This window comes from Halorubrum sp. B52 (genome assembly GCF_059752555.1).
In genome coordinates this window covers 52739-166839 of record NZ_MWTG01000009.1, presented here as the reverse complement: position 1 = coordinate 166839, position 114101 = coordinate 52739, and the positions used below count along the sequence as shown (strand labels likewise).

Here is a 114101-nt window from a genome sequence, read left to right as displayed (position 1 = left end):
CACCTCGGTCCCGGTCTGGATCCCGGCGTGTTTCAGCGCCTCGTGGATCGACATGTACGCGTCTTCGAGGGCGTACTTCCCGACGAGCGCGACGTCGAGCTCGCGGTCGCGGTCGCGGGTGACCAGCTCGCGCCACTCCGTCGAGCGCTCGGCCTTCGGGAGCGCCTCCTCGGCGAGCCCGAGCCGCTCCATCACGTACTCGTCTAACCCCTCGTCTTCCACCATCAGCGGGACGTGGTAGATGTCCTCGACGTCGGGGTTCGAGAAGACGGCGTCCGTCGGCACGTCGCAGAATAAGGCGATCTTCTCTTTCGTCTCCGGGTCGAGCCGGTCCTCGGAGCGGCCGACTAAGATGTCCGGCTGGAGCCCGATCGAGCGCAGCTCCTTCACCGAGTGCTGGGTGGGCTTCGTCTTCTGCTCGCCGTTCTTCGAGTAAGGGACGAGCGTGACGTGCGTGAAGAGGATGTCCTCGTCGTCCTCCTCGTGGGCGAACTGGCGGAGCGCCTCGAGGAACGGCATGGACTCGATGTCGCCGACCGTCCCGCCGATCTCGACGAGGCAGACGTCGGACCCCTCGGCGGCCTCCCGGATGCGACGCTTGATGTCGTCGGTGACGTGGGGGATGATCTGGACGGTCTTGCCGAGGTAGTCGCCGGCGCGCTCGCGCTCGATGACGTGCTGGTACGTCTTCCCCGTGGTGACGTTGTGATCGAACGTCATGTCGGTGCCGAGGAAGCGCTCGTAGTTGCCCAAGTCGAGGTCGACCTCGCCCCCGTCCTTCAGGACGTACACCTCGCCGTGCTCGTACGGGTTCATCGTCCCGGCGTCGACGTTGAGATAGGGGTCCACCTTCACCGCGGTGACGTCGAAGCCCGCGTTCGCGAGGAGCCGCCCGGTGCTGGCGGCGGTGATCCCCTTCCCCAGCCCGGACATGACGCCGCCGGTGACGAACACGAACTTCCGACCCAGCGACGGGTCGTACCCTGTGTCGGGATCCGTTGGCATATCGACCGTCCGTCAGGGGCCGGCAAAACCGTTTCGGACCCTCCGTTTCGGGTGGACGTTCGTGACGGACCCGCGACGCGCTCCGGACCGGCGTCGGGGAACACCGCCCCGACTCACTCCGGCGCGGCGAGCTTGTAGCACATCCCGGCCTCGTCGGAGCCCTCCGGAGCGCGCTCGGCGTAGTATATCGCGTCGTCGGTGACGAACGGGGCGCTGGTGACGTCGCCGCGCCCCTCGACCGCCCACGTCACCGAGCCGTCCGCGCGGTCGAGCGCGTAGAGGTGCGCGTCGTACGAGCCCGCGAGCACGTGCTCGTTCGTCGCGGTCACGCTGCCCGTCACCCAGCCGTTCACCGGGGTGGACCACTCCTCCTCGCCGGTCGCGAGGTCGACGGCGTACACGTTGCCGTCGTGACTCCCGACGTAGACCGTCCCGTCGTGGACCGCGGGCGCGCACATGACCATGTCGTCGGTCTCGAACTCCCAGAGCCCGGTGCCGTCGGCGACGTCGACGGCGGTGACCGTCTCGGCCCACGACGGGACCACCGCGATCCCGCGGCTGACCGCGATCGGCGCCTTCACGTCCCCGCCGGTGTCGTACGTCCACGCGCGCTCGCGGTCGGAGACCGACCAGGCGTAGACGTGGCCGTCGTTCGAGCCGAAGAGGAAGCGGTCGCGCTCTAAGTCGACGGCGACCGTCGAGTGCGGGTGGTCGGTCGGCCGGTCGTCGCGCCACTCCACGTCGCCGCTCTCGGCGTCCATGACGACGACGGTCCCGCTCGGCGTCGCGTACTCGACGGCGACGTACAGCCGCCCCTCGTGGTAGGTCGGGCTGGCGGCGGCCGCGTCGCCGACGTCGGTCTGCCACAGGATCTCGCCGTCCGCGACCGAGACCGCGGAGACGACGCCGTCGTAGGTCCCCACGTACGCCGCGCCGTCCGCGATCGCGGGGGTGCCGTGGCTCCCGCGGTCGTCGTCGGAGATCGAGGTCGACCAGTTCGGCTCCCCGTCCGTCGCGATCGACTGAATGCGGCCCGTGTCGTCGGCGACGAGAACGTCGCCCGACGGCGCGAGCATCGGGCTCCCCTTCGAGGCCGTGTGGTCGCCGCGGTTCGCCGGCACGGCCCACTCCACGTCGACGGTCTCGGGGATCGTCGCGTCGATGTGCCCGTGGTTCCGGAGCCCCTGCCGGAACTGCGAGGTGAGCCCCTCGGGCGACTGCGGTCGGTCGTCGAGGTCCAGCGGGAGGTCGGCGCCCTCGAAGTCGGACTCCCCGTCGTCGCCGTCGTCCGACAGGTCGCCGCCGAGCGCGCTACACCCCGCGAGTCCCGCGACGCCGACGCCGCCGGCGACGCGGAGCCAGTCGCGACGCGTCCGTTCGGTCATGGATAGCGGTTCGCGGGTGAGGGTAAAAAGACATACCGCTCGGGAGCGCGGCGGTCAGGGATCGGCGGGGACGGGGGACGTCAGCGGCGGGGACGGGGGACGCCCAGCGAGAGCGGGTCGGCCCACGGTCGGGCGAAAGCTACTCCTCCCTCGCGGAGACAGTCGCACCCGTCCCATGAACCTGTCAGCGGTCCCTCCGCTCGTCGCGGCCGGCGTGGCGCTCGCGTTGAGCGTCCTCCGCCGGCTCCCACCGCTCCTCGTGTCGTCGCCGATAGACGCACCGCCGGTTCAGCGGCTCGGGCTGTACGTCGCCGCCGGACAGCTCGTCTCGTTCCTGCTCGTCTACGGCCTCCTGTTCGGCGTCTCGTTCACCGTCGGGCGGCGACGCGACGACCCGCGGAGCGACGGTCGGATCGCGCTGGCGGCCGGCCTCGCCGCTGCAGTCGTGACCCTCGTCGGCACCGCCGTCGTGCTGCTGATAGCCGAGCCGCGACAGGGCGCCGCGGTGGTCCTCCAGGCGCTCGGGTCCACGCTCGGCGTCGGCGCCCAGCTCGCGGTCGTCGTCTTCGCCGGGCTCGCGCTCGCCCGGTACCGGAACGAGAGCGCGGGGACGGCGTAGCTACCGCTGGAAGTCATACGAGTCGAGGGTGAATCGGGTGTGAGATTTTGCGAGGGAAGAGCGCTCCGAGAGCGTCTTCCGCATCACGGGGGTGGACCCCGACGATGCGAGGGGAGGGATTTGAACCACGGTCGCGCCGGAGGCGCTCCCTGATTCAAATCCCGCCCTCGTGTGCATTCGCGCGTTGTGGACGCGCTCATGCGAGGGGAGGGATTTGAACCCACGGACCGCCGCGAGACGGTCCGGCTCGCTTCGCTCGCCGGCTGCGACTCGCGTGCTCTCGTTCGCTCGCGGTGCTCGCTCACGAGACCTCTACAGGAGCGGATCTTGAGTCCGCCGCCGTTTCCGGGCTTGGCGACGCCAGCGGCTAGGAGTGAATCGAGTGTGAGATGTTGCGAGGGAAGAGCGCTCCGAGAGCGTCTTCCGCATCACGGGGGTGGACCCCGGCGATGCGAGGGGAGGGATTTGAACCCACGGACCTCTACAGGAGCGGATCTTGAGTCCGCCGCCGTTTCCGGGCTTGGCTACCCTCGCACGCAGTCGGCACCAAGCCCTCCGGGTGGTTTAACTCACCGGTTTCCCCGGCCGCGCCCGCGTCCTCCCTCGGAGGAACCCGGCTGCACGGCGATGTCGGCCCACACGAGGCGGTGGTCCGAGGCGTCTGCCACGTCGTCCGCGAGCCCGCGCTTGTTCGCGTTCGGATTCGGCCACACCACCGACGAGGCGCGCTTCGAGAGATCGGGCGAGGGGAGGACCCAGTCGACCTTGGACCCTTCCCCCCCGAAGTCGGCCGTCGCGTACTGGTTCCCTAGCGTGGCGCCGCCCGGGCTCGTCGGGAGGCTGCGGCTGTTGAAGTCGTCGTTGTCGACGAAGTATTTCGTCGCCGGGTCGAGCGGCTCGTCGCCGGGGCCGGCGTTCATGTCGCCGAGCAGCACGTAGGAGGCGTCGTCGTCGAGACCGCCTTCAGTTCCGGAGTCGTCGTAGATGTAGTCCGCGCCGGCGACGTAGTCGGCCCAGAACCGGTTCTCGTCGTGGTTCCAGCGGCCGTTGAAGTTGTTGTCGAAGTCGAACACCGCCGGCGTCGGATGCGAGAACAGGCCGTGGACGGTCTCGCCGTCGACGTCGAACGGGACGTCGATGTGGGTCTTCGAGGAGAGCCGGTACACCTCCAGTTCCTCCTCCGTCAGGTAGATGCTGTCCTCGGTGTCGACCCCCTCGTCGCCTGCGACCGGGATCAGGTTGTCGGGCATGTCCGCCCACAGGAACTTCTGGAACGAACGGATCGCGTCCTCGTCGAAGGGGTACCTGCTCGCGATGCCGAACGCGTACTGGCCGGGATAAGTCCCGAACCCGAACGCGTCGCCGGGACGCCCGAACTCACCGTTCTTGTTGAAGTCGTACTCCTCCTCCGGGAGGACCCCGGTGTTGCTCTCGGGCTGGAGCGTGTGTTCGTACTCGATCCCCTCCAAGTTCTTCCCCTGCGGCTCGCTGAGATAGTTCTCGACGAACGCCTCGATGTTCGTCTGGTCCGTGGGGACATCGTTGACGGTCGCCTCCTGAATGTTGTTCGCGAGCTCGTTGACCACGAGCACGTCCGGGTCGACCTCCTGTATCACGCGGGCCGCGGCCTCCGCCTGTTCGTCGCCCGGTTCCTGTACCTGTTGGGTACCCAACTCGACGACGTTGAACGCGGCGTACCGCGGCGTGGGCGCGTTGCCCCGCCCCGCGGCGGTGCCGACGATTCCGGGCACGGCCGCCGCCGCGCCGATCGCCTTCAGCACGCTCCGCCGTGAGGTCTGGTGTGGCATGCGACCGTGTTTATTATTTATGAAGTATTAAGATTTTAAATATCTCTCAATACGTTGATAGTAATAACTCTATCCGGCGTCGAACGGACGAGTCCAAATCCGCCCTCACAGCGCGATCATCGACACGCCGACGACGGCGAGGGCGGCGGCGACGAGGCGGACGCGGAAGTATCGCTCGCCGAGGACGACTCCGCCGAGCACGACGGCGACGATCGCCTGCGTGTTGATCACCGGCGAGGCGACGCTCGCTGGGAGCGACGCGAACGCGATCGTCGTCAGGTGCTCGCCGAGCGCGACGAGCGCGCCGACGGCGAGGAACTTCGGCGCGTCGTCCCGGGTGACGGTCGGCCGGGTCCGGATCGCGGCGGGCAACAGGACGAGGGCGGAGCCGGCGAGCAGCAGCGGCACCCACAGCGTCCCCGGGATCGCGAGCTCCTGGAGCGCCACGCGCTTCCCGAGGTCGGCGACGGCGAAACACGCCGCGCTCACCAGGGCGAGCTGGGCGGGGCGGGAGTGGACCGCGCTGACGAGCGGCGCGAGCAGGCTCCCCGGGTCGTAGTTCGCGACGTAGACGGCCGCCGTGGCGACGACGACGCCGGCGATCTGGATCGGCGCGAGCACCTGCCCGAGCAGCAGCACCTCCATCGGGAGCACGAACATCGGGACGACCTTGTTGATCGGGGTCACGTAGGAGACGTCGCCCTGAGCGATCGCCCGGAGGAAGAGCACGAACGCGGCCGCGGTCGCCGTCGCGGTGCCGGCGAGGGCGGCGACCGCCGCGGGGTCGACCGCCGCCAGCGACCGCGCGAGCGTCCCGAGCGCGCCGAGCGGGTCGGCCGCGAGCGCCGCGCCGCCGAGGTCGTTCGTCGCGACGGTCACGGGCAGGAACCACGCGATCGCCGCCGCGTTGATCAGCACCGTGAGCCCGGCCGGCGGGTAGCCGGAGAAGGAGCGCTTGAGCACGAAGACGTACACCCCCCAGACGACCGCGGCCCCGATCGCGGAGGGGAGACCGAGTTCCATCGATCGACCCGACGCCCGGTCGGGGAAAGAAGCGTTCGATCCCGGTCGCGGCGCGCGAGCGGACGCGGCGACGGTCGACGAGGACGGGCCGCGAAACGGTTAGGTCGCTGGGCCCGAGAGGCGTTCGCATGGACGAGCACACCCGGGACCCCGGCGTCGCCCCGCCGCTCGGGGACCCGACCGGGTGGCACGCGGCCGACGACGGGTCGGAACGGGACGACGACGCCGCCGGCGACGCGGACGCCGTCCCCGACGACGCGCGGCTCGCCGGCGGCCACTGGGAGCACGCCACGCTCCGCCGGGCGACCGAACACGGGGTCCGGCTGTTCAACGCCGGCGCGTACCACGAGTCGCACGACTGCTTCGAGGACGAGTGGTACAACTACGGGAGCGGGACCACGGAGAGCGCCTTCCTCCACGGGATGGTGCAGGTCGCGGCGGGCGCGTACAAGCACGTGGACTTCGAGAGCGACGACGGGATGCGGTCGCTGTTCGAGACCGCGCTGGAGTACCTCCGGGGCGTCCCGGACGACTTCTACGGCGTCGACGTCGCCGAGGTGCGCGCGACGCTCCGAGACGCGCTCGGCGACCCGGCCGCGATCGACGGCTGGAAGATCCCGCTGGACGACGCCCGACCGGAGGCGTATCCGGCCGACTACGAGTACGCCGAGCGGATCGACGAGGCGCACTGAGCGGCCCGTGCAGCCCGTGCGGCGCGGCCGACCGCGCCGATCCGAACGCGACTTACCCGCCGAGCGCCTCGTGCGGGTATGGACGTGTACGAACTGGGCGAGGGGGAGCCCGAGGTCGCGGTCGTCGGCGCGATCCACGGCGACGAGCCCTGCGGCGCCCGAGCGATCCGACGGCTCCTCGACAGCGACCCCGACGCCGAGCGCCCGGTGCGGCTGATCGTCGCCAACGAGGCGGCGCTCGACGCCGGAGTGCGCTACCTCGACGCCGACCTCAACAGGGCGTTCCCCGGCGACCCCGACTCGGACGCCCACGAGGAGCGGCTGGCCGCCGAGCTGGCCGCCGAGGTCGAGGGGTGTACCACCCTCGCGATCCACTCGACGCAGTCGTCCGCCGAGCCGTTCGCGGTGATCGACTCGATGGACGAGGTCACCCGCGCGGTCGCCCCGCACCTCCCGGTCGACGTCGTCATCGAGACGGACGCGTTCACCGAGGGCCGGCTCATCGAGCACCCGCACACGCTCGAGGTGGAGGCCGGCCTGCAGGGCTCGGAGACGGCGGCGGACAACGCCTACTGGCTGACGCGGGCGTTCCTGGCCGCGACCGGCGCGCTCCCGGCGCCGGGCGCCGACGACGTGGTCGACGCGGGCGGCCGCGACGACGTCGAGGTGTTCCGGCTCCGCGACCGGATCCCGAAGCCGGACGCCGAGGAGTACGAGGTGTTCGCGCGCAACTTCGAGCGCGTCGAGGTCGGCGAGGCCTTCGCGGCCGCCGGCGACGAGCAGCTCCGCGCCGACGAGCCGTTCTACCCCGTGTTGCTGTCGCCGTACGGCTACCGCGACCAGTTCGGCTACGTCGCCGACCGGGTCGGAACGATCGAGTGACCGCGGGCGTGCGGGCGGGATCGCCTACTCGACGAGTTCGATCTCGTCGTCGCCGTTCGGCACCGCACAGATGAACGCGCCCGGCTCGTCGCCGTCGTTCCGGTACCAGTGCTCGACGCCCGCCGGGATGAGGAGCGCGTCGCCGGGGGAGACGACGTGCTCCGTCTCGCCGATCCCCACCACGTACTCGCCGGCGAGCACGTACTGCTCGTGTTCGACCGCGTTCGTGTGGCGGGGGACCGCGGCGCCGGGCGCGAGCTCGAACCGCCGCATCGCGAAGTTCGGGGCGCCGTCCGACGCGTCGAGGAGCACGCCCTTCCGGAGCCCGTCGGCGGCGTCGACCGCCTCGTAACCGATCTCGTCGCCGCGCTTCACGACCGCGTCCGGTGCGCCCGTCGCCGTGTCGTCGGTGGCGTCGTCCATACCGGCCGATCGGCGGCGGAGCGGTTATAAGCGACGGCGAGCGGGTCGGCGTCGCGATTTCCGGAGATCGCCGCACGCCTCGGAGCCGTCGCCCGCCGATCCCGAAGCCGTCGCGCTCCGGCCTCGAAGCCGCCGTCACGCATTCTCGTCGCCACCCCCGGACGTTTAACCGCCCACCCGACTAACTCGATGACATGCGAGGACTCAAAATCGGGACCGTGCTCGGGATCCCGGTCAGGCTCAACTGGACGTTCCTGATCGTGTTGCCGCTGTTCGCCTACCTCATCGGGTCGCAGGTCGAGATGATCGCAGACGTGATGAACGAGGCGCTCGGCGCCGGCATCGACCCCGCCGCGCTCGCCGGCGGGCTCACGCCGTGGATCCTCGGGCTGTCGGCGGCGCTGGGGCTGTTCGCGGGCGTCCTCCTCCACGAGTTCGGCCACTCGGTCGTCGCCATGCGGTACGGCTACGAGATCGAGTCGATCACGCTGTGGCTGCTCGGCGGGCTCGCCAGCTTCACCGAGTTCCCGGAGGACTGGAAACACGAGTTCTGGATCGCGGTGGCGGGCCCGATCGTCAGCGTCGCGGTCGGCGTCGGCTGTTACGCCGTGTTCGTCCTGGCGCCGGCCGGGTCGAACGCCGTGCTGTTCGTGTTCGGCTACCTCGCGCTGTTGAACGTGGTGCTCGCCGGGTTCAACATGCTCCCGGCGTTCCCGATGGACGGCGGGCGCGTCCTCCGGGCGCTGTTGGCCCGGAACCAGCCGCACGCGCAGGCGACCCAGCGCGCCGCCGCGGTCGGGAAGGCGTTCGCGTTCGTCATGGGGATCGTCGGGCTGTTGAACTTCCAGCTGCTTTTGATCGTCCTCGCCTTCTTCATCTACATCGCCGCCTCCGGTGAGGCCCAGCAGACCACCCTGAAGGCCGCCTTCGAGGACGTCACCGTCGGCGACGTGATGACCGGACGCGAGGAACTCCACACCGTGGCGGAGGACACCTCCGTCGCGGAGCTGATGAGCCGGATGTTCGAGGAGCGACACACGGGCTACCCCGTGCTCCGCGGCGACGACCTCGTCGGGATGGTGACCTTAGAGGACGCGCGGTCGGTCCGCGAGGTCGAGCGCGACGCGTACACCGTCGGCGACGTGATGGCGACGAACGTGGTCGCGGTCGGCCCGGAGACGGACGCGATGACCGCGCTCCAGACGATGCAGGAACACGGCGTCGGGCGCCTCCCCGTCGTCGACCGCGAGGAGCGACTCGTCGGGATCATCTCCCGATCGGACCTGATGACCGCGTTCAACATCATCCAGACGGGCGGCACCCCGAGCATCATCAGCGGGCGGCGACAGATCGGCGACGACCCCGACGTGTTCTGAGACGGACCGAGCCCGCGTCGCCTCCGGCGGCTCGGGAGCGGGCGTCGGCCGGGGGCTCGGGGGCGGCCGCCGACTACCGACCGAAAGCGACTCCACGCCGACGGCCCTACCGACGCCATGAGCGATTCGGAGGCGACGGCGGTCCCCGTCACGGTGTACACCCGCGAGGAGTGCACCCTCTGTGACGCCGCCCGGGAGACGATCGAGGAGACCGCCGCGGGGCTCGACGTGGCGATCGACCTCGAGATGGTCGACGTCGACGAGGACCCCGCGCTCGCGGACGAGTACGGCGAGCGCGTCCCCTACGTGCTGATCGACGGGCACCCGGCGTTCAAGTACGAGGTCGACGAGCGCGAGCTGCGGCTGAAGCTGCTCGCGGCGTCCTGAGAGGGAAAAAGCGGTTCGGCGGTCGATCGAGCCCCTACGCGACCGTCTCCTCGCCGGCGCCCGGGGCGTTCGCCTTCACCCTCGTGACGGCCTCGACCGCGTTCGACCGGGAGGCGTAGCCCTCGCCCGAGTCGGCGACGACGTTGCCGTTGCGGTGGCGGAGCCGCCAGCGCCACTCCTCGCGCGCGTCCTCGTAGATCTCGAAGGCCGCGTCGCCGACCTCCAGCACGGACGCGTCCGGCGCGTAGTCGCGGACGCGCTCGACGGCGTCCTCCGCGCCGGACTTCGAGGCGTACCCCTCGCCCGAGTCGGCGATAATGTTCCCGTTGCGGTGGCGGAGCCGCCAGCGGTAGTCGCCGCCCCTGTCCTCGTAGATCTCGAACGTCGCGTTCGCGCCGCCAGCGTCGGCGTCGTCCGCCGCCTCGGCGTCGAGGTCCTCGACCCCGGCCTCGGCGGCGTTCGACCGCACGCTATCGAGCCCCTGCCTCGCCTTCGAGCGCGAGGAGTACCCCTCGCCCGAGTCGGCGAGCACGTTGCCGTTCTCGTGGATGAGCCGCCAGCGCCACTCGCCCGCCGCGTCGCGGAACATCTCGAAGGCCGTCGGATCGACCCGGAGGTAGTCCGCGGCGGCGACGTGCTCGCGGACCCTCGCGAGCGCGCGCTTCGCGTTCGACTTCGAGGCGTACCCTTCACCCGAGTCCGAGATGATGTTCCCGTTGTCGTGGCGGAGCCGCCAGCGCCACTCGCCGCCCGCGTCCTCGAACAGCTCGAACGTCGCCGCGCTCTCGATCGCCTCGTCCTCGCTCGGAACCGCCACGTCCGGCGCCGCGGCGTCCTCGGGTTCCGGGCCGTCGTCCGCCGCGACGGCCGCCGCCTCCTCGACCGGCGTCTCGATCCGGAGGATCCCGGCGCCGAGCGCGTTCCGCCGGACGCCGTGGAGCCCCTGCTGGGCCTTCCCGCGGCTGCTGTACCCCTGTCCGGACGTCGCGACGACGTTGCCGTTGCGGTGGCGGAGCCGCCAGCGCGGCTTCCCGCTCGCGTCCTCGAACAGCTCGAACCGGGCCTTGCTCTCGCGGAGCGACGCGATCTCGGCGTCGAGGACCTCGGCGCGCCCCTCGGCGGCGGTCAACTCCTCGCGCGTCGACGCCAGTTCGTCCTCCGTCGACGCGAGTTCCTCCCGTGTCGCCTCCAGCTCGGCGGTCGTCTCGTCGCGCTCGGCCGTGGCGGCGGCCGTCTCGCCCTGCATCCGCTCGTAGTCCTCGTACACCGGGTCGGAGAGCAGCGGGACGACCGTCCCCGCGAGCCCGATGAGGAGCAGCCCGACGCCGTACAGCGCGATCACGGTCGAATCGCCGGAGGCGGTGAACCACCCCTCCGGGAAGATGTTCACGAACCACACGACGCCGAGGACGCTCACCGCCGTCCCGAGGTAGCCGAGATAGGTCCCCGTTCGACGGAGCGGGAACCGGATCACGGCCCCGAGCATGACGAACGGCGGCGCCAGCGCGGCCAGCGCGTACGCGATGCCGCGGGTCGACGTCGCCGATTCGGTGAGGAAGAACAGCGCGACCCCGGCCAGCCCGAGCAGAACCCCGAACCCGAACAGCCAGTAGCCGTTCACCTCGTCGTTCGTGGTCGGCGTGCCGATCCGCCGCGCGTACAGTCCGCCGCCTCGGTCCGGCCGATCATCTGTTGCCATGAGTTCGGAGACTCCGGCCGCCCGGTTATAAGTGGTGGTGTGTGACACAGTATCATATACCGTGCCGGACTACCGCGATCCGAGCGTTTACCCGTCGAACGGTCCCTCGTAGCGGTATGCACGTTCTCAGAGGCGGACGAGTCGTCGACGCGGCCGGAAGTCGCGGGGCAGACGTCGCGGTCGCGGACGGCGAGATCGTCGCGGTCGGCGACCCGGGAGCGGTCGACGAGGCGGTCGCGGCGGTCGCCGACGGGAGCGACGGCGAAGTCACCGAGGTCGACGCAGCGGGGAAGGTCGTCGCGCCCGGGCTGATCGACGCGCACGTCCACGTGATGATGGACGGGCGACCCGACGTCGCGACCGCGGTCTCCGACAGCGACTACACCGCGAGCTACCGGGCCGCGGGCAACCTGCGGTCGGCGGTCGAGGCCGGCGTCACGACGGTCCGCGACCTCGGGAGCCGGGGAACCCTCGCGCTCGACGCCGGCGAGGCGGTCGCCGCCGGCGAGATCGACGGCGCGCGGGTCCTCGCGTGCGGCCGCAACGTGATCATGACCGGCGGCCACGGCAACTGGTTCGGGCGCGAGGCCGACGGGCCGGCCGAGGTCCGGAAGGCGGCCCGCGAGCAGCTGAAGGCGGGCGCGGACGTGCTCAAGTGCATGGCGACCGGCGGCGTCCTCACCGAGGGCGCGGTGACCGGCGCCCCCGAGCTGACGCCCGAGGAGCTCGCCGCGTTCACCGACGCGGCGGCGCCGACGGACACGCCGACCGCGGCCCACGCCCACGGCGAGGAGGGGATCAAGAACGCGGTCGAGGCCGGCATCTCGAGCGTCGAGCACGGGACGTTCATGGACCGCGAGGCCGCAGAGATGATGGCCGACCGGGGCACCTACTGGGTCCCGACCGCGAGCGCGCTCCGCGGCATCGTCGACAACGGCGTCGAGGCCGGGATCCCCGAGGACGCTGTCGCGAAGGCCGAGGACGCCGCCGACCGCTTCGACGACGCGTGGGACCACGCGCTGGCGGCCGACGTGCCGATCGCGATGGGCACCGACGCGGGCACGCCGTTCAACTTCTTCGAGGACATCCCGCGAGAGCTGGCGTACATGGTCGACTACGGGCTCTCGCCGGAGGCGGCGCTGGAGGCCGCCACCGTCAACGCCGCCGACCTCCTCGGGCTCGACGGCGTCGGCCGCGTCGAGGAAGGATACCGCGCCGACCTCGTCCTCCTCGACGCCGACCCGACCGAGGACGTCGAGGCGTGGCGGGAGCCGGAGGCGGTGTTCGCCGCCGGCGACCGCGTGGCGTAGGGTAGCTCTCCGCGCCGGGGCCGCGAGAGCGAACCCGCGTTTTTAACCCGAGCCGCCGCAAGGATCGGCCGATGACGAGCGCGCAATCCGGGTCGTCGCCCCGGCACGCGGACCCGGACGAGAACCCCTACGTCGAGGCGCCGCCGACCGACTTCGAGCCGGTCGACGAGCTCTCGGCCGAGGCGGCCGCCGAGCAGGCGTCGCTGCTCCGGGCGGCGGTCCGGGAGCACGACCACCGGTACTACGTCGAGGCGGATCCGCTGATCGCCGACGAGACGTACGACCGGCTGTTCGCCCGGCTCGAGGCGCTGGAGGAGGCGTTCGACCTCCCGACGGAGGACTCCCCGACCCGCCGAGTCGGCGGCGAGCCGCTCGACGAACTGGAGACGGTCGAACACGTCGCGCCGATGCGCTCCATCGACAACGCGACCGAGGCCGAGGCGGTTCGCGAGTTCGACGAGCGCGTCCGGCGGGGGCTCGACGCCGAGGGGTTCGACCCCGACGAGGTCGCGTACGTCTGCGAGCCGAAGTTCGACGGCCTCTCCGTCGAGGTGGTGTACGAGGACGGCGTCTACGCCCGCGCCGCGACCCGCGGCGACGGGATCGAGGGCGACGACGTCACCGAGCAGGTGCGGACGATCCGGTCCGTTCCCGGCCGGCTCCGCGGCGACCCGCCGGAGACGCTGGCGGTCCGCGGCGAGGCGTACATGCCCCGCGACGCGTTCGACGCGTACAACGAGGCGCTGATGGAGCGCGGCGAGGAGCCGTTCGCGAACCCCCGCAACGCCGCGGCCGGGACCCTCCGTCAGCTCGACCCCGCCGTCGTCGCCGAGCGCCCGCTCGACGTCTTCTTCTTCGACGTGCTGGCGTGGGAGACCGGCGACGGGGCGGCGGGAGGAGCCGAGGGCGGCGACGACGCCGGCCCCCCGGAGCGCCCCGACACCCACTGGGCGGAGTTCGACGCGTTCGACGCGTTCGGGCTCCGCCGGACCGACCGGGTCGAGCGCGTCGGCGACATCGAGGAGGCGATCGAGTACCGCGACCGCCTAATGGCCGATCGCGACGACCTCGACTACGAGATCGACGGCGCCGTGATCGCGGTCGACGACCGGGCCCACCGCGAGGCGCTCGGGTCGACGTCGCGGGCGCCGCGCTGGGCGTTCGCCCACAAGTTCCCGCCGCGGACCGCGACGACGACCGTCGAGGGGATCACCGTGCAGGTGGGGCGGACGGGCCGGCTCACTCCCGTCGCCGAGCTCGATCCGGTCGACGTCGGCGGCGTCACGGTGTCGCGGGCGACGCTCCACAACCCCGCCGAGATCGAGGCGCTCGGCGTGAACGTCGGCGACCGCGTGCGGATCTACCGCGCTGGCGACGTGATCCCGTACGTCCCGGAGGTCGTCGAGAAGCGCTCCGAGGGGACCTACGAGTTCCCCGAGACGTGTCCGATATGCGACGCCCCCGTCGAGCGCGACGGGCCGCTCGCCTTCTGCACTGGCGGGCTGGGCTGCCCGGCGCAGCTGGAGCGCGCGGTCGAGCACTGGGCGCGGCGGGACGCGCTCGACGTCGATGGGCTGGGTCCCGAACGCGTCGAGCAGCTCCGCGAGGCCGGGCTCGTGGAGTCGCTGCCGGACCTGTACGACCTGACGGTCGAGGAGCTCGCCGCGCTCGAGGGGTGGGGCGAGACGAGCGCCGAGAACCTCGTCGCGGAGCTGGAGGCGACGAAGGAGCCGCCGCTCGACGCCTTCCTCGCCGGGCTCGGGATCCCCGACGTGGGCGCGACGACCGCCCGCGCGCTCGCGGCGCAGTTCGGCGACCTCGACTCGATTCTCGACGCCGACGAGGCGGCGCTGCGCGAGGTCGACGACGTCGGTCCGGAAGTGGCCGAGTCGATCCGCGACTTCTTCGACAACGAGGAGAACCGAGCCGCGATCGAGGGCCTCCGCGAGCGCGGCGTCGAGCCCGAGTCGGTCGAGGTCGAGTCCGGCGACGCGCTCGACGGGCTCACCTTCGTCTTCACCGGGTCGCTGTCGACGACGCGGAGCGAGGCGCAGGCGCACGTGGAGGCGCACGGCGCGAACGCCACGTCGAGCGTGTCGGGCAACACCGACTACCTCGTCGCCGGCGAGGACCCGGGGCGATCGAAGCGAAGCGACGCCGAGAGCGAGGGCGTCCCCGTGCTCGACGAGGACGCCTTCGCCGACCTGCTCGCGGAGCGCGGCGTGGCGTGGCCGCCCGAGGGCGACGAGTAGGACGGGGGCGTCGCCGGCGGAAACGCTCGAAAAAAACGGCGGGTCGGCGTCAGGCGAGCGGGAGGACCGTGGAGACGATCAGCACGGTCACGATCCCGGTCACCGAGATGATCGTCGTGAGGGCGGTCCAGGTCTGGAGCGTCTCCCCCTTGGTGAGCCCCCCGATCTCGCTGACGAGCCAGAAGCCGGAGTCGTTGAACCACGAGAAGATGTTCCCGCCGGCGCCGATCGCCATCACGAGGTAGGCCGGGTGGACGGTCAGCTGTCCGGTGAGCGGCGCCATGATCCCCGCGGCGGTCAGCATCGCGGCCGTGGCCGACCCCTGGGCGATACGGACGATGGCGGCGATGAGCCAGGCCGTGACGAGCAGCCCGATCCCCACTTCCTGGAGCGCGCCGGCCAGGTAGTCACCGATGCCGGAGGCGGCGAGCAGCGCGCCGAACGCCCCGCCGGCCGCGGTGATCGCGGCGATGTTGCCGCCGCTTTTCAGGGCCTCGGTGAGCTCGTCGCTCCACTCGCTCCGGCTCATGGTGTCGTAGCGGTAGAACGTGTACGCGGCCGCGAGCGCGGCGATGGTCAGCGCGACGTTCTTGTTCCCGAGGAAGTCCGTGAACGGCTGCAGCGACGCCAGCGCCGGAACGACCTCCTGGAACGTGTTGACGGCCGTCGAGGACGCGATCAGCAGGACGGCCAGCAGGATCGGCGCCAGCGACTCCAGCACGCCCGGCAGCTCGCTGGTCGGCCGGTCGGCGACCTCCTGCAGCTCCTCCGTCGAGGTCGCCATCGTGTCCCGCAGCGGGATGTCGAGCCGGTTGTTGATCCAGCGGCCGTAGACGAGTCCGGACATGATCGCCGCCGGGATGGCGGTTACGAGCCCGATGACGATCGTCGTCCCGAGGTTGCTCCCGACCTCGTCGGCGACCGCGAGCGGGCCGGGAGTCGGCGGAACGAACACGTGCGTCGTCGCCGCACCCGCGCCGACGACGACGATGAACAGGGTGTAGTCGCGGCCGACCCGCGCCCGCATCGAGCGCGCGAGCGGCGCCATGAGGTAGAACACGCTGTCGAAGAACACCGGGATCGCCAGCACGGAACTGCTCCCGAGCAGCGACACGTCGGAGTTGTCCTCGCCGAGCGCGTTCTGGAACCCGCGGACGATCCGTTGAGCCGCCCCGCTCTCCAACATCCCCTTTCCGATGACCGCGGCCATGAGGATCGGTATCCCGATCCCGGCCATGCCGTTCCCGAACGCCGTCGCGACCTGGCTGCCCGCGTCGGCGGCGGTGAAGTCCGCGACGAAGACCGTGTTCACCACGCCGACCAGGAACGCCGAGATGATCAGCCCGACGAACGCCGGGAGATCCAACCACACGAGCAGCGCGACGACGATTATCAACCCGATTATGAATGTCAGTAACGGACTGTGCGTGAACTGAACAGTTGCTTGGAGTGGTGTCGGAACCATCCCGGTTGACATGGTCAGAATAAACAATTAAATTTTATGGGAGTCGTCGATGGCCCTCTCGTCTGTCGGTTTTCGGATTCTAAACTGAGTTCGTCTTTTTGATCATATTCATATAGAATATTCGAACTATAGTCAAATAGTAGATAAATATTTTTTACTTTAATCTGACTGTCAGTTTAGGTTTCGATAGCGACGCACCGCGAGCGTCCGATCCGAGTGTCGCTCGGCCGCTCCGCTACGCCCTCCGCCGCGGCTCCTCGCACCGACCCGCAACCCTTTATCCGGAGACGCGGGAACGAGGGGTATGACCGCCATCGAGCTGCGTGGCGTGCGGAAGGAGTTCGGCGACGTCACGGCCGTCCGCGACCTCGACCTCACCGTGCGGGAGGGAGAGGTGTACGGGTTCCTCGGCCCGAACGGCGCCGGCAAGTCGACGACGATCGACATGCTTCTCGACCTCGTCCGCCCGACCGCCGGCACGGTGCGCGTGCTCGGACGGGACGCCACGAGCGACGGGGTCGCGATCCGGCGGCGGACCGGCGTGCTCCCGGACGGCTTCTCGGTGTACGACCGGCTCACCGGGCGGAAGCACGTCGAGTTCGCGGTCCGGTCGAAGGAGGCCGACGACGACCCCGACGCCCTCCTGGAGCGCGTGGGGCTGCTCGGCGACGCCGACCGCAAGGCCGGCGGCTACTCGAAGGGAATGCGCCAGCGGCTCGCCCTGGCGATGGCGCTCGTGGGCGAGCCCGACCTGCTCGTCCTCGACGAGCCCTCCTCCGGGCTCGACCCCGCGGGCGCGAAGGAGATGCGCGAGATCGTCGAGCGCGAGGCCGAGCGCGGCGCGACCGTCTTCTTCTCGTCGCACATCCTCGAACAGGTCGACGCCGTCTGCGACCGCGTCGGCATCCTCCGCGACGGCGAACTCGTCGCCGAGGACTCCGTGGAGGGGCTCCGCGAGGCCGTCGGCGGCGAGGAGACGCTGGAGATCGCCGTCGGCGGCGCGAACGGGACGGACGGCGCGGGCGACGCGGCCGTCGAGGCGGTCCGCGCGGTCGAGGGCGTCAGCCGCGTCGACCGCGACGGCGACGCGCTCGTCGTGAGCTGCGCCGACGGCGCGAAGACGCGCGTCATCGCCGCGCTGGAGGACGCCGGGGTCGCCGTCGACGACTTCCACACCCGAGAGGCGTCGCTGGAGGACCTCTTCTTGGCGTACACGGAAGGCGATGCGGCGGAGGGCGACGCGGCGGAATCCGAGGGCGGAAAGCCCGACTCGGCCGCACCGGACGGGGAGGTGGACCGATGAGCCTCGCCGCCATCGCGGAGAAGGACTTCCAGGACGCGGTGCGCTCGCGGGGCATGATCGCCCTCGTGGCGCTGTTCTCGCTGCTCGTCGCCGTCTTCGCGTTCGTCATCAGGCCGACCGGGCAGGGCGAGCAGTTCGCGACGGAGCTGCTCCTCCGCTTCTTCGTCAGGCCGTTCCTCGTGACGACGCTCGTCCCCCTCGTCGCGGTCGTGATCGGCTACAACGCCGTGAGCGGCGAGCGCGAGTCCGGCTCCCTGAAGCTGCTCCTCTCGCTGCCGCACTCGCGGGCCGACGTCGTCTTCGGGAAGGTGGTCGGCCGCGGCGCCGCGCTGTCGGTGGCGGTGTTCACCGGGTTCCTGCTGCCCGCGGTCGTGTTGGCCGTGCTCGCGCAGACCGGGGGGATCGCGGCGTTCAACGCCGGATCGTTCTTCGGGTTCACCGTCTTCGCCGCGGTGCTGGGGGTCGTCTTCGTCGCGATCGCGGTCGGCTGCTCGGCCGCCGCGTCGACGCAGCGACGCGCGCTGATCGGCGGCGTCTCGATCTACGTCCTGTTCGTGCTGCTGTGGGGCGCCGTCACCGGGCAGTTCCTCGGCGCCGCGGGCGGGATCGTCGACCCGCTGCCGGTGTCGACGGAGCAGGTCCGGACGTTCCTCCGGGTGTCGAACCCGACGACCGGCGTCGAGATCCTGTCGAACGCGTTCCTCGCGGAGCAGCTGTTCTCCGGCGAAACCGTCAACAGACAGATCTCGGCGGCGTCGATGCTCGTGTTCTGGACGGTCGCGCCGCCGCTGGTCGGGCTCTGGAAGTTCGACGCCGACGACTTATAAACGAAGGCGGCCGTCTCGCGGCCGGTTACGCCGTCGCGCGCTCGATCGCGGCCTCGAGGTCGGCGACGATGTCGGCCGGGTCCTCGATGCCGACCGAGAGCCGCACCATGTCGCCGGTGACGCCCGCGGCCTCCTGCTCCTCCTCGGTCAGCTGCTGGTGGGTCGTCGACGCCGGGTGGATGACGAGCGTCTTCGCGTCGCCGACGTTCGCGAGCAGCGACGCGAGGTCGGCGTTCTCGACGGTCCCCTTCGCGGCCTCGTAGCCGCCCTCCAGCCCGAAGGTGATCATGCCGCCGTAGCCGCCCTCGAGGTACTCGCTCGCCTCGTCGTGGGTCTCGTGGCTCTCCAGGCCCGGGTAGTTCACCCACGCGACGTCCGCGTGCTCGTCGAGGTACTCGGCGACGATGCCGGCGTTCTCGCAGTGGCGCTCCATCCGGAGGGGGAGCGACTCCGTCTGCTGGAGCGTGTTCCACGCGTCGAACGGCGACTGCTGGTTCCCCAGGTCGCGGAGCCCGCGGGTGACCGCCGCGAAGGTGAACGCCGCGTCGCCGAAGGCGTCGACGTAGTTGATCCCGTGGTACGCGGGATTGTCCTGCGCGATCTCCGGGAACTTCTCGGGGTACTCGCCCCACGGGAAGGAGCCGCCGTCGACGAGGACGCCGCCGACGGTGGTCCCGTTACCGGTGAGCCACTTCGTCGTCGACTCCCAGACGAGGTCCGCGCCGTGGTCGAGCGGGCGGCAGAGGTACGGCGTCGCGAACGTGTTGTCGACGAACAGCGGGACGCCGTGGTCGTGCGCGATGTCGGCGATCCGCTCGATGTCCGGCGTGACGAGGGCCGGGTTCCCGATGGTCTCGAGGTGGACGTAGGCGGTGTCCTCGTCGATGGCGTCGGCGTACCCCTCGTAGTCGAGCGGGTCGACGAACCGCGTCGAGATCCCGCGCCGCTCGACGGAGTGAGTGAGGTAGGTGTAGGTGCCGCCGTACAGCGCCGACGAGGAGACGACGTTGTCGCCCGCGGACGCGAGCATGAACGTCGCCAGGTCGAGCGCCGCCATCCCCGAGGAGGTGGCGACCGCGCCGACCCCGTTCTCGAGGGAGGCGATCCGCTCCTCTAAGGCAGCGTTCGTCGGGTTCATGATCCGCGAGTAGACGTTTCCGGCCTCCTCTAACGCGAACAGCCGGGCGGCGTGGTCGGCGTCCTCGAACTCGTAGGAGGTCGTCTGATAGATGGGCGTGGCGCGGGCGCCGGTCGCCGGGTCCGGATCGGAGCCGGCGTGGACGCTTCGGGTGCGGAACTCGCGGTCGGGCTGGTCCTCGTCGGATGGCATGCGTGGAGGTGTGCCCGCTACCTATTTAAAAACGGTCGCATGGACGTGGCGTTACCGGTTCCTCGGAGACGTCGGCACCGCTCGGGGTCACTCGGAGGGCACTCGGGGTCGTTCGGCGCCGCTCGTCGTCGTCGAGGCCTGCTCGTGCGAACCGTTAACAGCGTCGAACCGTAATTCAAGTTATGGGAACTCAAGGTCCGCGCGGCGACGCCCTCGAGCTGGAGGACGCGGTGGGGGGTATCCCGGACGCCGTCTGGCAGTACACGGCGCTCGGCGCCGCGCTGCTCGTCGGCTTCGCCCTCCTCAGCCAGAGCCTCGTCTTCGGCGTGGCCGCGCTCGCGGTGTTGCTGGCGGCCGTCACGGTCGTCAGCGCGGTCGAGATCGTCGACGCCTACGAGAAGGAGGCGCTCACGGTGTTCGGCGAGTACCGGAAGCTGCTGGAGCCGGGCGTGCACCTCATCCCGCCGTTCGTCTCCCGGACGTACGCGTTCGACATGCGGACCCAGACGATCGACGTGCCGAGCCAGTCGGCGATCACGCGGGACAACTCGCCGGTGACGGCGGACGCGGTCGTCTACATCAAGGTGATGGACGCGAAGAAGGCCTTCTTAGAGGTCGACGACTACAAGCGGGCCGTCTCGAACCTCGCGCAGACCACGCTCCGCGCCGTCCTCGGCGACATGGAGCTCGACGACACGCTCTCCCGGCGCGACCAGATCAACGACCGCATCAACGAGGAGTTGGACGAGCCGACCGACGAGTGGGGGATCCGCGTCGAGGCCGTCGAGGTCCGCGAGGTGAGCCCCTCACAGGAGGTCCAGCGCGCGATGGAGCAGCAGACCGGCGCCGAGCGCCGCCGCCGCGCGATGATCCTGGAGGCGCAGGGGGAACGCCGCTCCGCGGTCGAGCAGGCGGAGGGTGACAAGCAGTCGAACATCATCCGCGCGCAGGGGGAAAAACAGAGCCAGATCCTGGAGGCGCAGGGGGACGCGATCTCGACGGTCCTCCGCGCGCGCTCCGCCGAGTCGATGGGCGAGCGCGCCATCATCGAGCGCGGCATGGAGACCCTCGAAGAGATCGGCAAGGGCGAGTCCACGACGTTCGTCCTCCCGCAGGAGCTCACCAGCCTCGTCGGCCGCTACGGCAAGGCGCTCTCCGGCTCCGACGTTCAGCAGATGGAGGGGCTCGAAGGCAAGGAGTTCGACGAGGAGACGGAGAAGCTCCTCGGGTTGGAGGACATCGAGAGCGCCCTCGAACAGCTCGACACGGTGGCCGACAGCGACCTGCGGACCGACGAGACGCGGGACGCGGACACCGCCCGCGACGTCGACCTCGCCCGGCAGGAGGAGGAGACCCGCGAGGCCGAACGGGATATCGAGCTGGAGGCCGAAAGCGAGCGGCCGGGGACGTAAGCCCGACTCACGGCACCACACGTCGTCGATGGAGCAGGTCGCCACGACCGCGCCGCCGACGTTCCCGGACCCGGAAGACGTCGGTCACCGAGCGGACCGGGACGTCGATCCGGAGTCGAAGACGGAGCGACCGGGAGGGCAGGCGAGCCGACTACGAGTGACGATCAGCTCTCACAGGCTCTACACTCGAGGATGTCTCGACTGAATTTCTGTGCAGCGTTCACGCTGTGCTGATAGTAGAGGCTCTTGACCCCTTTCTTCCAAGCTTCTATGTAGAGCTGATTAATCTCCTTAACGCTCACTTCGCTCGGGTCGATCGAGACGTTCACGCTCTGTGCTTGGTCTATGTACTTCTGTCTCTGTGCCGCCTGGTTTATGATCGCCATCTGTGGTATCTCGGCGAAGGTCTTGAACACCTCTTTCTCTTCGTCCGTCAGACACTCGAGATGTTGAACGCTCCCGTCTTTATTCGCGATGCTGTCCCAGACTTCGCGCGTGTCTTTGCCCCGCTCCGCCAGTATCGTCTGAAGGAATCTGTTTTTTTGCGTCGACTTTAGCTTCGCACCGTCTCGCACGAAGTAGTTCGATTTCAGCGGCTCGATGCTCGGACTGACCTGACCCAGAATGACGCTGCTCGATTTCGTCGGAGCCACGCTCATCGTCGTCGCGTTCCGCCTGCCGTAGCCCTCGAGAACCTCCGGCTCCCCGAACTCATCGGCAAGCGCTTCACTTGCCTCGTAGCTCCGCTCTTTGATGGTCCGGAACATCTCCCCGTTCTTTTCCATCGCCTCCATGCTGTCGAAGGGGATCATGTTGCTCTGGAGATAGCTGTGCCACCCGAGGACGCCGATCCCTATCGCTCTGTGTCTCTTCGCAAACCGCACGGCCCGCTCCATGAACTGTACTCCTTCCGTGCACTGGATGAACTCCTCCATCACTGCGTCCAGGAACCGCGTCAGTGTCTCCACTGCATCGGTATCCTTCCATTCGTCGTAGTGGAGAGCGTTCATACTTGAGAGACAGCAGACGAAGCTCTCGTCCGCCGTGGCCGGCAGCGCTATTTCGGTACACAGATTGGACGCGTTAATCTGGTAATCCTTGTCCTTGTAGACCTGTGGCTTCCCCTCGTTCATGTTCCCCCGGAAGATGATATACGGGACACCGATATTGATCCGGGTCTCGATGATATCCGCCCAAGTCTCTCGCTTCTCTTCGTCGCCGTCAATCATCGCCTGAAACCAGTCGTCACCGATGATGACGCCGTAGTAGATGTCCTGTACTGGGTCCCCTTCGGTTTTGATGTTAAGCCATTCTTCCAGGTCGTCGTGTTCGACGTCGATGTAGCCGGCGAACTGGCCTCGCCGGGTTTCGCCCTGGCTGATGACGTTGATGATCGTATCGAACAGCTCTGTGAAACTGTAACTCCCGTTGCTCTTCCCGTTGTTCGTTATCTGACTGCCTCGCGGCCGCAGCTCACCGAAGTACCCGCTCGTGCCTCCGCCCTGCTTGGTCATTTCACCCACTTCGGCTTGGGTGTAGAGAATACTCTCTATGTTATCCTCCATGTAGCTGCCGAAGCAACTGATAGGAAGGCCTCTGTCCAGTCCGAAGTTGGCCCACACTGGGCTGGCGAGACTGTAGAAGCCGCGGCTCATGTACTCGTAGAACTTGTCCGCGAAGCCCTCCTCGCCGAGTATCTCTTCGGCGCGCTCCGCTATCTGTCTGACTCTCTCTTCCGCATCGACGCCCTCAACCAGGTATCCCTCTCTGAGAAACTCCCTACTGTCCTCGTTCAGCCAGTAGAACGGTTCGTTATGCTGTTCCGCAACTCTGTCGAGTGCTGTTTGTGCCATTGTTAGAACATGTCCTCAGCGGTAACGCTCTGCGTGTGTTTGTTGTACGTGGTCGACCGCTTGCTAAAGAAGTCGTTATCCTTGGTCATCGTAATGTCCTCGTCGAACCAGCGCGTCTCTTCGAGCAGGTCATCGTCCGTCTCGAATATCGGTTCCACGTCGACGTTTTCCAGACTCTGGTTGAACCGGTCTCGCAGGAACGCGTCGACGTGCGCCCTGGGAAGGAACTCCAGCTCGCCGTCATCGAATATCCAATCTAGAATCTCCATCTCTGCCTCGTAGGCCTGCTGACAGGCTTCTTGGACGTCTTCCTCGAAATCATCATCGAAGAGGTCCGGGTTCTCCTCTCTGATCGTCTCCACCAGCTCGACCCCGAACAGACCGTGAATCTGCTCCTCTTTGCTGGTTGCTTCGACGGCGTTCGCTATCCCCTTGAACTTCTTTTCGTGCTTGTCGAAGCTCGTCATTATGAGGAACTGGCTGAATAGCGATACGTGTTCGACGAACGTGCTGAACAGCAGGATGCTCATCACGTACTGCCGTTCGTCGTCGCTCTCGCTCTTCTCCAGATACTCGTCGAGATACTCGATCCGCTTTTTCATCGCCGGCTCCTCAGTTACCTGCTCGAAATCGTCCGTGATTCCTAAGACGTCGAGTAGGTGACTGTAAGCGTCCATATGGCGCACCTCGCTTTCCGCAAAGGTCATACCCACGTTCCCGACCTCGGCTTTGGGCATCTCCTCGTAGATGTCCGACCAGAACGTCTTCACCTGTACCTCGATCTGCGCGATAGCCAACATCGTCCGCTTGATGACGGTCTGCTCAGCAGGAGTCGTGTTGACTTTGAAGTCTTGGACATCTCCGTCGAAATTAAACTCCGTGTGTACCCAGTAGCTGTTCCGGATCGCCTCGACGTAGTCGAGGAACTCGCTGTACTCGTAGGGCTTCAGTTGTCTTCTCTCCGAGAAGATGTCCGTCTCTGTGTCTGGGTCTGTGCTCGCGTTCGCGTTTGGGTTTTCGCTTTCACTCATCGTTGGCCATCTCAAACGTGACCGATTGCGTTGGATTGCCTCTGCCACTCTAGCGTCAGTCTGGTGAGTCCGATCGCAGTCGTGTCGGTCGGGAGACGGTCTTACAGCGTGACGTGAGTTCAGCCGCGTGAACCGTATCAGACCACACAGACTCCACTGGTATAAGTATTACCAATGAAGTTGTAGTATAACAAGTTTGCTTTCATACTGGGAGAGCGGAGTCGTTCCTCCGATCCACGAACGGGCGGTGCCGAGACGGGGACTGAGCGGTGACTTCCGGTTACGGGTGGTCGCTACAATGCCCAACTGGCGGCGTCAAGTCCCTACAGTAGTCCAATTACGAGGGCTCCGTCGAGCAGTTCGGCGAGAAGGGCGACCCCGGAGCCGAGCGCGAGCGAGGGACCGACGGGACGTGAGACTCGGACGACGTCAACCCCGCCCGGCGGGAGGCGGCGACCCGCGAGGCCGACCGCGACATCGAGCTGGAGGCCGAAAGCGAACGCCCAGTGAACAAGGGTCGAAGTCGATCTCGAACGAATCCGGGCGGTCAGGGGCGCCAGTTCACCGGATCGACCGCCCAGAGCGCGCCGACGGCGAGGACGCCGGCGGCTCCCCCGGCGGCGAGCGCGAACGCGGACCCGGGGACCGCGACGACCGACGCGAGCAGCAGCACCGCACCGACGAGCAGCGAGACGGTGTCCTCCGTGGTCGCGGCGCGGACGACGGGCGCCACCGCGCCGCCGGCGAGGGCGCCGGCCGCGACCGCGGCGGGCGGACCGGAGGCCAGCGTCGCGAGCGCGTCCGACGCGGCGAACGCGGCGAGGGACGCCCCGAAGTCGGCGCCGATCCCCGCGCCGAGCGCGAGCGCGCCGACGGCGCCGAGCGCGGGCGCGAGGAGGGCCGCGCGCGCGGAGAGGTCGGCGTCGGCGAGCGCGGCCGCGCCGGAGACCACCAGCACCGATCCGGCCGCGAGGAGCGCTGGCGCGGCCAGCAGCGATCGCGGAGCGGGCACGACGAGGTCGGGGTCGCCGGACGCGGTCGCCGATCCGGGAACGATCGCGGGCGCGACGGCGGCCGCACCCGCGAACGCGACGGCGGCGACCGCGAGTAAGGCGAGACCGAGGAGGCGGCGACGGAGAGCGGTCATACCGACCGGAAGACCGGCGAGACACAAAACGATCGCGGGACTGAGACGGGATCGCCCTCGACACCGAGACGGGCCTACACGGTCACGCCGGCCCGGTCGCCGTCGATCGAGACGACGACGCGCTCGGGCGGCCCCCGCTCGTCCGTCAGTCGGATCAGGAGGGTCTTGACGACCGGGTCGTCGGTCTCGACGTCGCCGCGGACGCCGACGCGGTCGACGGCGATCCGGAGCGATCGGTCGCCGGTGCGGCTGACCGCGCCGAGGCGGAGCTCGACCTCGGGCGCAGTGAGCCGCTGGGCGACGACGAGCACGGCCTCCCCGCCGTCGTCGACGAAGGCGGTCGCGTCGACGAACGCTCCCGCCTCCGCGGCGTCGGGACGGAGGGCGTTCCTCGCCGCCGCGCTCGACCGGAAGGAGGCGGCGTGGGTGACGATCTCCGCGGGGCGATCGCGGACGCTCTGCCCGTCAACCAGCGGGTTGCCGTCGACGTAGCGGCTCCGGACCCCCAGGTCCCGGGGCGTCGACGCCGCGAGGTCGTGGAGGCGGTCGACGCAGCCCGCGGTGGCGACGGTGAGGACGCCGGCCACGACCGCGCGACGGTGCATGCGACGGGCTCCGACGTTCGCGGATAAAAACCCAGCCGTCGCGCTCGCGACGCGTGATAATCGGATTCGAACGACGGGCTACTCGTCGACCATCGGCGCGGGCACGCCCCCGTCGTCGGCGTCGAGCTCGAAGGCCCGACGGAGCTCGGCGATCCGGTCGCGGATGTCCGCGGCGAGTTCGAACTCCAGGTTGCTCGCCGCCTCGTCCATGCGCTCTTCGAGCGCCTCGATCTGCGCTTCGGCCTCGTCTTCGCTCTCCACGTCGCCGACGCTGACCGACGAGGTGTCCGTCTTCGAGCCCGGGAGGTTCGTCTCGCCGACCGGCTTGTCGATCGTCGTCGCCTCGTAGCCGTGTTCCTCGTTGTACTCCAGCTGGATCTCGCGGCGGCGCTGGGTCTCCTCGATGGCGGCCTCCATCGAGTCGGTCACCCGGTCGGCGTAGAGGACGACCTCGCCGTTGACGTTGCGGGCGGCCCGGCCCATCGTCTGGACGAGGGTGGTCGTCGAGCGGAGGAACCCCTCTTGGTCGGCGTCGAGGATGGCCACTAGGGAGACCTCCGGGATGTCGAGCCCCTCGCGGAGCAGGTTGATCCCGACGAGCACGTCGATGTTGCCGAGGCGGAGGTCCCGGATGATCTCGTGGCGCTCGAGGGTGTCCGTCTCGTCGTGCATGTACGCCACGTCGACGCCGGCCTCCTCGAAGTACTCCGTGAGGTCCTCGGCCATCCGCTTGGTGAGGGTGGTGACGAGGACGCGCTCGTCGCGCTCGATCCGCTCGTCGACCCGCCCTAAGAGGTCCTCGACCTGTCCGGTCGCCTCCGTCACCTCCACCTTGGGATCGACGAGGTGGGTCGGCCGGACGATCTGCTCGACGATCCGGTCGGAGGTCTCGCGCTCGTAGTCGCCGGGGGTCGCGGAGACGTAGAGGGTTCGGTCCGTCTTCCCCTCGAACTCCTCGAAGGTGAGCGGGCGGTTGTCGTAGGCGGTCGGGAGCCGGAACCCGTTCTCGACCAGCGAGTCCTTCCGGGACTTGTCCCCCTCGTACTGTCCTTTGATCTGCGGGATCGTCTGGTGGGACTCGTCGATCACGGTGAGGAAGTCGTCGGGGAAGTAGTCGAGGAGGGTGTACGGGGCGTCGCCCGACTCGCGGTCGTCCATGTGGACCGAGTAGTTCTCGATCCCCGAGCAGTAGCCCGCCTCGCGGAGCATCTCGACGTCGAACGTGGTGCGCTCCTCGATGCGCTGGGCGGCGACGAGGTCGCCCTGCCGCTCGAAGTAGCTGACCCGCTTCTCCATCAGGTCCTCGATCTCCGCGATCGCCTGCTCCAGCTTGTCGTCGGGGATCGAGTAGTGCTCCGCGGGGTGGAGCATGACGGCCGGCTCCTCGCTCACGACCTCGCCTTTCATCGGGTCGACCTTGATCATCCGGTCGATCTCGTCGCCCCACAGCTCCACGCGCACCGCGTACCGCCCGTACATCGGGTAGATCTCGACGGTGTCGCCTCTGACGCGGAAGGTGCCCTGCGTGAAGTCGACGTCGTTGCGCTCGTAGTTCAGATCGACGAGCCGGGCGAGCAGCTCCTCGCGACCGACCTCCTCGCCGATCTCTAAGCGGAGCGCCATGTCCCGGTAGTTCTGCGGGTCGCCGAGCCCGTAGATGGCCGAGACCGAGGCGACCACGATCACGTCGTCGCGGGTGAGAAGCGAGCGCGTCGCGGAGTGACGGAGGCGGTCGATCTCCTCGTTGATCGACATCTCCTTGTCGATGAACGTGTCAGTCTGCTCGACGTACGCCTCCGGCTGGTAGTAGTCGTAGTAGGAGACGAAGTACTCGACCGCGTTGTCCGGGAACAGCTCGCGGAACTCCTCGTACAGCTGGGCCGCGAGCGTCTTGTTGTGGGCTAAGACGAGGGTCGGCCGATCGAGCTTCTCGGCGACCCACGAGACGGTGTTCGTCTTCCCGGAGCCGGTGACGCCGAGGAGGGTCTGTTTGTCGGCACCCGACTCGTACCCCTCCACCAGCTGTTCGATCGCCTCGGGCTGGTCGCCCGCGGGCTCGAACGGGGCGTCGACCCGGAGCGGGCGGTCGACGGTCGGGCGGTCCTCCGAGAGGGGGGAGTCGGCGTCGCTCACGATACCGGTCGTTGGCGGCGGAGGCACTTGAGCGGCGCGGGGATCGACGGCGGCGCGGTCCCGTGCGAGCGGTCACGTCCCTCTGCGAATGTCTTTCTTATCGATCCCTCGCGACAACAACCCGATATTCTCGTTCGGCGATCGCTCTCCGGCTCCGGCCAGATGGACGAGCGGGGCGTCCAAGGCGGTCGCGCTCGCGTAGGTCGGCCCCTCGTCGCCGTCATCGTCTCCCTGTCTGCCGAGTACCTTGACGTTCACGGCGTTGAGCCCCTTCCGCCCCTCGTCGGTCTGCGTCAACGCGTGCGACGCCATCGCCTCGATCAGTTCCGCCTTGTTCATCTCGGTTCCCGCTGCCTGAGCGCTGCCGATCACCGACCCGTATCGGCTCCGGTCGCGGGAGAATTCCTCGACGATGCGGTCGTCGAAGTCGTCGCTCTCGATGTCGTCGGGGGTTACGCTCGCGATCTCGGTCGGTCCCTCGTCGAACAGGAGAGTCACCGAATCCTCGTACAGCGCGCCCTCGTCGAGGATCCACCCGCCGGCGAAGACGATCTGCTCGTCGCGGACGATCCGCCGAACGTAGAACAGCCCGGGCAGCGGACACGGGCAGTCCGCCGGCGTCACGGCCACGGGACAGACGAGCGTCGGGCTCACCGAGACGTCGCCGTCTCCCGGCATCACCATATCCCTGTCCTCGCCCAAGATGATCTCGCCCCACGAGTCGAGCGTCTCGGGCTCGCGGAGGGTGCCGTCGGCCGCGACGAAGACGCACTTCCCGTCGGCGTCGGCCGACGCCGGCGCGCCGCTCACGACGGCGCCGCCCTCGGTGCTGTAGCCGACGATACCCCGGTTCTCGGTGCGGTACGTGTCGAGTTCGGCCGAGAGAATCGTCTGACAGGCGAGGTCGCGGTGGAGCGACACGGGGCCGTCGATCTGGATACAGCCGTCGTCGTACTCGACCGCGAACTGCGGACGGTATTTATTGTGGAACGGCGTGTGTCGTCCGTCCTCCTCGTGCGACGCGGCGAAGTAGCTGAGCACGCGTCCAGGCGTGAGTTCCTCGGCCAGCGAGCCGAGGTCGCCCGGCAGACTGGCGTCGGGCAGGCAGACGGTGAAGCGCTCGCCGACGGTCGGTGCGTCTCGCAGGTACTCGATAATGTCGATGAACCGCGGTCGCCCGGGGCGACGTTCGACGAGTACGTCGTCGAGCCGCTCGATGTCTCCGAGGACGATCTCCTCGACGCCCGCGAGCTCTCGCACCGCCATGGCCCAGTTCGCGTCGTCGACGGCTCGACGTGCGATCCGAACGCCCTGTGCCCGAATGTCCGAGTTCTCACGGACGGTCTCACAGACGCCGGTCCCGCACTTGTCGAGTTTCGGTCTGAGGGCAGTCTCGGTGTCGTCGATGAACGCGTCGAGGGCGCGTTTCGCTTCGTCCGGGGCGCGTCGCTCCACGGCGTCCCGTGCGGTCACGACGTGGCCCAGCAGCCCGAGTTCGACCTCCAGAATACCGTCCGCGTCATCGTCGTCGTCGACGATGTCGTCGTCGGGACCGACCACCGACGAGTATTTGTTCGAACGCGAGGAGTTGTAGTCCTGAGCTTTCGTCGCCCCGCTGACCGAAAATCCTTCGAGCTCGATTTTCCGGGAGTCGGCCCGAGCTGTCGCCGGCACATACACGATATCGATCGGGCCGGTGCGGAGGACCTGCGTCTGGCCGCTGCTTCCGCCGTCACCCGCCGAGTCGTCCGACAGCGGCCGCCCGGCGTAAAACGCCGCCGGCGTGGAGACCGTCGTCCCGAGCACCTGCTCGCCGGCGCGGTCCACCAGTCCGTCGAGGCCGGAACACCCCGCGAGCCCGCCGAGCGCGACTACCCCACCGGCGGCGAGAACCGCCCGTCTCGTCGGTCCGAGCCCGTCGGTACTGCCTCCGGTTCGGCGTCTCGCGTCGGTGGGTATTATACTCATACGACATTCATAATGTTTTATAAGTATATAAGATAGAGTATATTAACGCGCTAGCTCGCACGCAGTTCGTCCGGTACCCGGATCCGCCGTCGGTACCGGGTTCGCAGCGACCGAGCCATCGGACGAAAACGTTTCCCCGTCGCCCCGCGAGTCGTCGGGTATGCGCATCGCCGTCCCCAACAAGGGCCGCCTGCACGACCCGACGCTCTCGCTGTTGGAGCGCGCGGGACTCCACGTCGAGGAGACCGCCGACCGTCAGCTGTACGCCGACACCGTCGACCCCGACGTGACGGTGCTGTACGCGCGCGCGGCCGACATCCCCGAGTACGTCCGCGACGGCGCGGCCGACCTCGGGATCACGGGGCTCGACCAGGCCGCGGAGTCCGGGGGCGTGGCGGACGACGCCGCGTCCGCGGCCGACGACGACCTCGTCGACCTGCTCGATCTGGGATACGGCTCCTGTAAGCTCGTCCTCGCGGCGCCGGAGGACGGCGACGTCTCGACCGTCGGGGACCTGGCCGGCGGGACGATCGCCACCGAGTTCCCGGGCGTCACCCGCGACTACCTCGACCGCGTGGGGGTCGACGCCGACGTGGTCACCGTGACGGGCGCGACCGAGCTGACGCCCCACGTCGACATGGCCGACGCAATCGTCGACATCACCTCGACGGGGACGACGCTGAAGGTGAATCGCTTAGCCGTCATCGACGACGTGCTCGCCTCCTCGGTGCGGCTGTTCGCGCGCCCCGACGTGGTCGACGACGCGAAGGTCGGACAGGTGCGCACCGCCTTCGAGTCCGTGCTCGCGGCCGACGGCCGGCGCTACCTGATGATGAACGCGCCGACGGACCGGCTCGACGAGGTGAAAGACGTGATCCCCGGGCTCGGCGGCCCGACGGTGATGGACGTAGAGGCCGACGAGAACGGGAACGGGATGGTGGCGGTCCACGCCGTCGTCGAGGAGCGCGACGTGTTCGCGACGATCTCGGAGCTGAAGGCGGTCGGCGCGAGCGGCATCCTCGTCACCGAGATCGAGCGGCTGGTGGAGTAGGGCGCGAAGCGACTCCTCAGCCGCCGTCGCCCTCGATCAGCGCCTCCTTCTCCGCGCGGGTGAGCGACTTGATCGCGTGTTCCCGCGACATCGCCGCGGACTTCGAGTCGAACGACTCGACGTGTCGCAGCGTCACGGGCGTCCGCCCGCGGGTGTACTTCGCGCCCTCGCCGGCGTCGTGCTCGGCGACGCGCCGCTCCACGTCGGTGGTGTAGCCGGTGTAAAGGGTCCCGTCCGCGCACTCGATCACGTAGACGCAGTGCGGCGCGTCCTGACTCGGCGTCGACACGGCGTCCGGTCGGCGCGGGCGCGAGGAATAGCTGCCGGTCTCGGTTAGCTGCCGGTCTCGGTTCGGACGGGATCGACCGATTCAGTCCCCGGTACGGGCGCGCTCCCGGGAGACCTCGGCGATCCCGGCGTTCGCGGAACAGTCCGGACAGGCGTTCAGGTCGCCGTGCTCGTCCGCGAAGACGCGTGCGAAGCGGTCCGAGACGTGCGACCCGCAGTGGTCACAGCGTGGCATTCGGTACCGGCGTTCACCGGCGGGGGCCCTAGGGATTGGACGAACAAATACCCTTTTTCACCCCCGCCAGATTCCGGAAAAACACGTATAAACGCCCGTCATAGGTCGGATGACTCCGACGCCGGCCCGGGCGGTCAGTCGCCTCGCGCCGCGTCGACCGCGCGGGCGATAAGCCCCGCCTGCGCGCCGGCGACGAAGCCGGCGTCGACGTTCACCGTCGTGAGCACCGAGCAGGACTGGAGCGCGCCGTGGAGCGCGGCGACGCCCTCGCCGCCGGCGCCGTACCCCGTCGACACCGGGAGCGCGATCACCGGCGCCGCGACGAGCCCCGCGACGACCGTCGGGAGCGCCCCCTCGCGGCCCGCCGCGACCACGACGGCGTCGGCCTCGCGGATCCGCTCGCGCTGGTCTAAGATCCGGTCGAGGTTCGCGACGCCGACGTCGTCGACGCGGTCGACGGTCGCCCCGATCTCGCGGACGACGACCGCCGCCTCGCCCGCGGCCGCCGCGTCGGCGGTGCCGGCCGCGACGACCGCGACCGTCGCGTCGAGCGCGGGCGGGTCGAAGTCGGCGGCGTGGACGACCACCGTCCCGGCCCGTTCGTCGCGGTCGACGGTCGGGTCGAGCGGGTCCGGAGTGTCGAGTTCGAGGTCCGCCATCGCCGTCCGGATCGCCGCCGCGTCCTCGGCGTCGGCCCGGGTGACCAGCGCGCGGCCGGTCGTTTCGACCGCGGTCGCCGTCAGCGCAGCGACCTCCGCCGGCGTCTTCCCCTCGGCGAGGACCGCCTCGGGGATCCCCCGCCGGTGTTCGCGGGCGGCGTCGAACCGGCCGGCCGCCGTCGTCGCGTAGCCCGCGAGTCGCGATTCCGCCTCCGCGACGCCGATGTCGCCGGCGTCGAGCGCCTCGAGCGTGTCGCGCATGCGTCTCCGTCGGAGTCGGAACGGGTCGAACTTATCGGTCCGCGGCGGACGAGCGGCCCCGCTCGCCGACCGGTCTCACAAAGCTTATAAGGGAGCGTTCCGGCACCCCCTCGCGAACGGGCCGCAGGGAGCCCCTCGCGGTCGAATTCAGGAACTCTTATTAACTGTCGATGGATACCACCGATCGCATGGCAGACCTTATTGTCAAAGCGGCCGTCAAGGAAGCCCTGGACGACAAGAACGTCGCTTCGGACTTCTACGACGCGCTCGACGACGAAGTGGACGAGCTGCTCGAAGACGCCGCGCGCCGCGCCGAGGCCAACGACCGCAAGACGGTCCAGCCGCGCGACCTCTAAGGCGGACGCGACTCTCGACCCGATTTTTTCGACCGCGCGATGGCCGCCGACCGCCGAGCGGCGCGACTGCGGCGCACGTCGGCAGCGACGTCCCTCCGAGATCAGCGCGTGAGCACCCGCACTCCGGAGTCCGTCCCGACGTGGACCTCGTCGGCGAGGTCGACGAAGAGCCCGTGTTCGACGACGCCCGGAATCGCGGAGAGGGTCGCCGCGAGCGCCGGCGGCTCCGCGATCTCGCCGAACGCGCAGTCGAGAACGAGGTTCCCGTTGTCGGTGACGACCGGACCGTCCTTCCGCTCCGCGCGACGGAGGGTCGGCTCGCCGCCCGCCGCGCGGACCGCCTCGGCGACGACCGAGCGACCGGCGGGTAACGCCTCGACGGGAACTGATCTGTCGAGGAGGGACGTCTCCTTCGACGGGTCGGCGACGACGAGGAAGCGGTCGGCCGCGGCGTCGACCAGCTTCTCGCGGGCGTGCGCGGCGCCGCCGCCCTTTATCAGGGCGTCCGCGGTCGGCTCGTCGCCGCCGCCGACCGCGACCTGATCGGCCCCGTCGATCGCGACGTCGATCCCGGGCGCGTCCGGCCCCACCGCCTCGTCGAGGTCGAGCAGGGGGATCCCCCGGTCGGCGGCGAGTTCGCGGCTCGCGAACGAGGTCGGGACGCCGCGCACGTCCAGCCCGGCGTCGACCCGGTCGCCCAGGCGTCGGATCGCGTGGGCCGCGGTCGAGCCCGTCCCGAGCCCGACGACGTCGCCGTCGTCGACCGCCGCCGCCGCCGACTCGCCGGCGCGTCGCTTCGCCGCGTCGCTGCCGCCGCTCGTCTTCATACCTCCGACTCGACGGGGGAGACCGAAAAGGCGTCGGCGTCGTCCGGGCGGGTTCGACCGATCCCGCGGCGGGCCGCCGCAGACGGCGCCCTCACTCCAGTCGGTCCAGCACCGCCTCGGCGTCGTACGCGAGGGAGAGCTCGCGGGAGCGGCCGCGCCCCTCCACGTCGGCGTACTCGGCCTCGATCACGCCGAGCTGGTCGAGCTTGTTGATGATCTCGGAGTAGCGGGTGTAGCCGAGCTCCGTCTCGTCGCGGAACGCCTCGTACACCGTCCCGGCGCGCTGGCCGTCGTTCTCCGCGAGCACGCGGACGAGGGCGCGCTCGGACTCCGAGAGGCCGCGGAGCGACCGCGAGAGGTGGACGTGCTTCGACTTGTCGTACGCCGACTCGACGTCCTCCTCGGCGATCGTCTTCGAGGCGCGCATCTCGGCGTTCAGCCCGGCGCGGCGGAGCAGGTCGATCCCGACCCGGAGGTCGCCGCTCTCGGCGGTGAGGTCGGCGACCCGCTCCAGTTCGGTGTCGCCGATGACGCCGTCGTGGAAGCCGCGCTTCGCGCGCTCGAAGAGGATGTCGTAGATCTCGGTGGCGTCGTAGACGGGGAAGTACACCTCCTCGGGGCGGAACACCGACTGCACGCGGGTGTCGAGGTCGTCGATCACGTCGAGGCCCAGATCGGAGGAGACGACGATGACGCCGATCTTCGCGCCCGAGTGCGCCTCGTGGGCGCGGAGCAGCGAGTAGAGCGTGTCGGACGCCTCGTTCTCGTAGAAGAGGTAGTTCACGTCGTCTAAGGCGACGACGAGCACGTCGTCCTCCTCGACGAGCCGGTCGGTGATCTGCCCGAACAGCTTCTTGAACGAGATCCCGGAGGAGGGCGGCTCGTAGTCGAATATCCCCTCGAACAGCCGCGAGAAGACGGCGTATCGCGTCGAGTCGACCTGGCAGTTGACGCGGACCGTCCGGACGTCGGTGCGGGCGCCGAGCTCGCCGAACAGCTTCTGGACGGCGGTCGTCTTGCCGGTGCCGGGCGGGCCGCGCACCATCGTGTTGAGCGGGCGGGAGCCGCGCACCGCGGGCCGGAGCGCGTACTTCAGGCTCTCCAGCTGGCTCTCGCGGTGGCGGAACGTCTCGGGGACGTGGTCGATCTCGAACACCGACTCGTCGCGGAACACCGACTCGTCCCACGAGAGCATGTCGCCGCCGGCGTCCCCGGTCATGTGAACACCACGACAGGCCGTCCACTTAACCGTTGCCCGCAGGGGGAGTGAAACTGAAACTTGTCGGCTGCGAGTCTCAGACACCGGTTCTCTCCGACCGGACGTTCACTCTCGGGGCGGTGCGAACGGGCCGATTTCGGGCCGGACACGCGCCGTCGTCGTCGCCGATCGCCCCCGTGACGCCCACGGCGCGCTCACTCCCGGTCGAGCACCAGCACGTGTCGGGTGAGCGACCGGTGAACCCGTCGCTCGAAGGCGGCGTCGACGGTCCAGCCCGCCGCGCGCGCCGCCGCGCGCCAGTCGCGATCGGCGACGACGACGGCGCGGGGCGCGACCCGGGCGGCCTCCGCGAGCGCGCCCGAGACGAGGTCTGCGAGGTCGTGGGTGGCGATCTTCGACTGGCGGCCGTACGGGGCGTCGAAGGCGACGCCGTCGACCGCGTCGTCGCGCAGGGGAAGGGCGGTGGCGTCGCCGCGGGCGACGTGCCAGTCGGGGGCGCCCCCGCCGTCCGGCGGTGCCTCGGGCCCCCCGCCCACGTACTCGCGGAGGTTCTCCCGCGTCCCGCGGACCATCTTCCGCTGAGCGTCGCAGGCGACCGCGTCGCTTCCGACGAGCCCGGCTTCGAGCGGAAGCCCGCCGGTGCCGCACATCGGGTCGAGCAGGGTCCGCCCGGGCGCGGCGCCCGCGAGGTTGACGTACGCGCGGGCGTCGGCCGGCGCCATGCTCCCCGGCTGGAAGAACGGGCGGTCGGTCGGCTTCGGGGCGAAGTCGCGGGCGGCCTCGGCGGCGACCCAGCCGAGCGCGCAGACCGACGCGTCGCCGCCGTCGGCGCCGGGAATCGCGTCGTGGGCGGCGCGCTCGCCCGCGGCGAACAGCGCGCGCAGGACGTGGTCCGGGTCGTCGAGGTCGACGTCGAACCCGCGGTCGACGAGGACGCCCCCGAGTTCGCGCTCGGCGTCGGTCGTCGAGACCGTCGCCGTGTTCCGGACGTTGCGGGCGCGCACCGCGACCGTCCCCGAGCGGTCGAGCGGCGCCGCGTTCAGCGCGGCGACGGAGGCGTCGAGGTCGGCGTCCGTGCGGGCGACCGCCTCGTGGGCGGCGCGGGTGTAGGCGAGCCGGCGGACCGCGGCGCCGTCGCCCCCGTCGGTCACTCCCGGTCCGCTTCGGTCCAGACCGACGCTGCCGGCGCTCGCGATCCCGGGCGCGAGCAGCTCCACGCCGGTCGCCGCGGTCGCGGCCTCACGGGCGGCGAACGCGTCCGTCTCCCCGGCGAGTTCGAGCCAGTACACGCCCCGGAGTCGGGGAGCCGCTCGCAAGAGGATAGCGGTTCCGACCACGCACCTTTTTAAACGATTCAACCGATCGTGTTGGTAGTAATGGCCGATCCGAAGGAGACGATCACGATAGAGAACGTCGTTGCCTCCACGGGGATCGGGCAGGAGCTCGATCTCCAGAGCGTGGCGATGGACCTGGAGGGCGCCGACTACGACCCCGAGCAGTTCCCCGGACTCGTCTACCGCACCACGGACCCGAAATCGGCCGCGCTGATCTTCCGGTCCGGGAAGATCGTGTGCACGGGCGCGAACTCCATCGACGCCGTCCACGAGAGCCTCGCGATCGTGTTCGACGAGCTCCGCGCGCTCCAGATCCCGATCGAGGACCCCGAGATCACGGTCCAGAACATCGTCACGTCCGCCGATCTCGGCGAGAGCCTCAACCTCAACGCGATCGCGATCGGGCTCGGGCTCGAACACATCGAGTACGAGCCGGAGCAGTTCCCGGGGCTCGTCTACCGGCTGGACGAACCGGACGTCGTGGCGCTCCTGTTCGGCAGCGGGAAGCTGGTCGTCACGGGCGGGACGAGCCCGGACGACGCGGCGGCCGCCGTCGACGTGATCGTCGAGGAGCTGAACGGCCTCGGGCTGCTGGCGTAGGCGGGCGACGCCCCGCGACCCCGACCGCTCGCGTCGGTCCGATCCCGCGACCACTTTTACCTGCCGTCCCGTAGCTCGGGTATGCTCCTACAGACGGTGACGCCGATCACGGTGCTGGGGACGGTCCTCCTGTTCGCGCTGTTCCTCTCCGTGACCGCCCACCTCGCCGCCCGGAACGTCCTCGGCGACGTCGACCCGCGCCGCGCCCTCTACGTCGGCCCGCTCCCCGCGGTGATCGGCGTCGTCGGCGGGGCGTTCGCCGTCTCCGAGGCGCTGCTCGTCCCCGCGGCGCTGCTCGTCGACGGCGCGATGTTCGCGTGGAGCTACGACCAGCCCCGGCGGATCGTGGTCGGGATGACCGTGATCCACGCCGTGATCACGACGCTCATGGGGATCGTGTTGCTGGGGATCACGGTGCTGCTCTCGACGATGCCGGGGTAGCCACCCCGCCGAGGCGCGCCGACCGGCGCCCGGCCCGCCTCACGGCTCCGGCGGCGCCCCGCCGTACGCGTCGTGGTCGCCGTAGAAGTTCAGCATCGCGAACTTCAGCTTCTCGGGGTCGAGATCGAGCAGTTCCTCGCGCTCCTCCGGCGGGAACGCGCTCCGGACCGAGTACTTCCCCATGTCGGCCGTCGTGTACCGGCGGTCGGCGAGGATCCGGACGCCGAAGTCGTCGGGGCCGCGGACCACGCGGCCGAGCGCCTGCCGCGTCTTGCGAATCGTCGGGATCTCGACGGCGTACGCCCACCCGGGGTCGCGGGCGCGGTCGCGGTCGGCGAACGCCCGGTCGTACGCGTCCTGGACCGCCTCCATCCGGTCGGAGAGGTGCGGGTAAGGAACCCCCACGACCACCACGGTCCGGGCGTCGTCGGCGTCGAAGCTCACGCCCTCCGCGAGCGTCCCCCACAGCGAGGTGAACAGCGTGGCGTCGTCGCTCTCGACGAACCGCCTGCGCAGGTCCTCCTCGTCCTCGCCGGGGCCGTCGAGGTAGAGGGAGCCGAGGGCGGCGGCCGCGAGCCCGCCGCCCGCGCCGACGTCGGCGGTCGCGCCACTGCCCGCGGCCCCGCCGAGCCGCTCGTGGTAGCGCTCGGCCTCGGCGTACGAGGGGAAGAAGGCGAGCGTGTTGCCCGGGGTGAACCGGATCGCGTCGCGCAGTAGCGACGACACCGTCTCCTGGGTCTCCGGGTCGTTGCGCTCGGAGGCGAACAGGGGCGGCGTGTCGACCGCGAACGTCCGGCGGTTCTCCTCGGGGTACGCCATCCCGTACGCGAGCGACGCGGCGTCCTGCAGGCCGAGCACGTCCTCGGTGACGTCGAAGGGGCGGAGCGTGGCGCTCATCAGCACCGAGGCGGCGACCTCGTCGAACAGCGCCTCGGTCACCCGACGCGGGATGCAGGTGTACAGCTCCGCGCGGCCGTACACCTCCTCGGTGGCGCCGTCGCGGCGCACCGAGACCACCGGGTACTGGCCGAGCTCGGTCCCCTCGTCCATCCACGTCGAGACGAACCGAGCGACCTGGAGGGTCTGGCACTCGGTCCGGGTCGTCGTCTCGCCGTCCCGGTAGCGCCGCTCGTACTCCTCGTCTAACGCCTGCCCGAGCTGGACGGCGAGCTCCGTCTCCGTGTCGATCCCCTTCCCCTCGTAGTTGCGGAGGAACGCGAGCGTGAGGTCGTCCCGCCGGTCGTCGTTGGCGACGGAGAGGTCCTCCCAGTTCTCGCCGACCGATTCGCGTTCGCCGAACCCGAGCGCCTCGTCGTACGTCTCGACCAGGGCGTCGCGGAACGCGCGGACGACGTTCTCGGCCGCCTCGGCGCGGGAGTCGTCGCTGTCGGCGAGCTCCTCGACGGCGGAGTCGAGCGTGGTCTCGGTGAGGGTGCGAGTGGCGTGGTCGCGGGCGGCGTCCTCGACGTTGTGGGCCTCGTCGAAGACGGTGATGATCTCCGAGGGGTCGCGGTCGATCCACCGGAAGAACTGCTCGCGGATGTTCGGGTCGAGCAGGTGGTGGTAGTTGCACACCACGAGGTCGACTCCCTCCATCCCCTCCTTGAGCAGCTCGTAGCCGCAGAGCTCTCGCTCGTCCGCGTACGCGTACACGTCCTCGGGGGTGCGGACGTCCTCGAACAGCCACCCGAAGAAGTCGTCGGTGTCCTCGACGAGGTTGTTCCGGTAGTGCGCGCAGACGTTCGCGGCCTCGTACTCGTCGACGTCGGACTCCAGCTCGTCGAGCTCGTCCATGATCGACTCGCGGGCCTCGGCCGCCCCGGCGTCGCCCTCGCGGCTCTCGGCGAGCAGCTCGCGCTGGCGCGCCTCCAGCTCGCGGACCTCGCTCTCCGTCTCGACCAGCTCGCGGGTGGTGTCCCGGAGGGTCTGACACTCCTGGTAGTCGACGTCGATGTGGCACATCGACGACTTCCCCTTAAATACGACCGCGCGAATGGGCTCCTCGCGGGTGATCGCGCGGGCGTCCTCGACGAACTGCCGCATCTGCTGGTGGACGTTGGTCGTGATCACGACCGTGCGGTCGTGCTCGCGGGCGTGCTCCAGGGCGGGCACGAGCGCGGAGAGGGTCTTCCCCGTTCCGGGCGCGCCCTCGAACAGCACGTCCTGCCCCCGGTCCAGCGCGTTGGCGACCCTGTCCATCGCCTCGCGCTGGTTCGGGTACGGCTCCTCGTACGGGAAGAACCGCAGATGCGGCGACTCTGGCACGGGCCGAGGTTCGTCGCCATCGGCTAAAAGGGGTTGGGTGCCGCGGCGAAAGTGGTTCGGAGGCGCGGCGTTCCGACGATCTGCTCCGTCGGGTTCGTTTCAGTACGTATATATTCGTTTGGGATATGTGCGCAGCCGCCACACTTTACCGGCACCTATTACCGGTTTTCGGCCGACGACTGAACCAACATGGCGACCGAAACCGCGACGGCGACCGACGTATCGACCGACTCCGGACACTGGCAGGCCGGCGTGGTAGGCGGACTGGCCGGGGGGCTCGTGTTCGGCGCGATGATGTCGATGATGACGCCCGGCGTGCTCCAGATGGGGATCCCGGCGATGTACGGCATCGAAGGTCCCGCCGGAGCCCTCGGCTGGGTGATCCACATGTCCCACGGGGCGATCATCGGTCTCGGGTTCGCCGCGGTCGCGGGCCTGAAACCCGGTCTCGGCGACTCGGTCGGAGCGAGCCTCGGCGCCGGCGCGGGGTACGGGCTCCTCGTCTGGGTCGCGCTCGCCGTGGTCGTGATGCCGATCTGGCTGGGCGCCGTCGGGTTCCCGGGCGCGCCGCCGCTGCCGAACGTCGGCGTGGAGAGCCTCGTCGGCCACGTCGTCTACGGCGCGGTCCTCGGCGGCGTCTACTCGGCGATGGCGGGCTGACCGCCGCGACGACACCTCGTTTTTTAACCCCTCACGGCGCGGATCCGTAGCAACGAATGTTCGACGAGATCCTCGAGAAGTTCGAGGGGTCACCGAGCCAGCAGGCCGTCATCCGGCTGTTCTTAGAGCGGGGCTTCTCCGTCAACGAGGAGGGCCGCGTCGTCTCCGGCGGGATCGAGATCCCGTACACCGGGATCGCGCGCGAGCTCGACGTCGACCGGCGGGTGGTCGACTCGACGACGGACGCCATCCTGGAGGACCCCGAGCTGAAGCGCATCTTCACCAACATCTCGTCGGTGCCGAGCCTGATGGACCTGGCGCCGGTCCTCGACCTCACGGTCCTCACGATCGAGGTCGCCGCCGCCGACGAGGCCGGGATCGTCGCCGAGGTGACCGGCATCCTCGCCGACCACGGGGTCTCGATCCGGCAGGTGTTGAGCGAGGACCCCGAGTTCACGGACGACCCGAAGCTGTACGTGATCACCGACGCGGAGCTGCCCGGCGAGCTGCTCGTCGAGATCCGCGAGCTCGGATACGTCCGCCGCGTGGGGTTCTGACCGGTCGAACCGGCCCGACCGACCAGTTTCGCCCGCGGGGAGACGACCCGTTTTCGCCCGGACCCTTACGGAGGAAGCCGACGCATCGCCGAGCGCGTCGCCGGCGCGTGTTTCACTTTCACTCGGGTGTAAACCAGTCTTTATACCGGATGGCGAACAAGGGTCGTGTACATGCCTGAAGACGAACTCGAGGACCTTCCCGGAGTCGGCCCAGCGACCGCGGACAAGCTCGTCGAGAACGGGTTCGAGAGCTACCAGTCGATCGCCGTCGCCAGCCCCGGCGAGATGTCGAACACCGCGGACATCGGCGAGTCGTCCGCCAGCGACATCATCAACGCCGCCCGCGACGCCGCCGACGTCGGCGGCTTCGAGACGGGCGCGACCGTGCTCGAACGCCGCGAGGAGATCGGCAAGCTCTCCTGGCAGATCGACGAGGTCGACGACCTGCTCGGCGGCGGCATCGAGACGCAGTCGATCACCGAGGTGTACGGCGAGTTCGGGTCCGGGAAGTCGCAGGTGACCCACCAGATGGCCGTCAACGTCCAGCTCTCGAAGGAGAACGGCGGGCTGGAGGGCGGCTGCATCTTCGTCGACTCCGAGGACACGTTCCGCCCGGAGCGGATCGACGACATGGTCCGCGGGCTCGACGACGAGATCCTCGCCGACGAGATGGAGCGGCGAGAGATCGAGGGCACCCCGAGCGACGAGGACGCGATGGAGGAGCTGGTCGCGGCGTTCCTCGACCAGATCCACGTCGCGAAGGCGTTCAACTCCAACCACCAGATCCTGCTCGCGGAGAAGGCGAAGGAGCTCGCCGGCGAACACGAGGAGAGCGAGTGGCCAATCCGGATCGTCTGCGTGGACTCGCTGACCGCCCACTTCCGCGCCGAGTACGTCGGCCGGGGGGAGCTGGCCGAGCGACAGCAGAAGCTCAACAAACACCTCCACGACCTGATGCGGATCGGCGACCTGTTCAACACCGCCATCCTCGTCACCAACCAGGTCGCGTCGAACCCCGACTCCTACTTCGGCGACCCGACGCAGGCGATCGGCGGCAACATCCTCGGCCACGCCTCCACGTTCCGGATCTACCTCCGCAAATCGAAGGGCGACAAGCGGATCGTCCGCCTCGTCGACGCGCCGAACCTCGCCGACGGCGAGGCCGTGATGCGCGTGCAGGGCGAGGGGCTGAAGCCGGAGTAGCGGGGTCTAGCCCCGGATCGGCGCCGTCGGTTCCCACTTCGAACGCTGACAGACCGTCCTGATCACAGATCCGGAACCCGACCGCGGATCGGGTTGACGAACGTAAACTTCCTCGGGGAAAGCCGAAGCCTCTCGATATCGGCCGTTTGACGCCGTAACTCCGGGATCGATCGCGGATCGGCGTGGCAAAAATCGCCAGAAGCGACCGCGCCCGGCGCCACGCGCCCCCGAATCGGCCGATCCGAGGACTGATGGCAGTTATTTTACAAAACGTCCGTCCGATTCGATCGCAAAGATTGCGGAGTCTCTCTCAGAAATATGTCCTTATACACCATGTATCCGTCCTTATATCTGACAGACGCCGTATTATCAAACCTCTTTTTTGTGAAACTCAACTCAAACGTTTATATGTTCTTGTTCCCCGGTGTCGAAACGTGATTCAGCACATGAACACGGACGAAATGCGCAGTTCGAAAGACGTATGTTCAGTTGAGGTGACCGAGGCGTGACGGCCGGCGTACTCGCGAGCGTCGACCCGAGCGTCCTCGCCGAGGGCGTGAACCTGATGTGGGTCGCCATGGTCTGTTTCCTGATCTTCTTCATGCACGCCGGCTTCGCGATGCTCGAGGCGGGGCAGGTGCGTGCGAAGAACGTCGCGAACCAGCTCACGAAGAACCTGCTCACCTGGGGCATCGGCGTCCTCGTGTACTTCCTCGTCGGCTTCGGGATCGAAGGCGTCGCCGGCGGCGGCGGGTTCTCCCCGGCCTCGGCCCTCAGCGACGGCGGCTGGATCAACAGCTGGCTGTTCGGCGCCGTCTTCGCGATGACGGCGGCGACGATCGTCTCCGGCGCGGTCGCGGGACGCGCGAAGCTCCGCGCGTACGTGGCGTACACGATCGCCATCTCCGCGGTCATCTACCCGGTCGTGGCGGGCATCACCTGGGGCGGCGGCTTCCTCGGCGGTGCCGGGCTGGGCTTCACCGACTTCGCGGGCGGGATGATCGTCCACGGCGTCGGCGGCATCGCCGGGCTCACCGCGGCGTACATGCTCGGGCCGCGCATGGACCGCTACGCCGAGGACGGCACCACGAACGTCATCCCCGGTCACTCGATGACGTTCGCGGTGCTCGGTACCCTCATCCTCGCGTTCGGCTGGTACGGCTTCAACGTCGGCACGACCGCGACCGTGTTCTCGGTCACCGAGTCCGGCGAACTCGCGCTCGGCGGCTACGCCGCCGTCGGTCGCGTCGCGCTGACGACGACGCTCGGCATGGGCGCCGGCGCCGTCGGCGCGGCGCTCGGCTCGGTGTACCTCACGAAGAAGGTCGACACCCTGTACGTCGCCAACGGCGTGCTCGCCGGACTCGTCGCGGTCACCGGGATCGCGAACCTGGCCACCTGGTGGGGCGCCATCCTGGTCGCGCTCGTCTGCGGCCTCCAGCTCCCGCTCGTCTTCGAGTTCGTCTCGGACAAGATGAAGATCGACGACGTCTGCGCGGTGTTCCCGGTTCACGGCTCCGCGGGCGTCATCGGCGTCCTCGCGCTGCCGTTCGTCAGCATCAACGGCTTCTCCGTCGACCTGCTCGTCTCGCAGGTCGTCGGCGTCGTCGCCATCACGGCGTGGACGGTCGCCGCGACCGCCGTCGTCTTCGGCGCGTTCAAGGCCGTCGGTCAGGCGCGCGTCACCCCCGATCACGAGCGTGACGGGCTCGACGTCAGCGAGCACGGCGTCGAGACGTACCCCGAGTTCGGCCGCGCGAACGTCGCGACCGACGGCGGCTCCTCGGTCGTCGACACCACGAACGACTCCGCGCGCGCCGACGGCGGCGAGGAGGCGGGGTCGCAGATCAAGATGGTCACCGCGGTCGTCCGTCCCGACAAGCTCGGGGCCATCAAGCAGTCGCTCGCGGAGGTCAACGCCCCCTCGCTCACCGTGACGAACGTCTCCGGTCGCGGCAGCCAGCCCGCCAAGAAGGGCCAGTGGCGCGGCGAGGAGTTCACGGTCGACCTCCACCAGAAGGTGAAGGTCGAAGTCGTCGTCGCCGACATCCCGGCCGACGAGGTCGCCTCCGCGATCGCCGACGCGGCGAAGACCGGCGAGCCCGGTGACGGCAAGGTGTTCATCATGCCGGTCGAGGACGCGCTGCAGGTCCGCACCGGCGCGACCGGTCCGGAGGCGGTGTAGGTCGGCACCGGCGCGGACACCCGATCTGTCGCAGTAGCGAACGACCGGTTTCGACGGCCGTTTTTTCGGCGACGCCGCGGCAGCGAGCCGCGGCACTCCCCGGCGCGAGCGTCGACGGTCCGACGGGGGGTCTCGCCGCCGGTCGGCAACTACTTTCACCCCTCCGACCCAACCGCCGAGCATGAACCACGAGCGCTCCCGCGGGCTGTACGACCGCGCGCTGTCGGTGATGCCCGGCGGGGTCAACTCCTCCGTCCGCGCGACGATGCCGCACCCGTTCTTCGTCGAGCGCGGGGACGGCGGCCACGTGATCGACGCCGACGGCAACCGGTACGTCGACTGGGTGATGGGGTACGGCCCGCTCCTGTACGGCCACGACCTGCCCGACCCGGTGGAGGCGGCGGTCCAGTCGCACGTCGCGGAGGGGCCGATGTACGGCGCGCCCACGGAGATCGAGGTCGAGCACGCCGAGTTCGTGGCGCGCCACGTCCCGAGCGTCGAGTCGATCCGGTTCGTCAACTCGGGGACGGAGGCGACGGTGTCGGCGGTGCGGCTCGCGCGCGGCCACACCGACCGCGACAAGATCGTCGTCATGCAGGGCGGCTATCACGGCGCCCAGGAGTCGACGCTCGTCGAGGGGTCGCCGGGCGACGCGCACCCGTCGACGGCCGGGATCCCCGAGGAGTTCGCGCAACACACCCTCCCGGTCCCGTTCAACGACCCGGAGGCGGCGAAGGAGGTGTTCGCGGAGCACGGCGACGAGATCGCCGCCGTCCTCGTCGAGCCGGTCCTCGCCAACATGGGGATCGTGACGCCGATCGACGGCTACCACGAGACGCTCCGGGAGCTGTGTGACGACCACGGAGCGCTCCTGATCTTCGACGAGGTGATCACCGGATTCCGCGTCGGCGGCCTCGGCTGCGCGCAGTCGAAGTTCGGCGTTACGCCCGACGTCACCACGTTCGGCAAGATCATCGGGGGCGGGTTCCCGGTGGGCGCGATCGGCGGGAAAGCGGAGATCGTCGAGGGGTTCACGCCCGCGGGCGACGTGTTCCAGTCCGGCACCTTCTCGGGGCATCCGGTGACGATGGCCGCCGGGAAGGCCGGGCTGGAGTACGCCGCCGAGAACGACGTGTACGAGCACGTCGACCGGCTCGGCCGGAAGCTCCGCGAGGGGATCGCCGAGATCTGCGCGGAGCGCGCGCCCGAGTACACCGTCGTCGGCACCGACTCGATGTTCAAGACGATATTCACCCGCGAGGCGCCCGACGACCCGGACGCCTGCTGCGCGGGCGGCTGTCGGCAGGACCCCGACTGCGCCCGGTACGACTCGTGTCCGAAGACGGGCGCCGACGTCGCCCGCGCCGCGACCGACCGCTGGGAGCGCGTGTTCTGGCAGGAGATGAAGGAGAACGGCGTCTTCCTCACCGCCAACCAGTTCGAGTGCCAGTTCACCTCCTACGCGCACACGGAGGAGGACGTCGAGCGGACGCTGGAGGCGTATCGAGAGGCGCTGTAGGCGCCGATCGGGACGTCCGGCGACCGGCGCCGCCGGGGCCTCGGAGAACGCCACCACCGACCCCGCCACCCGTTCGGCAAGCCTTGCGATCCGGCGGCCGGTGCGGAACGTTTTTATCCCGGAACGGAACTACGTACAGGCGATGAACGCGGAGGCTCGTCTCGACGCCGCCCTTTTCCGAGGCCGACGAGCCCCGCGACCGCGACGAGGCGTCCGACCGCCGCGACCGGCTTCCGGCGCGGCGCGACGACGGGCCCCCTCGGGCCAGTAATCTTCATCCCTCGTCGCGTTCGCGCCGTTTCGTCTCGTAGAGTGACAGCTACGTCCGTCCGTAGCGCCGGCCTCGGCAGTTACTTTCAATATCTAAACCGGTGAATTTAAGGGCGTAAGCCCAGTGTACTCCGGTAATGGCAACCGTTGCACTCGCGTTCAGTGGGGGACTCGACACGACCGTCTGCGTACCGCTGTTGAAAGAGGAGTACGGCTACGACGAGGTCATCGGCGTCAACGTCGACGTCGGGCAGCCGACGGAGGAGTTCGACGAGGCCGAGGAGACGGCCGACGCCCTCGGGCTCGACCTCCACGTGGTCGACGCGAAGGCGGAGTTCGCGGACCTCTGTTTCGACGCGGTGAAGACGAACGCGACGTACCAGGGCTACCCGCTCGGAACCGCGCTCGCGCGCCCCGTCATCGCCGAGGCCATCCTGGGCGTCGCCGAGGAGCAGGGCTGTGACGCCATCGCGCACGGCTGCACCGGGAAGGGGAACGACCAGCTGCGGTTCGAGGCCGTCTGGCGCGGCTCCGACCTCGAAGTGATCGCCCCCGTGCGCGAGCTCGGGCTCACCCGCGAGTGGGAGATCGACTACGCCGCCGAGAAGGACCTGCCCGTCGAGGCCGGCGACGGCGGCGTCTGGTCCATCGACGAGAACATCTGGTCGCGCGCGGTCGAGGGCGGGAAGCTGGAGGACCCGAACTACGAGCCGCCGGAGGACATCTACGAGTGGACCGCGGAGCCGGAGGGCGAGACCACCATCGAGGTCGCCTTCGAGGCGGGCGTCCCGGTCGCCGTCGACGGCGAGGCGATGGACCCCGTCCCGCTCATCCAGCACCTCAACGAGTACGCCGGCGGCTACGGCATCGGCCGCACGGACGTGATGGAGGACCGCATGCTCGGGCTGAAGGTGCGCGAGAACTACGAGCACCCGGCCGCGACCGTCCTGCTGACGGCCCACCAGGCGTTAGAGGACCTCGTGCTCACGAAGAACGAGCGCTCGTTCAAGAAGGGGATCGAGCAGGAGTGGTCCGAGAAGGCGTACCAGGGGCTCGTGTTCGCGCCCGTCGTCGACGCGCTGAACGCGTTCGTCGACGAGACGCAGGACGTGGTGACCGGCACGGCGACGGTGAAGGTCTCCGGCGGCAACTGCCGCGTCGTCGCCCGCGACTCGGAGTACGCCGTCTACTCCGAGGAGATGGCCTCGTTCAACACCGAGGACGTCGCCGGCATCGCGCAGGAGGACGCCACGGGCGTCGCGAAGTACCACGGCCTCCAGGAGCGCCTCGCCAACGACGTGAAGGCGTCGGTGTCGAAGCCGGAACTGGCGACCGACGGGTCGGGAGACGACGAGTAGACACATGGCCGACGACGATCCCGGCGCGGCGGCGGACGCCGACGCGAACGCGGGCGACGACGCGGCCGAGAGCGGCACCGCCGTCCGGCGCGACCGCTTCAGCGGCGGCCCCGCCCGCGAGTTCCTGTCGAGCCTCGCGGCCGACGCGGCCATCTTCGAGGCCGACCTCGCGGTCGACCGCGCGCACACGGTGATGCTCGCCGAGCAGGGGATCGTCGATAGCGCGGTCGCGGGCGAGATCCTCGCGGCGCTCGACGACGTGGAGGCCGCCGGTCACGGCGAACTCCCCGACGGCGAGGACGTCCACGAGGCGATCGAGACGGCCGTCATCGACCGGATCGGCCCGGACGGCGGGCGGATGCACACCGCCCGCTCGCGCAACGACGAGGTGGCGACCTGCATCCGGTACCGGCTGCGCGAGGACCTGCTCGCGGCCGCCGAGGCGACGGTCGCGCTCCGTGAGGCGCTCGTCGAGGTCGCGGGCGAGCACACCGAGACCGTGATGCCCGGCTACACGCACCTCCAGCCGGCCCAGCCGACGACGGTCGCGCACTACCTGCTGTCGTACGAGGGCGGGGTCGCGCGCGACACCGCGCGCCTGCTCGACGCGTACGACCGGGTCAACCGGTCGCCGCTCGGCGCGGCCGCGTTCGCGGGCACGCCGTTCGACGTCGACCGCGACCGCACCGCGGAGCTGCTCGGGTTCGACGGCACGGTCCGGAACTCCACGGACGCGGCGTCGGCGCGCGACTTCCTCGCGGAGGGGGCGACCGCGTGCGCGACGCTCGCGACGACGCTGTCGGGGCTCGCGGAGGACCTCATCGTCTTCTCCAACAAGGGGTTCGTGGAGCTGTCGGACGCGTATTCCTCCACCTCCTCGATCATGCCCCAGAAGAAGAACCCCGACACGCTGGAGCTGACCCGCGGGGTCGCCGGCGACGCGATCGGCGAGGCGACGGGGACGCTGAGCCTGCTCAAGGGGCTCCCACGCGCGTACAACCGCGACCTCCAGCGCGCCCACGCGGGCGTGTTCGAGATCGCCGACGACGTGCGGGAGGCGACCGAGGTCGCCGCCGGCGCGGTCGCGACGGCCGACTGGGACGAGGCGGCGCTCGCGGACGCGGCGGGCGAGGGGTTCTCGACGGCGACGGGCGTCGCCGACCTGCTCGCGACGGGAGGGATGCCCTTCCGGACGGCCCACGAGATCGTCGCGACGGCCGCGGAGACGGTCTCGGACGCCGATTCCCCGGCCGCGGCGGCCGCAAAAGTTGACGAGGCCGCTCGGAACGTGACCGGCGAGCCCCTCTCCGCGTACGTGAGCCGCGAGGACGTGGAGTCGGCGCTCGATCCGGCCGCCAGCGTGGCGAGCCGCGACTCCGCCGGGGGGCCGGCCCCCGAGGCGGTCGGCGAGGCGCTCGCCGCCGTCGAGTCCGGGATCGAGGGAGACCGCGGTACGCTGGCGGCGGAGCGCGACGCGCTCGCCGCCGCGAGCGAGGCGCTGGACGCGGAGGTCGATACCTATGTCTGAGCCGCGACGACCGCCGGGCGGCCCCCGGCTCGATCGGCGGCGTCTCGACCGACGTCGACCCGACCGACGCCGACGACCGTCCCCGTAAGGGGGACACACTTACTACCGAGATCTGACATCCGATCTCGATACGGTTCGATTTCGACGAACTGCTTCCGTTAGCGGCCGATCCGTTTTATGTAAACTATCCAATAAGTTCGAAGCCTTTATGACCGTTCGCGGTCGAGTGTCTGGCACGATGACGAGCGACACCGACACGCTGCTGGCAGAGGACCCGATCACGGGCGAGGAGATCGAGCTTCCGGCCGACGTCGAGGTCGGCGAGATCATCGACAGCCCGGTCACCGGGACCGAGCTCGAGGTCATCTCGCTGGACCCCGTCGTGTTGGAGGAGGCCCCCGAACTCGAGGAGGACTGGGGAGAGTAGATGGCGACGATCGCCGCGGCCGCGACTCCCGAGTGGTCGACATGCGCGTAGGGATCCTCTACTCCCGGATCCGGAAGGACGAGAAGCTCCTGCTCAACGAGCTCCGCGACCGGGGCCACGACGTCGAGAAGATCGACGTCCGCAAGGAGCGGTTCGGGCTGGAGTCGACGACGGCGAACGTCGGCGATCTGGATCTGGTCGTCGACCGCTGCCTGTCGACGAGCCGGTCGCTGTACGCGACGACGTTCCTCGACAGCTACGGCGTCCCGGTGGTGAACTCGCCCGAGACCGGCGACGTCTGCGCCGACAAGGCGAAGAACTCGCTCGCGCTCGCGAACGCCGACGTTCCGACCCCGGCGACCGAGGTCGCGTTCACCAAGGAGGCCGCGCTGGAGGCGATCGAGTCGTTCGGCTACCCCTGCGTGCTCAAGCCCGTCGTCGGCTCGTGGGGCCGACTGATGGCGAAGATCGACACCCGCGACGCCGCCGAGGCGATCTTAGAGCACAAGGAGACGCTCGGCCACTACGAGCACAAGGTGTTCTACATTCAGGAGTTCGTCGACAAGCCCGGTCGGGACATCCGCGCGCTGGCGGTCGACGGCGAACCGATCGCCGCGATGACCCGGTCGTCGGACCACTGGCTCACGAACGCCGCGAAGGGCGGCGAGACGAAGGCGTTCGACCTCGACGACCGCGCGACCGAGCTGGTCGAACGCGCCTCCGACGCTGTCGGCGGCGGCATGCTCGGCGTCGACCTCATGGAGGTCGGCGGCACCGACTCCGGCGAGTACACCGTCCACGAGGTGAACCACACGGTCGAGTTCAAGGCGCTCGACTCGGCCACCGACGTCGACGTCCCCGCGAAGGTCGTCGACTGGCTGGAAGCGAAGGCGGCCGAGGCGGCCGACGACGCCACGGAGGCGACCGCATGACGGCGGAGTCCGGAGCGACCGCCGCGGGCGGCGACGCGACGCCCGCGGAGACGTACACCGCCAGCGTCGTCGGCGGCACGGGATTCACGGGCGGCGAGCTGTTGCGGATCCTCGCCGGCCACCCCGCGTTCGACGTGGTGCAGGCCACGTCGCGGTCGGCCGACAACATGACTGTCGGTCGGTCGCACCCGAACCTGCGCGGGCTCGACCTGCGCTTCTCCGACCCCGACGACCTGGAGTCCGTCGACGTGCTCTTCTCGGCGACGCCGCACGGCGTCTCGATGGGGCGGATCGACGAGTACTTCGAGGTCGCCGACACCGTCGTCGACCTCTCGGCCGACTTCCGGCTCCCGGAGGCCGACGCCTACGACGAGTGGTACGACGGCCACGAGTCGCCGGAGTACTTGGAGCGCGCGGAGTACGCGCTCCCCGAGATCAACCGCGAGAACCTCCCTGGCGCCGACCTGATCGCCGGCGGGGGGTGTAACGCGACGGCGACGATCCTCGGGCTGAAGCCGCTCGTGGACGCCGGCGCGCTCGGCCCCGAGACCGGCGAGGTCGTCGTCGACGTGAAGGTCGGCTCCTCGGAGGGCGGCGCCGGCGGCGGCGCGGCCTCCTCGCACCCGGAGCGCTCCGGCGTCGTGCGCCCGTACGCCCCGACCGGCCACCGCCACGAGGCGGAGATCGAGGCGTACCTCGGGCTCGACGTCTCCTTCACGGTACACGCGGTCGACATGGTGCGCGGCGCGAGCGCGACCTGCCACGTCTTCCCCGACGAGCCCGTCTCGAAGGGGGACCTGTGGAAGGCGTACCGCGGCGCGTACGCCGACGAGCCGTTCATGCGGATCGTCTCCGGCGGGGGCGGCGTCTACCGCTACCCCGAGCCGAAGTCGGTCGCCGGCACGAACCACGGCGAGGTCGGCTTCGAGCTCGACCCCGGCAACCGGCGTGTCGTCGTCTTCTCCGCGATCGACAACATGACCAAGGGGTCGGCGGGCCAGGCGGTCCACGCGGCGAACGTCGCGCTCGGACTGCCCGAGACCGCCGGCCTCGAGTTCGGGGGGCTCCACCCGGTGGGATCGCCATGAGAGACGATCAGTCCGAGTCCCCCAAGGAGCCCCCCGTCGTCGTCAAGATCGGCGGCGCGAAGGCGGTCGACCCGGCCGGCGCGGTCGGCGACGTCGCCCACCTCGCCGCCGACGGCCGCGAGGTCGTCGTCGTCCACGGCGGCTCGACGGTCGTCGACGAGACCATCGAGCGGCTCGGTATGGAGCCCGAATACGTCGAAAGCGCCTCCGGCGTCACCGGGCGGTTCACCGACGCGGACGCGATGGAGGCGTTCACGATGGCGATGGCCGGCAAGCTCAACACCGAGTTGACCGCGCGGTTCCGCGAGGCCGGCGTCGACGCGGTCGGCCTCTCGGGCGTCGACGGCGGGCTCCTCTCGGGGCCCCGCAAGTCGGCGGTCCGCGTGGTCGAGGACGGAAAGAAGAAGATCCGCCGCGGCGAGCACTCCGGCCGGATCGAGTCGGTGAACGCCGACCTGCTGACCGGGCTCCTCGACGACGGCTACACGCCCGTCGTCTCGCCCCCGATGGAGGGGAAAGAGAGCGACGGCGGCGTCACACCGGTCAACGCCGACGCCGACCGCGCGGCCGCCGCGGTCGCGGGCGCGCTCGGCGCCGACCTCGTCCTCCTCACGGACGTGGCCGGCGTCTACGCGGACCCGGACGACCCCGACACGCTGATCGGGTCGGCGGCGACGCCCGACGAGCTGGCGGCGGTCGAAGCCGCCGCCGAGGGGTTCATGGGAAAGAAGGTGATGGCCGCGAAAGAGGCGCTCTCGGGCGGGTCCGGGCGCGTCGTCGTCGCCGACGCCAACGTCGACGACCCCATCGTCGCCGCGCTCGGCGGCTCGGGGACGACGATCGAGCGGGCGGCGCTCGGGAGCGGCAGCGGTGACGACGGCGACGACCCGGACGACGACGGGGACGCGGAGGAGACGGAGGCGGTCGACGCATGAGCGGCTTCGTCTTCTCCGAGAAACCGATCGAGATCGCCTCGGGCGACGGCGTCTACGTCACGGATACGAACGGCACCGAGTACCTCGACTTCGGCGCGAGCTACGCCTGTACGCCGGTGGGTCACTGTCATCCCGAGGTCGTCGACGCCGCGACGAGCCAGCTGGAGGAGCTCATGTACGTGCAGGCGTCGTACCCGCACGCGGCGCGGACGGCGCTGTACGAGCGGCTCTCCGAGGCCGGCCCCGGCGACGTCGACGCCGTCTGGCTCTGTAACTCCGGCACCGAGGCGAACGAGGCCGCGCTGAAGTTCGCCCGGCACGCGACCGGACGCGAGAAGATCGTCGCGACGACGCAGGGGTTCCACGGCCGGACGATGGGCGCGCTCGCGACCACCTGGAAGCAGAAGTACAAGGAGGGGTTCGAGCCGCTCGCGGGCGGCGTGGAGTTCGTCGAGTACGGCGACGCCGACGCGATGCGCGACGCCGTCGACGAGGAGACCGCCGCGGTCATCCTGGAACCGCTCCAGGGCGAGGGCGGGATCAACCCCGCCGACACCGAGTACCTGCGGGCGGTCCGCGACGCGACCGAGTCGGCGGGGGCCGCGATGGTGCTCGACGAGATCCAGACCGGGCTCGGCCGCACCGGCTCGCTGTGGGCGGCGGAGAAACACGACGTGGTTCCCGACGTCCTCACGACCGCGAAGGGGCTCGGCAGCGGGCTCCCGATCGGCGCGACGCTGTGTCGCGACTGGATCGCCGAGGACGCCGGCAACCACGGGTCGACGTTCTCCGGCGGGCCCGTGGTGTCGGCCGCCGCGGGCGCCACGCTCGACGTCATCGATCGCGAGGGGCTCCCCGAGCACGCCGCCGAGGTCGGCGCGTACCTCCGCGGGCAGGTCGAGGAGCGCCTCGGCGACGACGTCCGCGAGGTGCGCGGCGACGGGCTGATGATCGGGATCGAGGTGAAGCGCGGGTCGAACCGCCTGCTTCGCGACCTCGCGATCGACCACCAAATCCTCGCGCTGCCGGCGGGCCGCACCGTGTTGCGCCTGCTCCCGCCGCTGACGATCGAGCGCGAGCACGCCGACGCGGTCGTGGACGCCCTCGCGGAGGTGATCGGGTGATGGCGACCGGGAAGGGGCGCGAGAGCGACGCGGAGTCGGAGACCGGCGGCGAGACGGAGGCGGCCGCCGAGTCGTCCGCGGCCGGGACCGACGTCGTCGCCGGCGGTGGCTACCCCGCGGCCTGCGACACGCCGGCCCGGAAGCTGCTGTACGACATGGTGTCGATCCCCTCGCCGTCGGGCGAGGAGGAGCGCGCGGCGGAGCGGCTCGTCGACTTCTTCGAGGCGAACGGCCGGGAGGCGTGGGTCGACGACGTCGGGAACGTCCGGGCGCCGGCCGACGACGCCGTCCTCCTCACCTCGCACGTGGACACCGTCCCGGGCGACATCCCGGTCGAGGTGCGACCGGCGCCCCCCGAGGGCGAACTGCCGGAGCCGTCCGACGTCCGCGTCGGCGAGCCCGGCGAGCCCGTGCTGTGGGGCCGCGGGGCGGTCGACGCGACGGGACCGCTGGTCTCGATGGCGATCGCGGCGGTGAAGACGGGCGTCTCCTTCGCGGGCGTCGTCCGCGAGGAGGTCGACTCCGGCGGTGCCCGGCACCTCATCGACGACCGCGACGCGCCGGAGGCGGTGATCAACGGCGAACCCTCCGGCTGGGCCGGGATCACGCTCGGCTACCGCGGCCTGCTGGAGGGGACGTACGTGAACACGAGCGAGTCGGGCCACTCCTCGCGGCCGGAGCCGAACGCGATCCAGCACGCGATCGACTGGTGGCACGGCGTCGAGGAGGCGTTCACGCCCGACGACCCGGAGACCGCGGTGTTCGACCAGGTGACGACCAAGCCCATCTCGATCGACGGCGGGCTGAGCGACGACGGGCTCGCGGTGGAGACGACGATGGAGGTCCAGCTGCGGGTCCCGCCCTCGCGCCCGGTCGACGAGATCCACGAGTTGGCGGAGGCGGAGCTGTCGACCGGCTCGGTCCACTGGGGCGACCCGATGCCGCCCGTGATGGAGAGCCCCCGCACGGACCTCGCGCGGGCGTTCCGCGTCGCGATCCGCGGCGCCGGCGGCGACGTGCGCCTGCTCCGGAAGACCGGGACGAGCGACATGAACCTCTTCGCGGCCGCGTGGGACTGCCCGATGGTCACCTACGGCCCCGGGAACTCCGACCTGGACCACGCGCCGGACGAGCGGCTCCCGCTCTCCGAGCTGGACCGCGCCGTGACCGTCCTGACCGACGTCTGTCGGAAGCGACTGTAACGCGATCCCTCGCGAGCACCGACACGCACCCGTTTTCGAACGATACCACGGACCACACGCACACACCACACACGATGCCACTCGCCACCGACGACTTCCTCGACATCGACGACGTGACGCCCGCCGAACTGGACGCCCTGCTCGACCGCGCCGGCGCGATGAAGGCGGGCGAGACCGACCCCCGACTGGGCGACGCGACGCTCGGGATGATCTTCGAGAAGCCCTCGACGCGCACCCGGGTCTCCTTCGAGACCGGCATGACGCGGCTCGGCGGCCACGCGATGTTCCTCGGCCCCGACGACATCCAACTGGGCCACGGCGAGCCGCTGAAGGACACCGCGCGCGTGCTCGGTCGGTACGTCGACGGCGTGATGGCCCGGCTGTTCGACCACGGGGACGTGGAGACGCTCGCGGAGTACGCCGACTGCCCCGTGATCAACGGGCTCACCGACGAGGCGCACCCCTGCCAGACGCTCGCCGACCTGCTCACCATCCGCGAGACAGTCGGCGAGGACGCGACGGTCGCGTGGGTCGGCGACGGCAACAACGTCGGGCAGTCGTTCGTCGTCGGCGCGGCGATGGCCGGGGTCGACGTCGCCGTCGCCACGCCCGCCGACTACGGGATGGACCCCGCGGTCTTCGACCGCGCCGCGGAGTTCGGGCTGGACGTGGAGCCGACGACGGATCCGGAGGCCGCGATCGACGGCGCCGACGTCGTCTACACCGACGTCTGGATCTCGATGGGACAGGAGGACCAGCGCGACGAGAAGCTCGCCGCCTTCGAGGGGTTCCAGGTGAACGCCGACCTGCTCGCCGGTACCGACGCGAAGGTGATGCACTGCCTGCCCGCGCACCGCGGCGAGGAGGTCACCGACGACGTGCTGGAGTCCGACCGGGCCCTCGTCTGGGACCAGGCGGAGAACCGGATGCACGCGCAGAACGCGCTGCTCGTCGAACTGCTGGACGACGAGTAGACCCCGACCGGCACGCCCGTCGGCCGCGGTTTTATGTGGCTTCTCGGTCGTTTCATCCCATGGCTATCCCGTTCGTCGGCTCGATAGTGTCGTTCGTCGTCGCGCTCCTCGTCGGTGGGCTCGCCATCTACCTGAGCGCGCGCGTCGTCGTCGACGTCGACGACTACGGGCACGCCGTGGTCACCGCCCTGCTCGGCGCGCTGGGCTGGGCGCTCACGTCGTGGATTCCGCTCGTCGGGTCGCTCGTCGCGCTGGTCGTGTGGATCGCCGTCATCAACTGGCGGTACCCCGGCGGGTGGGTCAAAGCGGCCATCGTCGGCGGCGGCGCGTGGGTCGCCGCGCTCGTCGTCCTGTTCGTCGTCAACTCCGTGTTCGGTCTCGGCGTCGGCGCGTTCGGCGTCCCCGGGGCGTGAGTCGCCGGAAAAGGGCGCCGCTTCAGCTCCGGGTCCCGCCCGCTCCGGACCAGTCGCCGTCCGTTCTTCGAATGACGGCTCCTGCCGCACGGTCGCGGAGCGGGTTATTTGGCTCTGGTGAGACCCTTATAATCTGATACAAACTGCGTGCGCGATACAGAGGGTGGATACAGCACATAGAACATGATTAGCTACCGGTTTAATTTCCAATTTTCGTGGTTATGGACGACAGCAGGATGACAGGCTGATAGGTAAGACAAGATTACAAAGATTTCCTAATCTCATTGACACTTCATAACAAAGCCAACACGACGTGTTTGTCGCCAACGTGGTTGGGTGGTGAGGAAGCGAATAAGCCGTCCTCAACCGCGCCAACCATGACAACTATGTCTAATAAAAAAGAACGTGAAAGTGGACTGAATATAGATCGACGAACAATACTGAAAGGCGCAGCGGTCGGAGCCGGCATATACGGAATGTCCGGATCAGCGACGGCCAGCGGTTCTGGAGCTCCCTGTTTCAAGGATTTCGAGTGCAGTGACGACGCGACGTATGTCAAGATTGAGTTCGTCATCGAGTACGACGACGACGGCAACATCGTTGATTGCTACTTCGAGGAAGAGACAGACACCGATCTCATCTCCATCGACAGCTACACGTCGAAAGAGGGTGAGACCTGCGAGCCGATCTCGGTCGAATGGAGCGTCGCCGATGGCTATCTCGCGACCAAGGTGATGGCCTACGGCGGCCAAGACTGTGTCACAGTCACAGACCTCCTTTCCACTGGCGGAACGTTCGAGCCCGGATTAGATGGTGCCGGCGGCCAGACGGCTGCTATCAGCAACCTCCAGTTCTGCGTGAAGGAGGAGGAGTGTATCGACATCCTTGCCGACCTCCAAGCTGGTGACGAAATCACCGGGAGCACGTTCGGCAACGTCACGATCACGTCGTCGGTCGCTGGCAACACGATCGTTGCGGCTGAGGAAGGAAAGGACCCCGGGTTCTACGGAGCACCGAACGGTGATGGCTCCCTGACGAACGGGTGCATGGGCGAGACGATCGATATTGGCTTCGGTGACATCAATGCCAAGGAAGCGGGGGCTCCACAGAACCTTGACTTCACGTTCGACAACCCGGTCTCCGAGTTCGAGCTACGGATGCTCGACTTCGGTGACTTCAACCCGACTCGGGCCAGTAAGCACCTGATCGAGATCACGGCCTCCGACAGCGACGACAACGAGGTGGACTCGGAGACAATCGAGTATTATACCGACGGATCCGTGAATCCCACGGAGGGCTACGAAACGTCCGCGCTGGACGAAGTGGTCTACGACAACCTGTTCGAACAGGGAGACGCCTGTGACGCGGAAGACGGTGACCTGGGTGACAAAACGTTCCTGCTCGCTGGCGATAGCGACATCGCAAAAGTCGAACTGCGTTTCCCTTCGGGACACGACCCGAACATCGCGTTCGACCTCCCCTGCACGTCGCAGTAGACCGCAGTATATCGGTTTTTCGGCGAGGAGGGCGGTGATGGCGAACCGGTGTACACCACGTCGGACTGGTACGAGACGATCGAATCCGATGCCGACGTCGCGACCTGTGACTTCGATCCGGATGATCTCGACGGGTCGTAAGTAACACCCCCGATCGGCTCTCTTTCCGATTTTTCCGTGGCGTATATCTCTATACAAAAGTCAGCCGAACTTGCGCTCTTGAACTATTTCGTACGAGATACGCGCCCTCTATTCAGCAGAACGCTGAGAACAGATCACCAATTGAGCACGTCAACAGAGCCGTTTAGGTAAAATCCGAGGACTACGCCTTGATCAGTTCCCGGTCCAGCGCAACACCGCGAGCGTCCCCTCGTACAGGACGATCATCGTGAGCGTCACGATGATCGGCGCCATCCCGGTCGGGTCCGGGCTGAAGAGGAACGCGATCCCGAGGAACGCCCCCCAGAACAGCAGCCGCTTCGCCTCCAGCCACTGCCGGGTGACGAGGTTCATCATGATCGCGAGCATGATGAAAAGCGGGATCTGGAAGACGATCGCCATGAACGCGAGCATGATGACGATGAGGTTGAACGTCTCCGCGAGCCCGAAGGCGATCGTCGCGGCGTCGGAGGTGTAGGTGGTGAAATACGAAAAGATCGCGGGCAACACGAGGAAGTGCGCGAACGCGATGCCGATGCCTCCGAGGACGAGGCTCGTCGGGACCGCTGCGAGGTAGTAGCGCCGCTCGTTCTCGTAGAGGCCGGGCTTCATGAACCGGTAGGTCTGGTAGACGAACGCCGGGAGCCCGACGACGACGCCCGCGAGCCCGGCGACCTTCAGCCGCGTGAGCGGCAGTTCGAGGGGGCCGTACAGCCGCGGGCGGTTCTCCATCGGCGCGGGGATGTGGTAGCTCCAGAAGTAGTTGATGAGCTCCGTCGACTCGGTCACGACGACGAGCGTCGCGAGCCCGCCGAAGAGGAAGACGACGGCGAGCCGCCGCATCATCTCCTCGATGTGGGCCGCCAGCGGCATCTCCTCGTCCGACTCCGGCGCCTCCAGCCCGTCGAAGGAGTCGCGGTCGGTCCCGTCGTCCGCGATCGTCGCGTCCTCGACCGCGCCGGCGGCGGCCGCGTCCTCGGCCGTTGCCGGTGCCCCGCCGTCTCCGAGGCTCTCCGCGGGCGCGTCTTCGTCGCTCGACTCGCCGGTGGCGTCGTCAGCGTCGCCGGTTTCGTCAGCGTCGACGGTCTCGCTCTCGTCTTCGTCGTCGACCTCGCCTTCGTCACTGACCTCGTCGCCACCGGAAGCGTCCGTATCGCCGGCGTCGGCCTCCGAGGCGCCGTCGACTTCGGGCGTGACCTCCGGAGACGGCTCGGATTCGACGGAATTCGTCTCGGCGGAGTCCGGCTCGTCCCCGTCCGCGTCGGTGCCGCCGCCGTCGCTGGTGGCGTCGTCGGCGACCGAGTCGTCCTCGGGGGCCGATGGCTCGTCGCGCGACCGATCCGAGTCGTCCATTCACTTCACCTACGCGACCGGGTGATTATAGGCCTTTTCGGATGGAGCCGAGCTCGACCGGGGCTCGCGGCGCGCGAGGCGGGTCGAAAAGGTTGATAACGGGGACGGACTTCCACTCCCGTATGGCGAGTGCCCTCGACGAGGATACCCAGCAGTCGCTCGCGGAGGGACGCGAGTCGGCGAAGGCGTTCCTCCGGTCGATCCAGAAGGACCTTCAGAAGGTGTTCGTCGTCTTCCTGCTGGGCTTCCTCGCGACGTTCTGGGCGCTCCGCGTGTACGTCTGGGAGTTCCTGTACACCGTTACGAAGTCGAACATGTCGCCCGCGGTCGCCGCCGAGGCCGACGTCATCGCGACCACCCCGTTCGAGGTGATCCTCCTGCAGGCGAAGATCGGGCTGATCGTCGGCGCGATCACCGCGATCCCGCCGCTGATCTACGTCTCCCGCGACGAGCTCCGCGCCCGCGGCGCGTGGCCGCAGTCGCCGATCCCGCGCTGGAAGCTCGCGGGGATTGCCCTCCTCGGCGGCGGGCTGTTCACCGTCGGCGTCGGCTACGGCGTCTACGCCTTCTTCCCGATCATGTTCTCCTTCCTGGCCGGCTTCGGGCTGGAGGCCGGGATCCAGCCCACCTACTCCATCGTGATGTGGACGGAGTTCATCGTCTTCCTCTCGCTGTCGTTCGGGCTCGCCGGCCAGATGCCGCTGCTCATCACCGGGCTCTCGTACTCCGGTATCGTCCAGTACGAGACGTTCCGCGACAAGTGGCGCTACGCGGTCGTCGCCATCTTCGTCTTCGGCGCGGTGTTCTCTCCGCCGGACCCGTTCACGCAGCTGATGTGGGCGTTCCCGCTGATCGCCTTATACGGCTTCAGCCTCTACCTCGCGAAGCTCGTCGTGACGGCCCAGCGGAGCTCCGACCGCATCCACGTGCTCGGCGCCGCCCGGAACCACTGGAACGTCGTCGGCGGCGCGGCCGTCCTCGGCGGCGGGCTCGTGTACGCCTTCTACGAGTACGGCGGCCGAACCGCGGTCAACGACCTCCTCCGAGCGGTCGGCAGCGACTGGCGGTTCCTCGAGCCGGGCGCCGGCCTGGGCGTCGACCCCGCGACCGCCGCGGTGATCTACGCCGCCGTGTGGGCGCTGGCGTTCATCGCCGTCGCGACGCTGTGGGCCGTTTACGCCGACCTCGACACGACGAGCGCGGGGTACCAGTACGGCGACCCGGCCGCCATCGACGTGAGCGAGCTCGACGCCGCCGGCGTGCGGGCAGCGCCCGCGGCCGCCTTCGCGGAGATGGACGAGGAGGAGTCGCTCTCGCTCGCGCAGGCCGCGATCGACGACGACGATCCGGAGAAGGCGCAGGCGATCCTCGACCGCTTCGACGAGGTGAACGGGGAGGGCGACGGAGGGGACGGCGACGAGAGCGACGACGCGGACGCGACCGGATCGGGCGGCGCCGGGGGGGCAGGCGACGCGGGCGGCGCCGACGGTCAGGGCGGTCAGGGCGGCCTGGTGGGCACGATGCAGGACCGGACCTCCCGCGCGAGCTCGACGTTCCTCTCCGAGCTCACCGACGGCGAGGAGGAAGAGGCCGAAGACGACATCGGCGGCTACTACACGGACCTGAAGTTCATCTTCGACTCGCTGCGCTCGCGGTCGTTCCGGCTCGTGGCCGTCTTCGGGAGCGTGATGGCGGCCGCGTTCACGTGGCTGTACCTCGGCGGCCTCGCGACGGTGCGCAACGACCTCGAGTCGCGTGTTCCGGCCGAGATCGAGGGCGGGATTAATATCATCACGCTCCACCCCGTCGAGGCGCTGATCTTCATGGTGAAGTTCTCGGTCCTGCTCGGGATCGTCGCGGTGTTCCCGGTCGCGCTCTACTACGCGTGGCCGTCCCTCCGCGAGCGCGGCTTCGTCGCCGGACGGATCTGGAAGGTGTACCTCTGGGCGGGCGCGCTGCTCGGCGGGCTGCTCGGCGGCTTCGCGCTCGGCTACGCCTACATCGCGCCGGGGCTCATCGGCTGGCTCGTGACCGACGCGCGGCTCGCGGACATGGTGATCACCTACCAGGTGAGCGACTTCCTCTGGCTCGTCGTCTACACGACGATCGGGATCGGCTTCCTCGCCGACATCCCGATCCTCATGATCCTACTGAACAACGCCGGCGTTCCCTACCGCGTCTTCCGGGAGCGCTGGCGCGAGGTCACCGTCGGGATCATGCTGTTCGCGGCGGTGTTCACCCCCGCGGACGTGATCACGATGATCCTCGCGACGCTCCCGCTGATGGCGGCGTACGGGATCGGCGTGGGCGTCCTGTTCCTCGTCACGTTCGGCGGGCGCCGGAACCTCTCGCCGCCCTCCAGGGTCATCGAGCCCTGACCGGCGCGGGGGTCGATACCGACCGAGCGCCGCCGCGACCGACGAGTATTCCCGCGCGCGCACGCTAAGAGCGGACGAAATGAGCAAGGACTACATCGAGGTCCGCGGCGCCGAGGAACACAACCTCAAGGACCTCGACGTCCGGATCCCGCGCGAGGAGTTCACCGTCGTCACCGGGCTCTCCGGGTCGGGGAAGTCGTCGCTCGCGTTCGACACGGTGTACGCCGAGGGGCAGCGCCGGTACATCGAGTCGCTGTCGGCGTACGCCCGCAACTTCCTCGGGCAGATGGACAAACCGCAGGTGGAGGCCGTCGAGGGGCTCTCGCCCGCGATCTCCATCGACCAGAAGAACGCCGCGAACAACCCCCGCTCGACCGTGGGGACCGTCACCGAACTGCACGACTACCTCCGGCTGCTGTACGCTCGTATCGGCACCCAGTACGACCCCGTCACGGGCGAGGAGGTCGGCGAGCAGTCGGCGCAAGACATGGTGAGCCAGATCCTCGAGCTCCCCGAGGGGACCCGCGCGAAGGTCGCCGCGCCGGTCGTCCGCGACCAGAAGGGCGCCTTCGAGGAGCTGTTCGAAGAGCTCGTGAGCGACGGGTACGCCCGGGTCGAAGTTGACGGCGAGCCCGTCGACCTGACGCTCGACGACCCCGAGCTCGACCAGAACTACGACCACACGATCGACGTGATCGTCGACCGCGTGACCGTCTCGCCCGACGCCCGCTCGCGGATCACCGACTCCGTGGAGACCGCCTTGGAGGAGGCCGGCGGCGCGCTCAAGCTGATCGTCCCCGATCCCCCGGAAGACGTCCCCTTCGCCTCCAACACGCGTTCGACCGGGTCGCTCGCCGAGGACGCCGAGGGCGACGACCGACTCGTCGTCGAGTTCTCCGAGGAGCTCGGCAACCCCAACTCCGACTTCCAGTTCTCGGAGATCGAGACGCGCTCGTTCTCCTTCAACAGCCCGTACGGCGCCTGTCCCGAGTGCGAGGGGATCGGCTCCACGAAGGAGGTCGACGAGGGCCTCGTGATAGAGGACCCCTCGAAATCCCTCAAACACGTCTTCGAGCCGTGGAGCTACGACCGAACCTACTACTCCCGCCAGCTCGACAACGTCGCCGACCACTTCGGCGTCTCCCTGGACACGCCCTTCGAGGAGCTCGACGAGGCGATCCGGCGGCAGTTCCTCTACGGAACCGACGGCCTCGTCCACTTCGAGTGGACGACGAAGAACGGCACGCGCGAGAAGACCGAGCGGTTCGAGGGGGTCATCCCGAACTTAGAGCGCCGCCACGTCGAGACCGACTCCGAGCGCGCCCGCGACCACATCGAGGAGTTCATGGCCGTCACGACGTGCCCGGAGTGCGAGGGCACCCGCCTGAAGGAGCAGTCGCGGCACGTCCTCGTCGACGGCACCCCGATCACCGAGGTGAACCGGATGTCGATCGCCGACGCCCGCGCGCACTTCGAGGGGATGGAGGCGCGGCTCGGCGAGCGCGACACGACGATCGCCGAGGAGATTTTAAAGGAGATCCGCGCCCGGCTCGGCTTCATGGAGGAGGTCGGGCTGGAGTACCTCACGCTCGACCGCGAGGCGTCGACGCTCTCGGGCGGGGAGAGCCAGCGCATCCGGCTCGCGACGCAGGTCGGCTCCGGGCTCGTCGGCGTGCTGTACGTCTTAGACGAGCCGTCGATCGGGCTCCACCAGCGCGACAACGACCGCCTGCTCGACACGCTCACGGGACTCCGGGACCTCGGGAACACCCTCGTCGTCGTCGAGCACGACGAGGAGACGATGCGCCGCGCCGACGAGATCATCGACATGGGGCCCGGCCCCGGCAAGCGCGGCGGCGAGGTGGTCGCGCAGGGCGACTTCGACGACATCGTCGCGGCCGACGAGTCGGTCACCGCCGACTACCTCGCGGGCCGGAAGGAGATCCCCGTGCCGGAGGAGCGCCGCGAGCCGGACGGGGAGCTGACGGTGCGTGGCGCCCGCCAGCACAACCTCAAGGACCTCGACGTGTCGATCCCGCTCGGCACGCTGACGACGGTCACCGGCGTCTCCGGCTCCGGGAAGTCGACGCTGATCCACGATGTCCTCTACAAGGGACTCGCCCGCGAGATGAACGACAACACCTCCGTCGACCCCGGCGAGCACGACGCGATCGAGGGGATCGAGGGGGTCGAGACGGTGCGGCTCATCGACCAGTCGCCGATCGGTCGGACGCCGCGGTCGAACCCCGCGACGTACACCGACGTGTTCGACTACGTCCGCGAGCTGTTCGCGGAGACGAAGCTCTCGAAGCGCCGCGGCTACGAGAAGGGCCGCTTCTCGTTCAACGTGAAGGGGGGGCGCTGCGAGGAGTGCGGCGGCCAGGGGACGGTGAAGATCGAGATGAACTTCCTCTCGGACGTGTACGTCCCCTGCGAGCAGTGCGGCGGGGCGCGCTACAACGACGAGACGCTCGACGTCACGTACAAGGGCGCGACCATCTCCGACGTGCTCGACATGAGCGTCGACGAGGCGTACGACTTCTTCGAGAGCCACCAGGGGCTCCAGCGCCGGCTGAAGCTGCTGAAGGACGTCGGGCTCGGCTACATGGAGCTCGGCCAGCCCTCCACCACGCTCTCCGGCGGCGAGGCCCAGCGCGTGAAGCTCGCCGAGGAGCTCGGCAAGAAAGCGACCGGCGACACCCTCTACCTGCTCGACGAGCCGACGACGGGGCTCCACAAGGAGGACGAGCGCAAGCTGATCGACGTGCTCCACCGCCTCGTCGACGGCGGCAACACGGTGGTCGTCATCGAACACGAGCTCGACTTGGTGAAGAACGCCGACCGCATCGTCGATCTCGGGCCCGAGGGCGGCGAGGGCGGCGGCGAGCTCGTCGCGAGCGGGACCCCGGAGGCTGTGGCCCGCGAGGAGGACTCTCACACCGGGCGGTACCTGCGCGACCTGCTCCCCGCCGTCGAGATCGCGGGGCCGCGCGACGACCGCCGGAAGCCCGCGGCCGCGGACGACGACTGAACGCTCCTCTCTCCGCACGGGTCGTCCCGCCGCCCGTCCGCGGCGACCCGCACCTTGATACCGCGGCGCGCCGTCGCTCCGAGCGATGCGAGAGATCACGACAGACGACGTGCCGGAGGCCCTCGGGCCGTACTCGCAGGGGATCGTCTCCGGCGGCACGGTCCACGTCTCCGGGAAGACGGGCGTGGACCCCGACACGGGCGAGGCTCCCGACTCCGCGGCCGAACAGACGACGCAGACGCTCGAAAACGTCGCCGCGATCCTGGAGGCGGCCGGGACCACCTCGGACGCGATCGTGTCGGCGACCGTCTACCTCACGGACATGGACGACTACGACGCGGTGAACGAGGCGTATCAGTCGTTCCTCTCGGAGCCGTACCCGGCGCGGACCTGCGTCGAGGTCTCCCGGCTCCCCGCGCCGCTCGACGTCGAGATCACGGTCACGGCCGAACTCGACTCCGACTGAGGGCGAGCGACCGCCGGGGTGGAGAGACGCCCCCGGCTCAGAACTTCTCCAGCAGGTCCCCGTAGAATTCGGTGTCGCGGTCGCCGGCGAGCTTCTCGACGATGAGCTCCGGCGTCGACCGCGCGAGGTGCCCCTTCTTCGGGGAGCGGTTCACCTGCAGTTCGCCGTCGACGAGCCCCTCGGCCTCGATCCCGTCGACGGCGACGTCGAAGTCGGCGGCGTCGCGGATCTCGCGGGCGAGGTGGGAGACGAAGACGGCGGTCGCGTCTTGGCCGTCGAGCGCCTCCAGGATGCCGGCGATGATCTTCGCGGAGGCGCCGGGCTCCGTGATCGACTCCAGCTCGTCGACGAGGACGAGCCGGCCGTCGGCGCCCTCGACGAGGTCGCCGAAGTCGCGCAGCGTCGCCTCGAACGCGCCCGCGTCGAGGGTCCCCTGCGACTTCGCGTAGTAGTGGACCTCCTCGAAGCGCTCGACGGTCACCGACGCGGCGGGCACGGGCATCCCCATCTGGGCGAGGACGACGACGAGCGCCACGAGGTCGAGCGTCGACGTCTTCCCGCCGGAGTTGACGCCGGAGAGGAGCGTCGCGCCCGACACGGCGTAGTCGACCGGCTCGGCGTCGGCGAAGTCGACGTCGAGGAGGGGTGAGCGGCCGCCCTCGATCCGGAAGCCCGCGTCGCCGTCGGGGCCCGCGTTCGGCCCGACCACCTCGGGCATGACGCAGTCGAAGTCGCGGGCGAACCGCGCGATCGCGAGTTCGACGTCGAGTTCGAGGGCGTCGCGGACGAGCGCCTCCACCGGCTCGCGGAGGTCGCCGAGGTCGCTCGCCAGCTCCGCCTTCAGCCGGGCGGCCCGCCGGTCGCGCGACGCGGCGAGCTCGGTGCGGAGCCGCGAGACGGCGCTCTCGTCGTGGTCGACCGGGAACGAGGGGTCGTCGCCGAAGACGCGGTCGGCGAGCTCCGCCTCCTCCGGCTCCAAGCGGAGCGCGTCCGCGAGGTGTTCGCGGGCGCGGGCCATCGCCTCGTCGTACTCGTCGGCGAGCTCGCGGTCCAGAAGCGAGTCGACGCGGGCGCCCTGCTCGACTAAGGAGAGGAAGTCGGTCCCCTCGATGGTCACGTCGCGCTCGCGGATCGCCTCCCTGAGGCGGTCGTCGGCGACGGATTCCGCGGTCGACACCGCGGCGTCGAGGTCGTCGACGGCGGCGGTCAGCCGCGCCAGCTCCTCGTCGCCGACGATCGTCCCGTCGTCGTCGAGCCGCGCGAGGGCGTCGCGGAGGGCGTCCGTGTCCGCGGCGGGCGAGAGGGCCGCCGCCTCGTGGACCGCCGCGGCGGCCTCCAGCCGCTCGCGGTTCGCGGCGAAGAAGGCGAGCAGGCGCTCGGGAACGGTCTCCGCGGGCTCGTCGAGGGCGTCCGGCCGGACGTGGACGTCGCCCTCGACGTCGAGGCCGGCGAACTCCTCGTCTAACACGATCACGGTCGCGTACGATCGGGCGAGCTCAGAGACGTCGCGCGCGTCCTCGACGGTCTCGACCGAGAGCTCCGGGACCGCGGACTCAGCGCGGGCGAGCGTCTCGGCGTCGGCGGTCGCGAGGCAGCGGTCGCGCACCCGGACCGTCGGCGGATCCGTCAGCGGTTCGACGCCCGCGAGCGCCTCGCGGACCGCGGGGTCGGGGTCGCGCTCGACCGCCGCCTCGACGAACGACTGCGCCTCCTCGATCCGCGAGGCCGAGGCGCTCGGGTAGAACGTCTCCAGGCGCTTGGCGGCGTAGTCGGTGACGGTGCGCTCGCGCAGCAGGTCGATCGCCTCCCGGTACACCTCGCGGGCGCGGTCGGTCGCCAGCACGCGGCCGTCGTCGCCGTGTCGCCGGCGGATCGCGCCGCGGGCGATCCGGGCCGCGCGGGCCTCGTTGACGCCGGGCGCGCGGGCGATCGCGGCGACGTCGCCCGACTCGACGGTCCCGGCCGGGTCGTCGAGCTCGCGCAGCGCGTCAGCCGTCTTCGCCCCGACGCCGGGGATCGCCTCCAGCTCCATCTACTCGCGGCTATCGCGGCAACGCGCAAAAGGATGGGGGGTCGCCGTCGGATCTGGACGAGCGGATTCCGGTCGGCGGATCGGTTTCGAGCCGCGGCCGACGCGCTTTTTCCCGCCGCCCCCGAACGCGGGGCCATGAGCCACCACACCCTCGCCGTCGACGGGGACGACCTCGACCCGGAGACGGCGGCGAAGGCGGCGGCCGCGCGCGACGCCCTCGGCGAGCGCGACGGGGTCCTCGTCGCCTTCTCGGGCGGCGTCGACTCCGCGGTCGTCGCCGCGCTCGCGCGCGACGCCCTCGGCGACGACGCGGTCGCGTGCACGGCACGGAGCGAGACCCTGCCGGCCGCGGAGCTCGACGACGCGAATCGAGTCGCGAGCGAGATCGGGATCCGCCACGAGACGGTCACTTTCTCCGAGCTCGACGACCCGAACTTCGTCGCCAACGACGGCGACCGCTGTTACCACTGCCGGACGATGCGGCTCGGCCGAATGTACGATGCGGCCAAGGAGCTGGGTATCGGCACCGTCTGCGACGGGACCAACGCCGACGACCCCGGCGAGGGGCACCGCCCCGGCCTGCGCGCGGTCGAGGAGCTGGACGTGTTCTCGCCGCTGCTGGACGCCGGGATCGCGAAAGACGAGGTGCGGGCGATCGCCGAGGCGTACGACCTGTCGGTCGCCGACAAGCCGTCGATGGCGTGTCTCTCCTCGCGGATCCCGACCGGGCTGGAGGTGACCGAGGCGCGGCTGACTCGCGTGGAGAAGGCCGAGCGGGTGCTCCGTGAATGGGGGTTCGAGGGGTTCCGCGTCCGCGACCACGACGGACTCGCTCGCGTCGAGATCGCCCCGGACGAGCTGGAGCGCGCGCTTGACCCCGCGTTCGCCGACGCGGTCCACGAGCACCTCTCCGACCTCGGGTTCGACTACGTCACCCTCGACATGGCCGGCTACCGGACCGGCAGCGTGAGTCCGGGCGACGAGGACGGCGAGGGAGGCGCGACAGGCGAGGGAGACGAGAGGGATGACGGCGACGGCGATGGGGGCGGCGACCTCGACCTCGGGCGACAGTACCCGCGCTGAGCGGCGGACGCGTGCGGCCCGCGGTGAGGAGCCACCCGCGTTATCACCCGTGAGAGCCCGACGCGAACGCTTATTAGGAGTGTTGAGGAACCGACAGCTATGAGCGAGGCACAGACGCTCGCGATCATCGCCGGCGGCGTCGGCGGGTCCGTCGGCGCGTTCGTCGGCGTCGCGGTCGGCGGGAGCGCGCTCTCGGTGGCGCTGACGACGAGCGTCGTCGCGCTGGCGGTCGGCGTGGCGGTGATCGCGAGCGCGGTCATCGCCGGCGACGTGGAGTTCCTTGCGGACGCCGACGGCGAATAAGAGGAGCGGAAGTCCGGAGTCGATTGTTTATATGCGGGCAGTTACGGATCGGCAGAAAACACCGCCAAAGCCCCAGCCGCGAGGTCTCGCGCGCTTTGTTCGCTCCTCGCTCACTCCGTTCGCTGCGGTGTTTTCGGCAGCGTGCTTCGCCCTCGCGGCAGCGAGGCGCTTCGCGCCTCTGGCAGCCGGCGGCAACGCCGCCGGCGACTGCCCCTTTGAATCCCACCCGACCGCACCGCACAGCACCTCACACCTCCCCAACCTCGTCGGTCGCCTGCGGCGACCGACTCCCTCGCGCGTGCGACTCGCGGCCGGTGGCCGCTCGTCGGCACGCGCCACGGCAATCCTGAACTCCGATCGATCGCCGCCGTCGCTCGGCGCTTTTTATAAGTAAAGTCGACAGTCGACAATCCGCGGGCCGATTAAAAAACGAGATCGGGACTGCGGCGTCGAACGCGGCGTCCGGCGCTCCTCAGGCGATCTTCTCGTACTGCTCGGAGAGCTTCTCGGCGGCCTCGTCGAGCAGGTCGGCCTCGTACTCGTCGAGGTCCCACTCGACGACCTCCTCGACGCCGTTCGAGCCGAGCTTCGCGGGGACGCCGAGCGCGGTGTCCTCGTAGCCGAACTCGCCGTCGAGCACGACCGAGCAGGGGAGCACCTCGCCGGTGTCGTTGAGGATGGCCTCGACCGTGTGCGCGACGCCGGTGGCGGGGCCCCACTGCGTGGCGCCCTTCCGGCTGATCACGTCCATCGCCGACTCCTGGAGGTCCTCAAGGATCTCCTCTTTCTCGTCGGCGTCGAAGCTGGGGTCGCGACCGTCCACGCGAACCTTCGAGAAGACGGGCGCCTGCGCGTCGCCGTGCTCGCCGAGGATCGTCGCCTCGACGTTCTTCACGGGCGCGTCGAAGCGCTCGGAGAGGACGTAGCGGAAGCGCGCGGAGTCGAGCCGCCCGCCGAAGCCGACCACCTTGTGGCGGTCGCGGTCGCCCGCCTCGTACAGGTGGCGGTTCAGCAGGTCGACCGGGTTGGAGGTGGTGACGGTGACGAAGTCGTCGTTGTGCTCGGCCAGCGACGAGCCGATGTCCTCCATGATGGGCGCGTTGTCGCCCGCCAGGTCGATCCGGGTCTGCCCCTCCTTCCGCGGGATCCCGGCCGTGATCACGACGACGTCCGAGCCGGCGGTGTCCGCGTACTCGCCCTGCCGGACGGTCGTGTTCGAGTCGTAGGCGATCCCGTGGTTCGCGTCGGCCGCCTGCCCGATCGTCGTCTCGCGCTGGTCCGGGATGTCGACGAAGACGAGCTCGTCGACGACGTCGCGCAGCGCGAGGTTGTAGCCGGCCGCGGCCCCGACGGTCCCCGCCGCACCGATGACGCTCACTTTTGTCATACCGTCTGAAACCGCGTCCGGCCGGCGAGTAAACGTTTCGGAACCTCGTGATCGAGCGTGCCGATGTCGCGCGTCGCCCCCGGCGCTGCCGCTCGGTGACCCCGCCGAGCCGTCGCGAAAACCCTAACTCCCGCGGCCGCGCACTCCCACTCAGTGCCGACGTTCCGCTACCCGTGTCCCGGCTGCCGGACGACCAACAGCCTCCACGACGCCGACTGCGACTTCGAGGGCGTGAGCTGGCCGACCATCGAGAAGGCGTACACGGACCTGCTGACCGTCCTCACCGCCGAGCCCGACGGGATGGCCGAGTCCACGCTGCGCGAGGCGGTCCACGGCGAGTGGGGCGGGCTCCACAAGGCCGCGCTCGACGCCTTGGAGCGCGAACAGCGGGTCGTCGAGGAGAACGGCCGGCTCCGACTGCTCACCGCCGCCGAGTTCAAGGAGCTCGTCTCGGAGCCGACCCGCGACCCCATGCGGACCGTCTACGAGTACGGCTCCGTCCCGGGCTGCCACGACAACGCCGTCTTCGCGATGGTGGCGTGGTACGAGATGGTCGGCCTCTCGTGGCCCGAGACCCGCGAGAACGTGATCGAGTGGCTCCGCGAGTCCGGCGCGTGGGACCGCGGCGGCTTCGAGGAGTCGACCCCCGAGGAGCTCGTCGACGCCAAGCGCCACGTGTACGACGAGGGGTACGGCTGGAAGGAGAAGGGACAGTCCGCGAAGCGCGTCATCGAGCGCCACCTGTAGCCCGGTTTAAGTTCCTCCGCGGCGTCTCGCCACCGTGACACACCCGGAGGCCGGCGCGGCGTCGATCGAAGCCGACGCCCTCGACGACGCCGACGTCGCGGCGGAAAACGGCGACGGCCCGTCGCATCCCCCCGCCGTCGCCAACCCGCGGCGCGCGCTCGCGGTCGTGATCGGCGTCGTGTTCATCGATCTCGTCGGCTTCGGGATCGTGATCCCCATCCTCCCGTTTTACGTCAGATCCTTCGGCGTCAGCGACGCCTTCATCGGCCTGCTCGCGGCGTCGTACTCGCTCGCGCAGTTCCTCGCGGCGCCCACGCTCGGCCGGCTCTCGGACCGGATCGGGCGCCGACCCGTCCTCCTCGCGTCGCTGGCGACCGCCGGCGTCGCGTGGGTGACGTTCGGCTACGCTGGCGAGTCGGGCGCGCGGTTCGGGACCGCCGCGGCGCTGGGGACGCTGTTCGCCTCGCGGACGCTCGCCGGGGCGATGGGCGGCAACATCGCCGCCGCGCAGGCGTACGTCGCCGACATCACGCCCCGGGACCGGCGGGCGGGCGCGCTCGGGCTCGTCGGCGCCTCGTTCGCGCTCGGCTTCGTCTTCGGCCCGGCGATCGGCGGCCTGCTCGCCGCCGACCCAGTTGTGGCCCGCGCCGACGCCCTCTTCCCGGCGTTCGTCCCGGCGACGGCGTACTCCCTGCCGAGCTTCGCGGCGGCGGGGATGAGCTTCCTCGCGGTCGGCGTGGGGGCCGCCTTCTTGGAGGAGCCGAAGCGGACGCGACCGGCCGCGGGTGCGAACGGCGCCCGGGCCGGGCGGACGACCGCGATCGGTCAGTTCCGCGACGCGCTCGCCTCCGTCGCGCTCCGGCCGCTGACGGTCGCGTACTTCGTCGTCGCCGTCGCGTTCGCGGGCGTGCAGGTGATGTTCATCCCGTACGTCGCGGACGCGTTCGGCTACGACGCGACCGCGGCGGCGTTCCTGCTCACCTACGTCGGCGTCCTCGGCGCAGTGAACCAGGGCGTCCTCGTCGGGCGGCTCTCGCGGGTCGTCCCCTCGCGGACGCTCGTCGCAGCCGGGTCGGTCGTCCTCGGCGGCGCGCTCGTCGCCATCCCCGCGACCGGGCTCGTCGACCGGTCGCTGGGGGACGTCGCTCTCGGCGGACCGGCGTGGCTCACGCTCCCGCTCGTCGCGCTGCTCGCCGCGCTCGCTGCGCTCTCGCTCGGGAACGCGCTCGTGAACGTCTCGCTCGCGACGCTCGTCTCCGCGTCGGCCGACGACGCCGAGCAGGGGGCCGCCTTCGGGGTGACGCAGGGCGCGTCGAGCCTCGGCCGGACCGTCGGCCCGCCGCTGATGGCGGTCCTCTACACCGTCGCCGTCGCGTCGCCGTTCCTGATCGGCGCGCTCCTCCTCGTGCCCGTGGCGGTCGCGTTCGGACGGTCGGCGAGGTGAGCGGGGACGAGGCGAGCGGGAGGCGAGACCCGCCGCGATAGCTTTACGCCGCGCGTCTCCCTCGTGACCGACAGATGCTCGACCTCGTTCCCGCGTGGCCCGCCGTCGGCTCGCTCGCCGGCGGGGCGGGGGCGCTCGGCCTCGCGCTGGCGATCCGCGAACACCGGGGTCGCCCGGGGGTCGACTGGTTCCTCGGCGTGTTCGCCGCGCAGGCGACGTGGTGTCTCTCGTACGGCCTCGGCCTCCTCGTCGCGGACCCGACGCTCCGGGCGGTCCTGGAGGCGACGACGTGGCTCGGGATCGTCTGGACCGGGATCGCCTTCCTCGGCTTCGCGCTGGAGTACACCGGCCGGAGCGACGTGGTCCGGAGCCGCCTCTTCGCCGCGGTCGTCGGCTTCGGGCTCCTCTCGACGGCCCTCCTCGCCACGAATCCGCTTCACGGCGCGTACTGGACCGGGTTCGGATTCGACCCCGCGTTCGGCGTCGCGACGGTCTCGTACGCGCTCGGCCCCTGGGCGTACCTCGTCGTCGCCGTCGAGACCGTGCTCGTCGCCAGCGCCGTCTTCCTGCTCGTCGACACCCTGCTCAGCTACGGCCCGCTGTACCGCCGGGAGAGCGCCGCGGTCGCGCTGAGCTCGCTGCCGCCGGGGCTCGCGCTCGTCGCGTGGACGCTGGAGCTCGGACCGGTGCCGCAGCTCCAGCTCGCCCCCCTGATGTTCGTCCCGCACGTGCTGCTGGACGCGTACGCGTTCGACCGCGCGGAGATGTTCGACCGAAACCCGACGACCAGCCGCGCCGCCGAGCGCACCGCGATCGACGACCTCGCGGACCCGATCGTCGCGCTCGCGCTCGACCGGCGCGTCGTTCGGCTCAACCCCGCGGCCGAGGCGCTGCTCGGCGTCGACGCCGAGACCGCCCGCGACCGCCCGCTGGACGCGTTCCTCGACCTCCCGGTGGGGACGGGCGGGGAAGACGGCGAGGGCGAGGAGGGCGGCGCCCGCGAGACGGTCGAGGTCGACGCCGGAGCCGGCGCCGAGCGCCGCACGTACGCGGTGTCGACCTCGCCGCTGACCGACCCCAGCGGGACCCGCGTCGGCTACACGGTCGTCTTCTCCGACGTGACGGAGCGGGAGCGGCGCCGGCAGCAGCTGGAGGTGTTGAACCGCGTGCTCCGGCACAACCTGCGGAACGACGCCGGCGTCGTCCACGGCTACGGCGATCTGCTCGCCGACCGCCTGGAGGACCCCGAGCTGGCCCGGATGGCCGACGCGATCGAGCGGCGGTCGGGCGCGCTGGCCGCGCTCGGGGAGAAGGCCGGCACCGTCGAGCGACTCCTCGCCGACGGGACGGCGAGCGCGGTCGCCGTCGACGAGCTCGTCGAGGGCGTCGTCGCTGAGACGCGCGAACGAGAGTCCGACGCGGTCGTCGAGTTCGACGCGGAGCGGGACCCGGAGGCGGGAGACGACGGGAGCGCCCGGGACTGGACCACCCGCGTCAGGGCCGACGCGCTCCGCGCGGTCGTCGAGAACACCGTCGAGAACGCCGTCGTCCACCACGACGGCGAGGGCGTCGAGCGCGCGGACGGCGGTCCGTGGATCCGGGTGACGCTCGAGCGGGAGGACGGCGGGGGAGGAGAAACGGACGGCCCCGCCCGGTTCCGCCTCACCGTCGCCGACGACGGCACCGGGATCCCCGACCACGAGATCGAGGCCGTCGAATCCGGGCGAGAGACCGCGCTGGAACACGGCTCCGGGCTGGGGCTGTGGGTCGCCGCGTGGGGCGCCGCGGCGGTCGGCGCCGACGTCGACTACGCCGAGCGCGAGCCGCGGGGGACGACCGTGACGGTGTCGATCCCGGTCGTGAAAGCGGAGTGAGAAACCGCGTCCGGCGAGCGTCCAGAAATGTCGCTTTCGGCCGCTTCAGTCGCTCTGGATGCGGGGTGCTAACATATACGTTGCGTGCCCGAGCCCCTCCGCGAAGCCGTAGTGGAGCTTGACCGGGAACTCCTCCCCGAGCTCGATGGTGACCTCGGCGTCGCCGGGGATCGCCTTGTTCATGTCCTTCAGGTAGTCGAGGCTGAACAGGGAGTCGGCGGGCCCGGCGGTGAGCGCGATGAGGTCCTCGCGGGTGAGCTCGAGGTCGACGTCGTCGGTGTCGCCCTCGGCCTCGATGAAGAACGCCTCGTCGGTCTCGTCGACGCGGAGGCGGATGTGGTCCGAGACCATGTCCGCGGCCTTGATCCCGCGGTCGATCTGGGCGCCCTCGACGACGATCTCGGCGGCCAGGTCGAGGTCCGGGATGTCCGGCTCCTGGCGGATGGAGTCGGGGTCGATGAGCGCGAGGGTGTAAGAGAGGCCGTCGATCTCGATGTGGAGCTTGCGGGTCTCCTCGTCGAGTTCGAGGTGGATCAGGTCGCCGGAGTTGGCCATGCCGGCGATGTCCTCCAAGCGGGCGAGGTTGACGCCGATGACGCCGCCGTCGGCCTCGTACGACTCGAACGCCGCGGCTTCGAGCGTCAGGTCGACCATACCCACGTTGGCGGGGTCGACGGCGCGGATCGAGAGCTCCTCCTCGTTCAGGCGGATCTTACACTCGTCGACCAGCACGCTCACCGAATCGAGCGCGTCCTGAAACGTCGACGCGCCCACGATGGCCTTGAACATATACGTTCGGCTAGGGCGGTATCACCTAAAAAGGCACCCGATCGGACCGCCACGGAAACGCTCAAAGCGACCGGATGAGGCGGGCGACGACGACCGCGAGCGTCGCCAGCGCCCGCCATAGGCGGAGCCGCTCGAGCCGGTACGCGAGGGGCTCCTCGTCGCCGTCGTCCGCGTCCGGATCGTCGGGCGGATCGACCCCGTCCCGGGACCGAGGCGGCGCCGACCCGGTCGCGGGAGATTCGTCGTCGCGCTCGCGCGAGTCGTCGTCGCGATCCCGCCGGTCGTCGCTGTGCTCGGTCTCCGATTCGGCGATCGGTTCCGTCGTCAGGGGCGCGGGTAGCTCGTCGTGCATGTGACTCGCGGCCGGAGGGCGGCCGCACACGACGGTACGGGGTTAATTTATAAATATTCGAGCCGAATCCAAGGTGGAACTGAAAGTCGTCGGCCCGCCGCGGGGAGTCGGCCCGCCGCGGGGAGTCGGCCGCGCCGGGTCGGGCGCCCTCGGCGGCCCGCTCAGATCAGCGGCTCGACGATCTCGCGGCCCTCGGCGAGCAGCCCGTCGACCGCCTCGTCGCTGTCGGCCTCGGCGTACACCCGGAGCTTCGGCTCGGTGCCGGAGGGGCGCACAAGTAGCCACGAGCCGTTCTCCAGGAGGAGCTTGAACCCGTCGAGCGTGACGACCTTCGCGACGGGGGAGCCGCGGACCGACTCGGGGATGTGGTCTTCCAGCTCGTCGAGGACGCCCTCCTTGCGGTCGTCCGGGCAGTCGAGCGACACCTTCCCGGCCGCGATGTGCCCGTGCTCGTCGAGCAGGCGGTCCACGCGCTCGTCGAACGGCTCCGCGGCGTGGGTGCCCGCGGCGAGCAGCGACATCAACACGCCGTCCTTCTCGCGGACGTGGCCGCGGAGGGTGAACCCGCCGGACTCCTCGCCGCCGAACAGCGCGTCGTGCTCCCCCATCGCCTCGGCGACCCACTTGAAGCCGACCGGCGTCTCGTACACCGCCTCGCCGTGCGCCTCGGCGATGCGGTCGACGAGGAACGTCGTGGAGACGGTCCTGACGGCGGGCCCGGAGTCGTCCTCCAGGAGGCGGTCGTAGCAGGCGGCGTAGAAGAGGTTCGCGTCGAGCACGCCGCGCTCGGGGGTGACGACCGCGATCCGATCGGCGTCGCCGTCGTTGGCGATCCCGAGGTCGACGTCGCTGTCGGGATCGGTGACGCGGTCCGCGAGCGCCTCGAGGTGCTCGGCGGAGGGCTCGGGGGAGTCGCCGCCGAACGTCACGTCGCGCTCGCAGCGCAGGCGGACGACCTCGGCGCCGGCGGACTCGAGGAGCGCGTCGGTCACGCCGCGGCCGCTCCCGTGCATCGCGTCGTACGCGACCGTGAGCCCGTCGAGATCCGCGCCCACGAGCTCGCGGGCCGCGTCCGCGTGGGCGGAGACGAGGTCGACGCGGGAGATATCCCCGCGCTCGGCCTCGGGGAGGAGATCGGGCTCCGCGAGTCTGTCGACCACGTCCTCGGTCACGTCCGGGAGCGCGGGCGCGCCGTCGTGCGGGATGAACTTCACGCCGTTGTACTCGGGCGGGTTGTGCGAGGCGGTGACCATGCAGGCGCCGGCGAGCCCGCGGTCGACGATGGCGTACGCGATCACCGGCGTCGGCGCGTCGCGCTCGGGGAGGATGACGTCGAAGCCGTTGCCGGCGAGCACCTCGGCGAGGCTCTCGGCGAACCCCTCCGAGGTCTCGCGGGCGTCGTAGCCGACCGCGACCGGCTCCTCGCGGCCCGCCGCGTCGAGGTGGTCGGCGACCGCCTGCCCCACGATCCGCACGCGCTCGTCGGTGAACGTGTCGAGCGTCGCCCGCCAGCCGTCCGTGCCGAAGGAGATCTCGTCCATGCGAGTCACGTCGGCGGCGGGGACAATAAGGTCCGGTGCCGGTCGCGAACCTTGCGGGGGCGCTCCGACCGGGACTCGCCGCGCTTTTGCGCGCGCGGGTCGAAGGACGGGCATGACCCGAATCGTCGCCGTCTCCGGCAGCCGGAGCGCGGACAGCACCACGCGGGCCGCGCTGGAAGTCGCGCTCGACGCGGCCGCGGACGCCGGCGCCGAGACCGGAATGATCGACCTCGGCAAGGTCGACCTCCCGCTGTACCACCCGGACGAGGACGCGCAGGGCGACAGCGAGGCGCTGACGCGGCGGGTGCGCGAGGCCGACGGCGTGATCGCCGGGACCCCCGTCTACCGCGGCTCCTACTCGTCGACGTTCAAGAACTTCCACGACTTCTGCGGCTCCACGGAGTACGAGAACACCGCGGTCGGCCTGCTGGCGACCGCCGGCGGCGGCTCCTACGGCGGGACGCTCGAACACCTCCGGTCGACGTTCCGGAACGTCCACGCCTGGACCGTCCCCCACGAGGTCGGGATCCGCGGGGCGTCGGGCGTCGTCGACGAGACGGGGATCCGCGACGACGACGTTCGGCGGCGCACGGAGCGGCTCGGCCGAGTCGTCACGGAGCACGCGGCGCGGCTGCGGCGGTAGTGCGGTAGCGGCAGCGCTCTCGCCTCCCCGACACCGACCCGCCGCCCTTTTGACCGCCTCGCGCCTACGGCGCCCATGACCGAACCGGGTGACGACGACCGTGTCCGCTAACCGGAAGGGCGACCGCCGCGAGCGCGAGCTGGTGAACGCCCTCGACGAGGCCGGCTTCGCCGTGATGCGCGCGCCGGCCAGCGGCGCCGCGACGGAGCGGGAGCTCCCCGACGTGCTCGCCGGCGACGGCGAGACGTTCTACGCCATCGAGGCGAAGTCGAGCGCGGGCGACCCCATCTACCTCACCGGCGAGGAGGTGGAGGCGTTGCTGTTCTTCGCGCGGAACTTCGGCGCGAAGGCGCGGATCGCGGTGCGGTTCGACCGCGAGGACTGGTACTTCTTCCACCCGGGCGACCTGTACACCACCGACGCGGGGTCGTACCGCGTGAAGAAGGAGAAGGCGCTCGCCGACGGCACCGACTTCCCCGAGTTCGTCGGCGAGACCGAGAAGGTGACGCTCGGCGAGGTGGGCGCCGGCGCCGACGGCGACGACGGGGTCGACCCCGAACTCGAAGAGCGGCGGGAGATCCTGACGGCGGTCCGGGACGGACACATGCCGGTCGAGGACGCGCTCGACGTGCTGTGAGCGGTCCGGGAGACGGCGGCCCGCGCTCAAGTCGGCGCCCCCGGACCCACTCGCTTATCCCTCGCGGCGCCGAACTCCCACGCGAATGAGCGAGGAGTTCGTCCTGCTCGAGCCCGACGACCAGCCCGGCGACGAGTGGGAACAGCTGGACGTCTCCGACACGGAGGCGGACCGGATCGCCCGCCGGCAGGACCGGGAGTTCGACGAGTTCCGCAAGCGGATCAAAGACACCGAGCAGTTCAAGCTCCAGGAGTCGGTGTTCGACGACGCGACGCTGGCGGCGGTGTACAAGCTCGTGCAGGACGGCTACGTCGACGCCTTCGGCGGGCCGGTGTCGACCGGGAAGGAGGCGAGCGTCTTCGAGGCGCTCGGCGGACAGGCGGGCGAGCGACCGGAGCCCGGCTCCGAGGCCGCTGGCGGCGGGCCGGAGGGCGTCACGCCGGAGCGCGAGGTCGCCGTGAAGGTGTACCGGATCAACTCCTCGAACTTCCGGCAGATGCGCGACTACCTCGAGGGCGACCCGCGATTCGAGGGGATCGCGAGCGACAAGAAGGCGGTCGTGCTGGCGTGGACCCGCAAGGAGTTCGCGAACCTCGAGCGCGCGCGCAAGGCCGGCGTGCGCGTCCCCGAGCCGATCGCGGTCCAGCGGAACGTCCTCGTGATGGAGCTGGTCGGTCACGCCGAGGACCGCGCCCGGCGGCTGAGCGAGGTCGACGTGGAGAACCCGGAGACCGCCTACGAGGTCGTCCGCGAGTACATGCGCCGGCTCTACCGCGCCGGCCTGATCCACGGCGACCTCTCGGAGTACAACATGATCATCCACGACGGCGAACTGGTGATCATCGACCTCGGGCAGGCCGTGACGGTCCACCACCCGAACGCCGGGGAGTTCCTCCAGCGGGACTGCGAGAACGTGGCGACCTTCTTCACCCGGGAGGGGATCGACGTCGACCCCGACGACCTCCGCGCGTACGTGACGGAACCGGAGCCGGACCCGAGCGGGGAACCGGAGCGGGACGCGGACGCTGGCACCGAGTCAAGCGAGTAGATCTCAGCGCTTCGGCGCTGAACCGCCGAGTATCCCCCGTCACGCGACCACACACCCGAAGCCGGCGGACACGCTTAAAAGGCTTCGCCGGGTATTCCGACGTATGCAACACGTGACGGTTCCGCAGGACCGTATCGGCGTCGTCATCGGCGCCGGCGGCGAGACGATGCGGGAGATCGAAGAGCGGGCGAACGTGCGGATCGACGTCGACTCGGAGTCGGGCAGCGTCGCCATCGAGGAGCGCGACGACCCCGTGGCCGCGATGGTCGCGCCGGACGTGATCAAGGCGATCGGGCGGGGGTTCACGCCGGAGACGGCGCTGTCGATCCTCGACCACGACCTCCGGACGCTCGACCTGATCGACCTCTCGGAGCACACCCGGAACGACAACGACCTCCAGCGCAAGAAAGGCCGGATCATCGGCGAGAACGGCCGGACTCGGGAGCTGTTGGAGGAGCTGTCGGGCGCGAACGTCGTCGTGTACGGGTCGACGGTGGGCGCCGTCGGCCAGCCCGAGGAGCTGGAAGTGGTGCGTCGGGCCGTCGGGATGCTACTGGACGGCGCCCCCCACGGCGCGGTGTACTCGTACCTGGAACGGATGTCGAACGAACTCGACGACGACGTGAGCTTCAACGCGCCGGGGTAATCGAACGCGTTCCTCGGTGTCGCGGTTGGCGTCGTTATTTGTTTATATGCATCTGTTACCGACGATGCGGTGAAGACCGGCAAAGCCCAGGCGCGAGGGCTCGCGCGGCTTGCTGCGGTCCTCACTCGGTCGCTCGTTTCACTCGCTCTCTCGTTGCGGTCCTTGCTGCGCCCTCACGCCTGCCCCTTTGAGTCCTGCTCCGCACGGCACCGCACCTCAGGCCTCCCCAGCCTCGTCGCTCACTCCGTTCGCGATCTCCCTCGCGCGTGCGACTCGCGGCTTCTGGCCGCTCGTCGGCACGCGCCACCGCGTTCCTATATAAATAGCAACGCCCCGGCCCACGGTTTGGTGTTCTATATAAACACCCGTGATAACGAGCCACATACCGGGCGAATACCGGCCACCGTGGTGCGGTTTCGCACGACCTGAACGAAGGGTTTATATAGAATCACAAACAATCAGAGGTTGTAATGTCACAGCGCCAGCGGATGGGCAATCAGCCCATGATCGTACTTTCTGAGGAGTCGCAGCGAACTTCCGGAAAGGACGCTCAGAACATGAACATCACGGCCGGCAAGGCGGTCGCGGAGTCCGTCCGCACCACGCTCGGCCCGAAAGGGATGGACAAGATGCTCGTCGACTCCGGCGGGTCCGTCGTCGTTACGAACGACGGCGTCACCATCCTGAAGGAGATGGACATCGACCACCCGGCGGCCAACATGATCGTCGAGGTAAGCGAGACGCAGGAGGAGGAGGTCGGCGACGGCACCACCTCCGCGGTCGTGGTCGCCGGTGAGCTCCTCGACCAGGCCGAGGAGCTCCTCGACCAGGACATCCACGCGACGACCCTCGCGCAGGGGTACCGTCAGGCCGCCGAGAAGGCCAAGGAGATCCTCGAGGAGGACGCCATCGAGGTCTCCGAGGACGACTACGACACGCTCGTCGAGATCGCCCAGACGGCGATGACGGGCAAGGGCGCCGAGAACGCGAAGGACCTCCTCGCCGAGCTCGTCGTCGACTCCGTCCTCGCGGTCAAGGACGACGACGGCATCGACACGGAGAACGTCTCCGTCGAGAAGGTCGTCGGCAGCTCGATCGACCAGTCCGAGCTCGTCGAGGGCGTCATCGTCGACAAGGAGCGCGTCGACGAGAACATGCCCTTCGCCGTCGAGGACGCGGACGTGGCGCTGTTCGACGGCGCCATCGAAGTGAAGGAGACGGAGATCGACGCCGAGGTCAACGTCACCGACCCCGACCAGCTCCAGCAGTTCCTCGACCAGGAGGAAGCGCAGCTCCGCGAGATGGTCGACCACCTCGTCGACATCGGCGCCGACGTCGTCTTCGTCGGTGACGGTATCGACGACATGGCCCAGCACTACCTCGCGCAGGAGGGCATCCTCGCCGTCCGCCGCGCGAAGTCCGGCGACCTGAACCGCCTCGCCCGCGCGACCGGCGGCCGCGTCGTCTCCAACCTCGACGACATCGAGTCGGACGACCTCGGCTTCGCCGGCTCCGTCGCCCAGAAGGACATCGGCGGCGACGAGCGCATCTTCGTCGAGGACGTCGAAGAGGCGAAGTCCGTCACCCTCATCCTCCGCGGCGGCACCGAACACGTCGTCGACGAGGTCGAGCGCGCCATCGAGGACTCGCTCGGCGTCGTCCGCACGACGCTGCTCGACGGGCAGGTCCTGCCCGGCGGCGGCGCCCCCGAGGCCGAGCTCGCGCTGCAGCTCCGCGACTTCGCCGACTCCGTCGGCGGCCGCGAGCAGCTCGCCGTCGAGGCGTTCGCCGACGCGCTGGAAGTCGTCCCGCGCACCCTCGCCGAGAACGCGGGTCTCGACCCCATCGACTCGCTGGTCGACCTCCGCTCCCGCCACGACGGCGGCGAGTTCGGCGCCGGTCTCGACGCCTACACGGGCGACGTGATCGACATGGAGGCCGAAGGCGTCGTGGAGCCGCTCCGCGTCAAGACCCAGGCCATCGAGTCCGCCACCGAGGCGGCCGTCATGATCCTCCGCATCGACGACGTCATCGCGGCCGGCGACCTCAAGGGCGGCGGCTCCGACGACGGCGGCGACGAGGGCGGCCCCGGCGGCGCGCCCGGCGGAATGGGCGGCGGCATGGGCGGCATGGGCGGTATGGGCGGCGCGATGTAAGCGAGGTTCTTTCAGAACCTCGATACCGAGCGGGGAGCGCACGCGACCCGCGAGGTGTGAAGTTCGGCGAGAACTCACACGCCCCATCCGTTCAGACCTGACGTCGACGCCGTATCGCCTCCCGACCGACCGTCGCGCGCCCCCTTCGGGCCTCGACGACGCGCGATTTTTATCGACGACCGACCGCGGAGCCGGCGGCTCGTCGCTCGCGATGCCGACCCGTTCGTCCCACCCGTCACGAGCCGAGCGGTCGCTCCGCCGACACGACGATAACACCGGTGTCACCACCCGACACGAGGGTTCGCGAGCCGTTAAGTGTCGTCCGCTCCTCGGATCGAACACGAGACGGGCCCCGGCCGCTCTCGACGTGGACTCGGCCACGGAGAGGCGCACCGCGGTCCCGATTCGCGTTCACTTCACCATGCCACAGCAGAAAGCCGACTACGCAGACGACACGGCGATCGACGACGCGCTCGACCAACTCCCCGACGACGAGACCGTCGAAGCGGCGGTCGCGAACCTCGAGGCCAACGGGTTCGACGTCGTCGTCGTCGACTCCGCGGACGAGGCGCTGGAGGCGGTCGAAGCGCAGATCCCCGCGGGCGCGTCCGTGATGAACGGCCACTCGACGACCCTCGAGGAGATCGGCTTCGACGACCTCCTGAGCGAGGGCGACCACGAGTGGGAGAGCCTCCCGGACGAGATCTGGGGTATCGACGACGACGACGAGCGACAGGCCGCGCGCCGGAAGGCCCAGACGGCGGACTACTTCCTCGGCGGGATCAACGCGATCGCGGAGACGGGCGAGCTCGTCGCCGCCGACCTCTCCGGCAGCCGGGTCGGGGCGTACCCGTTCGCCGCCGGCAACGTGGTCATCGTCAGCGGCGTGAACAAGATCGTTCCCACCCTCGACGACGCGCTCGACCGGCTGGAGTCGGTCGCGTACCCGCTGGAGAACGAGCGCGCACAGGAGGCGTACGGGGTCGAGTCGTCGATCGCGAAACAGCTCATCTACCGGCAGGAGGCCGAGGAGGGTCGGACGACGGTCGTCCTCGTGCGGGAGCAGCTCGGGTACTGAATCCCGGCGGTCGTCCGAGTCCGCGCCCCGTCGCGACCGTCAGAACATCACGTTCGCGACGATCGCGGTCCCGATGACACCCATCGCTCCGAGCAACACGTACCGGACTTTTCCGTTGACGCTCGCCCGATCCGTTCGGCAGCGGTCGAAGAGCGCTACCCGCCGTCCGTTCGGCGGGTCGTCGTCGGGCACGGAGCCGTCGTCTCCCCGAGCGTCCCGGAAGCAACCTCCGATCATACCTACTGCCACCGAGCGACGCGTATTAGTTGTTTTGATGGTATATACCGATGGTATATAGATTTGTTAATAGCCGGCTACCACACGGTCAACACCGACGTATCCCCTCGATTTGGGACACATGCGCAGCGTCGTGGATCTGGACGGATATGACACCATGAAAAGGTTAATTAATATTTAGATACTATCGGTATATCACAGCCGTGATCGGAATCGGGCCGCGCGCGGATTTCGGAGCACACGATCGATACATGAGCGGACGTATCTGCGTTCACGCGGCAAAATACGAGAAAATAAGCCAACATTAACGAGAATAGTTAGTGAAACTATCAGTTCAAAAGCTATATATGAATTTAGTTGCAAATCTGAATCAATGGATCACACGCTGGGACAAACCGGCGAGGAGTTGATGAGCGCGGACGGGGACGCTCCCGAGCTCGACTGGGCCGTCGTCAAGTCGCTGATGGACGCGCAGGCGAACACGAACACGTCGCTCGAACGCTACCTCCTGTACGTCACCCACGACGAGTTCGACCTCGACGACCAGCACATGGAGCGGTGTCTCTCGCAGGCGATCACGCACCACGAGCGCGCGCTGGAAGATCTCAGGGTCGCGCGCGAGCTTGTCGTCGAGGGCGCCGACTGAGAGAACGATCCCGGCGTGTATAGTTTACACGTCATGCCTCTTTGTTCATAAGGATATAAATAGGACCACGTCGGTTATCATGTGATGCGGCTGACTGTCCCCACGGATTTCGAGATCTTACAGATCCTCTCGAACGGGAGGCGCAACAACGCCATCAACATCGCTGCCCATCTCGACAAGAACCGGTCTTACGTCAACACCCGTCTCCCGGTGTTGGCCGATTACGGGCTGCTGGACCGCGTCGGGCCGGCGCCGAACAGCGGGCTGTACGAGATCACGGAGAAGGGACGGATCGCGGCGAGCCACCGGGCGGAGTACGAGGACGACGACGTCGACTTCGAGGCGCTGATCGAGCGCAAGCTGGCGGAACACGCCGAGGAGTGAGCGTCGGTCTGGGTCGCGCGGGAACGGACGGCGAGTGAGACGCGGTCGCGTCGCGTACCGAAAACGCCACACGACGAGCGACGAGCTCGGGTCGACAGGGACACCGATAGATACCGATAGCATATCTCATTTTGATCGGAGGCGTGTCCGCGCGACGCGCGCGACGCGACCGGATTCGCCGTCTGCTGTCGGAGGGAAACAGCGTTAACAGTCGCTTAAAACAGCTTTTTTCGCGGGTTTGGCGGAGATCGAGCGACGGCTTCGTCGATCGGTGACGACCGCCACGTCCGGTGATTTTGCCGGTAGTTAGCAACAGCATATACTGACGGTAGATATAAGTGGTTAGCTAGGAAATGTGACAACTGCAACGTGAAGTGGTTACTCGAACGCGATGGCGGAGTACAGAGCGAGGTGATTGCACATCAGTGGCGATGACAGACGACAACAGCGGGGACGACACCGCGGACCTGACGCGGACGACGATCGAGTTGGACCGCGAGGTCTGGCGGGAGGTACGTTCGGACGCCGTGGCGGACGGCGCCAACGTCTCCGAGAAGCTCGAGGAGGTCCTCGTCGACTACTACGGACTCGACGGATGACACGAGGATCCGACGCCCGCGACGTACCCGTCGTGACCCGAACGACCGAGGCGAATCGCGCGACGACCGACACGCAGACGACAGATTACACACACACTACATGACAGACGGTAACAACCGGAAGAAGGCGCAAGCGGTCTTCTTCTCGCTCGTGATGGTGCTCTCCATGGTGGGGGGTTCCGTCGCGCTTGCGGGGAGTGCCGCGGCAGCCGCACCTGATGGCGGTAGTCTGAGCGATACGTACGTTCAGTCTGACGCGACGGTAACGATCGAAGGGATCAACGCAAACGCAGACGGGAACAGTCTCGAAGTCATCGCGCTCAATCAGAGCGGGGATCAGGTTGGCAGCAGCCCGATCTCTGACAGCGACGTCTCCGATACGGAATCCTGGAGCACCGAATTCGCCGTCAGTGACCTCGGCCTATCCGACGGTGACTTCGATATCTACATCAACGATACGGAAGACGGTGTGGATAGCTCGGTTGGAACCCTGACAGTGGACGACGCCGAGCCGACAGTTACGCCCACTAGTCCGGTTGACGGCGACGTGATCAACAGCCAGACGGAGACGATCAATCTGGACATCTCCGACGTCGACGGTGACACGGCGAACGGTGATCTCTCCATTTCCGTTGACATCGACAACAACGGGAACATCAACACCTACAAGATCAATCCGGGCTCCGACACCGCAGACGGTGTGAACTATGACACCAGTACCGGTGAGTTAACCATTAGCCCCGGTACTGAGGTTCCGGAACTGCAAGAAGGGACGGTCAACGTGGAGGTTTCGGCAACAGATCGAGCCGACAACACCAACACGTCCTCGTACGCCTTCGAGGTGGACCAGAACGGTCCAACCTCTCAGTTCAACTCCCCGGCACTGACCAACGATGAGAACGAGACGATCAGCGTGTCGCTGTCACCCTCGGCTGATCGGCAGATCGACGACTCGACGGTCTCGCTTGACATCAACGGGCAAACCAGCGCGTCCTTCGACTACGAAGACGACGAGTACGATAACTCGTCCAACGAATTCACCATCGTGCCCGGTTCGAGCGACGTTCCCTCGCTGGCCGACGACGAGTACAGTGTGGACGTTTCCGCGACCGATGACGCCGGAAACACCCACACGGAAACGTACAACTTCGAAGTCGATCTGAGCCAGATCACGGCGAATGACGTGGTGCTCTCCGAAAGCGTGCTCAACTCGCAGTCGGATGACCCCACACTGACCGTCACTTTCGGCGAAGATGTCGATGCCAGCGAGGTTTCCGCCGATGTGAACATCGACGGAACGACTCAGGAAACGCTCACGTTCACCGCAACGGAGAACTCCGACGAAGCTGAAGCGGTACTCGATCTCGATTCGTACGGTGCAGTCGAGAACGACTCCGCGATCGTCAACGTCACCAGCGCGCAGGACGTTGCCGGGAACGGTCTGATCAACCCCGACGGAGCCGATAGTCAGACCAGCTTCGTGATCGACACTGACGGCCCCTCGGTCAGCCTTAACGAGCCGACCCAGGATCTCAGTGGCTACGTGAACGTTTCGTCGTTCATCGCGAGTACTGACGATGTCAACGGACAGAGCGTTCAGGTGTGGGTCGGCGGCGAGTCGGCTGCGGCAGTCGACATTACCAGCGAAGCTGACGACCTCGACACTCGTGACCTACCCGACGGCACACACACCCTCGGTGTGATCGTGACGGACGATGCAGGCAACGAAGATGTTGCACTGGTTCCCGTCACGCTGAACAACGGTGACGACGTGACCGTCCAGAGTGGCTTCCTCGCAGGCACGTACAACCACGTGTCGAGCGATCAGACGGTGACGAAGCCGTCTGGGAACTACGAGGTCCCGGTTGACGGCCAGTTCAACCTCTCGACGGACGTCTTCGACTACAGCGGCGACGAGTCTGACGTTACGTACTACGTCAGCGGTGTGGACCAAGCAGTCGATCAGGGTACGGACGAGGTCACCGGTGACGACCTCGTCTTCGACGCGAACGACTACGACGACGGCGACATCGTCACGCTCGAAGCCAGCGCTGGCGGAGAGACCGCGACGGTCGACATTCAGGTCGATCGCCTCGAGATCAATAACGTCGCGACTGACGAATCTGAGAACCCGTCCGAGATCACCGTCGAGTCCAACCGCGCTGACCTCGACGAACTGAACGTGACGGTACAGGACAACGACGAGTACGTCGCGCCTGAGTCCGTCGCGCTCACACGTGACGACTTTACGGTGTCGGGTGACGGTCCGTATACCTACACCGCGAACGTGCCCGAACTCCGTGACGGCAACTTCAACGTCACCGTTGACGACGCGGCAGACGGCGCACAGACGGTCACGCCTGACCTGACCAGCGCCGACTTCACGGTCGACAACACTGAGCCGAGTGTCGTCAATGCCGCAGTCGTTGACGGCGACAGTAGCGGACTGACCGTTCAGGTCCTCTTCGACGAGCCTGTCAATTCGCTTAATACGGACGCGGTATCCGTCGAGGGCACCTCGGCGAGCGTAGACAGTTCCGAATGGTACCTCGAAACCACGGAGTCTGGAGCCGCGTTCCTCACCTTCGACGAGGAGTTCCAGACTGCTGACAAGCCGAACGTGACGGTCGACGCGACCGGCGTCGACGACGCATTCGGCACCAGCAACTCCGACAACTCCGAGACGACTGAAACGGGCATCTACACCTCGATTCAGGGTCTCGAAGCGGGCATCAACGTGATGTCGATCCCGGCCGAGACCGGTTCCGTTGCGATCGACGACGTCGAGATCAACGGCGACATCGAGACCATCTGGGCGTACGAAGACGGCGACTGGCAGATGCACAACGTCAGCGAGTCGTCCGACGTGAACGACTTCAGCGCGCTCGAAGGCGGGCAGGGCTACGTCGTGAACGCGACCGAGGATACGACCATCGCCCTCAACGCCGAGAACGTGCCGAGCGAGTCGCAGCAGGCGCCGCAGTCGCAGCAGATCGACGAGGGCTGGAACCTGATCGGTCACTACCAGGAGGGTAGCCAGTCCGTCGGCCAGGCGCTCGCGTACCTCGACGGTACCGGCGCCACCTACGACGTCGAGCGCGGCTACTCCGGCACGCAGGTCACGCAGCTCGACCCCGGTCAGGGCTACTGGGTCTTCTCCAACGCGGAGAGCGTCCACGCGCCCGTGAACTACGGCGGCACGGTCAGTGAACGGCCTGTCGTCGGCAACGTCCAGATGACGGACGACGACGGCGAACTCACGCAGGGTGAGGAAGTCGACATCTCCGCGGAAGTCGATCACGACGCGATCGTTGAGCAGGTCAACGCGAACGTGGAGGGCGAGCTCGGAATCGGTAACGTCGAGCTCACCGACGGAGATGACGACGGCGTCTACGACGCTACCGCGACGGTCGACTTCACTGCCGACGCGACACCCGGTGCAACCTACGAGATCTTCGTCGACGCGACGGACGTGGACGGTAACACCGGCTTCGCTTCGGGTAGTGCGGTCGCAGTCGACTCGACTGCGCCGTCGGTCTCTGGTGTCTCAGTGAGTGACAGTAGTGGGGACAGTATCGTCACTGACGGCGAGGATGTTACTGTGTCCGCAACTGTCACTGACGCGAGCCTCGACACTGTCACGGCTGACGCAAGTGACTTTGGTGCTGGTACGGTCACGCTGACTCAAGATGGCGATACTGACACGTACAGTACCACAATCTCTTCGGCCGAGACGACGGTCGACTCTGAAGGTACTGCCACGGTCAGCATCACTGCGACTGACGCAGTCAACAACGTGAACGATACCAAGTCGGCACAGATTGAACTCGATGGTGTTGCACCGAGTATCTCCGAGGAAAGTCCGACAGGTACCAGTGTCAGTACCGATACGGCTTACACTGCAACGCTTTCTGATTCTGGATCGGGCATTGACGAGGGTTCGATCGTTGTGAGCGTTAGTGACGGCGACTCGACTACTGACAACTCGCTATCCGGCGTTGGAACCGGTAATGATGCAGTTACCTTCAACGCGGACACAGGAGAACTCACCGTCGATACGACACCCTACGACAGTGGTGAGACGATTACTGTGACAGTTGACGTGGATGACAATGCTGGTAATTCAGCAGAAACGTCTACAACTGAATTCACTGTCGCATAGTAGCACAGCCACCTAACCAACCTTCGCGATTTATCACCCATTTTTGACACGTAATCAGAACACATACACAATCACACAATGGACACGAAGAAGCAGCTGATACGGCTGACAATCGCCCTCGTCGCGCTCGCGGCAGTCACCGGCGCGGTCGCACCCGGGATGGCCGTCGCGCAGTCCGACAGTCCGCCGGAGCCGCCCCACCGCGTCTATGGTGACGTGGTGGACGGCAACGGCGACGCCGCCACCGGCGTGACCGTCGAGGTCACGCACGACGGTTCGGTCGTCGCGAGCGCGACCACCGACGCCGACGGCGCCTACGAGATCGACGTCGAAGGCTTCGACGACGGCGACGAGATCACGGTGACCGCCACGGGCTCTGCCGTGACGGACTCCGACTCGCAAACACTCGCGTACTCGACCGCGAGCTCCGATCGCGTCGACCTCACCGTCACCGTTGATGACGGCAGTGACGGCGATGACGGTACTGACGGTGGAGACGGCTCCGACGGGTCGGACGGGTCTGACGGTTCCGACGGTTCCGACGGTTCCGATGGCTCCGACGGCTCTGACGGCGGAGACGGCGGCACCGGCGGCGGTGACGGCGGTGGCGGTGCTGACACCGGCGATGGCACCGATGGCATCGACGGCGACGACGGAACTGACGGTACCGACGGCGAAGACACTGACGGCACCGACGGCGACGATACCACCGACGGCGAAGACACTGACGGCACCGACGGCACCGACGGTACCGATGGTGACGACGGTGCCGACGGCGGCGACGACACCGGCGACGACGGTGGCGACAGCGCCGACGGCGGCGACGATACCACCGACGACGGGATTCCCGGCTTCGGTCCGCTCGTCGCGCTCGTCGCGCTCGTCGCGGCCGCGCTGCTCGCGACGCGTCGCGACGACTGAACAGTCCCGTTCGACCACCCGCGTTCTCCCGTTTTTTCGCGCCCGCGAGCGACCGGTGTAGTGAGCGCGACCTTTGGCCCGCGTAGGCGGCGACTTACGCGCGGGCCGCACTGGAAATCATAAATTAAGAGATGCATACTGATACGACAGGCAACGGTCCGTGCGAGGCATGGGGTCCGTAAGCTCACGCCTGTTATGCCGGGGGCGGCGCGTCGCCGAGGTGACCGGTCTGAAGCCGATGATACGCCCGCTGTATCGGCGGTGGAGCGACCTCCGATACCGGCTGGCCGGCGAGACCTACGACGTCGAAATCGGACGGGCCAGTGCGCGGTTCGGTATCCCGACGCGGAACGAGTGGACGGACTTCCGAACGATTCAGGAGCGACCGGTCCTCGACCACCTCGTGTCGAACCTCCGCGACGACGACGTCTTCTACGACGTCGGTGCCAATCTCGGACTCTACTCGTGTATCGCGGCGGACGTGGTGACCGGCCCCGTCGTGGCGTTCGAACCCCACCCCGGCAACGCCGATCGACTCGAGGACAACGCCGCCCTCAACGGCGCCGACGTCTCGACCTACCGGCGTGCGCTCGCCGATTCCACGGGGGAGGCGGAGCTCGCGCTCACGCTGGACAAAGTCGGATCGGCCGGCCACACGCTGGTGTCCGACTGGGCCGCGGGCGACGATCGCATCACGGTGCCGAAGGTCCGCGGCGACGAGCTCATCGATCGGGAGGGCCTCCCGCGTCCGACCGTGCTCAAGATAGACGTGGAGGGCGCCGAACGGGCGGTCCTCGACGGGCTGGAGTCGACCCTGTCGCGCCCGGACTGTCGATCGGTGTACTGCGAAACCCACGCGGAGCGACTCGAGAAGGAGGGGAGCTCGGTGGCGGACGTCCGCGCCGCGCTCGAGTCACACGGCTTCTCGCTCACCGAGTTCTCCGTTCGGGAGGGGAAAGGGGAGTCGATGCTCGTCGGGACGAAATCGAGCGGCGCGAAGTGAGCGGTGCGGTCCGACGGGGTTCGAAGAGACCTGTCGCTCGCGGACTGCTCGCCGCGAGAAGTACGGGCCGGGAGGGGTTCGAACCAAAGCCAGAGGTTCCTGCTCGCTTCGCTGCGCGGGCTGCCTCTGGCAGGGTTCCGAATCCCTCCCTCAGCACAGCGCTGCCGCTCGCGGTATTCCTCGCGGCGGCACAGCGGGCCGGGAGGGATTCGAACCACGGTCACTCCGCGGGCTCCGTTCCCTGATTCGAATCCCTCTGGCGTTTTCACTGCTCCCGTTGGTCGCAGGAAAACGGGCCGGGAGGGATTCGAACCCCCGACCGTCCGGTTAAAAGCCGGACGCTCTCCCTAACTGAGCTACCGGCCCAGACACGAATCGGTACGGACAGACCACGGATAAACGTTTAGAAACCACCCACGGCGACGCCGAGGCGATCTCGCGTCCGGCGGATCCGAAACGGTTTCCCGGGCGCCTCCGTCGCCGCGAGCATGGACTTCGACATGCGCGCGTTCGCCGCCGACCTCTGTCGGTTCGCCTCCACCGCCGGCGAGGAGGCGGCCGCGGCCGACTTCGTCGAGGGGCGACTCGACGACCTCGGCTTCGAGACGCACGCGTGGGACGCCGACCCCGACCTCCTCGCGGGCCACCCCTCCTTCCCGGACGACCTCGACGAGGCGGACGTGGCGGGGCGGAAGAGCGTCGGCGGCGTCCTCGAACTCGGCGGTGCGACGGCGGCGAACGAGGGGGACGCCGACGACGCGCCCACGGTCGTGCTGAACGGCCACATCGACGTTGTCCCGGCCGAGCCCGCCGAGTGGTCGAGCGACCCCTTCGAGCCGGAGTGGACGGAGGGGGAGGGCGACGGCGAGACCCTCACCGCCCGCGGCGCGGCGGACATGAAATCGGGGGTCGCGGCGTGCGTGGGCGCGGCGCTCGACGTCCGGGCGGCGGCCGCGGCCGGAGCGCTCGACCTCCCGGAGAGCGGGCTTCGGGTCGTCGTCGAGGCGGTCGCGGGCGAGGAGGACGGCGGGTACGGCGCGGCGACCGCGGCGCTCGCGAACCCGTACCCCTTCGAGCGCGACGCGGCCGTCGTGGCGGAGCCCACCGAGCTGCGCCCCGTCGTCGCCACCGAGGGGTCGCTGATGGCGCGGCTGGAGCTGACCGGGCGCAGCGCGCACGCCGCCACGCGCTGGCGCGGCGAGGACGTCCTCCCGCGGTTCGAGGCGATCCGCGGGGCGTTCATGGACCTGGAGACGGAGCGCGGGGAGTCGGTGACCCACCCCTTATACGCCGAGTTCCCGGTGCCGTGGCCGGTGGTCTGCGGGACCGTCGAGGCCGGGTCGTGGGCGTCGACGGTGCCGGCCACGCTCGCCGCGGAGTTCCGGATCGGGGTCGCGCCCGGGGAGACGGTCGACGAGGTGGAGGCGGCGTTCCGCGAGCGGCTCGACGCGGTCGTCGCCGAGGACCCGTGGCTGCGCGAGCACCCGCCGACGTTCGAGCGCTTCTCGGTGCAGTTCGAGGCGAGCGAGGTCGCCGTCGACGAGCCGATCGTCGAGGCCGCGCGGGCGGGGCTCCTCGACGCCGGCCTCCCGAACCCGGAGCCGACCGGGGCGACCTACGGCGCCGACTCCAGGCATTACGTCGCGGCGGGGATCCCGACCGTGCTGCTGGGGCCGGGGACGGTCACAGAGGCGCACTACCCGGACGAGACGATCGCGTGGGACGAGGTCGAGGAGGGACGGGAAGCGATCGCAGCCGCGGTCGGTCGGTTCGCCGAGGGCTACTCCGACGCGCCGGCGAAGTAGTCGTCGAGCGCCTCGGCGACGAGCGCGCCGGGCTCGACGTTCCGATTCGAGGCGCGGCGCCGGAGCTCCACGTACGTGTCGAGGGGGAGCCGGAGACCGATGTGACCGAGCTCGACGCCCGCCTCGCGGACCGCGCTCTCGACGTCAGCGCCGTCGTTGACGGCGGAGGCGATAGAGCGCACCTCGCGGACCGTGAGGTCGCCGTCGATGGCCGCCCACGCGAGTAAGTAGCGGTCGGTGCCGCCCAGGCGCGCGACGTGTTTGGCCGCGCTGGGCGCGATGCGGCCGCCCGCGACCTGGCGGCGGATCGCCTGCGGGAGGTCGTGGACGCGGGCCCACTTGCGGATGAACGCCACGGAGACGTCGTCGCCCGCGCGCTCGGCGGCCGCCTTGTACGAGCCGACGCCGCGGACCAGGGCCGCGCACGCGGCCGCCCCGCGTAACATCAGGACGTTGTCCTCGTCGCCGACGTCGCCGGCGGCGAAGCGGGCCACCGTCTCCGCCGCCTCGGCCACGCTCTCGGGGTCGTCGGGGTCGAAGCCGACCGCCTCCGCGGCCCGCTCGCCCGTCACCTCGGGGTCGGCCCGGACGACGGGCTCGCCGACGGGAGAGCGGCGGTCGGCGCGGGAGTCCTCGTTCATACCTCCATCTTCGGACGTACACACATAAGCGACCGGCACCGGGGCAGGATTCGCTCACGACCGGGACGGACCGCGGGGAGCCGGGAAACCGCCGACAGCGGCCCGGAGCGAGCGACGACGCCCCGAGCGAGACGACGCGGTATATAAGCGATCCGCGGAGCGGCGTCACAGTTATTCATGAGTGGGCGGAGCGCGCCGACGGGTCTCGATAGCTAAACCCCGTCCGCCGCCTCCTGCGCCTCCCGCAGCGTGAACTCGCCCTCGTACAGCGCGGTGCCGACGACGACGGCGGCCGCGCCCGCCTCCTTCAGCGCGACCACGTCCTCGACAGTCGCCACGCCGCCGGAGGCGATCACGGGGGCGTCGACGGCCTCGACCACGCTCGCGACCGCCTCGCGGTCGATCCCCGCCAGCTGCCCCTCGACGTCGACGTTCGTGAAGAGGATCGCGCCCGCGCCGAGTTCCTCGTAGCGGGCGGCCGCCTCCGCGGGGTCGAGGCCGGTCCCCTCCGTCCACCCGCTCACGACGACCTCGCCGCCCTTCGCGTCGAGGCTGACGACGACGCTCCCGGGGTGGGTCTCGTCGATCGCGGCGACGATCTCGGGGGTCTCGACCGCCGCAGTGCCCAAGATCACGCGGTCGAGGCCCAGATCGAGGAGCTCGCGTGCCCCCTCGGCGGTCCGGATGCCGCCGCCGAGCTGGAGGCCGACCGCGTCCGGGACGCTCCGAACGACCGCCTCGATCGCGTCGGCGTTGACGCGCTCGCCCTCGAACGCGCCGTCGAGGTCGACGAGGTGAAGCGTCCGCGCGCCCGCCTCGATCCAGCGCTCGGCGGCCTCGACCGGGTCGCCGTACCGCTTGCCCGTGCCGCGCTCGCCGCCGACCAGCTGGACGACCTCGCCGTCCTGTACGTCGACCGCCGGGATCACCTCGAACTCGGGGAAGCCGCTCATACCCGTCGAGAGTCGCGGGCGGGGATTAAACGGGTCGGTTCGGGGGTATGCTACTCCACCGAGACGATCAGCGCGGAGATCTCCTCGTCGAACGCGGCGGGATCGGTCGCGAGCGCCTCGGCGGTCTCCGCGTCGGCGACCGATTCGACGACGGTCTCGCCGTCGATCGATCCCGGGAGGGCGTCGCCGATCACCGCCGTGACCGCCTCGGACGGGAACGCGCCGCCGGCCACGAGCACGTCGGTGCCGTCGTGCCAGACGGCGAGCCGCGCCGTGACGTCCACGGGCTCGTCGACCGCCGTCGTCGACCCGTCGGGCAGCGGGACCTCCCCGTCGATCGCGAACTCGCCCTCGAAGCGCCACGCGGTCGCGGTGTGGCCGCCGGTGACCGTCGTGGTTCCCTCGTCGACCTCCTCGAGGTCCTCGATGCCGGCGTTCCGGAGCTGCGCGCGGAAGGCGTCGACCGCGGCCGTCTCCACCTCCGCCATCAGCCGGTCCCGGCCGACGCCGGCCGGGAGCCCGTCGAGGGCGGGTCTGAGGTCGATCCGGGTCGCGAAGAACACCACCGGCGACCCGCTCGCGTCGAACGTCTCCGCTAGCGCCTCGGCGATCGAGACGTACTCGTAGATCAGCGTGCGTTCGAGCGCGCGCACGGTCACCGGGCCGTACGCCTGCTCGAACACCGTGCTCTCCGACTCGTCGAGGAGCCGCCAGCCGTCGTCGACCCGGTCGCTCGTCACGGTCGGCTCCGGCACCGGCCCGTCGCGGGTGCCGAGACAGCCCGCGAGGCCGACGGCCGCGGCGCTCGCGCCCGCGGCGAGCAGTCGACGGCGCGTGGTTCCGGTCGCGTCTCCCGTCGTCGGTTCGGTCATACCTCCCCGGAACGCGCGCCCTCGTAAATCGGTGTCGACGGCGGTATCGCGCGTGATACCTCCGGCCCCGCCGCCCGCTCTCCCCTTCGCTCCCGACACGGATCCCTTATAACCACCCAGTGTGACAACCCAGTAATGGCAGACGACACGGACGCGGCCACCGGTCCGGACGCGATCATCGACGAAGGCGCGGGGACCGACGGTGACGCGGCTCTCGACGACGGCCCGAGCGCGTCGCGGACGCGACCGGGGGCCGACCGGCGGACGCGTCGGCGGTTCCTCGCGCTCGGCGGCGCCGCCGGCGCGCTCGCGCTCGCCGGCTGCAGCGCGCAGCGAACCGACGACGACGGGAGCGACGGCGGCTCCGACGGCGGGACGGACGACGAGGACGGAGCGAACGAGTCCGACGGCGACGACGGGTCGGACGACGGGGGAGACGAGGAGACCCCCACGCTGACGGTCGCGACGTACACCAGCTTCATCGACGCCCCCTCGGTGAGCCCGGGCGAGTGGCTCAAAGAGGAGTTCGAGTCGCGGTTCGACGCCGAGCTGGAGTGGGCGACGCCCGACAACGAGCTGAACTACTACGTCGAGCGCGCCGCCTCGGGGGTGTCGGTCGACGCCGACCTCTACGTCGGGCTCACCACGGACGACCTCGTGCGCGTCGACGACCGACTCGACGACGACCTGTTCGCCGAGCGCGGGGAGGTAGACGGGTTCGGCGACGTCCGCGAGGGGCTCCTGTTCGACCCGTTCGACCGCGCGGTCCCCTTCGACACCGGCTACGTGAGCCTCGTGTACGACGGCACGTCGATCGAGGCCCCGGAGACGTTCGAGGGGCTGCTCGCCGACGAGCACTCGGGCGCGCTCATCGCGCAGAACCCCGGCGGCTCCTCGACGGGGCGCTCGTTCCTGCTGCACACGATCCACCGCTTCGGCGACGGCGGCGTCGCGAGCGACGGGGACGGGGAGGCGGTCGAGGGCGGCGACGGCGACCCCGACTACGACTACCTCGACTACTGGGCGGACCTCCAGGCCAACGACGTGCGGGTGCTCGGCTCGTGGGACGACGCGTACACCGCCTGGAGCAACGGCGAGGCGCCGATGGTCGTCTCCTACTCGACCGACCAGGTGTTCGCGGACATGGAGGGCGCGAACTTAGAGGAACACCAGATCCGATTCTTGAACGACCAGGCGTACGCGACCCCCGAGGGGATGGCCGTCTTCGCCGGCGCCGACGAGCCGGAGCTCGCCCGCGAGTTCATGTCGTTCGTGCTGGAGCCGGACGTGCAGGGCCAGATCGCCCAGCGCAACGTCGCCTTCCCGGCGACCGACACCGCGACGCTCCCCGAGGACTACGCCGAGCTCGCGAAGGAGCCGGCCGAACCGGTGACGTTCACGTACGACGAGCTCCAAGGCTCCGTCAGTGAGTGGATCGACGCCTGGGAGCGACAGTACGCCGGGAACTGAGTCCGGCGTGACCGACCGCCGTCGCACGCGCGCTCTCCGCGACCGGCTCGAGGGGCGCCTCCTGACCGCGCTGGCGGTCGTCACGAGCCTCACGCTCGTCGCCGCCTTCTACTACCCGGTCGGCACGGTCCTGATCGAGGCGGTCGTCGTCGACGGCGCGGCCACGCTCTCGGTGTTCGCCGCGCTGTTGCGCGACCCCTTCTACTTCGGGGAGATCGCCCGGCTGTTCGCGGGGGAGTCGCCGCTCGCGGTCGCGCAAGCCTATCTCGCACCCGACCGCCGGCTCGGGATCGTCGGCTTCACCGCGTATCAGGCCGCGCTGTCGACGGTCGCCAGCGTCGCGCTCGGGCTCCCCGCCGCCTACCTGCTCGCGCGCTTCGAGTTCCCCGGCCGCCGGACGCTGCGGTCGCTGACGATCGTCCCGTTCGTCCTCCCGTCGATCATGGTCGCGGTCGGCTTCGTCGCCACGTTCGGCACCAACGGGACCCTGAACGCCGTCCTGTCGGCGCTCGGGCTCCCGCCCGTGGACCTCATGTTCACCCTCCGGGCGATCGTGATCGCCCACGCCTTCTACAACGCGCCGCTCGTCGCGCGGGTGACGACCGCGGCGTGGGAGTCGGTCGACGCGCGCGCGGTCGAGACCGCCCGGAGCCTCGGCGCGGGGCCGACCCGGGCGTTCTACGACGTGGTCGCGCCGCAGGTGTACCCCGCCGTCCTGACGGGCGCGGCGCTCACCTTCGTGTTCACCTTCGGCACCTTCCCCATCGTGCTCGCGCTCGGCGGCTTCCAGCTGGCGACCGTCGAGGTGTTCGTCTACCGGCTCGTCCGCGACCTGAGCTACGCCGAGGCGGCCGCGCTGGCGATCGTCGAGCTCCTGATCTCGCTCGGGGTCCTCCTCGCGTACCTGCGCTACGAGGCACGCAACACGGTCAGCGCGCGCGGCGCCCGCCCGCTCCCGCGCAAGCGCCTGCTCCCCGCGGCGCCGAGCGCACGGGAGGTGCTTCCCCGCGTCGGCCTCGCCGCCTACAGCGTCGCCGTGGGGGTCCTCTTCCTCGCGCCGATCGCCTCGATGGTCCTCGCGAGCGTCACGGGCGGCGACGGCGCGCTCACGCTGGATCACTACCGCTTCCTCGTCGACCGCCAGCAGACGGGGGCGGCGTTTCAGGTGCGCCCGTGGCCCGCGATCCGCAACTCGCTCGCCTTCGCGTCGGCGTCGACGCTGATCGCCCTCCCGATGGGGGTCGTCGTCGCGGTGCTGACGACGCGGCGGTACCGCGGGCGGAAGCTCGTGGACGCGGCCGCGATGGCGCCGCTCGCCGTCTCCGGGATAATCGTCGGCCTCGGTCTCCTCCGCGGGCTCGTCTTCGGCGTCGAGGTCGCGGGGTGGCGGATCGCGGCGACCGGCGCGGTCGCCATCGTCGTCGCGCACGCGGTCGCGGGCTACCCCTTCGTCGTCCGGACGGTCGCGCCCGGGCTGGAGGGACTGGACCGCTCGCTGGTCGAGTCGGCCCGGGCGCTCGGCGCGTCGCGGGCGCGGGTGATCCGCGACGTGGAGCTCCCGCTCGTGTGGCCCGGCGTCGTCGCCGGCGCGGCGTTCGCGTTCGCCATCTCGATCGGCGAGTTCACCGCGACGGTGGTGCTCGCGACCGGCGCCGACGCGTACACGATGCCGGTCGCCATCGAACGGTTCATCGGGCGTCGGCTCGGACCGGCGACCGCAATGGGCGTCGTCCTCCTCGTCGTCACCGGGCTCAGCTTCGTCGTGATCGAGCGGCTCGGAGGTGAGCACCGTGGACTTTGAGCGGTCGGCCACCGACGCCGCGGCCGAGGCGGCGTCCGCCGGATCGTCGGCGGACGACTCCGAAGCCCCGCCGGCCGTCGAGCTCGACGGCGTGACGAAGCGCTACGGCGACGCGGCCGCCGTCGACGACGTGAGCCTCCGGGTGCGCGAGGGGGAGTTCTTCACGCTGGTCGGCCCCTCGGGCTGCGGGAAGACGACGACGCTCCGGCTGATCGCGGGCTTCGAGGAGCCGACCGCCGGAACGGTCCGCTTCGGCGGCGAGTCGGTCGCCGGCGTGCCGCCGGAGGACCGCGACGTTGGCGTCGTCTTCCAGAACTACGCGCTGTTCCCGCACATGACCGTCGGCGAGAACGTGGGCTACGGGCTCAACTTCGCCGACCCGCCCGAGGGGATCACCCGCGAGGAGCGCGTGGCGGAGCTACTCGAGCTCGTCGACCTCCCCGACGCCGCCGACCGCGAGCCGGAGAGCCTCTCCGGCGGGCAACAGCAGCGCGTCGCGATGGCGCGGGCGCTCGCGCCCGGCCCCGACCTCCTCCTCTTAGACGAGCCGATGAGCGCGCTCGACGCGCGGCTCCGCGAGCGCCTCCGGGTCCAGGTCCGGAAGATTCAGTCCGAACTCGGGATCACGACGGTCTACGTCACCCACGACCAGGAGGAGGCGCTGGCGATCTCCGACCGCGTCGCGGTGATGCGCGACGGGACGCCCGAGCAAGTGGCGCCCCCGCGGACGGTGTACCGCGAGCCGGCGACCCGGTTCGTCGCCGAGTTCGTCGGCGACAACAACGTCTTCGCGGGCCGTGTCACGACCGTCGAGGAGGGGGGTGCGGCCGACGGCGCCCCCGCGGTCGCCGCCGTCGACGCCGGCGGAGAGACGCTCCGGGTCGCCGTGGACGACGCCGACGTCGCCGTCGGCGACCGCCTCACCTTCTGCGTCCGCCCGGAGTACCTGCGGATCGACGGCGGCGAGAGCCGGATTCGGGCGGCCGTCGCCAGCGCGGAGTTCCTCGGCGAGACGACGCGCGTGACCCTCGACTGGGGCGGGCGCGACCTCGTCGTTCGGACGCGGGACCCCCTCTCCGGGGACGTCGTCGTGGGCTTCGACCCCGAGGACGCGCACGTGATCGGGGTCGACGGGGCGTGACGAGGATCAGGTATAACTAAATCTGCGGTGGTGCGCGCCCGTGAGCGGCCGACAGGCCGCGAACGGCGCGCGCGAGGGAGCCCGCGGCCGCCGGGGGCGGCCGCGGCGAGGTTGGGGAGGCGTGAGGCTGCGGTGCGGTGCTGTGCGGGGCCGGGACTCAAAGGGGCAGCCGTGAGGCGGGCGCAGGGGACGCAAGCACCGCAGGAGCGAACAAAGTGAGCGATCGAGGAGCGTGGTTCGAGACGCCGGAGGCGTCTCGTCATCACGAAAGGCGCGGAGCGCCTTTCGAACGACAGCGAGCGTGCGCCCGCCTCACGGTTGGGGCTTTGGAGGTGGTCGCCGTATTACCGAGTGTATTAGCTTATAACCGAGCAACTGGGGCTTTGAAGGTGGTCGCAGCTATTCCGGGATCAATTATTCTCGAATCGAAAGCTGCGCTCTAATCCGCGTATAGCGGCGACACGCATTACCGGCCCGAACCCCTACCCCGCGTATGGCCTCGGAGTCGTGCGACGTCTGCGAGCGGTCCGTCAGAATTGCCGGCGGGATCGGCGATCTGTGGAACTTCGCGTTCGAGTCGACACAGGGGATGACGCTCGAACTGACTGACGGCGCCGAGTTCTTCCTCTGTTTCGAGTGCATGGAGGCGCTCCCGGACGACCACGAGCCCACCGAGGCGGACGTCGCCGACCTCCGCGAGCGCACCGACCCGGTCGCGGAGGACGGGAACGACTTCTGGCACTGGCGGTAGGGCGCGATCCGACGCGCGAGCGCCGCACCCGTTTTCGAGCGTACCACAAGGAACATACTGCCTCGCGACCCGATACGATCCATCAGGTGGACACAGTGACGAAGAAACGCGAATACCGAGACGACTACGACGACAAGACGCTGTACATCCCCGGGCCGACGGAGGTCCGCGACGACGTCATCGAGGCGATGACGGAGTCGCCGTTCGGCCACCGGATGGACCGGATGACCGACCTGTACACGACCATCGTCGAGGACACGAAGGAGTTCCTCGGCACCGACAACGACGTCGTCATCCTCACCGCCTCCGGCACGGAGTTCTGGGAGGCGTCGACGCTGAACCTCGTCGACGAGAACATCCTGGTGCCGACCTGCGGCAGCTTCAGCGAACGCCACGCCAACGTCGCCGAGCGGCTCGGGAAGGACGTCGACCGGCTGGAGTACGAGTGGGGCGAGGCGGTCAAACCCGAGGACATCCGCGAGGTCCTCGAATCGACCGACAAGCACTACGACGTGGTCGCGACCGTGATGAACGAGAGCTCCACGGGCGTCCGCAACCCGATCGAGGAGATCGGCGACGTCGTCGCCGACTACCCGGACACGTACTTCGTCGTCGACGCCGTCTCCGCGCTCGGCGGCGACTACGTCGACATCGACGAACACGACATCGACGTCATCTTCGCGTCCACCCAGAAGGCGTTCGCGATGCCGCCGGGACTCGCCGTGTGCGTCGTCAGCGACGACGCCTACGAGCGCGAGGTCGAGAAGGGAACCTCCTCGTGGTACGGCGGCTTCCGACGCACGATCGACTACTACGAGCGCAAGGGCCAGACCCACTCGACGCCCGCGATTCCGATCATGTTAGCGTACCGCAAGCAGATGAAACACATGCTCGAGGAGGGCCACCGCGCCCGCGACGAGCGCCACCGCGAGATGACGGAGTACGTCCACGACTGGGCCGACGAGCACTTCGCGATGTTCCCCGAGGAGGGGTACGAGTCCCAGACGGTCGCCTGTATCGAGAACACGCGGGGGATCGACGTCGCGGCGACGATCGAGGGAGTCAGCGAGGAGTACGACATGGCGTTCTCGAACGGGTACGGGTCGCAGCTCGGCGAGGAGACGTTCCGCATCGGTCACATGGGCGAGCACACGGTCGAGAGCGTGAAGGAGCTCACGGACGCGATCGAGGACGTCGCCGGGCTGTAGCGCGGCCGACCGATTTCACCGCCCCGCGGTCACTCGTCCGACCGCGGCTCGACGAGGTCGATCCGGTACCGTCGCCCGCCGGCGTCCGTCTCCTCGACCCCGACGACGACGAACGCGTGGTCGCCGACGTCGACGATGTCGCCCGGCGAGAGCGGGCCGTCCGGTCCGGGCTCGCCGCGCCGTCGACGGTTCCGGCGCGCGCGCTTCCCGTCTTCGCCCTCCCGCTCGCCGTCCACGACCGCCGGCCCGACGCCGATGACGGCGCGCTCGGCGTCGACCGCGCGGTTCCAGAACGCGTCGGACGGCGGCTGCGGCTCCAGCAGCCCCGCGAGCTCCTCCCTCCCGAGTCGCTTCATACGGGCCGAGTCACAGCCAGAGCAGTTGTGCGTGTCGGGTTCCGCCGACCTCGAGCACCGTCTCCTCGTCGACGAGCCCGGCCTCGACCGCGACGCCGACGGCCTCGCTCCCGACGATGTTCGCGACCTGCGCGCGGGAGAGCCCGGCGACGACCTCTTCGGCGCTCGCCTCGACGGCCTCGTCGCCGCCGTAGAACTCCTCGGTGACGGCGAGCGTCACCTCGCCGTCCTCGTACGTCTCGCCCAGGCAGTCCGCGTCGCAGACGGAGACGAGCGTCCCCTCCGCGGTGTCGCGCTCGCGGAGGAGCATCCCGGAGGCCCGGTCGCCCATCTCAGAAGCCCTCGGGCCCCTCGCCCTGGAGCTCGCGCTCCGGGGAGTCGGCCGACTCGCCGCGCTCGCCCGGCTGCCCGCCCCGGCCGCCTCGCCCGCCCGGTTGGCCACCGGCGCGACCCTGCCCGCCGCGACCGCCCGGTCCGGGCGCCTGCCCGGTCTGTTCCTCGACCATCTGCTCTTCGGCCTCGCGGCGGATCTTGTCGGCGCGGTCGGCGACCTCCTCGGCCTGCTCGTGCTCGCCGGCCTCCTCGAGGGCGCGCGCCTTCTCTTCGAGGACGCCCGCGCTGCGGTAGCCGAGGCGGATCGCGTTGTCGAAGCAGGTGACGGCGTCCTCGGCGAGCCCGCGCTCGACGAGCAGGAACCCGCGGTTGTACCACGCTTCCGCGAAGCGCGGGTCGGTCTCGACGGCGCGCTCGGCGTGTTCGAGCGCCTGCTCGGTGCGGCCGAACTCCCAGAGCGCGTACGCGAGGTTGGTCTCGGCGGTCGCGGCGTGCTCGGAGGCGTCGTCGATCCGCAGCGCCTCCTCGTAGGCGCCGATCGCCTCGTCGTACTCCTCTAACTCGGCGTGGGCCGCGCCCTTGTTCACCCACGCTTCCTGGGCCTCCAGCGAGTCCTCCTCGGCGAAGTGGGCGGCGCGCTCGAACGTCTCGGTCGCCTCTTCGAAGCGGTTGATCCCCATGTACGAGAGGCCAACGTCGATGAGCCGCTCGACGTCGATCGCGTCGCTCTCGACGTTGCGCCGGTCGAGGATGTCGGTCAGCACGCGGGAGTCGACGGGGTCGACCGTGTTCGGGTCGGCGTCGATCTCCTCGGGGTCGAGGGTGAACTCCTCGTAGTCGGCGTCGACGCCCTGCCCCACGGAGAACTCGTGGCGGTCGCCGTCGCGTTCGTCGGTCATATACCCGGTTTTGACGGTCACGACGCGTAAGGGTTGCGTCGCCGACCGAACGGGGGAGGTCGCTGTCGGCGACGGCGCGGCGAACGCTCCCTCGCTCTTGTGAACGGCCCCTCGCCCGTACGCGACGTTCGCTCTCACCCACCGGACCCCGCCACACCCGCAACCGACTTACGAATCGGCCGCGACGGGCCGGTATGAGCGAGCACGACCGGACGGCCGCGGTCACCCGCGAGACGAGCGAGACGACGATCGAGCTCACCCTCGCGGTCGACGGCGACGGCGACAGCGAGGTCAACACCGGGATCGGCTTCTTCGACCACATGCTGGCGTCGTTCGCCAAGCACGGCCTCTTCGACCTCACCGTCAGGTGCGACGGGGACACCGAGATCGACGACCACCACACCGTCGAGGACGTCGCGATCTGCCTCGGCGAGGCGTTCGACGAGGCGCTCGGCGAGAAGCGCGGTATCCGGCGGTACGCCGACCGGCGGGTCCCGCTCGACGAGGCGGTCGCGAGCGTCGTCGTCGACGTGGCCGGTCGCCCGTACTACGAGTTCTCCGGCGACTTCTCGCAGGAGTCCGTCGGCGAGTTCACCAGCGTCATGGCCGACCACTTCGCGCTGTCTCTGGCGCACAACGCCGGCCTGACGCTCCACGCCGCGGTAGAGCGGGGGGACAACGCCCACCACGAGGTCGAGGCGCTGTTCAAGGCGCTCGCGCGGGCGCTCGACGACGCGACGCGGCTCGACGAGCGCCGCAGCGACACGCCGAGCACGAAGGGCGAGCTGTAGCGGAGCGCCCGCCCCGCGCGGTCGACCGGCGGCCGACCCCCGCCACCGTCCCGTTCCGACGGTTTAAATCGGGTCGGGACCCACCCTCCACCAATGCAACCGAGTTCGCTCTCCGGGCTCCCCGCGGGCGTCGGCGAGGCGCTCGAAGCGGAGGGCGTCGCCGAGCTGTACCCGCCGCAGGAGGCCGCCGTCGAGGCCGGCGTCGTCGACGGCGAGAGCCTCGTCGCCGCGGTCCCGACCGCTTCCGGGAAGACCCTGATCGCCGAGCTCGCCATGCTGTCGGCGATCGAGCGCGGCGGCAAGGCGCTGTACATCGTCCCGCTGCGCGCGCTCGCCAGCGAGAAGAAGACCGAGTTCGAGCGCTGGGAGGACCACGGGGTCACGGTGGGCGTCTCCACCGGCAACTACGAGTCGGACGGCGAGTGGCTCGCCACCCGAGACGTCATCGTCGCCACCTCGGAGAAGGTCGACTCGCTGATCCGCAACGGCGCGCCGTGGATCGACGACCTCACCTGCGTCGTGAGCGACGAGGTCCACCTCGTCGACGACCCGAACCGCGGCCCCACCCTCGAGGTGACCCTCGCGAAGCTCCGGAAGGTGAACCCCGGGCTCCAGACGGTCGCGCTCTCGGCGACCGTCGGCAACGCCGACGTCATCGCCGACTGGCTCGACGCCGGGCTCGTCGAGTCCGACTGGCGACCGATCGACCTCCGGATGGGCGTCCACTTCGGCAACGCGATCGACTTCGCCGACGGGAGCAAGCGGGAGGTCCCCGTCGAGCGCGGCGAGGACCAGACCGCCCGTCTCGTCGCCGACGCGCTCGACACCGAGGAGGACGGGCAGGGCGGCTCCTCGCTCGTCTTCGTCAACTCCCGGCGCAACGCGGAGTCGTCGGCCCGGAAGCTGACCGACGTCACCGGGTCGCGACTCACCGACGAGGAGCGCGACCGCCTCCGCGAACTTGCCGAGGAGATCCGGGGCGTCTCCGACACGGACACGTCGGAGGACCTCGCCGACGCCGTCGAGCAGGGGTCGGCGTTCCACCACGCGGGGCTCGCGAGCGAGCACCGGTCGCTCGTCGAAGACGCGTTCCGCGACCGGCTTATCAAGTGCATCTCCGCGACGCCCACCCTCGCCGCGGGCGTCAACACCCCCGCCCGCCGGGTGATCGTCCGCGACTGGCGCCGCTACGACGGGGAGTTCGGCGGGATGAAACCCCTCGACGTGTTGGAGGTCCACCAGATGTGCGGGCGCGCCGGGCGGCCCGGGCTCGACCCGTACGGCGAGGCGGTGCTCCTCGCGAACGACGCGGACACGAAAGAGGAGCTGTTCGAGCGGTACCTCTGGGCCGACCCCGAGCCGGTCCGCTCGAAGCTCGCCGCCGAGCCCGCGCTCCGGACGCACGTGCTCGCCACCGTCGCCTCCGGCTTCGCCTCCACCCGCGACGGGCTGCTCTCCTTCCTCGACAACACCCTCTACGCGACGCAAACCGACGACGAGGGGCGGCTCGCGGCCGTCACCGACACCGTCCTCGACTACCTCGCCGTCAACGGCTTCGTCGACCGCGACCGCGACGGCGGGAACGAGGGCCTGACCGCGACCGGCATCGGCCACACCGTCTCGCGGCTCTACCTCGACCCGATGAGCGCCGCGGAGATGATCGACGGGCTCCGGTCGGTCGGGGCGGCCGGGAGCGCCGGGGACGTCGGTGCGGGAGGCGACGACGGAGGGGAGTTCGTCATGACGGCCGACGGCGACAGCGACGAGCCCGGGTTCGGGACGTACACGCGGGCCGGCGAGGACGGAGCGGGCGGCGAGTCCGAGGCCGCCGCGGACGACGCGGCGACCGACGACTCCGACGCCACGTCGCCCGAGGTCACCCCGCTCGGCCTCTACCACCTCGTCAGCCGTACCCCCGACATGTACGAGCTCTACCTGAAGTCGGGCGACCGCGAGGAGTACACCGAGCTCTGCTACGAGCGCGAGGGCGAGTTCCTCGGCGACGTGCCCTCCGAGTACGAGGACGTGCGCTTCGAGGACTGGCTCGCGTCGCTGAAGACGGCCCGCCTCTTGGAGGACTGGGCGAACGAGGTCGACGAGGACCGCATCACGGAGCGGTACGGCGTCGGTCCGGGCGACATCCGCGGGAAGGTCGACACCGCCGAGTGGCTGCTGCGCGCGGCCGAGACCCTCGCGCGCGACGTGGAGGGGGTCGACGGCGACGTCGTCGTCGCGGTCCGCGAGGCCCGGAAGCGGATCGAGTACGGCGTCCGCGAGGAGCTGCTCGATCTGGCCGGGATCCGCAACGTCGGCCGGAAGCGCGCCCGCCGGCTGTACGAGGCCGGTATCGAGAGCCGCGCCGACCTCCGCGAGGCCGACAAGGCGGTCGTGCTCGGCGCGCTCCGCGGCCGCGAGCGCACCGCCGAGCGCATCCTCGAACACGCGGGGCGCGAGGACCCGTCGATGGACGACGTGCGGCCGGACAAGTCGGCCTCGGCGGCGGCGACCGCCGGCTCCGCGAGCGACGAGAGCGGCGACGGGCAGGCGAGCCTGGGTGATTTCGAATGAGCGACGCGGAGGCCCTCGGCGACGACGGAAGCGACGGCACGCCCCCCGACCCGCCGACCCCGCCGCACCGCCTCGTCCGCGGAACGGTCGCCATCGACGACCTTGACGCGTTCCTCGAACGGCTCGACGAGATCGGCGCCGACACCGGCGCGGTCGTCCAGGCGTTCGACGCCGACCTCGTCGTCTCCGACGCCCACCTCGGCGCCGCGACCCGCCTCGCCGCTCGGGCGATCGCCCGCGGCGAGGCCGTCGCTCGCGACCCGGGCGTGGAGGTCATGCTGTACGCGGCCGGCCGCCGGCAGATCGACCGCGCGCTGACGCTCGGCGTCTCCGAGGGGGATCAGCGCGCGGTCATGCTCGTCGCCGACTTCGGCGGCGTCCCCGGAGCGGACCGGCCCGCCGCGGACCTCGACGCGGCCGAGCGCGCGGTCGCGGAGCTGACGACCGACGCGGGCGCCGACGACGACGGGTTCGACGCGGACCGAGTCAGGGAGTTCTTCGACGTCTCCGACCGCGAGCTCGCGGCGACCGCCGGCGACCTGGCCGACGTGGTCCGCGAGCGCGTCGCGCTGCTCGACGTCGAGAAGTGATCGGGAGCACGGGTGAACGGTTCGCATACCCCTTCGTTTCTACTGGAAACCGCAGTACGTGAGCGTCGTTTGATTCCAGACGAAGGCACGCATCGAGGGGAACGAGGCGATCCGCGCGAAACGGACCCCCGCAAACGAAACGGAGCGGGCCGCCACGGTCGAGGAAGGGCGAACCGCGAGAATAGTCCATCCTGGATTCGAACCAGGGTCGTTGCCCCCAGAAGGCAACAGGATTGGCCACTACCCCAATGGACTGTGCGCAACCACCGATAGCCTGTGCGTGTTTGTAAGCGTTGCGCGTCGCCGGCCCTCTGTCACGCGTTCACAGGCGATGAGAACGCGACGGGCCGCCCGCGACCGAATCCGATCGACGAACGTGCGTATATCGATGCGCTTTACTCGCCCGGATAACCACGAAGCTGTATGTACGTCGGACGATTCGTCGTCGTCGCCCCCGGAATCGGCGCCTACCGCGTCTCCTCGCGCTCGTTCCCGAACCGGCGCGTGCTCGACCGCGACGGGACCCTCACGGTGGGGCCGACGCCGGACGCCCCCGAGACCGACAACCCCTACGTCTCGTACAACTGCGCGCGCGCGGTCAGAACCCCCACGGACGAGCCGCTCGCGGTCGTCGGCAACGGGTCGCACGTCGATCCGATCGCGGAGAAGCTGGAGCTCGGGTACCCGGCCCGCGACGCGCTCGCGACCCCGCTGCTCGCGCTCGACTTCGAGAAGGACGACTACGACACGCCGCGGATCGCCGGCGTCGTCGGGAGCGGCTCGGCGACGATCGGCGTCGTCCGCCGCGACGCGCTGCTCGTCGAGGCCGTCGACGAGCCGACGATCGTCGCCACCTACGAGACCGACAGCCCGGAGCCGTACGCGCTCGAAGCGGCGGAGGCCGACGCGCCGGACGCGGGCGCGGCCGCGACCGAACTCCTCGGCGCCGACTTCGAGCACCCGGTGTGCGCCGCGGGCGCGACCGTCGACCGCGACGGCGTGACGCTGGCGTTCGACAACGGCGGCGAGTAGGGGCGGCCGCGACGGGGGCGACGCCGCCACCCCGTTCCGCCCATTTTCCGGCTTCCGACGCCTTTTGGCCGCGGCGGTCGACCGCTCCCCATGGAGCGCGTCACCGCGGCCGACTACCACGACATCGCGACGCCCGCCGACCCGCGGATCTCGCCCGACGGGGACCGGGTCGCCTTCCTGCGACGCCAGCCGACCGACGACGAGGAGTACGAGTCGACGGTGTACCTCGTCGACGTCGCGGGCGCCGCCCCCCGCCGGCTCACGCTCGCCGAGGGCTCCGACGCGGAGCCGCGCTGGAGCCCGTCCGGCGACCGGATCGCGTTCACTTCGACGCGGGGCGCCGCCGACGACCGCCAGCAGCTGTGGGTGCTCCCGGTCGACGGCGGCGAGGCCCGGCGGGTCACCGACGTCGTCGGCGGCGTCTCGGAGATCGCCTGGTCGCCCGACGGGGAGCGCATCGCCTTCGTGCAGTCGGTGACCGCCGAGGACCGCGAGGAAGACCGGGATCTCGCGGTCCCGGCGGAGTACGAGCCCGAGGAGCATCCCGACCCCCGCGTGATCGACCGCACCGTCTACCGCTCCGGCCAGGAGTACTTCGACGGCCGGCGGTCGGGCGTCTACGTCGTCGACGCGGACGCGGCGGTCGAGGGCGCGACGGCGCCGGACCCCGCCGAGGGCGTCGAGCGGGTGACCGACGGCGACGCCGACTTCGCCGCGCCCGACTGGGGCGACGCCGACACGCTCTACTTCGCCGAGGAGGTCGGCGACGACCCGGACGACTCGTCGGAGATCGCGATCCTCGCGCACGACTTCGAGACGGGCGAGACGGAGCACGTCCACACGACCACCGGCTGGGGCGCCGCGATCGCGGCGACCGCCGACGGGCGAGTGGCGTTCACCCACGCCGAGCCGGAGCGGGTGTCGATGCGGCCGGTCGACCTCCGCGTCGTCGACCGCGAGACGGGCGCGGTGACAGATCTCACGGGAGAGATCGACCGCGGGCTCGGCTACGAGGCCGCGCCGCAGTGGGGCCCCGACGACGCGACGCTGTACTTCGCGACCCCCGACGAGGGGAGGACGGCACTGTGGCACGTCCCGGCCGACGGGAGCGAGTCGCCCGAACGACTGCTCCGACCGGGGACCGTCTCCGGCGCGACCGTCGGCGGCGACGAGGGCGCCGGCCCCGGCGAGGTGACGGTCGCGTTCGCCGCCAGCGAGCCGGACCACCCGGGCGACGTCTTCGCGCACGACGCGTGGAGCGGCGAGACGACGCGGCTCACGGAGCTGAACGCCGATTACCTCGCGGGGCGCGAGATCGGCGAGCCGGAGGAGATACGGTTCGAGTCGGACGGGACGGAGATCCAGGGATGGGTGCTGACGCCGCCGGGGTTCGATCCGAACGGGGAGGGCGAGGAGGGAGACGAGGCGTACCCCCTCGCGGTCGAGGTCCACGGCGGCCCCCACGCGATGTGGTCGACCGCGGGGACGATGTGGCACGAGTTCCAGACGCTCGCGGCCCGCGGCTACGTCGTCTTCTGGTCGAATCCGCGCGGCTCGACCGGCTACGGCGAGGCGTTCATGCAGGCGATCGAGCGCGACTGGGGCGAGGTGACCCTCGCGGACGTGATGGCCGGCGCGGAGACGGTCGCGGAGCGCCCGTACGTCGACGAGACGAACGCCTTCCTCACCGGCGGCTCCTTCGGCGGGTTCATGACGGCGTGGACGGTGGGACAGACGGACTACTTCCGCGCGGCCGTCTCCCAGCGCGGCGTCTACGACCTCACCGGCTTCTACGGCTCGACCGACGGGGCGTACAAGCTCGTCGAGGGCGACTTCGACACGGTCCCGTCCGAGGAGCCCGGCTGGCTGTGGGAGCGGTCGCCGACGGGCCACGCCGACGCGGTCGACACCCCTACGCTCCTGATCCACAGCGAGGACGACACCCGGACGCCGATCTGCACGGCGGAGCTGTACCACCGCATGCTGCGGAAGAACGGGGTCGACACGCGGTTCGTGCGCTACCCGCGCGAGGGCCACGAGCTCTCGCGCTCCGGCGAGCCCGGGCACGTCGTCGACCGCATCGAGCGGATCGTCCGGTGGTTCGACGGCTACTCCGAGCACCACGACGCGCCGCGGGCGCTCGACCGCCCCGACGAGGAGGGGCTGAGCGCCGGGGGCGACGGGGACAGCGAGGAGGAAGGAGAGGCGGACGGAGACGAGGCGGAGTAGCCGCTCACTCCCGTTCGTCCGGGTCGAACGCGTCGATCGCCGCGTGGACCCCCTCGACCCACTCGTCGAGCGCGTCGTGGAGCCGCTCTTTCGCCTCCGGGACCGGGATCGCGGTGTACTGGTAGACGTAGCCGCCGGAGTCGAGCAGCCGACGGCGGCGCTCGACGAGGCCCTTGTCCCGGAGCGTCGACAGCGAGCGGTTCACGTTCGACCGGTCCCGGTCGAGCGTCTCGGCGAGCTCGGCGACGGTGCTCCCCGGGTGATCGAGCAGCGTCAGGTACGTGCGGCTCTCGTGGTCGCGGATGCCGAACACGCAGGAGAGCACGTGTTCGAACGAGGGGGAGACGTCGCCGACGAGGTCCTCGATCTCGGGGTCGCTCATAGGCGCCGTTCGGCTGCGGCCGGGTTAAAAGTCGTCATCGGCGGACCGCGGCCGAGCGTCGGCGCCCGACTCAGTCGCCGTCGCCGCCGGCGCCGGCGCTGGCGTACCCCATTCGGTCGATACAGCCGCGCATCTCGTCCTCCTCCGCGTGGCGGTGGAGGTTCGTCGGCGTGTCGCAGTGATACGTCTCCCCGTCGTACCGGAGCACGACCTCGTGGCGCCCGCCGGCCACCTCGACGTCGACGAGGATCCGACGGCCGTCGTTGAGGGCGTCGATGATCTCGTCGGCCGATAGCTCGCCGGCCTCGATCCGGAGTACCTCGCTCATACGCGCCCTTCGCGCGTCGGCGGATTAAAATTGCGCGTGTCTCGCGCGCCGATCACGTCATCGTGGAGTCCGGGCCGCCCTCCGTCTCAGGGGGTTCGACGCCCTCCGCGGCGGCGACGTCGTCCGTGCGCTTCTCGGTCTCGACGTGCCAGCGGTCGATCTCCGACTCGTACTCCGCGAGGATGTCGCTCACCTCGGCCTTCAGCTCGTCGTCGTTGACGTTCACCTCGAACTCGAACGTCTCGCCGTCCTCGCCGCGGCCGACCTCCTGGATGTTGGCGCTGACGAGTTCGTTGTCGAAGTAGTACGGCGCCATCTGGGTCATCACCTTGCGGTACACCGTGTCCTCCACCTTTCGGAGCGCCTTGCGGCTGGCCGAGTCGGCCGCGCGGGCGACGTGGCCGATCGACTCGCCCCAGCTCTCCATCGCGCTCTCGGTGTCGTTCTCCTCGACCTTCTCGTAGGACTCGGTGAGCTTCTCGCCGGCCGTCTGGAGGTCGTCGCCCGGCGTCTTCCCGGCCTGTTCGCCCTCGCCCTCGGCGACGGACGCCTGCTCGGCGGTCTTCGCCGACACGTCCTCGTCGATGCGCTCGTGGGACTTCGGGCGCCAGTCGTCGAACTCGTGGAACGCGTCGCCGTCGGCGCCCGTCTCGCGGAGCGCCAACGCGATTCGCTCGCCGTGTTCGACGACGTCGCCCCAGTCCCCGCGCACCTTGAAGCCGGAGATGCTCTCTTCCATCGCGTGGACCCCCATAAGAAACGAACGCGTATAAGTCTCTCCGACCTGACGTGTGCTCGCGCACGTCGGCGGTGCTTCCCCGGGCGGCGCTCTCCCGGCCTACTTCCCGTACGAGAGCCGGCGGCCGAGCTCGTCGACCCGGTCTTTGAGGTCGCTGAGGAACCCCGCGGGCGACACCCGACGGATCGAGGACTCGTCGACCTCGATGCGTCCGCCCGCGAACGGATCGTGCTCGGCGCGGTCCTCCGGGTCCTTGTCGCCGTTCACCGCGCCCACGACGGTCGACATCGAACACCGTCCGCACGCCTCCGCTTGGATCTCCTCGTCGGACATGGGTCTCTCTACCGAACGATCGTGTTCGACGGTCTTAAAACCCGACGCCGGAGCCGCTACGTCGTTTTCTCGCCGAACGGAGGGAGCTCCCGAACCGACCGACGCCGGCCCGACGAGCTTTTCAATCGGTCCGTGGAATGAGTTCACATGGGATACCGAGTCGTCGACACGGACGCCGTGGAGCCGAAGCCCGACCGCCCCTGCGAGTGCCGGAAGCTCTCCGAGCCGGGCGGGCTCGACTTCACGGCGATCAACCGGTTCCGCGCCGAGCCGGGCGAGCAGCTCCCGCTCGCGTACCACTACCACGAGACCCAACAGGAGGCGTTCTACGTGCTCGACGGGAGGCTCTCGATCGAGACCCCGGAGGGGACCTACGAGGTGCCCGCGGACGACCTGTTCGTCGTCGACCCAGAGAGCCCGCAGCGCGCGTACAACCCGGCCGACGCCGACGGCCCCGTGACCGTGCTCGCGATCGGCGCGCCGCCCGCCGACGGCGACGCGGTCGCGTACGATCCCGCCGATGAGTGACGCGGTCGACGGCGGCGAGCGCCGCGACTCCGAGGAGCTGCCGGCCGAGATCAGCGAGGCGGTCCCCGACTACGACGACGAGTACCTCGACCGGGTCTCCGACCGGCTGATGTACAGCTACGACCTCGAGCGGGACGTGGTCGTCCACGGCGAGCGGTTCGAGTTCGCGGGGGAGATGCGGATGCGCAACCAGAAGCAGTTCTTCCACCCGGCGCTGAGCTACGCCGACCACGACATCATGGAGCACCTGTTCGCGCGCCGGGTGACGAGCCCGACGGTGGGGGAGCTCGAGCGGCTCGTCGAGGTCGGCCACCGCGTCGCCGACGAGCGGATCACGCCGAACGAGGAGCACTTCGGCACCGACGTCACCTTCGTCCTCGTCGCCGATCGGATCCCCGACGACGTCGCCGAGTTCGTCGACGGGTTCCGGGACCGCACCCTGCTGAAGCTCGGCTACTACGGGCACTACGAGGTGAACCTGATCGTGGTCGCGCCCGACGAGGAGGAGATCGTCGACAGCGAGGCCGCGGACGTCACCGGCGCGTTCCGGCTGTGGGAACCCGTCGAGAAACCGGACGAGGGGTTCCTCTCCCGCTTCGCGAAGCGGTTCTGGCGGTGACCGCGATGCGCCCGATTCGCTCCCCGCGCCCTCGGCGCGCGTTCCTCACCGCGGTGACCGGCGTCGCGACGGCGACCGCCGGCTGCGCGCTCCTCCCCGAGGAACAGGAGCCGATCGAGGCGACCGCCGATCGACCGGCGTCTCTCTCGGACGCCGCGGCCTCCGATCGGGGCTACGAGGAGACCCTCTCGACGGAGACGACGGTGACCGTCTCGATCACGGTCGACCTGTCCGGCGACGTCCAGATCTCGAACACCCGCGAGGTGATCGCCACCGTGTTCCGTCGGGGGTACGCCGCCGACGACGGTCGGCGATTCGGGGTCGTCACCGCGCCGGCCGTGGCGGTGATCGAACAGCCGGAGGTCGTCCGCAATCCGATCGCCGCGGTGTCGGCCGCGCGAGCGGTGGAGCTGGCGACCGGCGCGAACGTCTCGTCGGTCTCGGAGTGGGAGAGCGCGGCGACGCGAACCCTGCTCGGGACCGAGGCGGAGAGCGAGACGGCGACCGCGACCGCCGACGGGACGGCCGTCGAACTGGAGCGGGTCCGGGTGCGGGTCGGGAGCGACGCCGTCACGGCGGTCGCGGTCGCGCCCGACGGCGCCGACGACCCGCCGTTCGGCGCGGTCACGCGCGACGCCTGACCCGGGCGCGCGACGGGCGCGTCGCTGGCCGGTCGGAAAATTAAAAATCGGTCGTCGAAGCCGCAGGCGGCGCCTCAGTCGTCGCTCGGCTCGGCGGCGACGCCGGAGGTTCCGCCGCGGGCGGACTGGATGTTATCGTAGCCGATCTTCACCAGCGAGAGCGCGATGTAGATGAGGACCAGCGCCAGCACCATCTGAACGACGGACGAGGCGATGGAGCTGAGACCCTCGGCGCCGCCCTGGATGAGGTTCTGGTACAGGTTGCTGTAGAACGCCAGCCAAGCGAGCCCCAGGACGGTGATCGTCGTCATGATCGCCATCGGGACCCCCGTCGAGACCAGCTGTTTGGAGTCGTCCCAGTTGGCCAGCCAGACGGTGGCGGTCAGCAGCGCGAGCGCCGCGAGCAGCTGGTTGGCGCCGCCGAACAGCGCCCACAGCGTCAGCCACTCGCCGGAGATGACCATCAGGTACGCCGGGACGGCCTGGACCACCGGGTTGGTGTAGCGACCGCGAGCGAGGCTCGCGAGGGCCGCCCGCGGGCCGTCGGTGAGGTTCTCGAAGCCGGACGCGGTGTCCCCGGTGGGAACCCCGACGATCTCCTCCATCATGTAGCGGCCGAGGCGGACGGCGGTGTCGGTCGACGTGAGCAG

The 114101-nt window shown here is 69.5% G+C and carries 103 protein-coding genes and 3 tRNA genes (2 of these 106 running past the window's edge); 64 read left to right on the top strand and 42 right to left on the bottom strand.

Annotated features, from left to right (window positions below; all coding sequences use genetic code 11):
* Positions 1-1005, bottom strand: the 5' portion of a protein-coding gene (gene pyrG / locus B4V04_RS09410; protein WP_498231111.1) for a CTP synthase. It extends 651 nt beyond the left edge of the window; the window shows 1005 of its 1656 coding nt (coding positions 1-1005); it begins with the start codon at positions 1003-1005; the stop codon falls past the left edge of the window.
* A gap of 113 nt (positions 1006-1118) precedes the next feature.
* On the bottom strand, positions 1119-2390 hold the full coding sequence (locus B4V04_RS09405; RefSeq protein ID WP_498231109.1) for an outer membrane protein assembly factor BamB family protein: 1272 nt from the start codon (positions 2388-2390) through the stop codon (positions 1119-1121).
* A 175-nt stretch (positions 2391-2565) separates the two neighbouring features.
* Here B4V04_RS09405 and B4V04_RS09400 point away from each other — a divergent pair, with 175 nt between their 5' ends.
* Positions 2566-3009: a hypothetical protein gene (locus B4V04_RS09400; protein ID WP_498231107.1), complete on the top strand. Its 444-nt coding sequence runs from the start codon at positions 2566-2568 to the stop codon at positions 3007-3009.
* A gap of 450 nt (positions 3010-3459) precedes the next feature.
* On the opposite strand, the gene B4V04_RS09395 is transcribed toward B4V04_RS09400, so the two are convergent.
* The 3 genes from B4V04_RS09395 to B4V04_RS09385 form a co-directional block, all read right to left on the bottom strand.
* Positions 3460-3543, bottom strand: a tRNA-Leu gene (locus B4V04_RS09395).
* Positions 3544-3578: 35 nt separating this feature from the next.
* The gene (locus B4V04_RS09390; RefSeq protein ID WP_498231105.1) at positions 3579-4817 is read right to left on the bottom strand and encodes an endonuclease/exonuclease/phosphatase family protein; all 1239 of its coding nucleotides are present in this window, start codon (positions 4815-4817) and stop codon (positions 3579-3581) included.
* 105 nt (positions 4818-4922) lie between these two features.
* The gene (locus tag B4V04_RS09385; protein WP_498231103.1) at positions 4923-5840 is read right to left on the bottom strand and encodes an EamA family transporter; all 918 of its coding nucleotides are present in this window, start codon (positions 5838-5840) and stop codon (positions 4923-4925) included.
* A gap of 128 nt (positions 5841-5968) precedes the next feature.
* Here B4V04_RS09385 and B4V04_RS09380 point away from each other — a divergent pair, with 128 nt between their 5' ends.
* Together B4V04_RS09380 and B4V04_RS09375 are read left to right on the top strand one after the other, a co-directional pair.
* The gene (locus tag B4V04_RS09380) at positions 5969-6532 is read left to right on the top strand and encodes a DUF309 domain-containing protein (RefSeq protein ID WP_498231102.1); all 564 of its coding nucleotides are present in this window, start codon (positions 5969-5971) and stop codon (positions 6530-6532) included.
* Positions 6533-6610: 78 nt separating this feature from the next.
* The gene (locus B4V04_RS09375) at positions 6611-7414 is read left to right on the top strand and encodes a M14 family metallopeptidase (protein ID WP_498231101.1); all 804 of its coding nucleotides are present in this window, start codon (positions 6611-6613) and stop codon (positions 7412-7414) included.
* A 24-nt stretch (positions 7415-7438) separates the two neighbouring features.
* Here the strand turns inward: B4V04_RS09375 and B4V04_RS09370 are convergent, their stop codons facing one another.
* Complete coding sequence (locus B4V04_RS09370; protein WP_498231099.1) at positions 7439-7837, bottom strand: cupin domain-containing protein; 399 nt, start codon at positions 7835-7837, stop codon at positions 7439-7441.
* 194 nt (positions 7838-8031) lie between these two features.
* Here B4V04_RS09370 and B4V04_RS09365 point away from each other — a divergent pair, with 194 nt between their 5' ends.
* Positions 8032-9213, top strand: coding sequence for a CBS domain-containing protein (locus B4V04_RS09365; protein WP_498231097.1), 1182 nt, complete (start codon positions 8032-8034; stop codon positions 9211-9213).
* A 117-nt stretch (positions 9214-9330) separates the two neighbouring features.
* Complete coding sequence (locus tag B4V04_RS09360) at positions 9331-9600, top strand: glutaredoxin family protein (protein ID WP_498231096.1); 270 nt, start codon at positions 9331-9333, stop codon at positions 9598-9600.
* 34 nt (positions 9601-9634) lie between these two features.
* On the opposite strand, the gene B4V04_RS09355 is transcribed toward B4V04_RS09360, so the two are convergent.
* Positions 9635-11299 (bottom strand): HVO_2922 family protein, encoded by a 1665-nt coding sequence (locus B4V04_RS09355; protein ID WP_498231094.1) that lies wholly within the window; start codon positions 11297-11299, stop codon positions 9635-9637.
* 116 nt (positions 11300-11415) lie between these two features.
* Between B4V04_RS09355 and B4V04_RS09350 the strand changes: the two genes are divergently transcribed.
* Complete coding sequence (locus tag B4V04_RS09350) at positions 11416-12609, top strand: metal-dependent hydrolase family protein (RefSeq protein WP_498231092.1); 1194 nt, start codon at positions 11416-11418, stop codon at positions 12607-12609.
* Positions 12610-12680: 71 nt separating this feature from the next.
* Positions 12681-14861, top strand: coding sequence for an NAD-dependent DNA ligase LigA (ligA, locus tag B4V04_RS09345; protein ID WP_498231090.1), 2181 nt, complete (start codon positions 12681-12683; stop codon positions 14859-14861).
* 49 nt (positions 14862-14910) lie between these two features.
* Here ligA and B4V04_RS09340 read toward each other — a convergent pair whose 3' ends face one another.
* The gene (locus B4V04_RS09340; RefSeq protein WP_498231088.1) at positions 14911-16326 is read right to left on the bottom strand and encodes a GntP family permease; all 1416 of its coding nucleotides are present in this window, start codon (positions 16324-16326) and stop codon (positions 14911-14913) included.
* Positions 16327-16630: 304 nt separating this feature from the next.
* Here B4V04_RS09340 and B4V04_RS09335 point away from each other — a divergent pair, with 304 nt between their 5' ends.
* Together B4V04_RS09335 and B4V04_RS09330 are read left to right on the top strand one after the other, a co-directional pair.
* A complete protein-coding gene (locus B4V04_RS09335) occupies positions 16631-17629 on the top strand; it encodes an ABC transporter ATP-binding protein (protein WP_498231086.1) in 999 nt (332 codons plus the stop codon).
* The gene (locus B4V04_RS09330) at positions 17626-18456 is read left to right on the top strand and encodes an ABC transporter permease (RefSeq protein WP_498231084.1); all 831 of its coding nucleotides are present in this window, start codon (positions 17626-17628) and stop codon (positions 18454-18456) included. The genes B4V04_RS09335 and B4V04_RS09330 overlap by 4 nt, the downstream gene beginning before the upstream one ends.
* Before the next feature lie 25 nt (positions 18457-18481).
* Here the strand turns inward: B4V04_RS09330 and B4V04_RS09325 are convergent, their stop codons facing one another.
* The gene (locus B4V04_RS09325) at positions 18482-19786 is read right to left on the bottom strand and encodes an O-acetylhomoserine aminocarboxypropyltransferase/cysteine synthase family protein (RefSeq protein ID WP_498231082.1); all 1305 of its coding nucleotides are present in this window, start codon (positions 19784-19786) and stop codon (positions 18482-18484) included.
* 182 nt (positions 19787-19968) lie between these two features.
* Between B4V04_RS09325 and B4V04_RS09320 the strand changes: the two genes are divergently transcribed.
* Positions 19969-21198: an SPFH domain-containing protein gene (locus B4V04_RS09320; RefSeq protein WP_498231080.1), complete on the top strand. Its 1230-nt coding sequence runs from the start codon at positions 19969-19971 to the stop codon at positions 21196-21198.
* A gap of 164 nt (positions 21199-21362) precedes the next feature.
* Here the strand turns inward: B4V04_RS09320 and B4V04_RS09315 are convergent, their stop codons facing one another.
* The 6 genes from B4V04_RS09315 to B4V04_RS09290 all read right to left on the bottom strand — a co-directional run bounded on the left by B4V04_RS09315 (position 21363) and on the right by B4V04_RS09290 (position 29935).
* Complete coding sequence (locus B4V04_RS09315) at positions 21363-23051, bottom strand: ribonucleoside-diphosphate reductase subunit alpha (RefSeq protein WP_498231079.1); 1689 nt, start codon at positions 23049-23051, stop codon at positions 21363-21365.
* 2 nt (positions 23052-23053) lie between these two features.
* Positions 23054-24082: a ribonucleotide-diphosphate reductase subunit beta gene (locus B4V04_RS09310; RefSeq protein WP_498231077.1), complete on the bottom strand. Its 1029-nt coding sequence runs from the start codon at positions 24080-24082 to the stop codon at positions 23054-23056.
* 547 nt (positions 24083-24629) lie between these two features.
* A complete protein-coding gene (locus B4V04_RS09305; protein WP_498231075.1) occupies positions 24630-25229 on the bottom strand; it encodes a hypothetical protein in 600 nt (199 codons plus the stop codon).
* Positions 25230-25303: 74 nt separating this feature from the next.
* Entirely contained in the window at positions 25304-25834 is a 531-nt protein-coding gene (locus B4V04_RS09300; protein WP_498231074.1) for a hypothetical protein, read from the bottom strand.
* Between the two features lie 78 nt (positions 25835-25912).
* Entirely contained in the window at positions 25913-27967 is a 2055-nt protein-coding gene (uvrB, locus tag B4V04_RS09295) for an excinuclease ABC subunit UvrB (protein WP_498231072.1), read from the bottom strand.
* A gap of 72 nt (positions 27968-28039) precedes the next feature.
* The gene (locus B4V04_RS09290; protein ID WP_498231070.1) at positions 28040-29935 is read right to left on the bottom strand and encodes a hypothetical protein; all 1896 of its coding nucleotides are present in this window, start codon (positions 29933-29935) and stop codon (positions 28040-28042) included.
* A gap of 160 nt (positions 29936-30095) precedes the next feature.
* Here B4V04_RS09290 and hisG point away from each other — a divergent pair, with 160 nt between their 5' ends.
* Positions 30096-30986 (top strand): ATP phosphoribosyltransferase, encoded by an 891-nt coding sequence (gene hisG / locus B4V04_RS09285; protein WP_498231069.1) that lies wholly within the window; start codon positions 30096-30098, stop codon positions 30984-30986.
* 16 nt (positions 30987-31002) lie between these two features.
* On the opposite strand, the gene B4V04_RS09280 is transcribed toward hisG, so the two are convergent.
* The 3 genes from B4V04_RS09280 to larB all read right to left on the bottom strand — a co-directional run bounded on the left by B4V04_RS09280 (position 31003) and on the right by larB (position 32429).
* A complete protein-coding gene (locus tag B4V04_RS09280; RefSeq protein ID WP_498231067.1) occupies positions 31003-31275 on the bottom strand; it encodes a GIY-YIG nuclease family protein in 273 nt (90 codons plus the stop codon).
* An 81-nt stretch (positions 31276-31356) separates the two neighbouring features.
* On the bottom strand, positions 31357-31509 hold the full coding sequence (locus B4V04_RS09275) for a DUF7563 family protein (RefSeq protein ID WP_008847299.1): 153 nt from the start codon (positions 31507-31509) through the stop codon (positions 31357-31359).
* Between the two features lie 134 nt (positions 31510-31643).
* Positions 31644-32429 (bottom strand): nickel pincer cofactor biosynthesis protein LarB, encoded by a 786-nt coding sequence (gene larB / locus B4V04_RS09270; RefSeq protein ID WP_498231065.1) that lies wholly within the window; start codon positions 32427-32429, stop codon positions 31644-31646.
* Positions 32430-32617: 188 nt separating this feature from the next.
* Between larB and B4V04_RS09265 the strand changes: the two genes are divergently transcribed.
* On the top strand, positions 32618-32785 hold the full coding sequence (locus B4V04_RS09265) for a DUF1931 family protein (protein ID WP_004047560.1): 168 nt from the start codon (positions 32618-32620) through the stop codon (positions 32783-32785).
* A gap of 101 nt (positions 32786-32886) precedes the next feature.
* Here the strand turns inward: B4V04_RS09265 and rpiA are convergent, their stop codons facing one another.
* The 3 genes from rpiA to B4V04_RS09250 all read right to left on the bottom strand — a co-directional run bounded on the left by rpiA (position 32887) and on the right by B4V04_RS09250 (position 36120).
* Positions 32887-33612, bottom strand: a complete 726-nt coding sequence (gene rpiA, locus B4V04_RS09260; RefSeq protein WP_498231063.1) for a ribose-5-phosphate isomerase RpiA — start codon at positions 33610-33612, stop codon at positions 32887-32889.
* Positions 33613-33703: 91 nt separating this feature from the next.
* The gene (locus B4V04_RS09255; RefSeq protein WP_498231061.1) at positions 33704-34831 is read right to left on the bottom strand and encodes an ORC1-type DNA replication protein; all 1128 of its coding nucleotides are present in this window, start codon (positions 34829-34831) and stop codon (positions 33704-33706) included.
* 194 nt (positions 34832-35025) lie between these two features.
* Positions 35026-36120 (bottom strand): TIGR01177 family methyltransferase, encoded by a 1095-nt coding sequence (locus tag B4V04_RS09250; protein ID WP_498231059.1) that lies wholly within the window; start codon positions 36118-36120, stop codon positions 35026-35028.
* 87 nt (positions 36121-36207) lie between these two features.
* Here B4V04_RS09250 and B4V04_RS09245 point away from each other — a divergent pair, with 87 nt between their 5' ends.
* Positions 36208-36765 carry a TATA-box-binding protein gene (locus B4V04_RS09245; protein ID WP_498231057.1) on the top strand — a complete coding sequence of 186 codons (558 nt, stop codon included), beginning with the start codon at positions 36208-36210 and terminating at the stop codon, positions 36763-36765.
* Between the two features lie 81 nt (positions 36766-36846).
* Positions 36847-37206: a DUF7473 family protein gene (locus B4V04_RS09240; RefSeq protein ID WP_498231055.1), complete on the top strand. Its 360-nt coding sequence runs from the start codon at positions 36847-36849 to the stop codon at positions 37204-37206.
* Between the two features lie 39 nt (positions 37207-37245).
* Here B4V04_RS09240 and B4V04_RS09235 read toward each other — a convergent pair whose 3' ends face one another.
* A complete protein-coding gene (locus tag B4V04_RS09235) occupies positions 37246-39471 on the bottom strand; it encodes an ATP-dependent DNA helicase (RefSeq protein WP_498231053.1) in 2226 nt (741 codons plus the stop codon).
* A gap of 189 nt (positions 39472-39660) precedes the next feature.
* Between B4V04_RS09235 and B4V04_RS09230 the strand changes: the two genes are divergently transcribed.
* The 16 genes from B4V04_RS09230 to B4V04_RS09155 all read left to right on the top strand — a co-directional run bounded on the left by B4V04_RS09230 (position 39661) and on the right by B4V04_RS09155 (position 57342).
* On the top strand, positions 39661-40131 hold the full coding sequence (locus tag B4V04_RS09230) for a histidine kinase (RefSeq protein ID WP_498231052.1): 471 nt from the start codon (positions 39661-39663) through the stop codon (positions 40129-40131).
* Positions 40132-40187: 56 nt separating this feature from the next.
* On the top strand, positions 40188-40688 hold the full coding sequence (gene trpY, locus B4V04_RS09225; RefSeq protein ID WP_144798375.1) for a TrpY family transcription regulator: 501 nt from the start codon (positions 40188-40190) through the stop codon (positions 40686-40688).
* A 171-nt stretch (positions 40689-40859) separates the two neighbouring features.
* A complete protein-coding gene (radA, locus tag B4V04_RS09220; protein WP_498231050.1) occupies positions 40860-41891 on the top strand; it encodes a DNA repair and recombination protein RadA in 1032 nt (343 codons plus the stop codon).
* A 505-nt stretch (positions 41892-42396) separates the two neighbouring features.
* Complete coding sequence (locus tag B4V04_RS09215) at positions 42397-44076, top strand: ammonium transporter (RefSeq protein WP_498231049.1); 1680 nt, start codon at positions 42397-42399, stop codon at positions 44074-44076.
* 181 nt (positions 44077-44257) lie between these two features.
* Positions 44258-45595 (top strand): glutamate-1-semialdehyde 2,1-aminomutase, encoded by a 1338-nt coding sequence (gene hemL, locus B4V04_RS09210; RefSeq protein ID WP_498231047.1) that lies wholly within the window; start codon positions 44258-44260, stop codon positions 45593-45595.
* A 407-nt stretch (positions 45596-46002) separates the two neighbouring features.
* Positions 46003-47223, top strand: coding sequence for an argininosuccinate synthase (locus B4V04_RS09205; RefSeq protein ID WP_498231046.1), 1221 nt, complete (start codon positions 46003-46005; stop codon positions 47221-47223).
* Between the two features lie 4 nt (positions 47224-47227).
* A complete protein-coding gene (gene argH, locus B4V04_RS09200) occupies positions 47228-48751 on the top strand; it encodes an argininosuccinate lyase (protein ID WP_498231044.1) in 1524 nt (507 codons plus the stop codon).
* Positions 48752-48989: 238 nt separating this feature from the next.
* Positions 48990-49178: a lysine biosynthesis protein LysW gene (gene lysW, locus B4V04_RS09195; protein WP_092562686.1), complete on the top strand. Its 189-nt coding sequence runs from the start codon at positions 48990-48992 to the stop codon at positions 49176-49178.
* Positions 49179-49219: 41 nt separating this feature from the next.
* Positions 49220-50110, top strand: coding sequence for a lysine biosynthesis protein LysX (gene lysX / locus B4V04_RS09190; RefSeq protein ID WP_498231042.1), 891 nt, complete (start codon positions 49220-49222; stop codon positions 50108-50110).
* The gene (argC, locus tag B4V04_RS09185) at positions 50107-51198 is read left to right on the top strand and encodes an N-acetyl-gamma-glutamyl-phosphate reductase (protein ID WP_498231041.1); all 1092 of its coding nucleotides are present in this window, start codon (positions 50107-50109) and stop codon (positions 51196-51198) included. The genes lysX and argC overlap by 4 nt, the downstream gene beginning before the upstream one ends.
* Positions 51195-52133, top strand: coding sequence for an acetylglutamate/acetylaminoadipate kinase (locus B4V04_RS09180; protein ID WP_498231039.1), 939 nt, complete (start codon positions 51195-51197; stop codon positions 52131-52133). The genes argC and B4V04_RS09180 overlap by 4 nt, the downstream gene beginning before the upstream one ends.
* Complete coding sequence (locus tag B4V04_RS09175; RefSeq protein WP_498231037.1) at positions 52130-53257, top strand: aspartate aminotransferase family protein; 1128 nt, start codon at positions 52130-52132, stop codon at positions 53255-53257. Before B4V04_RS09180 ends, B4V04_RS09175 begins: the two co-directional genes overlap by 4 nt.
* Complete coding sequence (locus B4V04_RS09170) at positions 53257-54459, top strand: [LysW]-lysine hydrolase (RefSeq protein WP_498231035.1); 1203 nt, start codon at positions 53257-53259, stop codon at positions 54457-54459. The genes B4V04_RS09175 and B4V04_RS09170 overlap by 1 nt, the downstream gene beginning before the upstream one ends.
* 74 nt (positions 54460-54533) lie before the next feature.
* Positions 54534-55433: an ornithine carbamoyltransferase gene (argF, locus tag B4V04_RS09165; protein WP_498231033.1), complete on the top strand. Its 900-nt coding sequence runs from the start codon at positions 54534-54536 to the stop codon at positions 55431-55433.
* A gap of 59 nt (positions 55434-55492) precedes the next feature.
* The gene (locus tag B4V04_RS09160) at positions 55493-55846 is read left to right on the top strand and encodes a hypothetical protein (RefSeq protein ID WP_498231031.1); all 354 of its coding nucleotides are present in this window, start codon (positions 55493-55495) and stop codon (positions 55844-55846) included.
* A 377-nt stretch (positions 55847-56223) separates the two neighbouring features.
* Positions 56224-57342: a hypothetical protein gene (locus tag B4V04_RS09155; RefSeq protein WP_498231029.1), complete on the top strand. Its 1119-nt coding sequence runs from the start codon at positions 56224-56226 to the stop codon at positions 57340-57342.
* 333 nt (positions 57343-57675) lie between these two features.
* Here B4V04_RS09155 and tatC (B4V04_RS09150) read toward each other — a convergent pair whose 3' ends face one another.
* Positions 57676-58854, bottom strand: a complete 1179-nt coding sequence (tatC, locus tag B4V04_RS09150; protein WP_498231027.1) for a twin-arginine translocase subunit TatC — start codon at positions 58852-58854, stop codon at positions 57676-57678.
* A 122-nt stretch (positions 58855-58976) separates the two neighbouring features.
* Between tatC (B4V04_RS09150) and tatC (B4V04_RS09145) the strand changes: the two genes are divergently transcribed.
* The 3 genes from tatC (B4V04_RS09145) (at position 58977) to B4V04_RS09135 (ending at position 64729) form a co-directional block, all read left to right on the top strand.
* Positions 58977-61232, top strand: a complete 2256-nt coding sequence (gene tatC, locus B4V04_RS09145; RefSeq protein ID WP_498231025.1) for a twin-arginine translocase subunit TatC — start codon at positions 58977-58979, stop codon at positions 61230-61232.
* A 79-nt stretch (positions 61233-61311) separates the two neighbouring features.
* Complete coding sequence (uvrA, locus tag B4V04_RS09140) at positions 61312-64263, top strand: excinuclease ABC subunit UvrA (protein ID WP_498231023.1); 2952 nt, start codon at positions 61312-61314, stop codon at positions 64261-64263.
* Positions 64264-64348: 85 nt separating this feature from the next.
* On the top strand, positions 64349-64729 hold the full coding sequence (locus tag B4V04_RS09135) for a RidA family protein (protein ID WP_498231021.1): 381 nt from the start codon (positions 64349-64351) through the stop codon (positions 64727-64729).
* A gap of 37 nt (positions 64730-64766) precedes the next feature.
* On the opposite strand, the gene B4V04_RS09130 is transcribed toward B4V04_RS09135, so the two are convergent.
* Complete coding sequence (locus B4V04_RS09130; RefSeq protein ID WP_498231019.1) at positions 64767-66761, bottom strand: MutS-related protein; 1995 nt, start codon at positions 66759-66761, stop codon at positions 64767-64769.
* Between the two features lie 135 nt (positions 66762-66896).
* On the opposite strand from B4V04_RS09130, the gene larE reads away from it, so the two are divergent.
* Both larE and B4V04_RS09120 read left to right on the top strand, forming a co-directional pair.
* On the top strand, positions 66897-67844 hold the full coding sequence (gene larE / locus B4V04_RS09125) for an ATP-dependent sacrificial sulfur transferase LarE (RefSeq protein ID WP_498231017.1): 948 nt from the start codon (positions 66897-66899) through the stop codon (positions 67842-67844).
* Positions 67845-67943: 99 nt separating this feature from the next.
* Positions 67944-68147 (top strand): hypothetical protein, encoded by a 204-nt coding sequence (locus B4V04_RS09120; RefSeq protein WP_498231015.1) that lies wholly within the window; start codon positions 67944-67946, stop codon positions 68145-68147.
* A gap of 472 nt (positions 68148-68619) precedes the next feature.
* Here B4V04_RS09120 and mdh read toward each other — a convergent pair whose 3' ends face one another.
* The gene (mdh, locus tag B4V04_RS09115) at positions 68620-69534 is read right to left on the bottom strand and encodes a malate dehydrogenase (protein WP_498231013.1); all 915 of its coding nucleotides are present in this window, start codon (positions 69532-69534) and stop codon (positions 68620-68622) included.
* A gap of 153 nt (positions 69535-69687) precedes the next feature.
* Between mdh and B4V04_RS09110 the strand changes: the two genes are divergently transcribed.
* The 3 genes from B4V04_RS09110 (at position 69688) to B4V04_RS09100 (ending at position 73599) form a co-directional block, all read left to right on the top strand.
* Positions 69688-70281: a DUF7474 family protein gene (locus B4V04_RS09110; protein ID WP_498231011.1), complete on the top strand. Its 594-nt coding sequence runs from the start codon at positions 69688-69690 to the stop codon at positions 70279-70281.
* Between the two features lie 34 nt (positions 70282-70315).
* Entirely contained in the window at positions 70316-71725 is a 1410-nt protein-coding gene (locus tag B4V04_RS09105; RefSeq protein ID WP_498231009.1) for an MFS transporter, read from the top strand.
* A 74-nt stretch (positions 71726-71799) separates the two neighbouring features.
* Positions 71800-73599 (top strand): histidine kinase N-terminal 7TM domain-containing protein, encoded by a 1800-nt coding sequence (locus B4V04_RS09100; RefSeq protein WP_498231007.1) that lies wholly within the window; start codon positions 71800-71802, stop codon positions 73597-73599.
* Positions 73600-73644: 45 nt separating this feature from the next.
* Here the strand turns inward: B4V04_RS09100 and B4V04_RS09095 are convergent, their stop codons facing one another.
* From B4V04_RS09095 to B4V04_RS09085, 3 genes are all read right to left on the bottom strand, one after another.
* Positions 73645-74388: a DNA polymerase sliding clamp gene (locus B4V04_RS09095; RefSeq protein ID WP_498231005.1), complete on the bottom strand. Its 744-nt coding sequence runs from the start codon at positions 74386-74388 to the stop codon at positions 73645-73647.
* Between the two features lie 61 nt (positions 74389-74449).
* Positions 74450-74740 (bottom strand): hypothetical protein, encoded by a 291-nt coding sequence (locus B4V04_RS09090; protein ID WP_498231003.1) that lies wholly within the window; start codon positions 74738-74740, stop codon positions 74450-74452.
* Between the two features lie 161 nt (positions 74741-74901).
* Positions 74902-76281, bottom strand: coding sequence for a phosphoglucomutase/phosphomannomutase family protein (locus tag B4V04_RS09085; RefSeq protein WP_498231001.1), 1380 nt, complete (start codon positions 76279-76281; stop codon positions 74902-74904).
* 112 nt (positions 76282-76393) lie between these two features.
* Here B4V04_RS09085 and B4V04_RS09080 point away from each other — a divergent pair, with 112 nt between their 5' ends.
* The 6 genes from B4V04_RS09080 to B4V04_RS09055 all read left to right on the top strand — a co-directional run bounded on the left by B4V04_RS09080 (position 76394) and on the right by B4V04_RS09055 (position 82489).
* Complete coding sequence (locus tag B4V04_RS09080) at positions 76394-76924, top strand: NADPH-dependent FMN reductase (protein ID WP_498230999.1); 531 nt, start codon at positions 76394-76396, stop codon at positions 76922-76924.
* An 88-nt stretch (positions 76925-77012) separates the two neighbouring features.
* Complete coding sequence (gene hjc / locus B4V04_RS09075) at positions 77013-77561, top strand: Holliday junction resolvase Hjc (protein WP_498230997.1); 549 nt, start codon at positions 77013-77015, stop codon at positions 77559-77561.
* An 85-nt stretch (positions 77562-77646) separates the two neighbouring features.
* A complete protein-coding gene (gene rio1 / locus B4V04_RS09070) occupies positions 77647-78609 on the top strand; it encodes a serine/threonine-protein kinase Rio1 (RefSeq protein WP_498230995.1) in 963 nt (320 codons plus the stop codon).
* Between the two features lie 103 nt (positions 78610-78712).
* On the top strand, positions 78713-79255 hold the full coding sequence (locus tag B4V04_RS09065; protein ID WP_144798404.1) for a KH domain-containing protein: 543 nt from the start codon (positions 78713-78715) through the stop codon (positions 79253-79255).
* Positions 79256-79758: 503 nt separating this feature from the next.
* The gene (thsA, locus tag B4V04_RS09060) at positions 79759-81411 is read left to right on the top strand and encodes a thermosome subunit alpha (RefSeq protein WP_498232449.1); all 1653 of its coding nucleotides are present in this window, start codon (positions 79759-79761) and stop codon (positions 81409-81411) included.
* Between the two features lie 421 nt (positions 81412-81832).
* Positions 81833-82489 (top strand): lactate utilization protein, encoded by a 657-nt coding sequence (locus tag B4V04_RS09055; protein WP_498230993.1) that lies wholly within the window; start codon positions 81833-81835, stop codon positions 82487-82489.
* Between the two features lie 39 nt (positions 82490-82528).
* Here B4V04_RS09055 and B4V04_RS09050 read toward each other — a convergent pair whose 3' ends face one another.
* Positions 82529-82726, bottom strand: coding sequence for a hypothetical protein (locus tag B4V04_RS09050; protein ID WP_498230991.1), 198 nt, complete (start codon positions 82724-82726; stop codon positions 82529-82531).
* Positions 82727-83099: 373 nt separating this feature from the next.
* Here B4V04_RS09050 and B4V04_RS09045 point away from each other — a divergent pair, with 373 nt between their 5' ends.
* The 6 genes from B4V04_RS09045 (at position 83100) to B4V04_RS09020 (ending at position 90441) form a co-directional block, all read left to right on the top strand.
* On the top strand, positions 83100-83372 hold the full coding sequence (locus tag B4V04_RS09045; RefSeq protein WP_498230989.1) for a DUF8103 family protein: 273 nt from the start codon (positions 83100-83102) through the stop codon (positions 83370-83372).
* 84 nt (positions 83373-83456) lie between these two features.
* Entirely contained in the window at positions 83457-83756 is a 300-nt protein-coding gene (locus tag B4V04_RS09040; RefSeq protein ID WP_144798408.1) for a helix-turn-helix domain-containing protein, read from the top strand.
* Between the two features lie 425 nt (positions 83757-84181).
* Positions 84182-84355 carry a hypothetical protein gene (locus tag B4V04_RS09035; protein WP_498232466.1) on the top strand — a complete coding sequence of 58 codons (174 nt, stop codon included), beginning with the start codon at positions 84182-84184 and terminating at the stop codon, positions 84353-84355.
* Between the two features lie 100 nt (positions 84356-84455).
* Positions 84456-88517: a beta strand repeat-containing protein gene (locus B4V04_RS09030; RefSeq protein WP_498230987.1), complete on the top strand. Its 4062-nt coding sequence runs from the start codon at positions 84456-84458 to the stop codon at positions 88515-88517.
* A gap of 78 nt (positions 88518-88595) precedes the next feature.
* Complete coding sequence (locus B4V04_RS09025; protein ID WP_498230985.1) at positions 88596-89438, top strand: PGF-CTERM sorting domain-containing protein; 843 nt, start codon at positions 88596-88598, stop codon at positions 89436-89438.
* A gap of 238 nt (positions 89439-89676) precedes the next feature.
* Positions 89677-90441 (top strand): FkbM family methyltransferase, encoded by a 765-nt coding sequence (locus B4V04_RS09020; RefSeq protein WP_498230983.1) that lies wholly within the window; start codon positions 89677-89679, stop codon positions 90439-90441.
* A gap of 292 nt (positions 90442-90733) precedes the next feature.
* Here B4V04_RS09020 and B4V04_RS09015 read toward each other — a convergent pair.
* Positions 90734-90807: transfer RNA gene (locus B4V04_RS09015), tRNA-Lys, on the bottom strand.
* A 122-nt stretch (positions 90808-90929) separates the two neighbouring features.
* Between B4V04_RS09015 and B4V04_RS09010 the strand changes: the two genes are divergently transcribed.
* Positions 90930-92246, top strand: a complete 1317-nt coding sequence (locus B4V04_RS09010) for a M20/M25/M40 family metallo-hydrolase (protein ID WP_498230981.1) — start codon at positions 90930-90932, stop codon at positions 92244-92246.
* Here B4V04_RS09010 and B4V04_RS09005 read toward each other — a convergent pair.
* The 3 genes from B4V04_RS09005 to B4V04_RS08995 all read right to left on the bottom strand — a co-directional run bounded on the left by B4V04_RS09005 (position 92222) and on the right by B4V04_RS08995 (position 94712).
* Complete coding sequence (locus B4V04_RS09005) at positions 92222-92887, bottom strand: DUF7119 family protein (RefSeq protein ID WP_498230979.1); 666 nt, start codon at positions 92885-92887, stop codon at positions 92222-92224. The two genes, B4V04_RS09010 and B4V04_RS09005, sit on opposite strands and share 25 nt — an antisense overlap.
* A gap of 212 nt (positions 92888-93099) precedes the next feature.
* The gene (gene hisA / locus B4V04_RS09000) at positions 93100-93840 is read right to left on the bottom strand and encodes a 1-(5-phosphoribosyl)-5-[(5-phosphoribosylamino)methylideneamino]imidazole-4-carboxamide isomerase (protein ID WP_498230977.1); all 741 of its coding nucleotides are present in this window, start codon (positions 93838-93840) and stop codon (positions 93100-93102) included.
* A gap of 50 nt (positions 93841-93890) precedes the next feature.
* Complete coding sequence (locus B4V04_RS08995; protein ID WP_498230975.1) at positions 93891-94712, bottom strand: DUF6517 family protein; 822 nt, start codon at positions 94710-94712, stop codon at positions 93891-93893.
* Between the two features lie 135 nt (positions 94713-94847).
* On the opposite strand from B4V04_RS08995, the gene B4V04_RS08990 reads away from it, so the two are divergent.
* The 5 genes from B4V04_RS08990 to B4V04_RS08970 all read left to right on the top strand — a co-directional run bounded on the left by B4V04_RS08990 (position 94848) and on the right by B4V04_RS08970 (position 101083).
* On the top strand, positions 94848-96182 hold the full coding sequence (locus B4V04_RS08990; protein WP_498230973.1) for a thiamine ABC transporter substrate-binding protein: 1335 nt from the start codon (positions 94848-94850) through the stop codon (positions 96180-96182).
* Positions 96183-96189: 7 nt separating this feature from the next.
* Complete coding sequence (locus tag B4V04_RS08985) at positions 96190-97983, top strand: ABC transporter permease (protein ID WP_498232448.1); 1794 nt, start codon at positions 96190-96192, stop codon at positions 97981-97983.
* Positions 97964-99124, top strand: a complete 1161-nt coding sequence (locus B4V04_RS08980; protein ID WP_498230971.1) for an ABC transporter ATP-binding protein — start codon at positions 97964-97966, stop codon at positions 99122-99124. The genes B4V04_RS08985 and B4V04_RS08980 overlap by 20 nt, the downstream gene beginning before the upstream one ends.
* Before the next feature lie 493 nt (positions 99125-99617).
* Positions 99618-99875: a DUF7561 family protein gene (locus B4V04_RS08975; RefSeq protein WP_498230969.1), complete on the top strand. Its 258-nt coding sequence runs from the start codon at positions 99618-99620 to the stop codon at positions 99873-99875.
* 95 nt (positions 99876-99970) lie between these two features.
* The gene (locus tag B4V04_RS08970; RefSeq protein ID WP_498230967.1) at positions 99971-101083 is read left to right on the top strand and encodes a pyridoxal-phosphate-dependent aminotransferase family protein; all 1113 of its coding nucleotides are present in this window, start codon (positions 99971-99973) and stop codon (positions 101081-101083) included.
* A gap of 29 nt (positions 101084-101112) precedes the next feature.
* Here the strand turns inward: B4V04_RS08970 and B4V04_RS08965 are convergent, their stop codons facing one another.
* From B4V04_RS08965 to B4V04_RS08955, 3 genes are read right to left on the bottom strand one after another with little or no spacing between them, the layout of a single operon-like run.
* Complete coding sequence (locus B4V04_RS08965) at positions 101113-101439, bottom strand: hypothetical protein (protein ID WP_498230965.1); 327 nt, start codon at positions 101437-101439, stop codon at positions 101113-101115.
* A 10-nt stretch (positions 101440-101449) separates the two neighbouring features.
* Positions 101450-101749, bottom strand: coding sequence for a DUF424 domain-containing protein (locus B4V04_RS08960; protein WP_498232447.1), 300 nt, complete (start codon positions 101747-101749; stop codon positions 101450-101452).
* 22 nt (positions 101750-101771) lie between these two features.
* Positions 101772-102671, bottom strand: coding sequence for a tetratricopeptide repeat protein (locus B4V04_RS08955; RefSeq protein WP_498230963.1), 900 nt, complete (start codon positions 102669-102671; stop codon positions 101772-101774).
* A gap of 194 nt (positions 102672-102865) precedes the next feature.
* On the opposite strand from B4V04_RS08955, the gene hisB reads away from it, so the two are divergent.
* The 3 genes from hisB (at position 102866) to cgi121 (ending at position 106620) form a co-directional block, all read left to right on the top strand.
* Positions 102866-103462: an imidazoleglycerol-phosphate dehydratase HisB gene (hisB, locus tag B4V04_RS08950; RefSeq protein ID WP_498230961.1), complete on the top strand. Its 597-nt coding sequence runs from the start codon at positions 102866-102868 to the stop codon at positions 103460-103462.
* 93 nt (positions 103463-103555) lie between these two features.
* A complete protein-coding gene (locus B4V04_RS08945; protein WP_498230960.1) occupies positions 103556-106030 on the top strand; it encodes an ATP-dependent DNA helicase in 2475 nt (824 codons plus the stop codon).
* Complete coding sequence (cgi121, locus tag B4V04_RS08940; RefSeq protein ID WP_498230959.1) at positions 106027-106620, top strand: KEOPS complex subunit Cgi121; 594 nt, start codon at positions 106027-106029, stop codon at positions 106618-106620. The genes B4V04_RS08945 and cgi121 overlap by 4 nt, the downstream gene beginning before the upstream one ends.
* 182 nt (positions 106621-106802) lie before the next feature.
* On the opposite strand, the gene B4V04_RS08935 is transcribed toward cgi121, so the two are convergent.
* Positions 106803-106875, bottom strand: a tRNA-Gln gene (locus B4V04_RS08935).
* Between the two features lie 168 nt (positions 106876-107043).
* Here B4V04_RS08935 and B4V04_RS08930 point away from each other — a divergent pair.
* Together B4V04_RS08930 and B4V04_RS08925 are read left to right on the top strand one after the other, a co-directional pair.
* Positions 107044-107652, top strand: a complete 609-nt coding sequence (locus tag B4V04_RS08930) for an IMP cyclohydrolase (RefSeq protein WP_498230958.1) — start codon at positions 107044-107046, stop codon at positions 107650-107652.
* 90 nt (positions 107653-107742) lie between these two features.
* Positions 107743-109881, top strand: coding sequence for a S9 family peptidase (locus B4V04_RS08925; RefSeq protein WP_498230956.1), 2139 nt, complete (start codon positions 107743-107745; stop codon positions 109879-109881).
* A 4-nt stretch (positions 109882-109885) separates the two neighbouring features.
* On the opposite strand, the gene B4V04_RS08920 is transcribed toward B4V04_RS08925, so the two are convergent.
* The 4 genes from B4V04_RS08920 to B4V04_RS08905 form a co-directional block, all read right to left on the bottom strand.
* On the bottom strand, positions 109886-110263 hold the full coding sequence (locus B4V04_RS08920; RefSeq protein ID WP_498230954.1) for a helix-turn-helix domain-containing protein: 378 nt from the start codon (positions 110261-110263) through the stop codon (positions 109886-109888).
* Positions 110264-110333: 70 nt separating this feature from the next.
* Entirely contained in the window at positions 110334-110591 is a 258-nt protein-coding gene (locus B4V04_RS08915) for a DUF8001 family protein (protein WP_498230952.1), read from the bottom strand.
* Between the two features lie 52 nt (positions 110592-110643).
* A complete protein-coding gene (locus tag B4V04_RS08910; RefSeq protein WP_498230950.1) occupies positions 110644-111330 on the bottom strand; it encodes a DUF5828 family protein in 687 nt (228 codons plus the stop codon).
* 99 nt (positions 111331-111429) lie between these two features.
* Complete coding sequence (locus tag B4V04_RS08905; protein ID WP_498230948.1) at positions 111430-111663, bottom strand: DUF8007 family protein; 234 nt, start codon at positions 111661-111663, stop codon at positions 111430-111432.
* A gap of 147 nt (positions 111664-111810) precedes the next feature.
* On the opposite strand from B4V04_RS08905, the gene B4V04_RS08900 reads away from it, so the two are divergent.
* From B4V04_RS08900 to B4V04_RS08890, 3 genes are read left to right on the top strand one after another with little or no spacing between them, the layout of a single operon-like run.
* A complete protein-coding gene (locus B4V04_RS08900; protein ID WP_498230946.1) occupies positions 111811-112191 on the top strand; it encodes a cupin domain-containing protein in 381 nt (126 codons plus the stop codon).
* A complete protein-coding gene (locus tag B4V04_RS08895; RefSeq protein WP_498230944.1) occupies positions 112184-112810 on the top strand; it encodes a DUF8052 family protein in 627 nt (208 codons plus the stop codon). The genes B4V04_RS08900 and B4V04_RS08895 overlap by 8 nt, the downstream gene beginning before the upstream one ends.
* Before the next feature lie 5 nt (positions 112811-112815).
* The gene (locus tag B4V04_RS08890; RefSeq protein WP_498230942.1) at positions 112816-113451 is read left to right on the top strand and encodes a DUF6517 family protein; all 636 of its coding nucleotides are present in this window, start codon (positions 112816-112818) and stop codon (positions 113449-113451) included.
* Between the two features lie 74 nt (positions 113452-113525).
* On the opposite strand, the gene B4V04_RS08885 is transcribed toward B4V04_RS08890, so the two are convergent.
* Positions 113526-114101, bottom strand: partial view of a carbon starvation CstA family protein gene (locus B4V04_RS08885; RefSeq protein ID WP_498230940.1) — the end only. Its footprint extends 1314 nt past the window's final position; the window shows 576 of its 1890 coding nt (coding positions 1315-1890); its start codon lies beyond the right edge, outside the window; its stop codon occupies positions 113526-113528.

Coding starts and splice junctions, on each gene's coding strand:
- B4V04_RS09405 (WP_498231109.1), bottom strand. CDS start 2,390: ATGACCGAACGGACGCGTCGCGACTGGCTCCGCGTCGCCGGCGGCGTC.
- B4V04_RS09400 (WP_498231107.1), top strand. CDS start 2,566: ATGAACCTGTCAGCGGTCCCTCCGCTCGTCGCGGCCGGCGTGGCGCTC.
- B4V04_RS09390 (WP_498231105.1), bottom strand. CDS start 4,817: ATGCCACACCAGACCTCACGGCGGAGCGTGCTGAAGGCGATCGGCGCG.
- B4V04_RS09385 (WP_498231103.1), bottom strand. CDS start 5,840: ATGGAACTCGGTCTCCCCTCCGCGATCGGGGCCGCGGTCGTCTGGGGG.
- B4V04_RS09380 (WP_498231102.1), top strand. CDS start 5,969: ATGGACGAGCACACCCGGGACCCCGGCGTCGCCCCGCCGCTCGGGGAC.
- B4V04_RS09375 (WP_498231101.1), top strand. CDS start 6,611: ATGGACGTGTACGAACTGGGCGAGGGGGAGCCCGAGGTCGCGGTCGTC.
- B4V04_RS09370 (WP_498231099.1), bottom strand. CDS start 7,837: ATGGACGACGCCACCGACGACACGGCGACGGGCGCACCGGACGCGGTC.
- B4V04_RS09365 (WP_498231097.1), top strand. CDS start 8,032: ATGCGAGGACTCAAAATCGGGACCGTGCTCGGGATCCCGGTCAGGCTC.
- B4V04_RS09360 (WP_498231096.1), top strand. CDS start 9,331: ATGAGCGATTCGGAGGCGACGGCGGTCCCCGTCACGGTGTACACCCGC.
- B4V04_RS09355 (WP_498231094.1), bottom strand. CDS start 11,299: ATGGCAACAGATGATCGGCCGGACCGAGGCGGCGGACTGTACGCGCGG.
- B4V04_RS09350 (WP_498231092.1), top strand. CDS start 11,416: ATGCACGTTCTCAGAGGCGGACGAGTCGTCGACGCGGCCGGAAGTCGC.
- ligA (WP_498231090.1), top strand. CDS start 12,681: ATGACGAGCGCGCAATCCGGGTCGTCGCCCCGGCACGCGGACCCGGAC.
- B4V04_RS09340 (WP_498231088.1), bottom strand. CDS start 16,326: ATGGTTCCGACACCACTCCAAGCAACTGTTCAGTTCACGCACAGTCCG.
- B4V04_RS09335 (WP_498231086.1), top strand. CDS start 16,631: ATGACCGCCATCGAGCTGCGTGGCGTGCGGAAGGAGTTCGGCGACGTC.
- B4V04_RS09330 (WP_498231084.1), top strand. CDS start 17,626: ATGAGCCTCGCCGCCATCGCGGAGAAGGACTTCCAGGACGCGGTGCGC.
- B4V04_RS09325 (WP_498231082.1), bottom strand. CDS start 19,786: ATGCCATCCGACGAGGACCAGCCCGACCGCGAGTTCCGCACCCGAAGC.
- B4V04_RS09320 (WP_498231080.1), top strand. CDS start 19,969: ATGGGAACTCAAGGTCCGCGCGGCGACGCCCTCGAGCTGGAGGACGCG.
- B4V04_RS09315 (WP_498231079.1), bottom strand. CDS start 23,051: ATGGCACAAACAGCACTCGACAGAGTTGCGGAACAGCATAACGAACCG.
- B4V04_RS09310 (WP_498231077.1), bottom strand. CDS start 24,082: ATGAGTGAAAGCGAAAACCCAAACGCGAACGCGAGCACAGACCCAGAC.
- B4V04_RS09305 (WP_498231075.1), bottom strand. CDS start 25,229: ATGACCGCTCTCCGTCGCCGCCTCCTCGGTCTCGCCTTACTCGCGGTC.
- B4V04_RS09300 (WP_498231074.1), bottom strand. CDS start 25,834: ATGCACCGTCGCGCGGTCGTGGCCGGCGTCCTCACCGTCGCCACCGCG.
- B4V04_RS09290 (WP_498231070.1), bottom strand. CDS start 29,935: ATGAGTATAATACCCACCGACGCGAGACGCCGAACCGGAGGCAGTACC.
- hisG (WP_498231069.1), top strand. CDS start 30,096: ATGCGCATCGCCGTCCCCAACAAGGGCCGCCTGCACGACCCGACGCTC.
- B4V04_RS09275 (WP_008847299.1), bottom strand. CDS start 31,509: ATGCCACGCTGTGACCACTGCGGGTCGCACGTCTCGGACCGCTTCGCA.
- larB (WP_498231065.1), bottom strand. CDS start 32,429: ATGCGCGACACGCTCGAGGCGCTCGACGCCGGCGACATCGGCGTCGCG.
- B4V04_RS09265 (WP_004047560.1), top strand. CDS start 32,618: ATGGCAGACCTTATTGTCAAAGCGGCCGTCAAGGAAGCCCTGGACGAC.
- rpiA (WP_498231063.1), bottom strand. CDS start 33,612: ATGAAGACGAGCGGCGGCAGCGACGCGGCGAAGCGACGCGCCGGCGAG.
- B4V04_RS09255 (WP_498231061.1), bottom strand. CDS start 34,831: ATGACCGGGGACGCCGGCGGCGACATGCTCTCGTGGGACGAGTCGGTG.
- B4V04_RS09245 (WP_498231057.1), top strand. CDS start 36,208: ATGGCCGATCCGAAGGAGACGATCACGATAGAGAACGTCGTTGCCTCC.
- B4V04_RS09240 (WP_498231055.1), top strand. CDS start 36,847: ATGCTCCTACAGACGGTGACGCCGATCACGGTGCTGGGGACGGTCCTC.
- B4V04_RS09230 (WP_498231052.1), top strand. CDS start 39,661: ATGGCGACCGAAACCGCGACGGCGACCGACGTATCGACCGACTCCGGA.
- trpY (WP_144798375.1), top strand. CDS start 40,188: ATGTTCGACGAGATCCTCGAGAAGTTCGAGGGGTCACCGAGCCAGCAG.
- radA (WP_498231050.1), top strand. CDS start 40,860: ATGCCTGAAGACGAACTCGAGGACCTTCCCGGAGTCGGCCCAGCGACC.
- hemL (WP_498231047.1), top strand. CDS start 44,258: ATGAACCACGAGCGCTCCCGCGGGCTGTACGACCGCGCGCTGTCGGTG.
- B4V04_RS09205 (WP_498231046.1), top strand. CDS start 46,003: ATGGCAACCGTTGCACTCGCGTTCAGTGGGGGACTCGACACGACCGTC.
- argH (WP_498231044.1), top strand. CDS start 47,228: ATGGCCGACGACGATCCCGGCGCGGCGGCGGACGCCGACGCGAACGCG.
- lysW (WP_092562686.1), top strand. CDS start 48,990: ATGACGAGCGACACCGACACGCTGCTGGCAGAGGACCCGATCACGGGC.
- lysX (WP_498231042.1), top strand. CDS start 49,220: ATGCGCGTAGGGATCCTCTACTCCCGGATCCGGAAGGACGAGAAGCTC.
- argC (WP_498231041.1), top strand. CDS start 50,107: ATGACGGCGGAGTCCGGAGCGACCGCCGCGGGCGGCGACGCGACGCCC.
- B4V04_RS09180 (WP_498231039.1), top strand. CDS start 51,195: ATGAGAGACGATCAGTCCGAGTCCCCCAAGGAGCCCCCCGTCGTCGTC.
- B4V04_RS09175 (WP_498231037.1), top strand. CDS start 52,130: ATGAGCGGCTTCGTCTTCTCCGAGAAACCGATCGAGATCGCCTCGGGC.
- B4V04_RS09170 (WP_498231035.1), top strand. CDS start 53,257: ATGGCGACCGGGAAGGGGCGCGAGAGCGACGCGGAGTCGGAGACCGGC.
- argF (WP_498231033.1), top strand. CDS start 54,534: ATGCCACTCGCCACCGACGACTTCCTCGACATCGACGACGTGACGCCC.
- B4V04_RS09160 (WP_498231031.1), top strand. CDS start 55,493: ATGGCTATCCCGTTCGTCGGCTCGATAGTGTCGTTCGTCGTCGCGCTC.
- B4V04_RS09155 (WP_498231029.1), top strand. CDS start 56,224: ATGACAACTATGTCTAATAAAAAAGAACGTGAAAGTGGACTGAATATA.
- tatC (WP_498231027.1), bottom strand. CDS start 58,854: ATGGACGACTCGGATCGGTCGCGCGACGAGCCATCGGCCCCCGAGGAC.
- tatC (WP_498231025.1), top strand. CDS start 58,977: ATGGCGAGTGCCCTCGACGAGGATACCCAGCAGTCGCTCGCGGAGGGA.
- uvrA (WP_498231023.1), top strand. CDS start 61,312: ATGAGCAAGGACTACATCGAGGTCCGCGGCGCCGAGGAACACAACCTC.
- B4V04_RS09135 (WP_498231021.1), top strand. CDS start 64,349: ATGCGAGAGATCACGACAGACGACGTGCCGGAGGCCCTCGGGCCGTAC.
- B4V04_RS09130 (WP_498231019.1), bottom strand. CDS start 66,761: ATGGAGCTGGAGGCGATCCCCGGCGTCGGGGCGAAGACGGCTGACGCG.
- larE (WP_498231017.1), top strand. CDS start 66,897: ATGAGCCACCACACCCTCGCCGTCGACGGGGACGACCTCGACCCGGAG.
- B4V04_RS09120 (WP_498231015.1), top strand. CDS start 67,944: ATGAGCGAGGCACAGACGCTCGCGATCATCGCCGGCGGCGTCGGCGGG.
- mdh (WP_498231013.1), bottom strand. CDS start 69,534: ATGACAAAAGTGAGCGTCATCGGTGCGGCGGGGACCGTCGGGGCCGCG.
- B4V04_RS09100 (WP_498231007.1), top strand. CDS start 71,800: ATGCTCGACCTCGTTCCCGCGTGGCCCGCCGTCGGCTCGCTCGCCGGC.
- B4V04_RS09095 (WP_498231005.1), bottom strand. CDS start 74,388: ATGTTCAAGGCCATCGTGGGCGCGTCGACGTTTCAGGACGCGCTCGAT.
- B4V04_RS09090 (WP_498231003.1), bottom strand. CDS start 74,740: ATGCACGACGAGCTACCCGCGCCCCTGACGACGGAACCGATCGCCGAA.
- B4V04_RS09085 (WP_498231001.1), bottom strand. CDS start 76,281: ATGGACGAGATCTCCTTCGGCACGGACGGCTGGCGGGCGACGCTCGAC.
- B4V04_RS09080 (WP_498230999.1), top strand. CDS start 76,394: ATGACCCGAATCGTCGCCGTCTCCGGCAGCCGGAGCGCGGACAGCACC.
- rio1 (WP_498230995.1), top strand. CDS start 77,647: ATGAGCGAGGAGTTCGTCCTGCTCGAGCCCGACGACCAGCCCGGCGAC.
- B4V04_RS09065 (WP_144798404.1), top strand. CDS start 78,713: ATGCAACACGTGACGGTTCCGCAGGACCGTATCGGCGTCGTCATCGGC.
- thsA (WP_498232449.1), top strand. CDS start 79,759: ATGATCGTACTTTCTGAGGAGTCGCAGCGAACTTCCGGAAAGGACGCT.
- B4V04_RS09055 (WP_498230993.1), top strand. CDS start 81,833: ATGCCACAGCAGAAAGCCGACTACGCAGACGACACGGCGATCGACGAC.
- B4V04_RS09050 (WP_498230991.1), bottom strand. CDS start 82,726: ATGATCGGAGGTTGCTTCCGGGACGCTCGGGGAGACGACGGCTCCGTG.
- B4V04_RS09045 (WP_498230989.1), top strand. CDS start 83,100: ATGGATCACACGCTGGGACAAACCGGCGAGGAGTTGATGAGCGCGGAC.
- B4V04_RS09040 (WP_144798408.1), top strand. CDS start 83,457: ATGCGGCTGACTGTCCCCACGGATTTCGAGATCTTACAGATCCTCTCG.
- B4V04_RS09030 (WP_498230987.1), top strand. CDS start 84,456: ATGACAGACGGTAACAACCGGAAGAAGGCGCAAGCGGTCTTCTTCTCG.
- B4V04_RS09025 (WP_498230985.1), top strand. CDS start 88,596: ATGGACACGAAGAAGCAGCTGATACGGCTGACAATCGCCCTCGTCGCG.
- B4V04_RS09020 (WP_498230983.1), top strand. CDS start 89,677: ATGATACGCCCGCTGTATCGGCGGTGGAGCGACCTCCGATACCGGCTG.
- B4V04_RS09010 (WP_498230981.1), top strand. CDS start 90,930: ATGGACTTCGACATGCGCGCGTTCGCCGCCGACCTCTGTCGGTTCGCC.
- B4V04_RS09005 (WP_498230979.1), bottom strand. CDS start 92,887: ATGAACGAGGACTCCCGCGCCGACCGCCGCTCTCCCGTCGGCGAGCCC.
- hisA (WP_498230977.1), bottom strand. CDS start 93,840: ATGAGCGGCTTCCCCGAGTTCGAGGTGATCCCGGCGGTCGACGTACAG.
- B4V04_RS08995 (WP_498230975.1), bottom strand. CDS start 94,712: ATGACCGAACCGACGACGGGAGACGCGACCGGAACCACGCGCCGTCGA.
- B4V04_RS08990 (WP_498230973.1), top strand. CDS start 94,848: ATGGCAGACGACACGGACGCGGCCACCGGTCCGGACGCGATCATCGAC.
- B4V04_RS08975 (WP_498230969.1), top strand. CDS start 99,618: ATGGCCTCGGAGTCGTGCGACGTCTGCGAGCGGTCCGTCAGAATTGCC.
- B4V04_RS08965 (WP_498230965.1), bottom strand. CDS start 101,439: ATGAAGCGACTCGGGAGGGAGGAGCTCGCGGGGCTGCTGGAGCCGCAG.
- B4V04_RS08960 (WP_498232447.1), bottom strand. CDS start 101,749: ATGCTCCTCCGCGAGCGCGACACCGCGGAGGGGACGCTCGTCTCCGTC.
- B4V04_RS08955 (WP_498230963.1), bottom strand. CDS start 102,671: ATGACCGACGAACGCGACGGCGACCGCCACGAGTTCTCCGTGGGGCAG.
- hisB (WP_498230961.1), top strand. CDS start 102,866: ATGAGCGAGCACGACCGGACGGCCGCGGTCACCCGCGAGACGAGCGAG.
- B4V04_RS08945 (WP_498230960.1), top strand. CDS start 103,556: ATGCAACCGAGTTCGCTCTCCGGGCTCCCCGCGGGCGTCGGCGAGGCG.
- cgi121 (WP_498230959.1), top strand. CDS start 106,027: ATGAGCGACGCGGAGGCCCTCGGCGACGACGGAAGCGACGGCACGCCC.
- B4V04_RS08930 (WP_498230958.1), top strand. CDS start 107,044: ATGTACGTCGGACGATTCGTCGTCGTCGCCCCCGGAATCGGCGCCTAC.
- B4V04_RS08925 (WP_498230956.1), top strand. CDS start 107,743: ATGGAGCGCGTCACCGCGGCCGACTACCACGACATCGCGACGCCCGCC.
- B4V04_RS08920 (WP_498230954.1), bottom strand. CDS start 110,263: ATGAGCGACCCCGAGATCGAGGACCTCGTCGGCGACGTCTCCCCCTCG.
- B4V04_RS08915 (WP_498230952.1), bottom strand. CDS start 110,591: ATGAGCGAGGTACTCCGGATCGAGGCCGGCGAGCTATCGGCCGACGAG.
- B4V04_RS08910 (WP_498230950.1), bottom strand. CDS start 111,330: ATGGAAGAGAGCATCTCCGGCTTCAAGGTGCGCGGGGACTGGGGCGAC.
- B4V04_RS08905 (WP_498230948.1), bottom strand. CDS start 111,663: ATGTCCGACGAGGAGATCCAAGCGGAGGCGTGCGGACGGTGTTCGATG.
- B4V04_RS08900 (WP_498230946.1), top strand. CDS start 111,811: ATGGGATACCGAGTCGTCGACACGGACGCCGTGGAGCCGAAGCCCGAC.
- B4V04_RS08895 (WP_498230944.1), top strand. CDS start 112,184: ATGAGTGACGCGGTCGACGGCGGCGAGCGCCGCGACTCCGAGGAGCTG.
- B4V04_RS08890 (WP_498230942.1), top strand. CDS start 112,816: ATGCGCCCGATTCGCTCCCCGCGCCCTCGGCGCGCGTTCCTCACCGCG.